The organism is Bdellovibrio sp. HCB117, from assembly GCF_047305915.1.
Classification (GTDB): Bacteria; Bdellovibrionota; Bdellovibrionia; order Bdellovibrionales; family Bdellovibrionaceae; genus Bdellovibrio; species Bdellovibrio bacteriovorus_B.
The window spans coordinates 3,096,910-3,211,275 of record NZ_CP178622.1; the positions used below are offsets into that span (position 1 = coordinate 3,096,910).

Here is a 114,366-nt window from a genome sequence, read left to right on the forward strand (position 1 = left end):
GTTCCAGAACCTTTAGCTGCCGCCTTTGATTATCGCCGTCAGTTAAAAAGTGAAAAGATTGTTCTTATCGGAGACTTCGGTGGCGGAACTTCTGACTTTACCTTGATCAAACTTCGTCCCGAAGGTTTTGCTAAAGAAGACGTCTTAGCTATCGATGGCTGCCCCTTAGCAGGGGATGCTTTAGACAGTGTTTTTATGAGCCACCGCTTGAATGAATACTTCGGAGCAAAATCCCGTTACCGCCTTCCAATGGGTAGCAACGTTCTAACTATGCCGCCCGCAGTTTCGCAGCGCTTAAATCATCCCGCGCATATTGTGCATCTCAAAGAGAAAGATACTTACGAGTTCATCCGCGAAGTGAAAAAGTGTTCGCTGACTCAGAAAGATGCAGACGCCGTCGAAAGACTTTTCGTTCTTATCGAAGATCAACAGATATTCCCTTTCTTTGAAAATATCGAAAAGACCAAACGAGCTCTTTCAGGCAACGAGTCCACAGAGTTCTCTTATGACTATCCAGGCTTGGAAATGAAAGAGTCTTTCAGCGTAAAACAATTCATCGATTGGGCTACGGGAACAAAAGAAAAAATCTTTGCCGCTTTAGATGAGTGTTTGAAAAATGCAGGTGTCACATCAGATCAGGTGGATCTTGTATGTCTGACAGGGGGTACGGCGAAAGTCCCATTCATTCAGCAAGAATTAGAAAATCGATTTGGTAAAGAACGTCTGCAAACTCAAGCGCACTTTCACTCGGTGCTATCGGGTTTGACAGAGTCCGCAGGCTTTTGGGCCCACGGGCAAAAAGTCACATAGTTTATACGTAGTGCACGTACATCTTAAGATAAAAACCCTCAGGGAACTGCATCAGCGTCGGATGATCCGCGGCATGTCCCCCACGCAAAACGCTGCGCACTTCGAACGAATTACGCAGTGACGCTTTACGGATAGCATCGCGGAACTCTTCTTCTTCTAACAACCCAGAACAAGAGCACGAAGCGACAAACCCATTGCGCTTCACCATGCGGAAGGCATGCGTGTTCATTTTCAGATACGCGTGTTTACCAATAGGAATATCTTTTTTAGATTTGATGAAGGCAGGAGGATCTGCGATCACGATGTCATAGTGAGCGCTTGGTAAAATAGTCAGGCCTTCAGATACGTCCATTTCATGAACAACAACTTCAGCGCCTTCGCGTTCCGCATTTTTCTTTGCAAAAGCCAAAGCCGTTTTAGAAACGTCCACCAAAGAAACTTCGACTTCAAACCCCAAGGATTTTAAACCACGAGTGATTTGCGTCGACCAGTGGCCTACATAACAGCACAAATCTAAAACACGAAGTTTGCGTTTAGGTTCTGTCTTTGCCCAATTCTTAAAAAGGTTCACTGCCAAGTGAATATTGTGTGTCTGATCTAAAAAGAAGCCTGTTTTCTGTCCTTCTTTCAAATCACAGCTCATGGCCACAACACCGTCATCGGCAGCAGCATTCAAAAGAATCTCTACGTCGGTCAAATCAAAGTCAGGAAGATCTTTAATAACGTTAGGCTCTTCAACGTTTAAGCCTTCTAATTTACGAATGCCGACGTCGTTACGAATAACAACCGCCGTTTCATTCCATGAAAAATTAGAAAGACCTTGTTCGTGCGCTTTTTGCACTAAACCTTTGAAGAAATCTTCGGCATTCTTTAAAGCTTCATTCATTCCCGCCGTTACCAACTGAGCCGCAAAGACCTGCGCCTTTTTGCCTTTTTGTTCGATAACGTAATAGTCCAAAACTAACCCTGGAATGTAATCAGATTCACCGAAAGCCAAACGGAAACTTCCACGAAAGCCCGCGGCCTTACGTACTTTCCAAGAATTTAAGATCTTCCCCTGCAGGAATTCAAAACTTGTCGGTTCCTTTTCCTGACTATTAAAACTGAGGGCACGAAAAGCGATCAAGGAATGAGGGTTGCCGTAACCGCGAGCTAAAAACTGACCCTTTGAATCTTGCAACTCAACCGGAGTTCCCGGCAAAAGACCCTTCGGGCTGACCGAAAGCTCATTAGAAAACACCCACGGGTGTCCGCTGCGAATACGTTTATCTGCTCCTGGGCGGAGTCTCCATACAGTCGTCATTACTCACCTTCAACGGCAAAGACCAAAAGCTCGGTCACTTCTTTCTTAGAAAAATTATCGTCTACCATTACCAGAAGAGAGCGCCGTCCGTCTGCTAATTTCGGTCCCCAAGCCATGGCCTCGAAATTTTCTACACTCTTTCCAGGTCGAGATTTTGTGAGATCCGTTTCAAAATCAATTAATGAGGTTTTAGAGGCCCCCTTAAACTTGCCCGCCTCTAACTGAGGCAGCTTGGAAACATCCGTGGCGGCGGAGAGATCTGCCAAATAAAGCTTCGTGGTCTTTCCAAGAAGGCTCTTGGGAGAAACTCGGACCCCTCTTTCCATAACAATCAGTTTATTTTCGGACAATGCCAGAATTTCAGAAACTCCACGAAAGACCTCGTGGCCATTATCGGTGCTCGCAGGCGCATCCAAGTTATACGCGTACTCGGCTAACACCTTATAGCCCCCAGATTCTTTATCTTCGTACTTAAGAACGCGGATCCAAGCGCCCGTCGAGGCTTTATCAACAAAAGAGCTGTCTTGAAGAAGAGGTGATTCTGTGGCTGCGAAAATAAATTTTCCATCGCCAAAAGAAGTAAGCCCTTCAAAGGCCACATTGTTCTGGGTGCCTTTCTTTTGTTGGCCCGTCAGTTCTGGCAAAAACTTCTCTGGCAGTGGCAGATCACTTTTCCATTGACCGTCTCTGGATACACGGAAAAGTCTTGGCATTTGACGAGGCTTGGCGTTGTTATTGCCTTCAGAAGAAATAACAAGATCGCCGTTCGGTAAAAGCACCAAGCCCTCGGCATCAAGGGCATCTTCCTTGCCTTCGTGTTTCGGCAGATTTTTAATAAACAGCACATCTTTTGGTTTGAGCGTTACAGACTTCTTTTCAATGGAAAGTTCAAACTCGTAAAATCGCGGCTCTCCGAAACGGCCTCGATCATCCGAAACCGCGTAAAGAGAATGTCCTGACCAGGCAATGCCAGAAAGACCACCGATCGTGGTCTTTTTAAATTTTTGCGCATTTTTTATGGAAGTTTCACCGACGTATTCCAAATGCAAAGCCCGCGCTTGGAATCCCAGAAATAAACTGAAGAAAATCCCGCAGGCTTTAAGCATTAACTTCTCCAGCGAAGTTCTGTTTCTTTCACCGGATGATTGAAGTCGCGCTTTTGTTCTAAGTGATCGTGGTATTCCGTTTTCAAAGAATAATACCACTTCGCTTGGGTGTCGGCGTCTTTGATTAACATCAGGCTAGGATCGTATTTCAATCCTTCTTGCTGTTTTGTCACCGCATCCATATCTTGACCCAAGAAAGTTTTTGAGAACTGATTGATCGCCGGTTTCAAAAGCGTCAACCAAGGAATGTCCCAGTAAGCCAGCTGAGTCACGCGCGTATTCTTTTCATCAACCGGAGTTAGCGCTGTGTAAGAATAAAAATTGCGAGGTCCGACTTCGATATGCTCGACGCGAACACAAGGAAGAGTGAAAGTGATCTCTGTCGTCGGAGTTCCACCCAAAATTTTATAGGCCTTCGAGTTTTTAGAAGGCTGATGGCGCACCATTTGGAAACCATAATTCACCGGCGCAAATTTTTTGCGTTTTTCCAACATGGTTTTTTCTGAGCGCCAGAACCAGCTCTTATGCACGTAAGGTCCATGCGCTGGATCCATCAAACCGATCACCGCGTGATCTACGTGACACGGAAAATTAACAACGTAAGTCAGCCTTGGCTTCACATCGTTGCCAAAGGCCTTCATCACGGGAATTTGCGGCGCTTTAGTCATGTCATAATCTTTATCGCCAATGAAAATCCAGATCAGGCCCTGCGCTTCGTGCACAGGATAAGAACGTACTTTGATTTTATTCGGATTCAAATCCTGACCAGGGCACAAAGAAGGAATCTCTGTGCACATACCTGAGCCGTCAAATTTCCAACCGTGATAAGGACACTCGATAGTGTCTTCGACCACGCGACCATAGCTCAAAGGAATGCCACGATGAGGACAGATATCACGAACGGCAGAAACTTTTCCTTTAGAATCGCGGAAAAAGACAATAGGTTCATTCATGATCTTACGAGCTTGAGACTTTCCCACAGCCAATTCACTGCTAGGTAAACCCACGTACCAAACATTCTTTAAAAAACCGGTATACATTTCTTTCCTTTTTTACTTACAGACCTGCGCGCTTTTCCGCCAGAAGACAGGTGTTCTGAAGAAGAGTTGCGATCGTCATTGGACCCACTCCCCCAGGTACAGGAGTCACCGCTTTCACCCATCCATCAAGCTCTTCCGTGCGCACGTCGCCACAAAGCTTTCCGTTCGGGCCATCATGGTGCATTCCCACGTCGATGACAATAGCATCTTTCTTAAAATCTTCACGTCCCAAAAGGCGCGCTTTACCTGCGGCCACGACGACCAGATCAGCTTCTCGGACTACGGTGGATAAATCTTTTGTTTTCGAATGACAAACAGTCACAGTGGCATTGGCCTCTGTCAGAAGCTGAGCCATGGGTTTTCCCACAATATTACTGCGCCCTACAACCACGGCACGCAGTCCTTCCGCAGAAATTCCATAGTGCTTAAGAATCGTCATGACCCCTTCTGGAGTGCAGGGTTTCACGATCGGTTTTCCCGCGAAAAAAAATCCCAAAGACGCATATGTTAAACCGTCTGAATCTTTCTCCGGTGATACCAGTCGAAGTACCTCATCCGAACTCAAATGACCTGGCAGAGGAAATTGCACTAAGATGCCATCAACGGAAGCATCGTTATTAAGGGCCTTGATCTGAGCATTAAGTTCTTTTTGCGTGGTGTGCGCCGGCATCGCAATGATTTGCGAGGTCATGCCAACCGATTCACAAGCTTTCTTCTTATTTCTTACGTAGATATGGCTGGCATCATCATCACCGACAATGACAACCGACAGATGAGGAGCCCGTCCCACTTTTTGTGAAAAACTCGCGACTCGAGGAGACAGCTTTGAACGCACTTCTTTGGCGACTTCTTTACCATTAAGAATGAGCATTCACACCTCCCAATTGCCCCTCCAATGTCCGCTATTTATTAAAGAAATTCAATGGTTTAATAAAATCCTGACAAAGACACCGCGCTCCCAACAACGCCCCCTTGGGGAGGCATTTCCAGGGCCTTCGATAGCTCGTTGTAGGCTCTTTTTCCTTGCTTCGAAGCTGCAAAATAAGGTACAAACCCTTTAAAACATTAGGGGATTTAGAATGGCTGATAAAGTTAAGCTTTCAAAAGATGGTAGCTCCATTGATTTCGTTCAATCTGATAGCTTACCCACGTCGCTAAAGAAATTCCGTCAAAGCCCTGAGATCGAGGGTTTCTACCGTTTCATTTTCGAAAATGATCTGCAAAAAGAAGCTTACGATATTTTAGATCGTATCATCATCCAACGTAAGGCGAAAAAAGCCGACGCGAAAAAAGAAGCCCAAGCCGAAAAAGCAGCGGCAAAAAAAGAAGCTTCTGCTGTTAAAGGCAAAAAGAAGTAAAAAAAAAGTCCGGACCTCCGGACTTTTTTTATTTCCGCAACTCTCTTCTCAAATTTCACGCAATCCCCGTCTGCACCCCGTTTGCTAAATCGCCTCCTTGAGGAGGCATTCATGAATGCAAACAAAGTTTTAAAAAATAAAAAAGGCCAAGGTCTTATAGAGTATCTTATTATCGTTGCCATCGTTGCTGTTGGTAGCATGGCCGTGATCAAAGTCGTTGGCGCCAATGTCGGCGTTCGTTTCGCCAACATCGCCAATGTCTTGGGCGGCAAAGCCGCTGGTACAAACGTGCAAGTTCAAGAAGTCACTGAATCCATGACGAAGAAAAAGGATTTCAGCAACTTCTTTGACGGTGCCACGAACCAACAATCCAAATCTAAGAACTAAAATGAGAACCGGAAACAGACAGGGGCAAGGTGTTGTTGAAGCCCTTTTATCTTTACCGTTTCTTTTTCTGGCCGGCTCTGCGATCACAGCTCTTCTGTATCGTGGAGTCGTTTTTTATTACATCGATTATCAATTGCATGAAGCCCTGATTTGCACTCAACACGAATCTGAACGCTTCTGTAAAAATGAATTGCATCAGCGGCTGGGAAAAGTTCTTTTTTTAAATTCTCACTACGAAACCGAAATCACTCGCAACCGCAGAACGGTTAAAGGCAAAGTCTTAGTAAATTTATCGCCGGAACTGTCCATCGAGAAAGAGCTAAAGAAATCCTTATGAAAAATGAAAAGGGCTTTGCCGTCATTCTGCTATTGGCTTGCTTGCCTGTTTTGATCAGTGGATTACTTCTTCTGAGCAGCGTCTTCGGTTTTATGCAGAATGATCTAGCGATGAAATACCAATGCCGCGTGCACGGTCAACAGGGACAGAAGCTTGTGGCTCCCAGCCTTGAAAAATTGCTGTCGCTGAACAACACAGCTCGCAGACTCAAAGTAGAAGAAGTTGCCGCCTACGCAAAAATAGCGGCCTCGGCTGGAAATCCTCCAGCGTTAGCGGCAGCAAAGGCTCGCTTGGTTAAAATACAGAATCAAAAACGACAGCTCGATCTAAAACAAAAACAACTTATCAACCAAGCCAATATGTCGCTGGCTTCGTCCTTCGCAAAAACGCGGCGAGAACTTGCGAACACCCAAGAAGGCCTCAGCAATATCCTTTTTGTCGCAAATGGTTTTCATCTGTCGGGCCGCCGCCCCACCTTAGCCGTCCGTCCGGACTCCTCGGACATAGCTCCGACCTACAGTCCGGTCGCGGCTTTTGAAGAAAAACAAGCACTGGCGCATGAATGGCAATACACCTTGGCCGTCCGCAAGCCGTTTTCACAGTTCCTAGAAGGACGCTTTCATTTTAAAAAGGCCTGCGCGGTTTCGCTTATTGAGGAGAACTCTGCATGGATACCAAAAATAATAAAGGGCAAATTCTCGTTGAAGTCGGTGTGGTGACGGTCTTTATTTTATTAGTCATCTTTGCTGCGATCAACCAGCTTTCCGAACTTAAATCTTCTTATAGAAAAAATCAGCTCACTCAAGAAAGGGGTTCATATGAGACAAAAGCTTCAACTTCTCGCAAAAAATAATCTGATGATCTTGGCTTTCGTAGTTTTAGGCTTGGTGTCTTACGTCGCCACAAGACCTGCTTCGGAACCTAAAGATACGTTTTTACCCGAACCTAAATCCGTGGACACGTTCATCCCTCGCGGATTTTCTTTAGTGCCGATTGAAGTCGCCAATGCCGACTCCTTAGCTTCATTGATTGGCGATGTCGGTGGCGTTGTCGATCTATATCTAGCCTCGACGGAAAAACAAAAAGGCGGCCTTAAGGTCGGCAGCAAACTCAAGCTTCTACGTGCACCTTTAAATCCTCAGCAGTATGCCGTTTTAATTCGCGACACTGAAAGCTCAAGGCTTCTAAGTTACACCGGCCCCTTTATCGCAGTTGTACAAAATCCAGAAGAAACTGGCGCACAATTAACATCAACAAGTCCCGCAAAAATCCGCGTGGAATATCAAAACTAGGGGATAAAAATGAAGACATTCATTCTTTTAACTTTCTTTATTCCCGCAGTATCTTTTGCGCAAAACATCCTGTTGCAAGCTCCTGCGGGCAGTAAGATAAACTATGAACGCTTCTTAGCAAAGCATCCCGAAGCCCAATCCATGGTGCAGTTTGAACAGAAGACAATTCAAAGCAATCCGTCACAGGAAAATCAGCTATTTGCTTTGAGTGATACATTCAGCGATCGACTGGAGTTCGTGATAAGTTCTCTTAAAGAGATTCAGAAGCAGGCTCCTCTAACACTTTCAAGTCTTCGTTTCGTGCGTGATTTAAGCGAAAAGGCTTTAACGAAAGATATTTCGTCTCAAGACAAAAAAGAACTTCTGCATGCCTACTGCAAGGCAGTGACTTTGTTAAACGAAGGCCCTTCCCATTTTGTCTGTCGCGAAGAATATGTTGCGCTGGAAAAGCTGGCTAAGAAATTTCCGTACCACGAGACTCTTTTGATTGAATCTATGAGCTTTCCGCTCAAAGAAAAGTCGATGGCCAGCCTTTCACCGCAAACTCCTTATCACTGGACGCTGGTTTCGAATTCCCAAACGACGGTTCGCTTTTACGGTACTTACGAACAGCTGTTGAACCAGCATTTTATAACTGAAAACTGGATTGACGGAGACTGCGATAACTTCAGTCACCGCATTGAAGACATGAACGTTCTTCACCGAGGCACTGTCTTTTTCGATGAAAGCTGCACTCCCCGCTTATTTAAAGACGAATCGAAGAAGTCCTGGGTCATGGAAAAGAAAACATGGCTTTATGTCGCCGGCGCCGTTGTCTTGGGTGGGATTGTCTATTCGCTCAAAGACAAAGACATCATCGTGAACACATCACTCAAGTGATAAAAGAGACCCGTTAAAATTAATCTCTTTAACGATGCCTTCTTCAATAATCGAATAACTGTTTGCAAACGTGGCGTCTGGGTGAGAGTGCGCGACAGCCAAATCCCCTGTAAACTTACGGATCTTGGCCTTCACACTTTCATCTAACGCCACTTTATTTCTCCAAAAAGACGGTGGTTCTACCGGACTGTCGCAACCAAATGAGATGGGGATTTGCGCAGCTCTTAAAGCCTCCCAAGGAAACACATATTTATACAAATCACCCAGTTTTTGTTCTAACCAAGCTTTATCGCTCAGCCAATGACAAGGCTGCATGTGACAACGAACATGCAAGGGCTTCATCATTTGAATTGTTTCAGGTCTGAGCATTTGTGCATGTTCAATATTCAGTCGTCCCACAAAACCTTGTGCCGAAATCTTTCGCGCACTTTGCACCATGTGATGAGCGGCTTCGTCACCGATCGTATGCACCGAAAATTCCAAACCGGCTTGCCATGTGCGTTTCATGATTTCTTCGACTTCTTCTAAAGGCCAAAGCGTGCGACCTTGAGGTCCTTCGGCTTTTCCGTTGTAGGGCTTAGACAGATAAGCCGTTTCAGAACCTAACGATCCGTCATAAAAAAGTTTGATCCCTTTCATGCGAAGCAAAGGCGTTTCCGTTTTTTTCGCACGAATACAGAAGTCCAACATGCCTTCAAAGTCTGACATTTCGTGCGTCGTCACATTTTCTTCGATGGCTAATGTCAGTTCATTTTTTTCAGACATTTCTACCAAAAGGTTCCACAGCGATTCAGTGCAAGACATGTCGCGAACATGAGTGAAACCGGCTTTATTGTATGTACGACAGGCCGAAAGAACATGACGACGTTGTTGTTCTTTTGTGAAGCCCGGAAGCTTGTCCCACGCTTGCAGATGATCTTTTTCTAAAAGAAGACCTGATTCAGATTTCATTCCCAAAATCTCTAAAGCGCGAGAATTCACCCACGAACGATGACCATCCATGCGAGGAAAGAACACCGGTCGATCCGGAAAATACTTATCAAGAATGTTTTTGTGGGGAGCCTCGGGCCAGCCCGCTTCGTTCCAACCGAATCCGACAATCCAGTCACTTCGATAATAGGCAGGATTTTTAAGATCAATCAGCGACAGATCCTCGGCCTTTCTCATAAAGCCTAAGTGAAGACCTGCCGAGAATTCGCCGGTCGCTAGAAAGTGAGTATGACTGTCGTAAAGACGCGGGATCTTAAAAAGCATAAGGCCCTCTGTTTTATCAGAGGGCCTCGTTTTTTTTAACTAAATTATTAGAATTAGCGAGCCGAAGGAATTGGAGCCGGGTTGTTTGTCACGCCTCCCGAAGGAATTGTTCCCGGGAAGGTCGAAACACCGCCGGTTGCTGAGCCCGGTAGCGGAGTCAGAACACCGTTACCGATTCCTGTTCCAATACCAGTTCCGATGCCTGTACCGATTCCGATAGAGCCACCGATGTAACTGCCGCCGCCGTAAGATACTTGCTGGATTCTATACAACAATCCGTAAAGTTCTTGCTGAAGGCTCGCCACAACTTGCTGTCTTTGCATTTGTTGAGACATATATTGTTGCTGTTGTTGGATATACATTTGGTATTGCTGCATTTGCATTTGCATCATTTGTTGTTGCATTTGCAGGCCGCCCAAACCAGTCATACCACCCATCATTGGCATTCCCATCATACCACCGGCCATAGCTCCCATCGGCATACCCATCATGCCGCCAGCCATCGCGCCCATTGGCATTCCCATCATGCCACCAGCCATTGCTCCCATAGGCATACCCATCATACCGCCAAGCATTCCGCCGGCCATGGCACCCATAGGCATTCCCATCATTCCACCCATCGGCATACCCATCATGCCTCCGGCCATTGCTCCCATAGGCATACCCATCATACCGCCGAGCATTCCGCCAGCCATACCACCCATTGGCATACCCATCATGCCACCCATTGGGTAGCCCATCATTCCACCAGCCATCGCGCCCATCGGCATGCCCATCATAGAACCCATAGGCATACCCATCATGCCGCCGATCATTCCACCGGCCATGGCACCCATAGGCATTCCCATCATGCCACCCATTGGCATGCCCATCATACCGCCGGCCATCGCGCCCATCGGCATGCCCATCATGGAGCCCATAGGCATACCCATCATTCCGCCGATCACGCCGCCAATCATATTACCCATAGGCATTCCCATCATGCCGCCCATCATTGGGTAGCCCATCGCTCCTGGATATGGTCCACCCATACCCCAAGGACCGGCCATACCCCAAGGGCCCATGCCAGGCATATAAATTCCGCCACCAAGACCACCCATGCCCATGCCGGCCATTGCATATGGGTTACCCCACATACCATTGCCATTCATGCCGCCGTAAGGTCCCATCATTCCGTAAGCGCCACCATTCATACCCGCACAACCGAAACCACCGGCACCGATACCGCCACCGATTGCTCCGTAAATACCGCTACCGCCACCGATCATTTGACCCACACCTTGAGCAAGGAATGGGAAGCCGTAGCCCCACGCAGGATATGGCTGAGTCGGCCAACCGATATTCGAGTTCGCCTCTGCAGCAATTTTATTTGTTTGATAACCCATGTAAGTCGCTGCCAAACCAAGACCGATGTTACCGATCACAGAACCCCAGTCAGTTTGAGGCTTCTGATAAGCGTAACCGTTTCCTTGCATAATACAGTCTGTACAGATACCGCCTTCAAGTTGCTCACGTTGACGCTCACGTTGTTCGTCAGCGTAGTTTTGTTTTGCATCTTGAATGTCTTCTTTAGAACGATCGATCAAGCTTTCCAAAGCTTCGATTTCGCGTTGAACTTTATTTGATTGAGAATAAGATTTTCTGTAATCCGCAAGACCTTTTGTACAGTCTTGAGCTGTCGCACGACCTTTTTCAGATTGACGTGCACGAGCCATATTACAAACCGCACCCGATACAGAACCGGCTTTATTTGGATCACACAACGCTTTCCATTCATTGATTTGGAAACCACGAATTTGCACAGAACCAGCGATATCACCGTTAGCCACTGGAGTTACCGGAACGCCACCTTGATCACCTGCGGCTTCAGATTCTTCCGGAGCTGTCCCAATGCCTTTGTAAGCTTGGCACGTTCTATTGTTTTCAATGTGCTCGAACATAAACTCAGAGAAGTCTTCAGAAACGACTTGTTCCACATCGCGACGAGAGCGCTCCATGGATTTTTCCAGCCTTTTCTTTTCAGTCTTTTTAGAGCGGAGTTGTGCTTGCGCTTCTTTGATTGCAGCTTGAGCTTCTTTGATTTCATCAAGGTAGCTTGAAGAACCTGCCGCAGCGGAGTAGTTGTAAGGACATGATTGCATGCCACCATACATCCCTGTTCCCCACATTTGAGCTTGAGCACCAACTGCAAAACTCATCACTAGCGTGAATGGAGTTGCAATGCGCATCCAAAATTTCATACACGATCTCCTGAAAAGGATAAAAAACTCTTCTACCGTTTCACTCATCGTCAGGGAACAACGCAGACTTGACTCATTTCTGAGCAAAAATGTTGAAAGAGTATGAAACTAGACTCCTGTCTAGGTGAAAAAACAGCTGTGGGACAGCAGAGTTTCTCTCTCTTCCTCGTTATCATCCATGACAACAAACCGGCCTTGTGCAAATTCCTTTGCACTGCTCTTTTTCAAATCCTACACTAGCTTTTATGGTGAAGCACACAATTCTTTGTGTAGATGATGAAATAGATAATGTAGACGCCCTTGAAAGGTTGTTTCGTAAGAAATTTACCGTACTAAAGGCCACCTCAGGTAAAGAGGCTCTGGCTGTTCTCGACGAACATCCAGGACCCGTTTCTTTAATCATCACCGATCAAAGAATGCCAGAAATGACCGGCGTCGAATTTTTAGAAAGAACTTTGGAATCTCATCCTGAGACGATTCGCATTCTTCTTACTGGTTACACAGATCTTGAATCCGTGATCATGGCCGTCAATAAAGGACAGATCTTCCGTTACCTGACCAAGCCTTGGGACCCTGTGGATCTTACGAACACCGTTGAGCACGCTATTGAAAGATTCGCGCTCGGACAAGAGCTTAAACAGAAAAATGCGGAACTTGGAAAAGCTTTGGATGAACTTAAAAGCTTGGATGTTGCCAAATCTAATTTCATGATTTTGATCAATCATGAATTGAAGACACCTTTAACATCTATATTGAGCTTCTCGTCCCTGCTTGCAGAATCGAACTTGAATGATGAAGACAAGTTGATGGTCAATCGAATCACTAAGAGCGCGGAACGCCTAAAAACATTGGTAGAAGATGTGCTGCTTGTGGTTCGTGCTGAAACTAATCAGCTGAAGATCGATATGCAAAGTATCGCGTTCACTCAATTTGATGAAAGTCTTTCGAAGGACGTGAATGATCTTTTACAAAAGAAACAGCAGAAGCTGGTTTCTAAACTCGAACCCGTGACGGTAAAAGCAGACGCCCGTTTGATTAAACAGGTGATGCTTCGTTTGATCCATAATGCCGCCAAATTCGGTGAAGAAGGCAGCGAGATTCATATTGAATCCATCCGCAATGGTGCGAACCTAAGGTTCTTGGTTCACAACAAGGGACCGCACCTTCCAAACTCGGTGGTCGATAAAATCACGAAACCGTTTTATATTGATGAAGATGTTATGCACCACTCGACGGGAACGGGCCTAGGGCTTACGATCTGTCAGTCTATTTTAAAATCACATCAATCCCAGTTGCAGTTTAAGAATACCAATCAAGGCGTGATGGTTTTCTTTGAACTCGCGGTCGGTTGAATCGTCCGGACGCCGTCCCTAAGCTTTTTTAAAAGCAGCTCGGCGTCCGACTTCTAGATTGCTCTGGCCTCGGAGCATGAAAACACTTTTTCTTTCCATCACATCCTTTGTCTCTTTGACTTGGGCCCAGGATAAAAACCTCACTCTTTCTTTGGGCGAATCACGAAGGCTTGCTCTCAGCGGTCAATCCACCGTTTGGATTCAAGATCGAGATATCTTAAAAGCTGAAGGTCAAGGTTCAAGCCTTACCATTCGAGGCACTCGCGAAGGTCAAACGACTTTGAAGCTGGGCTCAGTTGTTTATCGCATTCAAGTCCTTCATCCTACGAAAACAGACTCATTTACGGAGCTACAAAATGAACTCAAAAACATTGTGGGACTCTCTGCTGAAATTTCCGAAGGTGATCTTTTAGTAAAAGGGCAGCTTTATCGGCTGCAAGACTGGCAAAAGCTTTCTGATTTTGCACGCGCGCGAGGTTTGACTTATCAAATGCGGGCAAGCTTCTCGGAACAACTTCAAACAAAAGCCCACTCCCTGTTTCGTGAAATTTTAGAGACAGGCAAGTTACCGCCGCAGACTCTGATTTTTTCAGAAGGCGTCGAAGTTCGCGTCAGCGCTTCGGACGACCTCTATAAAAAGTACGCCAAAGCTTTGAATCCTTACGGCATTCGGGTGACTCGTGACGAAAGCAGCTTAGAGATTGCTCCCACAGTCAAAGTACAGATCACCGTTGCAGAAATTAAAAGAAGTAATGCCATGAAGTATGGCATTGAGTGGCCCGCTTCATACGCCGCGAAACTAATGCCTTCGGGCAAATGGGAGGTCGAAGACGGAATGCCATTTAATCTTCATGCGCTGGAAGAAAATGGTGACGGTAAAATCCTCGCTAGCCCCAACATTCTTTGTCGCAGTGGCAAAGAGGCCGAGTTTTTAGCCGGTGGAGAATTCCCGATTCGCATTCTAAGTTACAAAGCTTCGGAAGTGGTTTGGAAGCGATACGGAATTTTACTTCGCGTGAAGCCGAAAGCCGATTCTTCGGGCCGCATCAGTCTTTCAATTGAAACGGAAGTGACGACTTTAGACAAGGCCAACGGCACCGGAGATATTCCGGGAGTCTTAACAAATCGAGTTTCCAGTCACTTCGATCTGACCCGCCCGCAAACGATTGCTCTTTCGGGCTTACTAAAAAATGAAGAAGGGGAATCTTCAACGGGTCTGCCAATGTTGTCGCGACTCCCCGTTATCGGGGCTCTTTTTTCCAGCAAAGATTTTCGCGAGAACCGCTCTGAACTCGTGATCTTTGTGCGACCGACGATTCTGAAGGAAGGTGATAGTGGCGTCGGCCAAGAACATCTTCAGGCACGTGGAGAAATTTTATGATGATTGCTGCAAAAACCGTTTACGATAAAATTCAAGATGATATCCAACAAATTCCTTTGAATGAATTTCTGCTTTCTCCAGAAGAAGCGAGTTCTCTGCGTTCAAAGAAAGTGGAACAAATCATGGAAAAACATCTGACATCGCAAACCTCGGATGTCCGTACACGTGTCTTAAGTGAAATCAATACCTGGGGACCTTTGGCAGAAATTTTAGAGGATGAAAGCATCACTGAAATCATGGTGAATGGTCCGCAATCAATTTGGCTTGAGCGTGAAGGAAAGCTTTCTCGTCATCCAGATTCATTCTTTTCGGAATTAAGCTACCGCAACTGTTTGGACCGTTTATCTCACGAAGCCAATGCACATATCACCAAAGAATTTCCCGCGGCTGACGGAGCGTTTAAAGATTTCCGTTTAAGCCTGATCGGCAGTGATGTGACACAGTCTTCGGTCCACTTCACCTTAAGACGACATCCTAAAAATCCTTGGACGTTTTTGAAACTCGCCGAGGCTGGCTGGTGCCGTCCCGAAGACTTGCGTATTTTTCGAGAGTTGATCGAGCAGAAAAAGAATTTTTTGGTCGTGGGTTCTACGGGATCGGGAAAGACATCGGCTTTAAATTCGTTTTTAAATTTGCTTCCCGAGAATGAACGCGTGGTGATTATCGAAGATACATCTGAAATCCCCTTGCCTAATAAAGCCAGCATGAAACTTTTAACTCGGGAAGATCCGCAAAATGTTTTGCCTTCGATTGATCAAACGCAACTTGTGAAGCGAGCTTTGCGACTTCGTCCCGATCGCATCGCCATGGGGGAAGTCCGCGGCTCCGAAGCCAAAGACTTTTTGATGGCCTTAGCAACAGGACACGCGGGAAGCTTTGGAACATTACACGCGCAAGACGCCGCACAGGCCCTGATTCGTCTTGAAATGTTGATTCAAATGGGCGCTCCCCAATGGAATCTTTCAGCCATTCGTCGTTTGATTCAAATGTCTTTGGATTACGTGATCGTTGTCGGCCGTGAAGCGTCGGGACAGCGCCGATTCAAAGGGGCTTATCGCCTTTGCTCTTTAGAGGATAACGGATTCCTTTTAGAACCGTTCGACTTGTGAGTTCGATGATTCTGGTTGCAGCTCTGGCTGCAACTCATCGTCACGCACAATTTCGTAGGTCACAGCGGATTTAAATTCTTTTTTGCGGAACAAGTAATAAATAAATCCCGTCATCACACCGACAAGAAAACCAATCAGATGTGCGCGATAGCTGACGTTGGGCTCAAAAGCTGTCGAAGGCATGAAAACACCCAAAGCGACTCCCATCGCTCGTAAACTTCTTTGCAACCATGTGCGCTGTTCATCTAACATCAGATAAAGAACGAGCCACATACCGCCCATCCAGTAAACAACTCCAGAAACACCGATCAGATTGATATCAGGCGCGTAAGTCAGAATTGTCAGAGCGTTCGTCACTCCGCCTAGTAAAAAAGCTAAAATCGGAAACACCCAAAGGCCAAAGTAGCCCGAAAGAAAATATCCGAAGATAAAAAACAGAATGGAGTTCGAGGCCAAGTGTCCTAAATCAGCGTGAGCAAATAAAGTTGTCCACAGCCGCCAATATTGATGCTGCGAAAAAACAGAAAACTGCGAAGCACTCATCCAAGTGGAAGACTTGTAGAAGTTTTGCCAATAGAAAACACTGCCGATGATAAGTAAGAGAACGGACCAGGATGCTGCAAACCACGCGCGACCTGATGGCTTACGTGTAAGCCAAGTGGAACGTATCACTGTCCAAGTACGTGCTGCCGGCTGCATAGAGCCTCCCGTTTCGTTACTTTGAGTTCGAAACGGGAGATGTCAAGATTTAGGCGATTTTATTGTCTGAGATCTCTTTTAATGGAGCTGGAGATGGTTGTGGGCGCAATTCCTTTTCAACAAAGAAAAGACCTTCGTTGTCTGTTGTCTTCGTTAGAGCTTCTTCCGATTTCGTCATGTCCCCTTCACGAGCGACTGATTTCGGGTTCTGGAAGAACTTTTGATTTAGATCTTCAATAACTTTCAACTTCTTCACTTCACCAGGATTTTTATAAACGGGAGAGGCCTCGGGCTCAGGAAGTTGACCGGTCATTTTCATCTCTTCCATCTGCTTGCTCAGCGAGATGCGATCTCCAAGAGAGTTTTTACCCATGGGTCTTCCAAGTGCCAAAGCCCCGGGTCTTGCAGGCTGCGCGACAGAGACGTCGGCAACACGCGTTCGTGGACTTGCTGGAAGAATTCCACTGATTTTTTCCATACCACACCTCCGTGTGTGTTGAATTTTGAAGGCCATCCTTGGTCTTCAAGTTATGTATCGGAATAAAACGTTCAAACTTGAGACAGACGGAGGAAAACTGGAACTAAGTCCAGGGAATGAAATGCCAAGGACTTGCAGGATGACCTAAGAGCTTCTGACAGATCTCTTTCACTTGCGGATCATCACTGCCCGACCAGAAAGTACGACCGATCAGAAAGCTTTGAGAAAACTCCATCCAGGATTCGAAATGACCTTCGACTATAGGAGCGAGTTTTAAAATTTCGGCCCAAGCTTCGTTATCATCTAAATAACCCGTAACGAAACAAAGACGAACCAAGTGAACATAGCGGGCGGCATCCCATCCTAGAATACCAGCCTCTTTTAAATATTTATTTGTACGTTGGATCCAGGAAGCAAGCTTCGTGTAATCCTCTTTGCTCATTTGCACTTCCTGCCCGACTTCGAGATCAAAGCAGAAGATCTGTTTGAATTTCTCTAAAGAGACAGCATCAATACTGCCGTCTGACGGAAGAGACGATCTTAAGACATTAAATTTTGTGCGGTGACCTTGTTGTCGGATATTTTCTAAGTTTTTCAAAGCCGAGGCCTTGTCTGTCACACCCCAAAATTCTTCAAGAATGCCGATGCAGTCCCCTTTGATCTCGGGACCGTAATTCATATCCAGACGAAAAAAGTACTCGCCAATTTCATCTAAAACCTGATCGCGGATTTCCGGGGCTAATTCTTTGCCATCGATGAGATCAGACCCGACAACTTGAAACACCTCATCAAGAACTTGATTTTCTTCAACAAAGACTGCGCCCAAGCACATCATTCTTTTTTCTAAGGTGGTTTCTGGAAGTATACGGCGCATGGGGTCCTCTGTTTTCGTTTAGAATAACGGTCCCATATGATAGGGTGGAAATCAAGGCTCCCTCGAAGACGACATAGGTTGCCTTTGCTCGGACAGTCCTCGCTGACGCTGTTCCTTCGGAACATGCTGCTGCGGAACTCGCGACGGCGACCTATGTCGTCTTCGAGGGTCCTTTGCTTCTACACCGTAACGCGGTAGGATTTTGGGCTTCGCCAGGTGGCGCGTTGATTTGGAATATTTTTGGGCGTTTTGGGAAAGTTGATTTTTTTATGATTAAGAAAATTTTGATGGGTTTAGCGGCGCTCTTTTTTATTTTGGTCGGTGGGCTTGTTTTGATTATGGGGTATGTGTTTAACAATCCTGAGTCGGTTTTTACGGCTTTTCAGTCGGTGACTGATAAGTTTATGCAGGGGCAGAAGTATGAAGAGCCTGGAGAGTTTTTTCTTCAGGGGATTTCTGAAGTTTCTTTGAATGCTCGTCGTGTGGATATGGTTGTGCGTACGCATTCGGGACCTACTCTGAAAGTACTTTTGCATGGGAAGGTTCCTCGTTTTGAGCCGGGGCCTTTTATTGTTCAGATGGCAGAGAAAGATATTTTGCGTGTGGATTTTCAAGAGCCTTTGGCTAGTAACTGGATTCAGATGAATGTGAATGGCGAAGAGTTCACGCAAGAGTCGGATTCAAAATTGACGGCAGATGTTTATTTGCCTCAGTCGTATAAAGGCAAAATTCTTATTAAAACCGAAGAAGGCAACGTGACTTTGCGTCTGCCTGAAGATCTTTTCTATGAAACGGATTTACAGTCGGTTTCTGGCAAAGTGACTAATAACTTAAAACAAAAACCCACTTCCGAGATTCTTCCTTCAGAAGTGGGTCATATCAAAATTCAAACTCAGTCTGGTGCTATTGCCGTTGAAAACGACAATTAGACCTTCTTCATTTCTTCCAAGTTTTTCTCTGCTAGCGGGCTTAAACGAACGCCGACTTCAGTTAACTGATCGCGGCTGACTTCGCTTGGGCAGTCCGCCATTAAGTCTGAAGCTTTCGCTGTTTTTGGGAATGCGATTACTTCACGGATAGCATCAGTTCCGCACAATAACATCACCAGACGGTCCATTCCCCAGGCGATACCACCGTGTGGAGGAGCTCCGTATTTCAAAGCGTCTAACAAGAAACCAAACTTCGCCTCTTGTTGTTCTTTATTCATACCTAGAAGACGGAACATCGCCTGTTGCAATTCTGTGCGGTAAATACGGATACTTCCGCCACCCATTTCATAGCCATTACAAACAAGGTCATATGCTTTTGCTAGCATTTTACCGTACGAAGACTCATCCCCGTCGATCAAGGCTTGCATGTATTCATCCTTCGGTGATGTAAACGGATGGTGCCTTGAAACCCAACGTTTTTCATCTGGAGAATATTCAAAAGCTGGGAAGTCGATCACCCATAGGAAATGATCCTTGGAAGTGTCGATCAAGTTCAATTCTTTACCCAAGTGCAAACGAAGCGTTGATAGAGCTGCGCAAGCTGTGTCGAAATCATCGGCTACGATCAAAGCACAGTCGCCGGGATTTGCGCCGACTGTTTTAAACATTTCGGCCAACTTCTCAGGGCTGAAGAATTTTGAAACTGGAGAAGCGTAAGATCCATCCGCTTCTGTTTTAATCCATACCAAGCCTTTTGCTCCCGCGCGTTTTGCCATGTCCGTTAGCTTGTCGAACTGACCGCGAGAGTATGACGCTCCTTTTGGCACGGCAATACCGCGCACGATACCACCACGAGCGATAACTTCGTCGAAAACTTTGAAGCCGGAACCCGTTACAACTTTTTGAAGATCTTTGATCTCCATACCAAAGCGAGTGTCTGGTTTATCGATGCCATAACGGTCCATCGCCTCTTGGTAAGACATGCGAGGGATATCACCGACATCCACACCTTTAACTTCTTTCCAGATTGTGCGCAGAAGTTTTTCATTCATTTGCATGATGTCTTCTTGATCGATGAAAGACATTTCCATGTCGATCTGAGAAAACTCTGGCTGACGGTCCGCGCGCAAGTCTTCGTCACGGAAGCAGCGAGCGATTTGGAAATAGCGGTCATAACCCGACACCATCAACAGCTGTTTTAAGATTTGTGGTGACTGAGGAAGAGCGTAGAAAGTTCCCTGATTCACGCGTGAAGGAACTAGATAGTCACGCGCGCCTTCCGGAGTTGATTTAAATAAAATCGGAGTTTCGATTTCAACGAAACCTTGTTCTGAAAGAAAGCGGCGTACTAATTGCGCCACTTTGTGACGAACCATCAGATGATTCGTCAAGCGCGGTGAACGCAAATCCAGGTAACGATGTTTAAGACGCAAAGTCTCGTTCACGTTAGGATCATCGACTTGAAACGGAGGGACTGCGGATTCATTTAAGATCTCACAGCGAGTGGCCTCGATTTCGATCTCCCCTGTTTTGATTTTTTTATTTTTCATGCCTTCAGGACGCGCACGAACGACACCCTCAAGCGCCAATACGAATTCGCCACGAAGGTTTTTTGCAGAAGATGTTTCTGCTTTATTTGGATCAAGAACGACTTGTACGATTCCTTCACGGTCACGAAGGTCGATGAAAACCAAACTTCCGTGATCTCGGCGGACATCCACCCAGCCCATGAGGACGACTTTTTGTCCAATTTGGGATGTACCTAGACTTCCGCAGTAATTTGTTCGCTTAAGCTCTTTTACAAACTTCATAGATGTACCTTTTTGTGAAGGAAGGATTTAGTGACGATGCACTGGGGCTTAGATTTGCACATTGTGCCAATACAGTCAAAAAGCATCTTTTTATCCTTCCTAAAAGTAAGCCTTATCTCCGGAGGCCAGTGTAAGAGCTTTGTCTTTGCCAAATGGACCCGATATACTTTCAAAATCGAAGGACCGTAACTCAAGAGAGGAACTTTTTTATGCCCAAATTTACGATCGACCACCAAAGCAGCCACTCGGTTGAGGAAGCTTACTCTAAAATCAAAGAATTCCTTTCGAACGACCAGGATATTCGACGCTTTGACCCAAAACTTCAGTGTTCTTTTGATGACGGCTCTAAGAGTGCCGCATTGAAAGGTTCGCAGTTCAAAGCTGACATGTCGCTTACATCTTCTGGCGCGGGCAGTAAAGTCTCTGTCACGGTGGATCTGCCGTTGATGCTCACTCCGTTCAAAGGTAAAGTGCAGGAAACTCTGCAAAGGAAACTGGCTAAGTACCTTGGCTAACCTCTATGGCGAAAACAAAGGCTCGAACTCCAAAAAAGGACGCGGAAAAGAAACCGAAGATTGCAAAAAAAGCATCTTCTGGAAAAGCCGCGCCTGAAAAAAAGGTCGAGCCGAAAAGTGTTGTCGCCGAAATCGTTGAAGATTCTTCACAAGAAGAATTTCAACCCTCAACAGAGGCTGAAAAAGCTTACACCGTTGAAACCCCCGATGAAGATTTTGATATCGAAGAGCCGCAAGAGTCCAAAGCGGTCACTGTCGGCTCTTCCAAATCCATCACTTCATCCGATCCTTTGGTGATGTATCTGAATGAAATTCGTCGATACAAAGTTTTGACCAAAGAAGAAGAACTGGCTTTAGCTAAAAAATATTTCGAAGGAAAAGATCCAGCCGCTGCTGAAGCCCTGGTGAAAGCCAATCTACGTTTCGTTGTCAAAGTGGCAGCCGAGTATTCAAAATTCGGTGCTAAGATGATCGACCTTATCCAAGAAGGTAACGTCGGCCTGATGCACGCGGTTCGGGACTTCAATCCCTATAAAGGGGCACGTCTTATCACCTATGCTGTCTGGTGGATTCGTGGTTATATTCAAGAATTTTTAATGCGTCAGTATTCCATGGTGCGTATCGGGACGACTCAAAACCAGCGCAAACTTTTCTATCAGCTGCAAAAAGAAAAAGAAGCTCTTGATGCCATGGGTATTGAGCCTAACACAGCCTTGATCAGTTCTCGCCTGGGAATTCCTGAAGACGAAGTGCGCGACATGGCCATGCGTATGTCGGGACGAGATGTCAGCTTGGACCGCCCCGTTGACGAAGATTCAGGAACAAGCCTTGGTGATCTTCAGAAGAACATGAATGATCAACCTTTAGATGAGATGCTCGCCAAAGAAGAGCAACTGAACATCTTAAAGAAAAAGATCGAAGAGATTCGCCCCGAACTCTCGGACCGCGAAAAAATCATTCTGGACGAACGCATCCTGAACGACGACCCTTTGACGTTGCAGGAAATCGGCGAAAAGTACAAAATCACTCGTGAGGCCGTTCGCCAAATGGAAGCGCGTCTTTTGAAAAAAATTAAAGTCAAAATGGAAGAGGACATAAAAGAATGACCTACACAGGACAATGCCACTGCGGAAACGTGAAGTTCGAAGTTGAGATGACTATTGAAACTCTGGTTGCCTGCAACTGCTCTATCTGCAAACGCAAAGGTCACCTTTTGGCTTTCGCTCCTGAGTCTCACTTCAAACTTCTTTCTGGTGAAGCATCATTGAAAGACTACCAATTCGGCAAAAAATCCATTCACCACTACTTCTGCTCAAACTGCGGCGTAGGATGTTTCGGTGCCGGCACATCTCCTGACGGCACAAAATCGCGCGCGATCAATGTGCGCTGCCTCGATGGCGTCGACTTCACAAAATTCCCAGTGCACAACTATGACGGAGCAAGCCTCTAAGACGTACTTGCCCGCCTGGCACCTTTTGGTTTTGTAATCTAACAAAACGTCTACAAGTGTTGACTGCGTCCAAGAGAAGACAGATAAAACAAGTATGAAAGTCATATGGGCTCTAATACAGTTGTTACTTCTTTCTTCTCTTAGTTTTGCACAAACGCCTTCCAACTCGGATATGGCGGTTAAAGAGTTTACCTTTATCACGATGGAGATTCCTCCCTTTATGAGTGAGGCCATGCCTGAACAAGGCGCGGCCTCTTACGCAATTCGCGAGATCTTTAAAAAACTTGGTTATAGTTTTAAAGTTCGCTTCGTCCCTATAATGCGAACGCGCACTGTGGGATTCGATCCTACGGTGACCGGATTTTTTCCTTCATTCAAAGACGACGATTTTCTGCGTGGAATGGTTTTATCTAAAACGGTGTACGACACTCCCTGGGTGATTGTGGAAAGAGCTGATAAGCCGATTCAATGGGAGAAGCCGGAAGACTTAGCGAAGTATAAAGGCGGTAACGTCAACGGTTACACTATTCGGTCTCTTTTAAAGACGGTTCATAAGCAGAAAAAATTAAACTTGGAAACAGCGCCTAACGATGCTTTGAATATTCTGAAACTTGCCAAGAAGAGAGTGGACTATATCTTTATCGACGCTGGAGTTTTTAAATTTCTTTCGGCCGCCGATCCACGAGTAAAAGAAGTCGCAGGTCAGCTTCGTATCAATCCTAAAATTGTTATGATGAATCACTATGGAGTGGCCTTTAAAACAGATCCGGCAAGCCAGAAGCTAATGACTGAATTCAATAATAACGTCAGTGCCTCTGAATTTAATATGCTTGTAGAAAAATACTTCCGCGAAAAGCTCAAATAAGTTTTCGCTCTCTCTCGTTACAAAAGATATCAGGTTAAATCCACAAAATAAGTACTTGCTTCCCTTCGCTTTAAAAAGGTACCAAGTTATTTCAAACTACCTCTGAAAATAAAAAAGGACGCTCGAAGCGTCCTTTTTTATTAAATATGTACAATTTAATTAAGCGATCTCAAGCTCACCGGCACCGATAGTCGCTGCCAGTTTTGCACGTAGACGAGCCACGGCTTGAGCGTGAAGTTGCGATACGCGTGATTCAGTTACACGCAGAACTTGACCGATCTCTTTTAAGTTCAAGTCTTCGTAGTAATACAAAGAAAGAACAAGACGCTGTCTTTCAGGAAGCTCTTCGATAGCTTGCGCGACAACTTCTTTGATGTTTTTAACATTCAATTGATTGAAAGGACTGTTCGTGCGTGAACCTTCCAAAATATCCATGATGGATTTTTTGTCGGTATTGCTGAATGTTGTCGCCTGATCAATCGGAAGAAGACTGACCGGACGAACTTGGTTCACTAGATCATGGAATTCATCGATAGAAACATTGAGGGCTTTAGCAACTTCTTCATCTGTTGGTGTACGGCCCAAGTCCGCTTCCAACTGAACCATTGTTTTATCAAGAAGTTTGGCTTTATCACGGATCGAACGCGGAACCCAGTCTTGGGCGCGAAGTTCATCCAGAATCGCTCCACGAATACGGAATTCAGCGTAAGTTTTAAATTTATTATCACGTGTAGAATCGTATTTTTCGATGGCGTCCATCAAACCGATAACACCAGCAGAAATCAAATCATCCAATTCGATATTAGAGGGAAGACGAACGGCGATTTTTTGCGCGATGAACTTAATTAGCGGCGCGTATTCTCTGATAAGATCATCTTTTTGATTCGCAGCGAGCTTGCGTGGCTCTTCTTTGTACTTTTTCAACAATGCCGCATTTTTCCCCATATTTTTCCCTCTTAAAAACTATGTTAGCAAACAGGTTCGTGGCCCGAAAGTCCAAATCTGTTTTTCTCTTCTATGCAAACCCTACGACCTGATCCCAGAACATTTGCATGCCCCCGGTGCTTTCTACTTGCTTTGAAGATTTCTCGATCTGACTACACACTTGACGAATTGCTTTGGATGATTCCGCACCCACATCGTGTCTCACTATGAGACGCTGTTGTTGCACGGCTTTTTTCAAAACCACATCATTCGGAACTGAACCCCAATAGTCCAGACCAATGTAGAGGAAGCGATTCACAACATCGTTGAAGCGCTGATAAAGACCCAAGCCTTCTTGCTCATCACGCACTTGATTGCAGATGATAGAGAAGTGATTCACCTTGTATTGCTTGTTTAAAACTTTGATCAATGCATACGCATCCGCAAAGCTGGAAGGATCCGGAGTGATCACTACGGAAACCGTTTGGGCTGCGGAGTTCAGGAACAAAACGTTTTCAGCAATGCCTGGAGCTGTGTCGATAAGAAGATAATCAAAACCCAGTGGCAAACAGCTCACCGCTTCGACCATTGCGCGACGCTCGAAATGATTCATGTGATTGAACTCAACAACCCCACTGCCGCCAGGAATAAGAAAGACATCTTTAGACACTTCTGTCAGGATGTCTTTCATCTCTTTACGCCCCGCCAGAATGTCATGAATATTACCCGAAGGTTTCACGCCAAAAAAGATATCCACGTTGGCCATGCCCAAGTCACCATCCAGGATCAAAACCTTTTTGCCTTTTTGGGACAGGGTTAAAGCCAGATTCGCCACCATCGTTGTTTTGCCTACTCCACCTTTACCGGAAGTAATGCTGATAGTGCGTGTTTTATGCATATTGAATGAGTTCACGTTTCTCATATAGCTTCTGAATCCTGTTGTTTGAATTTCGTGATTTTAAAGATCAAATCCAAAAGACGCTCTTTAGTTGCGAATTCAAAATCTTCCGGCACACGAGGTCCGATACCGAAGGAATGAAGTGGGATATCAAAGCGCTTCATAAAGTTGTAAATGGAGCCATGCTGAGTCGACTCATCCAAAGAAGTGAAGATCACGTCTTTGTAGTTCATACCCGCATAACGGCGTCCCAGTTCGGTCGCATCGGCGTCTTTCACATTCGTGGAAAGTACCAGGTGGATATTTGGATTTAATGCGGAAGGCGGCAGAAGAGATTTCAACATTTGAATCTCATCTGGATTCTTCAAGCTCATACCTGTGTAATCAACCAGAACACAGTCCACGTTCGGAAGATAGCGCATCAAGCTTGTCCAATCATTCTGTGAACGAATCACTGAAAACGGAACATTCAGAATTTGCGCATATATCTTCATTTGATCAGCAGCGCCGACTTTAAAAGTGTCCGTCGTGAAAAGAGCAATCTTTTTGCCTTCACGAACCACCATCTGACTTGCCATCTTAATCAAAGCCGAAGTTTTACCAGCACCTGCAGGCCCCACGAAACAGTGAATTTTCCCTGCTGTCGGATTGCTAACAGTTCTTGTGTTATCAAGAACGTGACGAGCCACCCAAGCTTCCACCAAAGCTTTGTTTTTTAGTTTCAAAGCAGGAAGACTTTCTTGCGCCGAAGTTAAAATTTCTGCGGCGATTTCTCTAGCCATTCCAGCAGAGGTCAATTTTTCAAAAACAAAACTCAAATCGTAGTTGATACCGTAGTCAGCGCCAGGGTGAGTGCCGACGAAGCTTTGAGGCATTTGCTGGAACTGAGTGATAACTTGTTTAAGACTTGCGATCTCATTTTTAAGAGCCGCAATCTCTGGAGATTCAGTTTGTGCCGGAATAGCCGCGCGTGCCACAGGAGCCGGAGCTGCCGGTTGTTGTGGAGCTTTCTTCGTCGCATTTCCTCTTGTCGAGAAAATTTCATCTTGCTCCTGAAAAGCATTCAAGGCGCGTTGAGCCGCGGAACGAACACGTTCCTCTGCCATCATTCTTTGGCGTTGTTCGGCTTCATCCTCGATGTCGATGTAACGACGTTGAGTGATCGGAGCGGCAGGTTGACTCTTTTGCACGTGTTTTTCCACCATCTTGTGGATGAGCTCTTTCTGCTGACGAGCCGGGCTTTTTAGGAATTTTTCGCGATCTTGTTCACGCAGGCGAGACTCTGCAAATTTCTTTTTTTGCAAAGTTTCTTCAGAAACGGCCGCCGTGATTTCAACGGAACCTTCCCCGACCAAGCCAAAGCTTTTGTTGTTATCGCGGGCAGAAAGAATGATGGCGTCAGGTCCCAACTGGGTCTTCACCATCTCTAAGGCTTCTTTCATCGTTCTGGCTTCAAATTTCTTAACCTGCATGGCTCATCTCCACGAGTGCAACCGATTGAACATCCGCATCTGACGTCAACTCATTGTGCGAAAGCACCACAAGCTGAGGAATGAAGCGAGATGTAAGCTTATATAAATGACGACGCGAAGTCGGGCTTGTCAGAAGAATAGGCTGACTTGCCACTTCCGGATGGTTTTCTACGGTGCGCGCGATTTCATTGATCAAGCGATGCGCCGTATTTGGATCCATCACCAACTGAACCCCTTGCTCTGTTTGCAGCAACGAGTTCGCGATCAATTCCTCAATAATAGGATGCAACGTCATGACTGGAATGTTGCCTTGATCTGTTGTGTATTTTGCCGTGATACCACGAGCAAGATTTCTACGAACTTGTTCTGTTAAAACTTCGATATCTTTATTGCGAGGAGCCTCATCCGCCAAAGTCTCAAAGATCGTTAGAAGGTCACGGATGGACACTTGCTCTTTTAACAAGTTTTGCAATACGCGAACCACAGATCCCAAAGACAACATGTCGGGGATAAGTTCTTCGACGACTTTAGGATGAGATTTTTTGAAGTTCTCAATTAAAGTAGAAGCTTCCTGACGACCTAACAATTCATGCGCATGAGCACGAACAATTTCCGTTAAGTGAGTTGCCATGACAGTTGGCAAATCCACCACTGTGTAACCAGCGATCTCTGCATCTTCCTTGCGAGCCGGTGAAATCCAAAGAGCATCTAGACCGAAGGCAGGCTCTTTTGTCGCGATACCGTCAATGCGTTCTGCCACATTTCCTGGATCCATCGCCAACAAGGATTCGGGACGAAGAAGTCCGCCACCGACTTTATTTCCTTTAATCAAGACACGGTATTCACCCGGCGCCAATTGCAAGTTGTCGCGGATGTGAATACTTGGAACAACGATCCCCAGATCCAAAGCAAATTGCTTACGGATACTGACGATACGTTCAAGCAAATCACCACTAGAATCTGATTCCACAATATTGATAAGACCATAACCCACTTCGAGTTCGACCATATCCAATGGAAGCATTGTTTCGATGTTTTCTTTTTTCGGCGCAGTCAAAGCAGCATCTGACTGTTTCTTTTCAGCTTCTGCTTTTTCCAAGCGAGCTTTCTTGATAACCCAAGAAGTACCGCAAAGAAGACCACCCATCACGAGGAATGGAAGCGTTGGAAGACCTGGGATAAGACCCAATAGAATCAACACACCGCCGGCGATCATCACCGCACGAGGTTTAACAAAAAGTTGTCCCGTGACTTCTTCACCGACGTCTTTGTCTGAATTTGAAGTACGAGTCACGATGATACCGGCCGCCGTTGAGATCACGATCGCAGGGATCTGACACAGAAGACCGTCACCGATCGTCAACATAGTGTAGTATTTAGCGGCCGTACCGATATCCAAACCTTTTTGAATAACACCGATACCCAAACCACCCAAAATATTAATGATAGTGATAATAATACCGGCAATGGCGTCACCACGTACGAACTTCGAGGCACCGTCCATCGCACCGTAAAAATCCGCTTCCCCTTCGATTTGCTTACGACGTTTACGAGCTTCCGCTTCTGTGATGTGACCTGAGTTCAACTCAGCATCGATCGACATTTGCTTACCTGGCATCGCATCTAAAGTGAAACGAGCTGCCACTTCCGCCACGCGCTCAGAACCTTTAGTGATAACCATGAAGTTGATGACCATCAAGATGATGAACATCACAAAACCGATGACATAGTTTCCGCCGACAACGAAGTTGGCAAAAGACGCGATCACGGAACCCGCGGCTTTTTCCCCTTCATGTCCGTGAGTCAGGATCAAACGCGTGGTCGCCACGTTCAAAGACAAACGGAATAAAGTCGTCATCAACAGAAGTGATGGGAAAGATGTGAAATCCAAAGCGCGGTCAGTGTAAATAGCCACCAACAGGATCAAAACACTGATCGCTAATGAGAAAGTCAAAGACATGTCCAACATGAACGGTGGAAGTGGGATGATCATCACCGCCAAAATAGCCAAAAGACCGAACGCAATGAAGAGATCGGTATTCTTGGTAATTTTATCAAACCGCTTTAAGAACTGAAACAGTTGATCCATTATCTTTTCTTCCTACGCAAACGATAAACATATGAAAGCACCTCGGCGACCGCGACAAAGAGCTCTCGAGGTATAACTTGTCCAATTTTAAGTGTTTTAAAGATCGTGCGCGCCAGTGGTTTGTTTTCCACGATCGGAATGTTGTTTTCGCGCGCGACTTCTTTGATTTTTTCCGCCACGTGGTCAGCACCCATAGCCACGATTTGCGGAGCCGGAAGGTTGTCCGTGTACTTAAGAACAACCGCAATATGTGTGGGATTTGTAATAACGACGTCGGCTTTAGGAATTTCCGCCATCATACGCTTGCTCGCCATTTCACGTTGAATACGACGAATGCGTGATTTGATCATGGGATCACCCTCACGCTGCTTGTGCTCTTCTTTGACTTCCTGTTTCGTCATCATCATTTTCTTTTCAAGGTCCCAGCGTTGATAGAAGTAATCTGCCAGTGCAATCACCAGCATCACTCCACCAACCCCGCCCAAAAGTTTTACGACGATGCTACCTAGGTACATCAAGATCTGCTCAACAGAGAATGTCAGCATGTAAGGGATTTGACGAACTTCACCACGAAGAAGGAAATAAAGAACCAAGCCGACCGCGCCCATTTTTAGAATGGACTTAACAGCTTCTACGACCGCGCGAAGACTGAAAACGCGCTTGAAGCCCTCTACAGGATTCACTTTTTCAAAGTTTGGAGAAAGAGCATCTTCGACACGCAAGAAACCAACTTGTGCCAAAGAAGAAACCGCACCGATTAAGCCCGCAATACCGGCAACAGGCGCGATCAAGATCAAAGCTTTTTCACCGTTAAAGCGGAAAGCTTCCGTGAACTTGCCTTCACGCACTAGCACAACCATGTCTTGACCGAATGAGTATTGGAAAAGTTCGTAGAAGTTCTTGAAGAAAAAGCGACCCAAAACATACACGCCACCAGCCGCAGCAAGCAATAATGCCGCTGACGCCAGCTCTTTTGTATGGGCGACGTTCCCTTTTTTGCGAAACTCTTCCCGTCTCGCCTGCGTCGCCTTTTCGGTCTTTTCGCCGTTTTCCGCAGCCATCTCGTTCCTTCCTAGAACTTAAAAGCTTGTTACTATAAGTGTTTCATCACCGCGAACAATTTGCTAGCAGTGATATCAACTACACTTTGCATTTCCATCGTCATCAAAGGCAGGCACAAAAACACCACTGCCATACCGATCATGATTGTTACGGGCATGCTTGTTACCAAGACGTTGATCTGGGGGACTGCTCTTCCTAAGATCCCCATCGCTACGTTTACTAACAAGATGGTCACCATCACCGGTGCACACATCTTGATTGCCATAAGCATGACGTCTTGGCCGTAAGCAGCCATTTCGGCGAAAGGCCCCACATTCAGAGAAAGCGAGCTGACCGGAATCAGATCGTAGCTTTGCGCGATCGCGCTAATAAGCATGTGGTGACCGTTAATAGCTAAAAATACCAATGTTCCTAAAGTTGAATAGAATTGATCAATAACGTTCCCGTTACTGCCCAACATAGGGTTGTACATCTGAGATGCACTTAAACCCACGGACATGGAAACCAAGTCCCCTGTCATTGTGACTACGAAGAAGAACAGGCGGGTTAAAAATCCGATGCTTAATCCGACGATCAGTTCGCGGATAGCTAAGCCGATGATTTCATTGGAAACTAATGCGTAATCGACGTTTCCAACCTTCACCAAAGGGAATAAAAGAACGCTGAGAACGATAGAAAGAAGAACTTTAATCGGAACCGTGATTGTCGGAGAGCCAAAGACCGCTGAAGAAATAACAAAGGCGATCATGCGCAGGAAAACCAACGCAAAAAGCAGAATCTGTGCCTCTGTCATCGTGCTCCAGTTGATCATCTATTCCCTTACCATCACAGCGATGTTTTCAAAAAGATTGACGGTGTATGTGCTCATCACATCCATCATCCACGGACCGGCTAAGACAAAGACCAAAGCCACCACGATCATTTTGGGAATGAAGGTCAAAGTCGCTTCGTTGATCTGAGTCAAGGCTTGGAAAATACTCACGGCCAAACCTACCACCAGCGTGCTGATCAAAAGCGGAGCGGCCAGCATCGCCGTTGTTCTTAAAGCATCTTGTCCAAGTCTAATTACTAATTCGTCTGTCATCTTTCACCTCTATCCGAAACTCTTAACCATCGAACCGATGAGAAGACCCCATCCATCCACAAGGACAAAGAGCATGATTTTAAAGGGTAATGAAATTACTACCGGAGGAAGCATCATCATACCCATCGCCATCAAAACGCTGGACGCCACGATGTCGATAACAAGGAATGGAAGGAAGATGATAAAGCCGATTTGAAAGGCTGTTTTAAGTTCAGAGACGACAAACGCTGGCACCAAAACCATCGTCGGAACATCCGCACGTGTCTTAGGCGCATCGATTTTAGAGAGCTTGATAAACAAAGCTAAATCCGAATCGCGCGTTTGATGGAACATAAACTTACGCAGAGGAGCAAGCGTATTTTCAATCGCCGCATCCTGAGAGATTTTTCCTGCTAAGTAAGGTTGAATTCCGTTTTGATTCATTTCATTAAAAGCAGGTTGCATCACAAAGAATGTCAGGAACAAAGCCAAACCCACCAACAATTGGTTTGGAGGCATTTGTTGCACACCCATTGCCTGTCTTAAGAAAGAAAGAACGATGATGATACGAGTAAAACCCGTCATCATAATTAAGATCGCCGGCGCTAAAGTCAGCACCGTCATGATCAAGATCAATTTAACCGCGTTCACGACCTCATTCGGGTTGTCAGTTGTTTTGAAACCCAAATTCACTGTCGGAAGTGTGACTTGTGCAAATGCGGAGGAAGTGAATAAAAGAACAAGGGGCAAAAGTACAAGACTGCAAAGAGTCCAATTCATTTTTCTCACTGAAGAGACCTCATTCCTTTAAGGCGTTTAGAAACGATATCTTTGATGCCGCTGATCGCAAACTCATCGTCCGTTTCAATAGAAGCTGCTGCTTTTTTACGAGGAGCTGAAGCTTCTTCCTGAGAATCTTCATCGAAAGAAGCTTTTGAACCCAGAACCTTACCGAAACTTTGCGGAGTTTCTTCAGGCACTTCTTCGTCAAGCAAGGACAAAGATTTGATCATAGAGATGTTATGATCTGTCACACCGATCAAGATCGACTCACCGGCTACACGCACAATCGCCAGGCTTTTCTTAGGACCTAGGAAATGCTGTTGCAAAACTTTGATCTGAGTTTGGTGTTTCTTAGCTTTAGGAACAGAGTATTTACGAAGGAAAATAAAAGCGCCTGTTCCGACCAAGCCCAAGATAGAAAGAGTGAAAAGGATGCGGAAGAAACCGCCGCCTTCCGATGCTGCTTTCTTATTTTTATCCAAGTTCAATGGAATCTCGGATTCTTTACGATTGTCGATTTTTCCATCTTCATGCGCCACGACACCAGCTTCCGCCGGAGCAGAAATTTCTGTTTGTTCAGAAGACGTGGCTGCTGAATCTGCCGCTTGAGCAGAAACTGAAAATACAAAAAGTAAAGAAAGCAACAAACGCATCTAAAACCTCTACCTTATTTAAGTTGTTCCACGCGCTCAGCTGGAGAAATGATATCCGTCAAACGCACACCGAACTTTTCGTTGACGACCACGGCTTCACCGCGTGCGATCAACTTGTCGTTCACGTAAACTTCCATCGGCTCACCCGCCAATTTATTCAATTCGATAACGCTACCTTGAGTCAGATTCAAAAGCTCACTCACCGGCATCTTTGTACGACCCAATTCCACAGAAACTTTCAATGGAATGTCTAAGATCAAGTTCAAGTTGCGATCGCTTTGGCCTGTTGGAGCTGCAGAAGTTTTTTTCGCTCCGCCATCTGCCATACCGGCTGCTTCCGCCACCAACTGATCTGCTAAGTTGTCCAATGTATCGTCACTCATTTTATCCCCCTACTACTTTGTCACCGGTCGAGTCACTTGGACTGCCACAGTTCCGTGATGGATTCCGTAATAACCTTTAAACTTTTTTACACCTTCGACCGTCACGTCGAACTCTCCGGAAGCGTCCTGATCCAATGGAATCACGTCGCCGACTTTCAAGTTCATCATGTCGCGAAGTTTGATTTCTGTTTCACCCAGGTTCACTTTGATTTCCATATCTGTTTCAAGAAGTTGTTCTTGAATGATCGAAGTCCAAAGCTTTTTATCTGTTTGATCTGATTCGACCTGGAAGCCTGTTGAAAGCTTTTGTTTGATCGGCTCGATGGTCGCGTAAGGAATTACGATAGAGATCGTTCCTGTCGCGTTTTCAAGTTCAACGTCGAATGTCGAAGCGATAACCACGTCTGTCGGAGGCACGATACCTACGAACTGAGGATTCACTTCGGTACGAACAAAAGAACAACCGATTTTTTCAATAGATGCCCACGCGGCTTCAAGATCGTTGATTGCAAGACCTACGACTTTTTGCACGATCGAAAGTTCAATCGGCGTAAAATCTTTACCGTCAATTTTCGTGTACGGACGATCCGCACCACCGAAGAAACTGTCGACCAAAGCGTAAGCCAATTTACTTTCAATCACGAACAAAGCCGAACCGCGCAAGTTACCAAAACGTAGAACGCTCATGCATGTCGGCATTGGAAGCGTATTAATAAACTCACCGAATTTTAAAAACTCAGTGGAAGTTAAAGTGATGGAGGCGATTTTACGAAGTGCTGAAGACAAAGAAACGCGGAAAGCACGCATGAATTTTTCGTAAATAACTTCCAACTGAGGAAGACGACCACGAATAATACGGTCTTGGCTGGTAAGATCGTAAGAAACAATCTTACGCTCATCCACTTTACCGACATTCTGCGCTTCCGGCTTGGACGTATCCGACGACGCGACATCTCCGTCAGAGACCGCAGCTAACAGAGCATCCACTTCACTTTGTGAAAGAACCTGATTCATAGTCCTGCCTTAGTTGTAGATAAATTCAGTGAAGAACACGTTTGAAATCTTTCCTTGCACTAGGAAAGAGTTGATCGTGTCTTTAATTTCGTTTCTTAATCCGTCTTTACCTTCACGACTTGCAACGTCTTCATAAGTCTTTGAAGAAAGAATGATAATAATGATGTCGCGGATCTGCGCCTTGCGCTTCTCGATTTCATCAAGAACGTGGTCACCTTTGACCTCAAGTTCCATATTTACTTTCGCGACCTTACGGCCTTTTGATCCTGCTAAATTGACGATGAATGTTTCTAAAGGCACAACCTTACCCACGATTTCTTTTTCTTCCGTGGCTTCTTTATGTTGTGCTTCGGCTTCACCTTTAATGACTTGTTCAATCTTAGGTTCTGCTGCTTCTTTTTTCTTACCTTGATAAAGCATAAAACCCACGCCAGCGACCACCAACATATTGATAACCGCTAGGGCAATAAGTAGAATAGGCTTTTGTCCAGATCCCCCGCTCGGAGCTGACATTTCCGCTGCTGCCGCTTTTTCTTCAGCCATTCATCCTCCATGATGAAAGACCACAGAGTGGTCCTGACAGAAAACAAAGCAACTCGGATGCCAACGCAACCATGGTCGAGGTCTAGGAGATCGCAACCAACATATTTGATCTAAGGCAAATTTTGCCGCCCAGGAAAATGTTACCGAGAAGAAATTCTCTGACAGTAGTCAAAGTTTTGGCGCGAAGATTTGACTATTTGGCTGAGCCACGGTCTCCTATTTAAAGAAAACTCAACCAGGAGGTCGTTATGAATAAGGACATTTTCCAAGGAAAAATCAAAGAGATTTCTGGCGAAATTCGCAAAAAATGGGGCGAGCTCACAGACGACGAGATCCAAAGAACTAAAGGCAACTCTGAAGCGCTGAGTGGTCTAGTTCAACAAAAAATGGGTTTAACGAAAGAAGAAGCCTCTAAACAAGTGAACGACCTTATGTCGTCCATGGAAGAGAGATACCGCGAAGGCGCGGATAAGGTAAATCAAGGCATTGATAAAATGAAAAACAAGCTCTCGCACTAGAGGGAGCCACCCGTAGGAGGCGGCTTCAAAAAGCGCCTCCTTCATCTAACAAATGCATCAAACTCCATTCAAATTACCGGTATTTCTGGCTCCCAAAAGACTATGTCTTAGACGTCCGTAAAAACCTTTCAAAGCCCTCCGAACTTCCCTTTATTTTGACTAGAGGTTTTGCTATCACTACCTCCTCACAAGGAGCTTTCGTGAAAACACTTTTCATTACTCTTGCCGCTTTATTGGGAACTCAACTGGCTTCTGCCGAAACGGCGCAAATTTACAAAACATTTGATGGTTCTATCGTACGCTGCCAAGGCAATCAGAAAACCAACGGCTCTTTAGGTAGCAAGGCTATTCAGGTTGAGTTGATCAATGCTACAAACTCACAAAAAGACCTCGATGCATCTTTAAAAGTTTCAGTTGTTCGCTGTGAAGACTCTCGCTGGGTGATGGACGCGAATCCTTCTCGTGAAAACTATATTGCAGATAACAATGTCGCGGTTGAGTTGACGTATTCAAATTACGAAGCCTTGGTCGTTGATAAAAACTATCAGGTGGTTTCAGTTCTTAATTTAGCTGACGTTGAAAATTTGAGTGCGCAAACACAATCTTTAAGCGTGAATAAAACAGCTGAAAACCCTCAAGACTTCGAAGTGATTGTACGTGCCACTGTCGAAGTTCGCGCTTCAAATGGTTACTACCAAAAAGAAATCAGAAGCTTTGGCTCTTACCGCCTTCGCCTTCAAAAGTAATATGATATTTCAGGCGACAGCGATCCGTTGTCGCCTTTCTTGAGAGTCAACACTTCCTCGTTAATTCAACTGTTCCCCTTCTTCGCATATTTTAAAATCTCAATATGGCCGCAAGTAAGATCTATGACGTCATCATTGTCGGTGCCGGCGCCGCAGGTTTGACCTGTGCTCGTCACCTTTCAGGCGCTGGCAAAAAAGTCTGTGTTCTAGAGGCCCGTGATCGTGTGGGCGGCCGCATTTATTCTTTACCTCACGACATAGAACCCATTGAACTGGGTGCTGAGTTTCTGCATGGGGTACATCCTATTCTCGACGACCTTATCCAAGAGCAGAATGGCTCATTCGTCACGGCACCGGAAAAGCATTTATTCTTAAAAGGCCGCCGCTTGGTTCCCTTAAAAAATTTCGACAAAGAGTTCGGAAAGATCATTAACAAACTGAATGCCAATCCAAAGAACGATCGTAGCGTTGCAGATTTTTTAAAGACTCTTAAAAATGTTCCCGATGAATATCGCCAATCCTTCGTAGCCTATGTTGAAGGGTTCCAAGGAGCAGATATTGAGCTCATTGGAGAAAAGTCTTTAGCCCTTGCAGAGCAAGAGGACGAAGGCGAAATCGGTGGTGACGGTGCCTTTCGGCCTTTGCAAAGATACGCGAGCTATTTTGAAAACATGCTTGGTCAAAAAATAAATGCCCTAGTTCATCTTCAGCATATCGTCAAAAAAATAGAATGGTCGCAAAAGCACGTCATCGTCACCACGAATACAAAAGAAAAACAGGGCGTTCGATTCCAAGCGAGACATGTGGTGGTCACGGTTCCTTTAGCGGTTTTGCAAAACAATCAGCCCCTATCGCGCATCGAGTTTGCGCCGGCCCTGACGGAAATTACAGAGGCCTTGCAGGGTTACCACATGGGTCATGTACAAAGAATTATTTTTGAATTCAAAGAGCGGTTTTGGGAGAAACTGTCAAAGGAACCGGTCGTCTTTATGCGAGCAGGTCCCGATCACTACTTTCCAACCTGGTGGACAAAGAAGCCTATTCACAACAATATCCTCATTGCCTGGCAAGGCGGCCCAAAAGCTTGGGAGATGGCAACTTGGACATCGCAAGAGCGAGCCTTTAAAGCTCTTTCTACTCTTTCAAAGATGACACGGAAATCTCAAAACTATTTGATTGAAAATCTAGAAACCTATTACACCTACAATTGGAGCCGCGACCCGTTCAGCTTAGGAGCCTACAGCTACACCGGTGTTGAAAGAAAAAAATCTCGTCACCGTATTACAGAACCCATTCAGGAAAAAATTTGGCTTGCCGGTGAGGCCTTTGCGAAAAAATCCTCTCAAGGAACTGTTCATGGAGCCATGGAGACAGGAAGACAAGTCGCCGCCTCCATTTTAAAAAAACTCTGAAAATTTATTCTTCGCCTGTCATGTAGATTCTTAGAACCTGACATGTTGAATTTGTTTCTGCCGTCACGACTTCATAAGTCAGACTTCCACAGGCATCTAAATCGCCCGGCGTGCAGTGCAAAAGATCGGCTTCGTAAACGGAAATCAATCTGTTCCCTTGAAACTCCGAAGAAAGTAAATGCAATTCAGGGGGTTGAATCTCAGACTCTTCACGATCCAGTTGGGCTTGCTGAACGGCTGCTTTAGCCACTTTACGTTTGCAAGCGTCCGCAGCAAAAACTTGAGAGCTTGTCAGCGCAATGAGAATGAAAGTTACAAAAGTTTTCATACTATGTCCTCGCTTGATGGCCCTTTATAATTGAGGATCTTCAAAACTTGAATGGACATAGTAAGCTTTTTATTATGCGCAAAATGAATTGCGCTACCTAGTTGATCAATGTGTATGTGATTGCAGGTGCTTTTGGCAGATGTTTTGAATTTCTTTTACGATCGCGGGGTTTCCCGCAACGATCGAGTTCTTATAAGGATTGTATTCATTCCCTTTATAGGTCTGAATAATGCCTCCAGCTTCTTCCACTAGCAAAATGCCCGCAGCCGCATCCCAAGGCTGGATATTTCGCTCCCAATAGCCGTCAAAAACTCCCCGAGCCACTTGAGTGAGATCGTAAGCCGCAGCACCGGGGCGACGAACGCCACGGCATTTGCGAACAATCTCATCAAAGATTTTCAACTGCTCTGCGATGACATGTTCGTGTTCAGCAACAAAGCCAGTCGCAAGCAAAGCTTTCTTAAATTCCTGATTCTTAGAAATGCGAAGTCTTCGGCCATTAACAAAAGCACCCTGGCCGCGAATCGCCGTGTAGGTTTCATTCAGCATGGGAACATCAATCACCGCGAGTTGAATTTTTCCATCCATCTCCAAGGCAAGACTGATGCAGAAAATCGGAAAGCGATGAATGTAGTTTGTTGTGCCATCCAACGGATCGACAATCCAACGGCCTTCCGGTCCGGCAGGCTTCACCTCGACCTTCGCCCCGGGCGCGCTTTTCGCGGCGAAGCTTTCTTCGCCCAAGAACTCAATTGTCGGAAAATTTTTCTTAAGATGCTCTGCGATGACTCTTTCTGATTCTTTGTCGGCTTCACTGACTAGACCGGCTTGGAACTTCTCTTCGATATGTTCTAAGTTACCGAAATAATTGAGAAGCACTTCGCGCCCCAAGCTGACAGCCTTGATTGCTGTACTTAAGACCTGCTTCCAATCCATTGATTTTGCGCCATTTTCCACGGTTTTCCCTTTGAACATTTCTTCTGATTATTGACCAGTTCCGAGACTTAAAGCTAACATGATTGAAGGGCCAAAGGAAGGGCCTTAAACTTTAGAGATGCTTTGTAAAAATCAGAGCATATTAACTCAAGTGAGTTTAAACATGAGGATTGAAAAAATGAGTTCTAAAACAGACGCGGTTGTGAAGCTTTCGATAGTATTTTTTGTTTCATTGTTGTTCTTCTCTGTAGGAACATTCGTTGGCAAAAAGTACAGTGACAACCAACATCAATTGGCGGCTCTTGAACCGCAAAAAAACAATGCTCACGGCGAACGTGAAGTAGCGTCTGTTAACAACGGTCATGGCGAAACTAAATCTGGGCAGATGACGGATGAAGAGATCGCAAAGCTTGCAGAAGAATTCGTGGCTGACGAAGTGGCTCCAGTTCCAGCGGCTCCTCATGGTGAAGAAGGCCACGGCGCTTCTCACGATGAAAAAACTGTCGGTCACGATGCTCACGGCGAAGTTGCTGAAACAAAAACTCAGACAGAGCCAAAAGCTGAAACAGCGAAGCCTGCAAATCCTAAAGGTGACAAGCATTCTCCAGTAACTAAAACGGAAGAGCCTTCTTCAGCGGCGAAAAACATCGCTTCTGGAAAAGCTCCAACAACTCACGAAGCGACGGAAAAAGCCACAACGGTGACTAAAGAAGAGCGTCTTCCTTCTTCACTTCCTAAAGATGTTGCTCAATACACTGTAGGAAAATTCACTGTGCAAGTGGCTTCTTACACGGATGAAGCTGAAGCTCAAAAACTGGCTTCGGATCTTAAAGGTAAAGGTTACAGCGCGTTCTACGTACCTGCTAATATCAAAGGCAAACAATACTACCGCGTCAGCGTGGGTCAGTTTGCGACTCAAAAAGAAGCTCAGTCTTACCGCACTGAACTTCTTACGAAAAGCAGAGTAGGTTCGGCGATCGTTCAACGAATCACTGAATAACAGATACACGAATCGTTTTTTTCAAATCCTGATGAACCCCGTGAGAAATCACGGGGTTTTTCTTTATCCCGTAAACCCTCAAGGCAAAGTCCCACGCTGTTTCGCCTTTCATATCTTTCACTGACGCTGTCTGGTCCCGCTGCAAAAAGGTGTGAGTGACGACATCCGCAACCCATGTTTTTACATTGGCAAAGGGAGCGGCAATCACGGCGATTCCCGAGGGCCCTAACACCAAGGTGCGATGAGCTTCAGGCGTGATGTTGCCAAACACCATCGACATCACCATATCCTTTGTCGACTGCATAATACCAATATTCCAATCAGACAATTTTGCGAATACAGGTCCCATCAACGGAGCTATAAACCCATCGTCGACGGATGCCATCAGTCCAATTTTCGCAAATTGCGCAAGGTAGTCTTGAGTCAGTAAAGGAGTAAACTTCTTCCAAAAGTTTTTTCCGAAATGCAATCCCGGGCTGTCAGCAATAATTGTTTTACGTGTACCGACCCCTAGGTAAGGTCGCATCGTTTCCGTGTGCAGAAGAGCCCCAATCGCTCCGGCGGACCATCCCCACACTGTCAATTCGGAAAGGTTTTTAAAGTCGATGATCCGCTGTTGATCTAAATAAGCGAAAGCCGCTGCGACATTCGTGGCACCCGTGTGATAGAGAGTCGCTCCGGTCTTATAGTGAGCCTCGTGAGTTCCGGCAAAAACGTCGCCCGTGCAATAAGGAAAGAAGAGGGCCGAATGCTCTTGCCACGGATTGCTGGGCTTTTCTTGCGCCATCACAGTGGTTTGGGGATCTCCCGGCAAGGGAGCAAGACGAGTTAATGGGCTTGAGCCGTAGCAAGTACCTTCCGACCAACAGGCTCCCCCACCCATGAATTCGATCAGCAGCCTGTCATCGTCTTTGCGATCAAGATAGACGCTATAGACTTCCCCATTTCCACAATGGGTGCCCGGAATGTCTATCTTCTGCCATGTTCTTGCTTCGGTAATAACACTGAATAATGTAATTAAGGCGAATAAAGAATATGTTTTCATGTCCTCATTTTTCGCGAGAACACGGAACGTGGAAACAACTTTGTTAACATTAGACTATGGTTAGAGAGCGAAGCGCACACCCAAGCGGATCACGACACTCCACACAGGATTTGGGTCGAAGTCCGATGCGATAAGGGCGCGCCCCTCAACACCGGCAACAAAACCAAAGTTCTGAAGTCGATAAGCTCCTTCGCCACCGACAGAGAGTCCCGACATCATCTTGATGTTTTCTTTATCGGTGCGGCTGTCACCCATCAAAGTTGTCTTCACTTCTTCTTGATAGCCACCTAAACCAACGCCACCATACAAGGCGCCAGACAATTCGTTTTGCACTTTATTAACTAGATGGTAGCGACCCCACACCAAAAGTTCTTGATGAGTGCGCTCGATACTTGAAGTCGCGTTTCCAGAATCTTCAGAGTAACGCGCATATTCAGCCAGAAAACTGAGACGTTTTTTTTGATAACCAAAAGAGAAATTTAAAGGCTTCACATCTTCGATCTCTTGCGAGTTTGCCCGCTCATAGCGCATCTCGGGATTGATCAGATTGACGGTCAGATAAGAGGGAGCTTCCGGAGTCACCTTCGGCATTCTTGCACGTGATTCCTGCGCCCAGCTCACAGAAGAAGAAATTACCAACGCGAGGAAAACAAGAACTCTCATTGCAAGCTGCTTTCTGTGACTGAAGGTGTTTCAACCGGAGCAACTTCCACTTTAGGCACCAATTTGAATTCAGACTCGGCCATCTTTTCGCAAGTCAGCGCTTCTTCCGTCGTTGCGACTGAGGAAGAAATGACTTCAGCTAAGAACTGACACTCTTCTTCACGGTAACTCTCATTCAGGGCAAACATCGACTTCAAAAATTTGTCAGCCGTATAATAATTCAAATCCAGCTTATCGAAGTCGTCTTTCATTTTCGGCAGAACTTTCACAATCAACTTTGCGATGTCTTTACGTGCTTGAAGATCTTCGATCCCACGCGCTTTAGAGTAAATGTCCGTATAACGTTTAAGAACGCGAGAGAACTGCGTTCCCAATGAATACGCATAACCCGTAACGTAGTCAGAGAAACGCGCCTTATCAGCAGCCCCGGAATAAAAGATATTTAAAGACCTTTTGATATTTTCCACTGACGGCAATGAGTTTACGGATTTCTCATCGCGTACCTTTAAAGAACGTGTCGCTTTTTCAGAAGGCAAAGACTGCGCGATAAAATCAGGGTCTCCGGTGTACATCCAGCCCCAGTAATCAGCAAGACCTTCATTCAAACCGCGAATGATCGCCAGGTGATAGTACATATGCATTTGGGCTTCGCTCATTTCTTCGCCCGTACTGATAGGCAGAAGACGACGGTGACGAACAGAAAGATCTTCTACGATCGCACGCTCTAAGAAGTTTTCACGATCATGAATTTGCGCGCGTTCGTCACCCATCACAAGTTTATAAAACAAAGAATGAAAGTGTTCGTGAGCCAAGATCCCACCGTTGATAGGAATTGGAAGACCTTCTGAAGAATAAGGAACTAAAAGCATGGAGTCCGTATTGCCATCATAGAAAGCGTTGTTCGTCAGACCGCCACGAACCTTCACAGCGACACCGACATCGCGAGGCCACTTGTTCACTCCACCAGCTCCTAACTCTTCATCCAAAAGCGCCAGTCTTTGCGTGTGCGCATAGATTGTAACTAATTGCTGAGTCATTTCATTGGCAGGAATGAAAGCTCCATCCGAATTTTTAATGAAACGACCTTGAGGAGCGGAACCTTGTAATTGTTTATTGGCGATGCGAGGGCTTAAGAAGAAACGCACAAACTTACCGGCCACGGTTTGCAGATCCGTGATGCCCTTCAATTCGAATATATCCAGAGAGTAGGAGCCTTTCGAGTTGCTCATAGGAGCTAAAACTCGGACGCTGCCCGTTTCCGTAGCAGAATCTGTTTGCGGCGCACAGGCTGCCAACACAGATACTGAAATTGCTGCTATGATCCGACTGAAAACGTTCTTCACAAAGTCCTCTCTAAGCACTATAAACGGAAGGTCCCTAAAGCCTATTGACCAAACGCGTTATAGTTATAGTTAAAATAGGCAAAAAACTCAATGAAAACTTAGGGATAGACAAACTTTGTCAGTCCCACTAAAGGTTCGACAGTGAAAGGGCTCTGGAAGGGGCCCCTCTTGTGACGAGGAAAAGCCATGGATGTACTTGATTTTGTTACGAAAGATTTAAACCCTCCGCAAAAAGACGCTGTCGAAACTCTTGAGGGGCCTTTACTGATTTTAGCGGGTGCCGGCTCGGGAAAGACCCGGGTCCTTACCCATCGCATGGCCAATATCATCGGCCAAGGGGTTGCCGCCCCCGATGAGATCCTTTGTGTGACCTTCACCAATAAAGCCGCTAAAGAGATGGAGCATCGTATTTACAAGATCCTTTCTGAGATGGGTGCGCATGTTCGCGCTCAACTTTGGATCAACACCTTCCACAGTTTCTGCGTGCGCGTGCTTCGTCAGCACATCACTTTGCTCGACTACAAACCTTTCTTCGGCATCTATGATTCGTCAGATACGTTAAGCCAAATCAAAAAGGTTATGACGGTTCTGAATATCAACGACAAGATGTATCCGGCGAAAAACTTCCAAAGCCGTATCAGCAGCGCCAAGATGATGGGACTTTCGCCCGAAGCTTTCGAAAAAAATGCGAAGCGCTTGATGGATGCAAAAACGGTTGAGGTCTATAAGGCCTACGAAGTCGAAATGAAAAAAGCGAACAGCTTAGATTTCGACGACTTGTTAATGAAGACCTACGAGCTTTTCCGCATGTACCCTGACGTTTTAAAAATGTATCAGGAAAAATTCCGTTACATCATGGTGGATGAGTATCAAGACACCAACCACATTCAATATCTTTTGGTGCAGATGCTGGCAAAAGCCCATCGCAATCTTTGTGTTGTCGGTGATGAGGATCAGTCGATTTACAGCTGGCGCGGTGCGGATATCAAAAACATTTTGGATTTTGAAAAGGACTTTCCAGAAGCGAAGGTTGTTAAGCTTGAAGAAAATTATCGATCTTCCGCAAACATCGTGAACGCGGCCACAGCGGTGATTAAAAACAACTCGCAAAGAAAAGACAAAACTCTTTTCACTTCGAACAATGCCGGTGACTTGATTCATGTTCGTGAAGAAAAAAATGAATACGATGAAGCGAAGTTTGTCGCAAAAACCATCCAGACAATGATGAATGAGGGCGAAGGCTCTTACAATGACTACGCTGTCTTCTATCGTACGAATGCGCAGTCTCGTGTTCTTGAAGAACAAATGCGCACTTTGGCCATCCCTTACCGCCTGGTGGGCGGCGTGCGCTTCTATGAGCGCATGGAGATCAAAGACATTCTTTCGTACATGAAGCTTGCGATCAATCCCGCCGACGATATTGCTCTAAAACGTATCATCAATGTTCCCGCACGTGGAATTGGTAAGACGACGATTGAAAAACTGGAAGAGTACGCTGCTCAACACGGAACCAGCATGTATCTTGCCGCAGGCAAAGCTTGTGACGACCGTATCTTCAATGCGGGAACGACGGGAAAAATACGTCGCTTCCTAGAGCTGATGGATGAGCTTCAAGCCAATGCCTTGAGTTTTAAAATTGTCGACTTCTATCACATCGTTTTAGATCGCACAGAGTATTTGCTGAACTTAAAAAAGGACGAATCCCCGGAAGCGCAAGCTCGCATTGAAAACTTAGAAGAATTGGACAACGCCATTGCCCAATTCGCTAAGGAACGTGGTGATGAAGGTACGTTGACAAGTTTCTTAGAAGAGATGGCTTTAGTTAGTGACGTGGACTCTTTAGATCAAGAGCAAAACTCTGTCACTTTGATGACTTTGCATATCTCTAAAGGTTTGGAATACCCTTACGTCTTTGTCGTCGGTATGGAAGAAAATCTTTTCCCAAGTGGTCGAAGCCTTGATAGCGACGGTGAAGAAGATGTCGAAGAAGAACGCCGCTTGGCTTACGTCGGCATGACTCGCGCACGCCAGAAGCTGTGGCTGACTTACGCCAAAATGCGTCGGGTTTGGGGGCAAGAACAAATGAATCCTCCCTCTCGTTTTATCAAAGAAATTCCAAAAGAGTTTGTTGAGTTTAAAGCAGCGATTGCCGAAGGCCCTCGCTTCGTTTCACGTTATGGCTCTAGTTCTTACGATACGGATGGAGCTTTCGACAGTCCTCGCTGGGGTTCGTTGGCGTCGGATCGTAACAAAGCACGCCCACAAAGTTTTGATGATAGCCAAGCCTTTCCGGACTATGAAAATGAAGGCTCGCAAGGCGGTCAGTTCACCAAAGGCATGCGTGTTCGTCACCCCACTTTTGGTGCCGGTACTGTGTATGCGACTGAAGGAACCGGCGAAAACTTTAAGGTCAGCGTGATGTTCACGGATAATACGGTGAAGAAATTCGTCGTGAAATATGCCCGTTTAGAGCGCATCTAGAATATTGATATTGAGCATAATTTGTATTTTTGTGTTGCCAAAATCATGGTTCCTGACAAATCTAGTTCGGCTACCTGAGGAGGTACTACTGTGAAAAAGTTTTTTGTTGTAGCATGTTTATTTGTTTCATCTGTTTCTTTTGCTCAAAGACCAGCTCCAGCTCGTTCTGTAGCGTCTAACGGCGAAAACACTGCAAGCATCAGCTTGGGTATGAGCAGCTCTGCGCTTAACATTGGCGGCAGATTGGAATTCAGCCAAGAACAGGGTGCCTTCGGTGGTTACGCGTTCTTGCAAACTGAAAAGAAAGATGCGGGAATTCCGCAAATCCTTTCTTTCGGTGGTCACTCTTTGATCAAGCTTGTTGATGCATCTAATGTAAATGCATACATGGCTCCAGGTGTTGGTATCTCTATGATCAAAATGGATGGCGCTGACGACAAAACTGTTTTCGGTCCTTCTTTCCGTTTCGGTGGTCAAATCAAATTGCCTCGCGGCGCGGGTGCTCTAGGTATCGAGCGCATGGAAATCTGGAACTGGTTTGATGATGAAGCTGCAGGTTCTGCTGCTATCACATCTGCAGTTTACTCTTTCAACTTCTAATTTGAATTTTAGAATTGAATAAAAAAAGCCCGGCTTTCGCTGGGCTTTTTTTTATTCACAAGGTCCTTCGTATTTATCGTTCTGAATCAGATGCCCGCGGGTTTCTCGGAACCAGGATTGAACCTGTACCGCTTCCCCTTCTAAAAGATCTCCATCTCCGGAGCCACCACCCTGATCGATAACTTGCACGTAGTGAGTCAGCTCATGCACCAAAGAATCTACCGGCGTTCGAGGATGTTTATAGGACGATCGTTTATTCATAAGATAAATCGTGTTGGTATTGCCATCGTAAACGTTTAAGAAAAAATCAGGGCGAAGACCCCACCATTTTTCCATGGCGTCTTGAAATACAATGAGCTCCGTTTGGCTTTCAATTTTAAGATTTACAGTGCCTGTTTTAGTGCTCTTCATTCGATTGCGGACGACTTTAAGCAAACACTCTTTGTTGTCTTGAAGTTTGTCGGCATCCCAGTATTCAGTATTTTGAGCAAAGCTTGTGCTTCCGATAAGAAGAATCATTAAGAGCGAACTTACAGATTTTAACATGGGCACCTCATTGAAAACCAAAGACTCTTGGTAGCGGGTTGCAAAGGGTTGGCCATGAAGCTTGCGCTTGTTTGTTGTTTTAATGAGTGTTCAGCACAAGAATCAGCTGCTAAGCCCGCTTAGCGCGGGTCTTTGTCAAAAATATCGACAGACTTTATTTGGAGCCCGCGCAAAGTCTTGGTGAAAATCAACGGGCGTTGCCCCTGCTGGTTCGGAACTGTAATCTTGAAGTATGAAAACACTTAAGCACCTCCTACTTTCAGCTCTTGTTCTTTTACCTTCATTGTCTTTTTCTGCACCCGCAGGTTTTTTTCTGACCAATACGAAAGAGATCACCGAAGATATGGTGAAATTTCACTACATGTCTAGCGATGGAACCTTTGAACTAAAGTGTGCGCATGTTTTTGATAAACCTGATGCACATGATTGGGACGTTTGGTGCGGCAAAGGAACCAAGTGGTTGCGCCAATTCCGTGTGCACTTCTTAGTAAGACAATATCAGGGAAGAGATTCGCAGAAATCGGCTTTTGAAGTTTTATATTGGGTTATAGATCGCGATCAAAAGACACCGAAGTTTTCTTCAACATCGTCTTGGATTCAGTTTAACAATCCGTCAAAACTAGAAATTATGAGATTCAGCCAAGGTGTTGAAAACGACTACGCTTACTTGACTGTTGAACTTAAGCCATAAAAAAAAGGGATGACCGCTTTCACGGCCATCCCCAACGGAGAAATCAATTAACCAATTAGTTTCAATGCCAATTGGTTGGCTTGGTTTGCTTGCGACAACACCGAAGTTCCCGCCTGCAATAAAATATTATTTCGAACCATTTCACTGGAAGCCGCCGCGATATCGGTATCACGAATACGGCTGTTTGCTGCTGCCAAGTTTTCTTGAGTAACACCCAAGTTGTCTACGGTTGATGTCAGACGATTTTGTAAAGCTCCCAGATAAGCGCGTGTGCCGCTGACATTTGTTTGCGCATCATCAAGACGAGCCAGGGCTTCTTGTGCGCCTTCTTTCGAAGAAAAATCAAGTCCATCTAATCCCAGAGCATCGATCGTCGCCGCGTGTTTGCCGGCATCAAAGGAAATGCGATCGGCAAAATCATCATTGCCGATACCCACTTGAAAATCGAACTTAGGAGCAGAGCCATCAAGAAGCTTGGTCGTTCCCCATGTCGTTGACTTCGCAATACGCTGCATTTCGTCTTTAAGCTGAGTAACTTCTTTGTTAAGCATACCGCGCTCAGTTTCGCCCACCGTATCGGAAGCCGCTTGGATTCCTAATTCACGTAAGCGCACAATAATGTTGCCGATTTCGTTCAAGCCACCTTCGGCTGTTTGAATCAGGGAAATACCATCGTTCGCATTTCGTTGGGCTTGAGATGCAGAGCGAATCTGCGCTTTTAATCTTTCGGAGATAGCTAAGCCAGCGGCATCATCAGCTGCCTTGTTGATACGACTGCCTGAAGATAACTTCGCCATAGAATCATTGATAGCTCGTTGCGAACCTACCAAGTTTCTTTGTGCATTCAGTGCAGCGATATTTGTCGTAATTCTCATTCCCATAAGTTCCTTCAACGTGGCGTGATAAATTTTTCGGTAATCACGATGGGAACTTCACAAGACTATGGGATAAATTTAGGAAGACATAGCAAACACGAGATTGTTGTAAAGGACGAGTCCTGCGCAAGATTGAATCACTTTCGTGTTTCGAGGTGAGATTTTCCCCCGAGAAGCCTCAGGGGAAAATGCATCAATGTTTATCTCGGCTGAACAACATCACATGTTGGGAAAGTGAAACTTTTAAAGAAAGAAGTTCCCGCTTCACCACGAGTCACGTGAACCTGTGTAGAAATTGTTCTTGGCACAGTCACGTCACGAGTTCCCCACTCTGTGCAAACTGGTGTTTGCTCGCCAGAACCTTCAAAGCGTAAACACTCTGGAGCTTCGTAAGTGCGAGGTGCTGTTTTGTGAACTGTTTCATAACGAGCACAAACCCAGTCTGTGATCGGACCGCCACCTTCACCTTCAGGAATGTTTCTTTTTACCGGAACAAGCTCGGCACACTCTCTTGTTGCGCTGATGGCTCTGATCTCATAGTCCGTCATGCAGGCATTTGACAAAGAGATGCCATGCAAATTGTAGCCATGTTCAACGACAGCATCGCGATCCGCGAAGATCTGACTCCAGGAACTTCCAGCATGAACGGCGAACGCACTTGAAGAAATAACCAATGTTAGTAGAGAAACAAATACTGATTTCATAAAATACCTTTTTTCTGTTGTTTTAGTGTTTTTCAAAGTTGCGCAACAGCCATGGAATGTTCCGCAAAATTTCCGGTAACGTAGCGGAACACTCCGCGAACAGTCTAAATACAAAAATGTAATTGTGGTTCAGCAGGTAAAAAGAAAGTGTGTGGTCTGAACGTACCCAGAAAAGAAGTGTCGAATTAAAGATTTTCAAATCCGAAATTTGCGAGACACTGAAGACGCTCCTATACCGGAAATTTGGAGGAGTTCGATGCTTCACGAGAATGTACGACAAATCGCTGTGGCCTTTGAGCTTGCGGGCATTGGCACCATTATCATTGGTGCTCTTTATTCTACTGGAAAATATTTAAAACACTATTTCAATAAAGACCCGGAAGGATATCGCAAGTATCGCAGCGGTATGGGAAACGCCATTCTCCTGGGGCTTGAGTTGTTAGTCGCCGGAGACATTATTGGAACCGTGGCCGTAGAACCGACTTATCAAAACTTAGGCGTTCTAGGGCTTATCGTTTTGATTCGAACTTTTTTGAGTTGGTCTTTGAGTGTCGAGATTCATGGTCGTTGGCCTTGGCAGGAAAACAACAAAGACCTTAAAGAATAATTTTAAAAAAGAAATCCGACTCAAAAGTTTAGAGAGACTTTGAATTCTTAAGTGCACACCATTCTTCTTCATACAAAGAGACATCTGGCTTTTTAATTTTTTCCGGAGCGGGGCTGACGTATTCCGCCTTCACTCCGTCCCAACCGATGTAGTGACGAGTCAACCCTTCTTGCCCGACCTCGAAGTTCGGCACAAGATACGTTTTTCCTCCCCCGTTCGGAATATCTAAAGAAAGATTCGGCATTGCGAGTCCGGAAAGATGGCCCCACAACTCTTTTTGAATTTCTAAAGAGTCTTCAACCGATGTCCGCAAGTGATCGGTACCTATCGAAGGATCGCATTGGAACATGTAATAGGGCTTCACACGTAAATAAAGCAAACGACGATTTAAAGCTTGGACAATTGCAGGATGATTGTTGATGCCGTTAAGTAAAACCATTTGATTCATCACCGGCACACCGTTATCCACAAATCTTTCCAAAGCTTCAACAGCTTCCGCTGTGAGTTCTCGCGGATGATTGAAATGAGACATTAAGAAGACGGGCTTGTGTTTCTTTAAAATCCTCACCAAGTCATCTGTCACACGCATAGGACATACCACAGGCATACGGGAACCAATGCGAATGATTTCGATGTGCTCAATATTTCTTAGGTCCGTCAGTACACGGTCAAGTTGCGCATCACTGACAGTTAAAGGATCTCCGCCAGAAAGAATAACTTCGCGAAGGCCCGTGTGTTTGCGGATATAGTTCAATGCTTGTTCGTATTCTTCGTTTTTGATGAAGGCTTGCTCTTGTCCCGTGAAGTGCTTGCGCGTGCAGAAGCGGCAGTAGACACTGCAAATATCGGTGATCAAGAATAAAGCGCGATCGGAGTAGCGATGAATCACGCGAGGTGCGGGATTATTTCTTTTCTCTCCCAAAGGATCGAGCATCTGCTGCAAGCCTTCTTCGATTTCATATTTTTGCGGCATTAAGATCTGACGGATCGAATCGCCAGGCTCCCCCGCAAGGCTTGCGTAGTAAGGCGTTGTGCGAATATTAAAAAGTTCTTTACCACCTTGAAAAGCCAGACGCTCTTCTTCGGAAAGCGTGAAGTGTTTTTCAAAATCGCTTTGCGTTTTCAAGCTATGGCGAAGCTGCCAGGTCCAATTATTCCAATCAGACTGGGAAACATGCTCTGGCTTAGGGCTTCGAGGGAAATGAAACTTCATCGTCGTGGTTATGAATGAAACTGAGTTAATAGGCAAGACGTCTTATAAAAGTGACGTGAATGGGCGCTTTCAGGGTGTTTTTTGAAGTTGGCGGTCGTCAGCTCTAAATCACTGATTTCAGGTGTTTTTTTAGCCTTCTCAGGGTGGGACACCAGAAGTTTTACAGAGAGCCACTTGCGATTCCCTATTCTCAACATGAGAACCCTTTGAAATTTTCATCACTTACCCCCTCTGGCACAAAGCCCTCAAGTTGGCGCGGCCCTCGCTTTACATCAGGTTAGGAAAAAGGGTCTGGAAGACCCATATATAGGAGGACTTATGAAAACTTTCACTTACCCAACACACAAATGGGTCTTAACGGCGACACTGCTCGCTGTGCTAGGTTTAAATGTATCTTTCAACACTCACACTGCGGGAGTGGCATCTGCTGACTTCGCCTCTACAGAAGGTGAAGGCATCACGCCATCAAAAATCTACACCGCCGACGGTGTGGTCCCAGTTAAATACATTGATAACGGTGAAGACAAAGTCCTCGCGTTAGTTCCAAAGAAAATGACAGAAGGTAAAGCCTGCGACTCTTGCGGCTACGAATCCTATCCATTAAGTGTAAAAAACAAAGAAGACATCGACAGCTTGAATGTCGCACTGATGAAAGCCATCGGCGCCCGCTTGACGACTCAAGAGAAACCGAAGGCGGAGGCTGCGCAGGAAGTGGAAGCTTCGGGCGACGCCAAGATCAATCCATTTGCATCTTTGGAAAAATGTGACGACAAGAAAAGCAACTCTGACGTTCTTTCTTGCCGTACTACTAAATATATCCGCATCCTTAAATCAAACGCGAAATCGATCAATAAAGAAGACGCTTACGACTACTACAAAGAAAATATTGAATCTTTAATCTTGAGCGAAATCGCTGAATCTCGCCGCATCGTAAACGGCCAAAGAAGAGCATCCGTAATGCCAGGCCAATGGAGCTTCTTTAGCGAATCTGATTCCGCGATGAAAGATCCTGCGGCAATGCGTGACGAAGCACTTAAACTTGTACGCGAGTTGATCAGCGGCGTTCCAGGTAAATTCGAAGATGTAAGAAGAAGATTAATTTCTGCCGAGTCAGAGATGATCCGCGCCGAAGCTCTTGAACTACAACAAACATATGTTCAAGCCAGAGACACTAAAGATCCATATCTTGGAAACTATTTGTTCAACGAAGGTAACTACCGTAGAGCAGACCTTGAATCATTGCTGAATAATGTCCTAAGCCAAACACAAATGGGTCTTGAAGGTTTGAAATCTTCTGAAACAAGTGCGACTTTGAAGAACCAGTATATGACTGAGATCAACTCGTACATCCAAAAAATCTACAACGGCATGAATACAGATGTTTACAACTTCATGGGAGCTGGCATCGGCGGAGGCACCACTGTACTTCCAGGTGTAAGCTTAGATTCTCGCCTACAAAACCCAGGGCGCATGGGAACAACGACGACAATAGTTCCAGGTGTTTCAACAAGAACAGGAGCGAACCTAACAGTTTCCCCTGGAATCGTAGTTCAACCACAAGTTACAACTGTTCCTGGCACTACACTACCGAACTTCCTGCCGCAAACTAACAACGGCGTAAGCTTCGGCACAGTGTCTCCAATCACTCCGCAATCACTGCAACAAAGACTCGACATCCGCGGAAGATTCTAAGGTTTGATTAAATGAACCAATCCTCCAACGGGCTCACGATGAGCCCGTTTCCTATAAGGAGTGCAACCATGAAAAAAGTTATTATCACTTCAAGCATAATAGCTGTTTTGATGGGCTGCTCTTTTTCAAAAAAAGACGCTAAGTTTCAGCCAGAATCAAGTACCAAAGAAAAAGCGGCAATCGCAGGCCTGCAATCGGCAATTAAGCTTTTGAACGAACAGGAACTCACGGCCTTTCTTAATAACACAGAATCTTCAAAATTGAACATGCCATTTTCAAACGGACAAACATCGGTTGAAGTAGCAATTCAAAGAGGAAATGTTTCAATTTTAAATCTACTTCTATCTCATGGCGCATCGCCTTTAGTAGCAAACTCCGTAACAGGATTTAGTCCCTATCAAACTGCTCTAAAGAATGAAATTAGAAATCAGCTTGATTTATCCATGAAGCTAGCTATGGACAGTTCAATTAGAAAAATGAATCAAAACTTAGTTAGGCTGCTCAGCCAAAACGACTACTCCACCTTTTTGGATAGCTACTCTCAAAAAAATATTTCGTGCTCTACAGCGCTAGTGGCGCTGATCGAAAGAAAAAAATCATTTTTGCAAACCACTATTCCAGATCAAATTGTTGAAAAAGTTCTGACCACAGGAAATTGCGCAAAGAATCCTACCCTTTTAAATATGGAAGACGCGGTAAAAAACGAACTGAAAGCGCAGATTCGTTCGAGATTTCGGAACATGACGATTCTTAAATTCCTTTCCAAGAATGCATCTTCCCCAATTACATTTATAGTTGAGCTTCAACATGGTAAATCATATCACTTCAGTACGGCATCAATTCTTGTCTGGGCGTCCATCAAAAATAATTTACAGCTAGACAAAGAGGTCTCACAGCTTAAAGAACTATTCCCCACACCCGGCAACTCTGCCGCACTAGTATCGTACCGCGATTCAAAAATTGACTTGGCTGAACACTCAATTTCTTTTGACGAAATAAAGTCAATGGACACTGATTTCATTGAAGCCATTGAAGTCTTATATTCTGAGTTTGAAGAAAGCTTTCAGTACACTATTGAAGGCGAGGCGGCAGAATGATTCGATACTGTGCTGCAATTCTTACTTTACTATTAATTTCAGGTTGTTCTTTCAAAAAGGGCGACACTCTTGGTTCTGACTCTACCCGCAAAGAACAGCTATTTAAAACCGTAGAGGAAGGAACTATCGAAGCGTTAAACGACCAACTGAAAAACTATTCTTCCGAAGAAGTAAAATCAATGCAACTCAATGGCTCCACTCTTCTTGAACATGCATTCGAACGTGGAAACCCAGAGATCCTAAGACTATTGTATTCCCATGGAGCCTCTGCATTTACGACGCATTCTAATTTGAAACCTTATGAAAGAATTGATGAACTCGATCAAACCGCAGCGATGCCCACAATTAACTGGCTGACGAACAAGTATCAATCAATTATGACTTCACCGAATCCACGCAATATCTTAACCTCATTTGCCGAAATTGGATCTTCTTGTACGGATCTTTTAAATGTTCACGCATGGGAAAGTTTTAAATATCAAAATCAGGAAAATTCCGCAAAAATCATTGAGGTCATGAATCTACCCGAATGCAAAAGTAGCATTTCTATCAGCAGGCATTCTTTCTGGGTTCAAACTGAGATTTTTGCCCTAATTAAAAACAAAACAAGATCTCTCGATTACCTTTACTTCTTACAGACACTCAAGGATTTTAGAAGCTTCAAAATAGATCTGAAAAAACAGGAAACCAGAGTAACTATGAGTCCATCTTCTTTGTTTAAAATTTTGTTGGACGACGAACTGTTTGGTCCAAACTTGGCCAATGAAATTCGCATTAAGCAAATTCTAAATCTTTTTCCAGAAGATAAGATGCTTAGTGTTCAAAAAAGCACTTCAAGTTCTTTACCCCTAAACAAAATCGAAGTTCTTATTAGCGAATCCAATTTGAGCGAAGTCCGTGACACCATCAAACCGATGCTAGTCGAAAATTTTTTTTCTATAGGACGAAACTGTTTTTCACTGTGTACTCACAGTCTGGAATAACAATGAATTATTCCTTAATCCGAACGACCTAAAAATCTAACGCAACTGCTTACTGCCACGGTGGCAGTAAAACTCAATTCAAAGATCCCTCCGGCAATTTCAAAAAATCAAATCAAAGATAATAACCGGCGAAGCCCAGAAAAAAACACCAGCTCCCATCTCGGGATTTTTTTATTGTTTAGAGATGGAGTCGCCTCAGCAAGATTTGCAAGGGAAGTGGTTTGAAGCTTCTCCGAAGGAAGGCCTTCGCCGGCGCACGATGCGCGAACCGCCTGAAAGGCGGCGGCGATGAACCACGATGGTGTGCCGACCGCAGCAAGAAGCTTCAAACCACTTCCCTTGCAAATCCCCCGCTCGAAGCCAATTCCAAGCCCCAGAAAAAAAAATCCCGAGGGACTTTCGTCCCTCGGGCCCTGCTCACCACCAAACAAGATGTAATCATTTAGTCATCAAGCTGTCGTACAAGTTGCAATCAAGTTGTTATCAAAAGCTGATGGCGGCTTTAGATGCAAATCCAAATGTAAAACTATTCTCTAAACCGTCGTTGCCATTTTTAAAGGCGTCACCCGGGAAGAGAAGACCGACTTGATTCACCCACTGAATTCTTTCAGATGGTCTGTAAATCACTTCGATATCCCATTCTAGGCCCAGATCTTTTGAAGAATCAACAGAGTTTTTTACGACATTAGAAATTTGTGCCCACACGAGTGTGTTGCGAACATCCACTTTTTCATTCCATGCGTAGTTCACTGAAGGTGCAACGTAGATGGTGTTGCTCACAAGTTCATCATCCGCAGAGTTTCCAACATTCGCAGAATTTCCCGCCGTTGCATCCGCTTGAGAAACATCTGTGCGGTACGCATTCGTGTTCAAGAAATCTTTTCTGCCTAAACGGTGATTGAAAAGAAGCATTGCCGGTCCATAGTTACGATTGAAAGCGTAACCGCTGAACTCTGTTGATGACGGGTCATCTCCAGTCGCCATACCTAACATCAATTTGTAATCCCATTTGGATTCATTCTTCTGGCTGTAAACTTCAGCTGCGATACCGAAACCATTCACGCTGACGTCTTCTGTGCCTTTTGTCACTCCAGACTCACCACTTTGGAAACCAGCTTCTAATTTGAACCCGAAAGCATCAAAGCCACGACCCAAAACGAAGTTCGTTCTTTGGATGTTCATATCTGAGTTCATGCTGTCGCCGCCCATTGCAGCTACTTGTCCGTCCGTGTAAGCCAAAACTTCTTTTACGCCTTTAACGTTTTCTTGATAAACGCCAAGCAAAGATTTGTTCTCTTCACTTTCATATTGAAGTTGGAAACCCAATGTAGAGATCGTTCCACCCTGACCGTAACCGCTGGATTGTTTGCGGCTTAATTGCGGCATGAAGAACCAGTCACCTACTACGATTTTGTAAGCAATCATATCGCGAGTGTCGTACCAGTGATCAAAAGGACCTTTACCCGCGTTGTAAGTCATACCCAAACCGAATTCGAAGGGAGCACGACCGACGATCAAAGCGCCGTATTCTTGGTTCACATTCAAGTAAAGTTGGCTGACTTTCAAATCAACAGAACCTTCGTTCGTCGAAGTCGCAGTGCCTTGTGTGTTTTGATTCAATCCCCAGATTTCACCTACTTGCGAGTTCGGATATTGAGAACTGTTCAAAACATCGAATCGAGAAATGATGTTTACGCCATCAGCCGCGATGATTTTTGGGCTCAAGTAAAGATAATTCAAACCATAGGCTTTTCTTTCAGAAGGTGAACCCAAAGATGGTTTATCCACTTCAGTCCATTCTGCGCGGTAGCCCCCGCTCCAATCCAAACTCATGGCGTTGGCCGTTGTGGACAAAAGCGCCACCGAAAGACCCAATGCTTTCAAAAGATTCTTATTCATTTTCATTCCTTTTATTTTGCGACCACGCCAAGGACATCCCCCTCGCGAAGGATGATGAGGTCTTCGTTTTGAATTTTGATTTTATTGCCAGCGTACTCAGAGAAGATCACTTTATCACCGACAACAACGTCCATCGGTTTCAAATGACCTTTTTTGCTCATGTGACCGCGACCGACAGCAACAACCTGACCTTGTAGATTGCCAGAAGTATCTGCCACTGTATCCGGAATGTACAAACCACCTGGAGTCATTTTCTCTGCTCCAGAAAGTTGCACGATCAAGCGATCATCCAATGGAGTTACGAAATTGCTGAGATCCAAATTTTTCGCCGGCGCTTTTTCTTTCACTAGGTGATTTGCTTTCGGCGCAGAAGCGACTTTCGCAGGAGCTTTAGCCGTTTTCTTAACAGCAGAAGGTTTCGCTGCTTTTTTGGGAGCGGCCTTCTTAGGGGCTGCCTTTTTCACTACAGCCTTTTTTGCCGGAGCTTTTTTCGCCGCCGTTTTTTTAGCGGGAGCCTTCTTAGCCGGAGCAGATTTTTTAGTTACTTTTTTAGGAGTTTTTTTAGAAGCGGTCTTTTTAACGACCTTTTTAACATTGGCTTTTTTAGCAGAAGCTTTCTTCTTAGCCACAACCAATCCTTTCGTTCAAACAAGCTTAGGAAAATTTAAATTTCGCTCATTTGCTTCAGAGAGAGTTTTGCACTACTCTTAACATATATGTTGCGACCACGATTAAAGACCATTTTAATTGCTTTTACAATCCTTGTGACGCTTGTAATCATCTCTGGCCTTGGCGTTGGCGTCTATGCCTACATCACGCTGGAAAAAGAACTGACGGAAAAGTTGGAATCGAAAAAGTTCATCGTTCCGACAGAGTTCTACGCAGCCCCACCGACTTTTTACGCTCACAGTTTGATACAGATTTCCGAAGTTGAAAGACAGCTTTTGCGCCAGAATTATCGCCGTCGCGACTATGATCAACGCATTCTTCCCGGAGATTATTTCATAGCCAATCGAGAGCAGTGTGCGGCCCGTTTGCAAGTGGGTTTGAATGAAAATCAAGAGGCCTGCATCGGTTGGGTGACATTGGATACGGCTACCGCTGACGTGGACAGCTCTTTACAAATTCTGGTCGTACAAAAAGATCGTTTGATCTCGCAAATTTTTAAAGGGGCTCCGTTTGTCGAGATGACCGAAGCCCACGCCGAAGCTCCATTACTTGCTCAATACATTGGCAATGAACCTTTGATGCAAAAGACAGTGACATTAGGAGAAGTTCCTCCGATGTGTCTGAATGCGATCATGGCCATTGAAGATGCTCAATTTTTGGAGCATGGCGGAGTCAGCATTAAAGGTATCTTCCGTGCGCTGGTAAAAAATATTGCGGCGGGACGAAGAGCTCAAGGTGGTAGCACCATCACTCAACAACTTGTAAAGAACTACTTTTTAACAAGTGAAAGAACTCTGAAAAGAAAATTTCAAGAGTTCGTGATGTCCATCCTGTTAGAATCGCGTTTTTCAAAAGATCAGATCCTTGAAACCTATCTGAACGTCATTTACATGGGACAAAATGGAGCGTTTCAAGTTCGCGGGTACGGTTCAGCAGCCCGTTACTATTTCGGAAAAGAAATCGCGGATCTGAATTTAAGCGAATGCTCACTGATGGCCGCCATCGTGAACAGTCCCGGCTTGTACAACCCTTTCCGAAAACCTGAAAACGCAGAACGCCGTCGCCATTTGGTTCTGGAAAAAATGCAAGGTCTTCAGTTCATCTCCAAAGATGAAGCCGACGCTGCAGACCGCTTGCCACTTCCGGGCGAGCCCAGAACTCAAGCCTCTGAAACCGCACCTTACTATCTAGATGCCGTTCGCAAGCAGCTTCTTTCACAAAATATCAATCCCGAGGGTTTAAAGATTTACACCGCTTTGGATTTGGAAGCTCAAGATGTCGCCCAAGTTTCATTGCGCGGTCACCTAGATAATCTTGAAAAGAATAACAAGTACATCAAAGGCCTTCGCGAAAAAGGCAACAGCCTTGAAGGCAGTGTGCTAGTAGCAAACAATGTGACCGGCCTTGTGAGTGTCGTCGTAGGCGGCCGTAACTATCGCATGACTCAATTCAATCGCGCTATTGATGGGCACCGCCAAATTGGTTCGATCATGAAGCCCTTTGTATACCTGACGGCGCTTTTAAATCAAACCCCTGAAGGACAACCGTATACTCCAATCACGTTACTGAACGATGAAAAATTCAATTACAAATACGAAGGCCAATCTTGGTCTCCGGTAAATTACGGCAAACAGTATTTCGGCCAAGTTCCGATGTTTTATGCGTTAAAGAATTCTTTAAATGCAGCGACAGCGGCATTAGGTATCGCCGTCGGATTAGGAAACGTGATTGATGTCACCCACACCATGGGCGTCACATCAGAACTGAAATCCTTCCCGGCGATGACTTTGGGAGCTTTCGAAATGTATCCGAAAGAAGTTCTGCAAAGTTACATGACATTTGCAAACATGGGACAAAAGCAAAAAATCTCGTTTGTTCGCCGCGCTCTGAATTCTGATGGCGTAGAAGTCTTCGCTCATCAAATAAATCCCGAGCCCACAGTCGATCCTGCAGCCGTCGCAAGTCTTGTCGGAATGATGAAGCAAACTGTTCTGTCGGGAACTGCTCGTTCGATCACGCTCAGTGGATTCCAAAACCCTGCTGCTGGAAAAACGGGAACGACAAGCGATAACAAAGATGCTTGGTTTGCTGGGTTTACTCCCTATCTGACGACGGTGGTTTGGGTTGGTTACGACAACAACCTTCCGCACCGATTAACGGGTTCCAGTGGAGCAGTACCAGTGTGGACGCAATTCATGAAAAAAATCGGGACGCGCTTCCCGGCCGATGATTTTCCTTGGCCCGAAAACACGAAGAAAGTGCTCTTAGATCAAAGTACTTTGGAATCTTTAAACGCGTTTAAAGAAAATGATCCGACTGAAGTTGAATTGATTTTCGACGCCGAAAAAGCGCCGAACTGATTTAAAGTTTAATCTCTAAGCCTTCGTAGGCAAAATCCCATGGGATCGGCGGAAGTTTTTCGCCGTTTCTAGTCGCGAATCTTTCGCGTGATTCATAGTATTCACGCGTTTGTCTTTTAAGTTCTAAAACATGCTCAATACGCGCGCCAGGATCATGATGCGCAAATAAAATGCGTTTGATTCCCTCGCGAAGGGCGATATCCAAACCCACTTGAGCCGCACTATGGCCCCAATTGGCTTTTTCTGCCAACTCCGGAAGAGTGTACTGTGCATCGAAATACATAAGGTCGACGTTTTGATACAAAGGCAAATCTTCCGCAAGCTCTTCGCGGGTCACACGAGTGCCTTCGGTGTCCACGCAATGAGCGTAGGCCTTGCCTTCACTTTCCACTTTCAAACCCCAACAGGGATCTGGATGATCCAACTGGTAAGGCGTGATGGTCATGTCTTCTAATTGAAAAGGCTTGCGAGGTTCTAAAGTATGAAAAACCACTTTCGCCTTTAAAGCCTCAAACGGAACCGGGAAATACGGACGACTGAAAATTCCACGAATCAAAGATTCAAGCTCGGGCTGAACCGCATAGTAGTGAACTTCACAGCCAGGAATAAAGTGAGGGGTAAAAAACGGCAATCCAATCACATGGTCCCAATGAAAATGAGTCATGAAGATATGAAATGCGCCTTTAGATCTTCCCGTGGTGCCGCTCATGATTCGCTCACTTAAATTGCGAATCCCACTGCCACCATCAATGATCAATTGAGCTTTATTACTTTGAACCTCAACACAAGTTGTCGCTGCTCCATAACCGCCGATGCTAGGAACTTCGGCCGTCTGAATGTATTTAGAAATTTGTGAAGGATCACGATAGCCCATAGAGAAGAAGTTACGAAGTACTCCTTCAATATGATAAGTCCAGTCCGTTGGAGGAGGTGCCGATGGAATTGAGCCCCGAACTCCCCAAAATTTTATCGTGAGCGACATATGATTCAGGATACGTATTTATAAACACGAATCAAATAACATATTAGGGGCTGGACTTCTTATCGTAGTTCACAACCACGTACTCGGACCATGGTACTGCCTGGCAAGTACGGATAATTTGAGTTCCCTCCGCATCCGCACTGGTTTTCCCCTCTTCCACGAGGGCTTCACAGGTACCGCAAGTCCCCTCCATACAAGAATATGGCGGATTGATTTGAGCGATGAGTGCCAGGTCTAAAAGTGTTCGTCCCTCTTCAGCAATGACCTCGGTGCCCTTGCCTTCGATGATAAATTTTACCTTCATACCCATCATCAGAGCATTTCGGTAAATTCCACACAATCAGTTTATGGTATCTAGCGACATTTACCGGTAATTCGTTCTGATTTTTTATTTTTGCTTTTGCCTTCTAAGGATTCCTTGGTAAGCCTTCGTGTCGCCCTGAACGGACGTTCTGGTATCTGAAGCTTGGAAGCTTCTTAAGAAGGGAAAAGGATTATGATCAGAAAGCAAGTACTCGCGCTTTTGTTAGCGTCAGGCCTATTGGGAACCGTGGCACCAGCTCAAGCTGGTTGGGAAGTTTTAAAACCTGCAAACATTTGGGAAAAGATCCAAAAAGAAGTCGCCAAGCAGGACATCGGAGCCAGCGTTAATCTTGTAAACGCTGAAATCTTAGAAGGGATCTCCACCTCACTTCGTTATCGTATCGAATCTGAACCATCTTACGTTGATGGCTTTTATACTCGCATCGACAAATATTCTTTAAAGTTCGATCTGAACCCAGGCGACTTTATCGACGACCTAGACACGCCCGTTGGCATGAACATCGAAAAAGATTCTGAAATCGTTTTCGCTCGTCAGTTCAAAAGCCAAAAAGACTCTTTATTGGCTTTGCCGTACACTCCAAGAAACTTGCCTTTCACAGCTAAGAAAGCTTTGGAACGTTTGGAGCCAGGAGATTTCGTGGCTTTCGAAGGCCGTTTGGCATTCGTTGTTTCTTTAAGTCACGACGTTCTTAAAGGTGAATTCACTGCGGGAGCTTCAACACACGCCTTCATTTCAGGCGAATTCATGGTTCATATCTTCCGCATGGCTGACGACAAGGTCCGCGTGAAGTTGATCGCAGTTCGCGGCAAAGGCGTTGGCGCTAATGCCGGTATTGATCTTGATGATGATCTTGAAATTTTGGGTGTGCACATCATCGATGACCGTATTCAAAAATGGTTGAGCATCACGCCGCTTGATTTGAGTTCTGGTATCAGCAAGAACGACGTCGTTATGCTGGACTATGTTTTTGACTTGAAGAATTCAGATGCTGCCAGAGCTTACGACAGCTTGATGCTGCATAAAGTTCAATTGAAAGACGTCAAAATTGCGAACCCTTTGGTAACTCGCAAAGATCTGACTCAAGAGCTTTTGACGGATCTAACTGACATTGAAAACATCGCCTTGGAAGACGGCCTATTGCCGCCTGAGCAACGTCGTATCGACCGCGTGTTCAAAGGCTCTTCTGAAGGATTCAATAAAGACGCCCGTGTTAAGTTTGGATTAAGCTTGTGGAAGTTCGAAGCTGGTAAAGCTTATGGCGAAAACAAAGTCCTTAGTTATGACAAACAAGATAACGAGCAGTACTTCCTTCTAGATACATTGTCTCGCTATAAAAAAACGAAAATCCTTTTTGGATTGTTCGGTGAAGAGACTTTGATGACTTCAAACTTGCTATTCACTGCGGATTCCAACTGGGTTCCACAGCGTTTCGTAACTTTGACTTCCAGTGCAGAAATGAAAATGCGCGATGTTTCTAAAAGAGACTTCGAAGAAATCCAACGCCTGGTTAAAGACACTATCGGCGAAAAGGAATTTAACAAAGTTCCTTGGCACAATTGGAACAGCGACAACGCAAAAAAACACGTGAACGGCTACTTCAAACAAGAAGTGTTCTTCAACCCTGAAGCGTTGAACGTCATTCCTTACATGACTGAAAAAGCTCTAGCGGCGCGCTTCAAACAATACATTGAAGAGAAGGGTCGTCCTCGCTCTCGTCCATTCGTGGGTGGCAACAGCCCTATCGATTACATCACAAACTGGGTGGCCGCATTCACCGGCGATATCAACCGCGTGGCAGCTCGTCTTAAGATCGTGATTGATCCTAAGAAAACGGTCCAAGAGCGCTTTGATGCGTTCGAAGACTTGCAACAAATGCCAATCTGGAAAGAGCGTGGCATTGGCTTCTTAATGTCTTTCATCTCGGAGGCGGACCGTCCTAAGCTTCTTCGCTATGAATTGATTCTATCAGCGAAAGGCACGAACTCGGTTCAATACAGCTTCGGCAACTTCAATGAAGAAAAACTTTACCGTTCGTTGATGTACATCCAAAACATCATCAACAACCGTTCCTTCGATTTGCGTCTATACACAGATGGCAATGGTGAGTTCCGCACAACAGCGACTTCATCAAATCCGTAATCGAAATTTGATCAATTAGAGAAAAGACCCGCTGGATAAGCGGGTCTTTTTTTATGCCTTCGCCTTAGCAATTTGAATCGAATCAAAGAAAGAGCGCCTTACCAGCAAAGCGCCTTTTTTGTTCGCAAGCTCCTGAATATCCGAACTTTCGACTAATGATGTACACAAGACGGCTTTGTACAAATGCTTTTGCGGAAGCGAGTCTAAAAGATCAAAGCCCGTTTCTTCTTCTCCAGGAAAAAGCAAGTCCGCTATCAGAGTCAGATTTTTCTCGGGGTTTGCTATAAGAAATTCTTTTGCTTTAGAGAGTGTCGAGAAAGAAGAAACCTTGATTCCTACGTCCTCAAAACGTTTCTGTAGACTTGCAGAGTCTTCTGCAGTCACGATGACAGCGCTTTCACTGACACCAAAGCGAACCGCTTCAAGAGCCATTGGCACCACAATTTTAAAACACGCTCCTTGCGCTGAGGGAATGTAAGACACGACTCCCCCAGTGAGTTCTAAGTCCTTTTTGACCTGATAAAGTCCCAAACCTGTTCCACCTTTTTTATTAAATGTCGATCCCTCTTTAAAAAGCGATCTGACGTGCTCCGCAGGAATTCCCGGGCCGTTGTCCTTCAGATAAATCACTATAATTCCCGCCTGTTTTTCTGCACTGATTTCAATCACAGGATCAATGCCTTTGGCGTAACAAGCTTCCAACGAGTTATTCAGTAGATTTGAAAAGGATCGCTGAATAGCATAAAGCGGCCAATACACGATTACGTCACTAGGAACTTGATTCAAGAACCGCGCTTTCTCATGCACTTTTTCATAGGAAGAAATCAGTTCCGAAAGCGCCGCCTTCAGCGAAGTATCCCCTTGCACTAAATCAGAACCCTTCGTCTTATATCTTTGAAAAAGATCTTCAGAAATATTTCGAATTCTTTGTGTGGCATTTTCGATAAGATCCCGCAGGTCCCCCGACACTTGCCCTTTCAGAAGTGAACTCGCCACCTGCAACGCCATCAACGGACTGCGAATATCGTGCGACACCTGCCCTACCATGCGCAACGTCGCTTCGGTGGTCGCGGCTTTGACCATGATTCGAGCTTGAAGCTTTTCCCGCTCACTTTTTTTACTTTCTTCAAAAAGCTTTCTGTCTGCAGAGCGAAGTGAAACAATGAATAGAATTGGAATTCCAAGATACTGAATTATTAATCCACCGACCAAAATCCGACTGAAATCCAAGTTCAGCGAGTAGAATCTAAAAACGGCTAGCGAAAGCAAAAATGCTAGAGTAGGAACAATAAAAGACCACGCCACAAACAAGGCGGGACGATGATAAAACTTTCTCAACAAAAATAGCTCTAAGGAAATAACAAAAAAGATCCAAAAAAAGTTGGCACTTGCTTTCGCTTCTTTGATCCAATCGGTATTTTTAATATTATTAACTATAGTAATTAAGTATTTTCCCTCAGAAAAATATCCCTCATTTGTCGCGTCTTCCGAAAAGGAGAATCTTGCAAACTGGTGCGTCGAAATTGCACCTGAATGATGATCTTCTGAGCTAATAATGACGATTTTATCTCGAACTTGAACCAAATTTTCAGTATCTAAAGAAAAGGTTCCTAATTTGTCAGCGGAATAGAATTTTATATAAACCTGCTTCGTCCCTAGGACATCGATGACACCTTGAGCTTTATCAAGATCGATGTTTGGAAGCTCAAATACCTTCAAGAAATCTTTTAGATCGCTATCAAGACCAATTCCGTCCATACTGAAAACGAGTTTTCGAGTTCTCTGGTCAGACACATTTAAGTGAAATTTATGAATTAGGTGTCGAGAGAATTCATCGAAGTGCCTTGAAGTTGCGAAAACTCTTCCTTCACCGGCGCCCCATCTTGAATATAAATACACATTCGATAACTTTTCTAAGCGCTTTTCAAACCGATCAAGTTCCTCTTCGGACGCTAGGATCTCGCCAGGAGAAATTGCCAAAATAATCTTTTTGGCTTTTTGCATTTCAATTTTTTCAACGAGCTGCTGTAGTTTGTTAATGGGAATAGTAGGATTTTTTTCTTTCAAAGAACTGATGGAGATTTCAACAACATCACTGTCATGAATCGGAAATCGTGAAAGATAACCTCTTAGATCTAAAAATAATGCATCTAAGTAAGACATCCTAAAACTTAGGGACGCAAACGCGAACAATCCGCCAAAGATAAACGGGAAAATCCACGAGATTTTTCTGAAAGTTGTGGTGGTTATAGACACCTTGTCTTATCGGAAAATTAAATACGAAGTTGATTATTCCCCAGCTGTTGAATCATTATCCCTTCGTGTATTAGTTACCTTTTGATCCTAGGTCGCCTGACAAGGAGCCAAAAATACACCGCCATATCTATCATAAGTATTTGATTATACTAGGCATTATGACGAAGGCCGGACGTCTCATTTTGGAACGCTTATTGCAGCTCCTTAATGCGCATGGAACAAAGACGTTACAAAGACATTGTGGCATTTAAATGGGGACAAAGCGCTCCCCTGGCGTTCCATGCCCGAAATCTAGAGGTTGCAGAGATTTCTGAAGAGACTTGGTCGACCATGCAAGCTACTGACGATGCCAATGAAGCGTTGGCCGAACTTTCAGCTTGGGAACAAGATAGCAACCCCGACGTTAAATCCGGAAAGCTCGAACCAGGTATTCGCAGTTTAACTATTAACGTTACTCAAATTTGCAATTTGAAATGCACATACTGCGCGGCCGGTGGCGACGGAACTTACGGTGCTGCGCAAACAAAGATCAATGTCGAAAAAACTTTGCCACAGTTGAAATTCTTTTTGGAAAAACTCCCCGACAATAGCAATTTCAAAATTACTTTTCTTGGAGGCGAACCCCTCCTTTATCCTGAAGGGATCCAAGAAATTGGCAACTATGTGCGACTTATGGCTGCCGGTCGGAATATCCATCCACGTTTTTCCATCGTAACGAATGGAACATTGATTAATGAAAAAACCTTGAATGTACTTAAAAGTATTCAAGCCAATATCACTATCAGCGTCGATGGACCTGCAAGCATTAACGACAAGTCTCGCCCAACGAAAACAGGCGCTAGCAGCACAGAAATGGTCGTTGACGGACTCAACCAAATTTCTGCTGTTCGCGACTCTTTAGGGCTCATCACGCTTCATGGAGTTTTTAACGCTGATAATCTGGATTTAATAAAAGCCTATGAGTTCTACCGTCAATTCGACGTGGATAAATACGAGTTCACGTATTCAGTGTCTGACAACGATGATGTAAGCAATAGAGAATTCGTTTCGCAAATGAACCTGATCGCAAAAACAGCGTATGCAAAAGGCGGCGAGAGAGAACTTCGTAAAATCGGCGTCTTTGACCAATACTTCCATGCACTTGATAGTCAGCAACAAACAGAGAATCATTGCGGCGCTGGAAAATCCTTCCTGATGGTAGATGCCAAGAACAATCTTTATACTTGCCCGTGGGAAGTGGGAAATAAAAATGAACAGGTTGGCCACGGTGACAACCTTGATTTAGAGAGTCTGAATGAATACCAGGCTCCCTTGATCGAAAAGAACAACTGTCAAAGCTGCTGGGCACGTTATCTATGCGGTGGCGGCTGTATGTTCATCCATAAGCAAAGTACTGGAAGCAAACATAAGAAAGATGGCCAATTTTGCTTTCGCACACGCAGCTTGATTAGCACCGCCTTACTATATTATAAAATCAGCAGGGAATCCTGCTAAGAGGAATATATGACAAAGAAAACACATATCAAAAAAGTGAAGCCTCTGAAGCCCGCACTACCAAATCCAGGAATTAAAGGCGGGCCAGGTACAGGTAATGGCGAAGGCTGCATCCCCGTTCGCTAACTTTTAAAAAATAAAATATAGGACTTATGACTCTTCCTCCCTCCCCTGAAGAGAAATCAGTTCCCTCTAAAAAGGGCAACTACCAAGCACTTGCGCTGCGAATCTTATTCGCAGTAGGGATTTCTATTCTTTTGGCGCAAACAAATTTGGAGTATATCGAGTCCTATCTATACGACCTGCGAAGTCGCACAAAATTAATCAACTCTACGTCCGGAAATATTGAGCTTATCTACATAACGCCTAAGACAATTCAAAGCTTTCAAGGTTTCCCCTCAGCTTCCGAACAAAACAAGCTTTTAGAAAAGATTAAGAGCCAAAATCCAAAGGCCGTAGTTTATGACTTTGACCTTAATGAAACACCAGGCACCGTCGAGGCAAAAAATAAATGGGAAGCTAGTATCGTAGCGAATGAGAACATCTATGTCGCTGGACGTTCCACGCCTTTAAAAGGGGAAGAGAATCAATTGGTTTTAAGTCAGCCCTTTGAGCAAATCTCTTTATTCCCTTCTCCAAAAACGACGGACTTAGTTAATTTTGCTAAAGACGGCGTAACTCGACGAATGATTTTAACCTATCAAGATCGTCCTCTATTATCGACGCACCTAGCGGCATTGGTTAACCCTAGTGTCGCAAACGTAGAAAGCGTTCGCGGCGTTTTTGATTTTTACGGGACCGACCAGGCTTACATTAATTTTCATCCAGCTAAGTCTTTTCCTTCAACTTCATTCGAAGATCTCATCGACGGTGTCGTCAGCACAGACAGATTCAAAGATAAAATTGTAATTATTGGTACCGATTTGGGATTGAATGAAGCCGAGTATATTCAAAGCCCTTATAATAGAGATGTTATGGCAATGACACGTATCGAACTGCAGGCAAACGCGATCGATACCCTCATTACGAACTCAGCACCTGTCAGGGCTAGCAGATACGTTAGCTGGTTACTCATTCTCCTCGCTTCGTTATTAACGACTCATGTTGTCCTTACTATGAAACCCACTCAAGGTTTGATGGTTCTTGCGGCCACGTTGGTCGGCTTTATTGGTGTCAGCTCTGCCGCTTTCTGGATCGGAGGATTCTGGCTTCCGATGGCGGCGCCACTTTTAACCATCTTCCTCTGCTACTACTTCTTCATCCCGTACCGCTTGATCGTGGAAAATCGTCGCAGTTGGGAGTACTACCAGAAGAATAAACTTCTAAGCCAGGTCGAAGAGCTTAAGACAAATTTCATTTCTATGATGTCTCACGACTTAAAAACGCCGATTGCGCGCATTCAAGGGATGACGGATATGATTCTTGCCGATCCGGTAACCTTGAGTCCTCAGCAGCGCGAGGCTGTGGATACGATTCGTCATTCTTCTGATGACCTTTTGAAGTTCATCAATGCGATTTTGAATTATGGTAAAATTGAAAGCCAAGGGGTTCAGCTGAACCTGCAAAGCAAGGACATCAACAATCTTCTTCAAGAAGTCATCCGTAAGCACGAGTTCCTTGCAAAAGTGAAACGTATCCAGATCGTCTCTGAACTGGAGCCTATGTTCCCCGTTCCTGTGGACGCTGATTTAATGAAGCAGGTGTTCTCAAACCTTGTAGAAAACGCCATTAAATACAGCCCTGAAGACACGAAGATTATGATCTCTAGCGAAGAGTCCTCCACGAAGGTGGTCGTTCAAGTCGCCGATCAGGGGCCGGGTATTCCTGCTGACGAATTGCCTAATATTTTCATGAAGTTTTTCAGATCCAAGAACGCCAAAAGCTCGCCGATCAAGGGGTCAGGATTGGGGCTTTATTTGGCTAAATACTTTACCGAACTTCACCATGGACGCCTTTTTGTAGAATCTTCCCATGGTAATGGTTCCACATTTACGGTAGAACTACCAATCGAGCAAGGGGGTACACATGCTTAAGGTTTTGGTTGTAGACGACGATCAGGGCTTAAGACTTTCCGTTAAATCCGCACTCGCAGTCACTCAAAGATTTGAAGTCGACGAGGCTTTCGATGGCGTTAACGCTATGGAAAAGATCAAAGGCGGCGACAAGAAATACGATCTAGTGATTCTTGATGTGGACATGCCCCGCATGAACGGGCTCGAAGCTCTTCGCCAAATCAAAGAATTCGACCCAGGTATCATTGCGATCATCATGACCGCGCACGCGACGTTGAACGACGCGATTCAAGCCGTTAAAGACGGCGCTTACAATTACCTTCCAAAACCTGTTGGCAGCGATCAGTTACTTCAATTGATCGATAAAGCCGTAAATGCCCATAACTTGATTTCAAATATCGCAGCTTCAGCACCCGTCATGCACGAAGCCGGTCGTAAAATCATCGGTCACACTTCGCAAATGCAAAAGGTGTTTAACATCATTCACCGTCTTGCAAAAGTCGACACTCCTGTTTTGATTCGTGGTGCTTCCGGAACGGGTAAAGAACTTGTTGCCAAAGCGATTCACTACAACTCCGCTCGCAAAGATGAAAAGTTCGTAGCTATCAACTGCTCTGCAATCCCAGAGAATCTTTTTGAATCCGAGTTATTCGGTCACGAAAAGGGTTCTTTCACAGGTGCGGATCAACGCAAGATCGGGAAATTCCAATTCGCTGAAGGCGGGACGCTATTCCTAGATGAAGTCGGCGACATGCCACAATTGATGCAAGTAAAGATCTTGCGCGTACTTCAGGAAAAGCTTTTCACTCCCGTCGGCTCGAATCGCGAATTCCCAACTAATGTTCGTATTATTGCCGCGACAAACCGACCTCTTGAAGACATGATCAAAGCGGGCACTTTCCGCGAAGACTTGTTCTATCGTTTGAACGTTGTACCTATCTTCTTGCCGGCACTAGCTGAGCGCAAAGACGATATGGATCACATGGTGAATATCTTTATTAAGAAATTCAACCAAGCGCACGGCAAACGCATCAACGGAATTGCTCCAGATGCGATGGCGGTCCTTAAAAAACACACATGGCCAGGAAACATCCGTGAGCTTGAAAACGTGATCGAGCACGCTTTTGTTCTAGAGATGTCTAACATAATCACGATTGCGTCTTTACCTGAATCCTTGTTGATTGCTACAGGTACAAATTTGATCGATGTTCCACCAGTGATGGAAACCGCTCAAAACGTAGCTTCTGCGGGTTTGACATCGGCTTCTCAAGCCCATGCGACTTTGGGTGATGACGATGATGCGGACGTGGGTACAGACGCTGAAGAGTTGGATGGCGAAGAAATCGTTCCTTACAACGGTTCCGAAAACCTAGATTTCAATGCGCAGAAAGAAGCTTTCGAAAAAGAGTTTATTATCAAGGCTCTTAAAACTTTCCGTGGTCGTATCAATCAAACAGCGTTGCACGCTAATATTCCAAAGAAAACACTTCTTAGAAAAATTGAGAAGTACGGAATCGTTGCGAAAGACTACGCCAACTAAGAAAATCCTAAAAAAACGGCGAAACCCACAAGCTAAAAACTTGTGGGTTTTTCTTTTATTAACTGGGCCATTCCTAAAACCTGAAAGAAAAATCAAGAAAAACTCTTTTCCTTTTTTTCGTTTTTCGCAATGCCTCTAGTTTTGTAATTGAATAAAACCCCTGCATCTAGAGATGCATAATTTTTGAGCAGATAATTCTTGGGATTTTGTGGTTACTCTACATTGACTCGACGTAATGGAGTCTGTAGTTTCAGTCCCTCACCTTCCGGAGAAAATTAATCAATGACCATGAATCCGTTGCCACCACAGGCATACACGAAAGAGACTTTGCTGAAAGCCTATCAGTGGCTGACAGTTCAAAACTCTTCGATCAAGGAAATGGCGACGACTCCGGATATCTTGGTGAGTTTGTATCTCAAAGCCACTCGCGATGGCGACCATGCGTTGGAAAGACCGAGCATCCAAAACTTCAAAAATGAACTAAGAAGCCTGGCTGGTATGATGGGTGAACTTGACGGCCCCGCTCGTCCAGTGATGGCACAGCCTCAACCGACGCCAGCGACTGTAGCACCTCCCGTGCAACAGGTTCAGCAAATGCAACAAGTTCAGCAAGTTCACGTAGTGCCGGCGGCGACAACCGCGACACAAACTCAGGTTTCCTATACTGAAAAAACTGTGACAGCGACAACTCGTCAGCCTGATTTGATGGAGATGCTAGATTCTTGTTCCAAAGGCATGATTCAGGAAGTCAAAGAAGAGTTCAACTTGAGCTCAGACCTTGAAGCCCTTCGCATGCTAATCAAGATCGGCTACAGCCGTTCAAAAACCCTACTTAAGTAGTCTTTGCGTGGCCCGCGGTAATTGGGCTATACTCCCCAGCATGAAACGTAAATATATCTGGCTTGTGCTTATCTCTGCTTTCCTTGTGGCTTTAGACCAAGTGATTAAGGTCTATGTTCACACGCACTTTCACCTGGGCGAGTCCATCTCTGTCATTCCTAATTTCTTTAACATCACTTATGTAAGAAACTTCGGTGCGGCGTTTGGATTCTTGGCAGAAAGCCATCCCGATTTCCGTGAGATCTTCTTCTTGGCGATGCCACCCATTGCGTTGATCATTATTTTAGGTATTTTACGTGGCGTAAAAGACGACGACACAAAACAAATCATCGCTCTTTCAAGCATCTTCGGTGGCGCTATTGGAAACTACATCGACCGCGTGCGCTTCCGCTACGTGATCGACTTCCTGGATTTCCATATCTACAATCGTTGGAGCTGGCCCGCTTTCAATATCGCCGACATGGCGATTGTCGGCGGAGTAGGACTTCTTTTACTTCTGATGTTCCTTGAGAATAAAAAGAAAGAAAAAGAGAAAACAGAGGGCGCTGCTTAAGCGCCTTTTTTATTTGTTCGGAATATTCTTACGAAGTTTTCTTTGCAGACTTTGGCGGTGCAAACCTAACTTCTTAGCGGCCTGAGTTATATTGCCGTCGGAACTTTGCAGAACGTAATCGATGTATTCTCGCTCCATACGTGCCAAAGAAATTTCCTGATCAGGCACTTCCTCACCCACATTTTGGTCAGTAAAAGCCTTGATAATCATATCCGGGGTTACCGGCTTACTGATAAAGCTGTGGGCCCCCAACTGCATAGCCTTCACCGCAGAAGCAACGCTGCCAAAACCACTCATCATAACAACTTTGACTTGGGGGAATTTGTCTTTGAGATCCTTCAAAAACTGCAGGCCGTTTTCAGAACCTACACGCAAATCAAGCAAGGCCCATTCAGCTTCAGTGATTTGCGCCAAAGAAGGAGTTTGTTCAAAGCTTGTGACCACCATGCCACGATCTTGAAGTTCTTCCGTTAATACTTCGCGAAGGTTGCGATCGTCTTCAACCAGTAAAAGCTTTTTCCCTTTGATATCCATTTAAGCCTCCTCGATGGGAAGACGAATTTGCGCCGTCGCGCCTCTTCCCGAGGTGTTATTAAAGATTTTAAACTCGCCACCCGCAGCTTGTGCCATCATCATGGCAGAGTAAAGTCCCAAGCCATTTCCATCCACTTTCGTGGTTACGAAAGGCTCGCCTAAGCGAGATAAAGTTTCGTCGGAAAGACCTTCTCCAAGATCTGTGACTTCTAAAAGAATCCACGAGTCTTTTTTAAATAAGCGCACATAGATTTTAGATCCTGAGGGTGATGCTTCCAAAGCGTTGTTTAACAAATCAAAGAAGGTGTTTGAAAACGCCAGCACCTGCAAACGGCACGAAAGAGGTTCTGTCATAAAATGCTTTTCGATGACGACTCCTTCGTTTTCTTTTTCCCAGACTTTTAAAAGATCCTCAGTAAGTTTTTGAATTTCCACTGTGTGCAATTCAGCCTGCGAAGAGCGGGAAAAAACCGAAGCCATGTGTTGAAACACTTGCACGCATTCATCCAAAGATGTTTTGGCTTTCTCTAACTCTTCGCGCGCGGTTGTTTCCTCACTGGATAATTTTCTTAAGCCACGTTCCATGCGAAGTTTTAAGGAATTCATCGGAGTCGCTAATTGATGAGAGAACCCCGCCGTCAATGCACCTAAAGATTTCAAACGATCCGCTTGATGCTGACGATCTTGCAAAAGGCGAATGCGCATTTCGTTTTTTTGCAAAAGACCTGAGAAGTAATGGCTGACAAACCACGAGGCCGTGATCAAAAGCCATTGCGAAAGAAATCGTAAGCCTAAATCAGACACGTCAGAGCCCACGGTGACCCTGGCGTCAAAATAAGTTTCTAACTGCAAAAGACCTAATAAAAGAAGAACTGAAGCTCCAAAAAGATAAGAAGCTCGTTTACGTAAAAGCATGCCCCCTAAGAACGAGTGAATGCAAAGAATGCTGACAAAAGGGTTATTTGCGGAACCACTCACAAAAAGCAGACCGGCCGCCGCTAAAAGGTCCACCCAAAGATGCACCAGGGTGTGCTTTTGACGAGCGTGATCTTCGCGGGGCCACAAACCTTGCGATAGAACATTGAAGGTCGCCAGCAATGCAAGGACAGCAATAAAATAGAAGATGTCCCTTTTTTGCAGAAGGTTCCAATGAATAAGGGGAATAATCCCCAAAGTTAGACAGAATATCGCAATCCAGCGAAATCGAATCAGCCCAGGCATGACCCCTTGATAGCGGACCCGGGGTGGTGCCGCAACAAGTCTCTGTATTACGCAACCATTCGTTGCGTTTTTTAAATGCAAATTACTTGCATCTGCAAAATCAGGGTGCTAGAACGCTTTAAATCGAAGGAGACGTTATGAAGACCTTTCTTATTTCCCTGATTTTCGCATTCACACCGGCCACTTTTGCTCATGATCACACAACGGATCTCAGTATCTTGAAGCGTTCTAAAGTAAGCGCGGCGACCGTCGAAGCCTTAGAAATGTTTGAGACTTCAGGAGCGGGTCTTCTTTGGAGCTTCCAAACCGAGACGTTTGATGACGAGGCTGCATCTAAAATTTACTTCGTCGCAGAAAATGCGGTGAAGTCGGCATCTTATGACTGCCACTTCCATTCTCAGGATGGCGAACACCATGCCCACTGCCATGAGGGTGCTGAACTGAACAACACTCCTTCGACGGCTCCGTCATTGAGTTTCAACGTCGATGCGTATCTTGAAGGCTTAGCTTCTTCTATGGATGTTTTTGAAAGAAAAATTTCTTCTTTGGACAGCTTAGCGAGCATTAAGATGTGGCAAAACGCGACGGAGATGTTTGTAACTCTTTCGTCTTTAGTTAATGGTGTTGAAACGAAAGCCCATTTCATGTGCCACATTCATGCAGGCACTGAAATTGATTGTCATCGCAGTCGCAATGCTGGTCCCGGCGAGCCTTCGTTCTAGGAGTGATCATGAAGCATTCATTTCTGTTCGCACTGACGGCTTTATTCGTGACGGCCTGCGGAGGCGGATACAATCCTGACAAGGACGCCCTTCAACAAGCTCAAAAAATAGGAGATCAAGCTTACTTCGAAATTTCTCCCGGCGTAGGGCTTATGGCTGACACGGTTTCTTCAGTGTCTTCGGGAGCCAACTTTGAAGTGAGTTTTACGTTGGAAGAGGGAGGACGCTTTCGTGTGTCTACTTTCGCAGACTCCCAGCTTAAAAACGGCATTGATTTTGTTTTCACTCGCCAAGGCACCAAACTTTTTGTTTTCAGCTCAGCACAGGGTCAAACTCAAGAATGGTCCTCCCTGTTTAATTCTGTAGATGCGACGGGTGTTTTGACATTCACTATTGATGTGCATAACAACGAACATCCTAGTCATATTCTATTGTGGAACGGATCCAAGAATGCCTCGATGGATCATCGCAACACTCTTTATAATTCTGCAGAAGACAGCTTTGATCTAAACTATGATAATAGCCCGGGTAATGGCTTCGGCCGCAATTGGGGTTTTAAACTTGAAAAAGCACAGCTTCTTAAAGCTGTCTTATCTGCACCACAGGAATCACACTAATGAAACGTTTTACGGTCATTCTTTTTATTCTGCTTTCTGGCGTTCGCGCTTCTGCACAGAATCTATTGCAAAACATTCAAACCGCCGCTGCGATCGATATCGTGGCCCCTTTTGATTTCGAAGGCTCAGAAGAAAATAAGCTGGACATTCGATCTGCCGAGCTTTCTTTTTTTGGTCCTCTTGATCCTACATTCGACGCGAACCTAAACGCGGCAGCTCACAATGAAGATGGTGAGTTTGTTTTTGAAGTGCATGAGGCTTTCGTTTCATCCAACAAACTGATCCCCTCTTCTCGGTTCAAAATCGGGAAATTCTTTTTAGGCGTAGGTCGATTAAACCAATTCCACCAGCACGATTGGGCCTTTATTTCTGCGCCTCGTGTGCAGACAGAGTTCTTTGACGAAGAAGGTATCGCGGATACGGGAGCTGAGTTTTCAACTCTTCTTCCCATGGACTCTTATTGGGACATTACCGCCGGTGTGACAAATGGATATACCTATGGACACGCCCACGATGCGGGCGAAAAACCGCGCGTTCCTACTCACTATATTCACCCGGTCAACTTCATTGATTTTGGTGACGCCGGAGCCTTGCAATGGGGAATGAATTATTTAGGCCGCACTGATGCTGAAGGCATTCAAACTCAGCTTTATGGGTTTGATTTTGTATTTAAAAAGACGGAAGGCAAAGTTCTTCGTTTTCTTTTGCAATCAGAAATCTGGTATCGCAACTTAAAAGCTCCCGAAGCAGACCGCCAAGAGGACATCGGTGCTTACATCTATCCGCAAATGTCCTTGAGTGAACGTCTGTTTCTAGGACTGCGTGTGGATTTGTTCTCGGAGCTTTCCCGCACGTTTCAATCAGATGGTTCTAAACAAGACAATTTAGATTATGGCTTTGTTCCGAACCTGACCTATAAGCACAGTGAGTTCACATGGTTCCGCGTCGCATACACTTACGATGTGCAAACTTATAAGGGCGAATCGGATGACTTGAGCCAGAAAATTGAGTTGCAGTTGGTGTCTATCTTGGGCGCGCACCCTGCGCATTCATTCTAGGAGGATTTCGTGAAGAGTTTTGTATTTGCGACATGTTTATTCTGTGCTTCGACGGCTTTTTCGAAAATCAAAGTAGTAACGACACTTCCCGATATTGCAGAAATTGTTCAGGCTATCGGCGGAAACGAAGTGGAAGTTCAAAGCTTGCTGAAAGGAAGTGAAGATCCTCACTATGCCGAAGCCCGCCCCGATTATATTTTAAAAGTAAATCGAGCCGACGTACTTTGCTCTGTCGGTTTGGAACTTGAAGTCGGTTGGCTTCCAAAAGTTCTAGAAAAAGCCGGAAATGCGAATGTCTCCCCTGGTGGTAAGGGCTCTTGCATCCTAGGAAAGTCGGTAAAGCCTGTCGACGTTCCCGTGGGTGTTATCAACAGATCCTTAGGAGATGTTCATCCTCAAGGAAATCCGCATTTTGCATTGTCGCCAGAAAAGCTCGTTGAAGGCGCGAACGAAGTTGTGCGCGTTTTATCAGAAGGAGATCCAGGCAAAGCCTCGGAGTTTTCGAAGAATTATGATGCATTCAAAAAGAAAATGACCGACCTGCAGACGACACTTTCTAAGAGCGTAAAAAAAGTGAAGGTCATGGAGTATCACAAAGAATTTACCTACTTCTTTAATGCCTATGGGCTTGAATCCGTCGGATCTTTAGAGGAAAAGCCAGGCATGCCACCCTCGGCGGCGCGCTTAGCTCAGGTGGCGAAGCTCGCAAAGGACAACAAAGTGGCTGTGCTTTTCGCGACACCCTCAGCACCTCATAAAGCTTTAGAAAGATTCACAGAGCTTTCCGGCATTCCAGTTGTCACTGTGCCTTCCTATGTGCAAACTTCTGGTAATTCCGATGCAAAGACGATTGAAGGCTTGCAAAAATTATTGGTAAAATCCATTCCATGAGTTCTATTCTTGAAGTTCGAAATCTAAAAGCCCGCAGCCGTGAAGGACTGGATCTTTCACCTGCGGTCGACTTTGATCTTCAAGAAGGTGAAGTGCTGTTTCTGCGTGGAGAAAATGGTTCAGGAAAGAGCACTTTATTGAAAACTCTTTTGGGTCTTCATAAATACTATGAAGGCTCTTTTCAGTTGCGCATTTCGAAGGTCGAAATGCAGTATGTTCCTCAGTTAGGAAACTTGAATTTCCATCTTCCCTTGACCCTGCAGGATATGGTCCCCCCCACGGCGCGAGACCTTCCCTTGCTGCGGGGGCTTGATCTTAATAAAAAATGGAACACCGCCAGTGGCGGTGAAAGACAAAAAGTTCTTTTAGCGGCTGTTCTGGCGAAACGCCCCAAATTATTGGTTTTGGATGAGCCCTTTAATCATGTGGATAAGGACTCAGTTCAAGTACTGGAAGACGCGTTAGCACAGTTTCTTAAAATGAATCCACAAAGTTCTTTGATTTTGGTGTCTCATCGCGCGCTTGTACAAAACTGGGCTTCAGTTAAATTTTTGGAGATTCGATGAGTTCCTTCTTGGACTTGCTAAAAATTTATCAGTGGGCTTTGCAGGCCAGTGTGGTTATGGCTGCGGTGCTTGCGTTGATAGGTGGCCAGTGGACCGCTCGGGCTAAAAGTGCGCAAATTTTTGTGTTAGGCCAAGGCTCTTCTTTAGGAATTGTATTGGGATTTGTTTTAAACCTTATCTTGGGAACCGACTTTCACGGTTTGAATCTGGTTTTAGGTTTGAGTTTAGGTTGGTTGACACTCTTACTTTCTGATTTTTGGATTGAATCCCGCTCGGACAGAAACCACATTTATTTGACTCTTTTTGTATTCTTTCTTTCGCTTACGTATTTGATCACCTCCATCACGCCTTCTTTAGAGTCTCATATGGCAGCGGCGTATTTTGGTGATATTGCGGTGATGAGCAATTTGGGTGCGCAGATGAGTCTGGCAGCAGGCTTGGCATTTGGGGCATTCTTATTGTGGAGCTGGAAAGAGCTTTCGATGATTTCTTTTCAGCTATTAAATCAAAGCTCCATTCATCGCAGCGGCAAAAATCTGGTTTTCGACGTAGGAACCTTGCTATTGACGACAATGGCAATTCAAAGCATGGGCTATCTTTACACCATGGGATCACTTTTCATTGCGACAAGCTTTGCTTCATCCCGCAGTCGAAATTTGAATTCTTATACGGCGAAAATACTGTTAATCGCTTCCTTAGGAAGTCTACTGGGATTTAGCATTTCATTATTTTCCACAGAGCTTCCCACCGTCCCCTGCATCCTTATTGGACAGATGTTGGTGGGTTTCTTGAGTTATACGAAGAAGTAGTGGAACGAAGGCTGAGCTTCGCGCTTTTGTCCGTCGACGTTGAAAAGACAAATCACTTCGGTGCGAACACCCTTTTTAACATTAAATACAGTTAAGTCCGCGTTCTCGATAATCTGGTGCAGACCGCGACCGGCACCGCCCTTTTCAGCATTCATGCTGCCAGCTTGGCCATTATAACAGCTTAAAAGATAATCAATGATGATGTTTTTCGTAAGGGAACCAAATGGATCTTTCACCGCTACTGCAAGCAACACACCATCACTAGCATACGTCAGCTGCGATTGTTGATGAGTATCCAGTTTGATTTCTTCTTTACGAGAAATGTGATTGAAGATGGACTTTCCTTGAGCATCCACCGGAGCATCGTATATCGCATTCATCAGCATTTCTTCAACGACAGTATTAACGCGATCTAAAACCGTGCTGCGAATCCCCATCTTTTTGAAGTAAGTGTAAATATCTTCGCGAAGTCCTTCGCGCTGACTAGAGTGAGTCACGGCTCGAGTTTGCACCTCTACTCCCCAAGTCAGATACTTTTCGATGCCAAAAAGATCTTTGTTCAAAAGCTTACTCAAAGCAGTTAAGACATAGCGAATGGTGGCATTTCTATCTTCGGCATCCCGAGAAATGATGTGATCGACGAAGCGGTTTTTTTCCAGAACGTTCAAGTTTCCTTGGACGTCTTTGTTTGTAAGTAGGACCGCATAGGGAGAGGATTTTTTGTCTTGAACATCTTTTAAGACGTCCACACAAGCTTCTTCACACAAAACAATGTCATACTTATTTTCAGCCAAGAAAGTGTGTCCCATGGCCGAATCACTGGCGATATCCAATTGAACGCCGGTTCCACCAAGGGCCATACGAATCGGCAGTTGTTGCTTTTTATCTGGTTCGACTAACAGAACCTTGCCACCGCCACTTTTTTCGATCGCGCTTTGAGCTTCGTGCAGTTCACGATTAAGAATTTCAAACAAACGAGCTTTTTCGTTTGTGCGCATCAAGCGCTCCGTCAAGATAAAGCAGTAGATCTGGAATAAGAGAGCCTGAAAGCGATCTTTGTCTTTAGGATGAACATGTCCGAAATCTTCTGAGCGGATAACAAAGCACTCCACTGCCGTTAGAGCTTTGACCGTGGTCGACGTCAGATTGGATGTGATGACACTCATTTCTCCGAACACTTCACCCGGCGTATTTAATGTCGCAATCACTTCGCCAGCTAATGAAACTTCGACACTGCCCGATCTTAGAAAAAACAAAGAAGTGTTCTTTTTTCCCTCTTGAAGAATCAAGCTTCCTGCTGACACGGATTCGGTATGAATCATTGCTGATGCTTGTAAAAGCAAGTCGTCACTGAATGACTTGAAGAAAGAGAAACTTTTAATTTCCTTAGCAATTTCGGCAGGGTGCAACTTCATATATTTGTAATTATGTATTTAGTTAGCGGGGCTTGACCAGAATCGAGTTGAATATTTTGGGGAATAAAAGAAAATTAAGTCTATCGTCGGTATACTTGGAGGTAGTTTGTACCCGATCCTTCCGCTTTCACCTACATTCGGTGTTCCCACTTATTATCTGATCCTCAGTGGCACTGTGTGCATTTGCCTATGGTGGCTGGTGAGGCGTTCGGAGCAGTTGCAACTTTCGCGTAAAACGACGCTCGACCTTAGTCTAATCATCATGGTGGCGGGATTTTTAGGCGGTCGCTTATTCCACGTTTTCTATGAAGACTTTCCTTATTATCGCGAAGAGCCCGTCCGCATACTGCAAGTTTGGAACGGCGGCTTCGTTTTTTACGGTGGCGCTTTGTTCGCCGCGCTTCTGGCTTTTATTTATCTTATTAGAAAGAACAAAAGCACCTTCGAAGAATATCTGGACATGTTTGCTCCCGTTCTTTCTTTTTCTTATGTCATGGGCCGTATCGCCTGTCTTTTAGCGGGATGTTGTTTCGGAAAATACTGCGAACTGCCATGGGCTTTCGGAGGACGACACCCCACCCAAGCTTATGCCGCCTTATGGGAACTGGGTGTGCTTTTTATTTTACTGGGAATTGAAAAAGCTCCGAGAAAAAAAAGAGGAGCCGTTTTTTATTCGTGGATGATCTTGCATGCAATCGGCCGCTTGATCATGGAATACTTTCGGGATGACTTTCGCGGACCGACATTGGGAGTCTCAATTTCAAGCTGGATCAGTCTGCTCTTGATTTTGTTAGGGACATATCTGCTTTTAAGGAAGCCAACACACCGGAGCTCGACACGTTCCTAGTTGGCACAAACTTCCTTGCACAAAACTGTCTAAGCGACATTGATCCGAAGGATAAGTATTGCGAACAAGTTCGTTTGTCGCTGCTGCGGGAGTATTGATATTCACCGGCACATAGTCACGATACGAATATTGCTGCACGAAACGAATCATCTCAAGCCCTGCCTGCATGGATCTTTCACAAAGAGTATTCTGATCACAAGCCTTTCTGACATCGTCTTCTATCACGGGAACAAGTTCTGGATACGCGGTGAGAAGCTCAGGTAAACAATTTGAGGCCGCGTAGAAATCAGATTGTCCTTCGGTTGAAGCCCAATCCGAACCGGGAATTGTTTGCCGAGGCTCACCGCCAATAATATGCCCCAACTCATGACAAAGAATAGCTGCCAGAGCAGCTTTCGTGGCACCTGGTGCTCGCGCCATTCCACCCCAGAGGGAAATCTGCATAGAGTCTTCCTTCTGCTGAGCGAAGGCCGCGAAGTAAGGACTTTGCCATTCATACGGAATAACCAAATTCTTGCCCGTAGCGGCCTGAACTTTTGCAAAATTTTTCACTAGGAATTGCCCAATCAACGTGGCGTAGTCCACCTCGGTCAAATTTGAAACGTTCTTCGATCCGACGGGAAGATAGAAGTAATCCGACTTCGATTCCTGCACCTGAACTTGTCGTTCACTGGTTCTGCTTTTCAATAAAACGCGAGGAGTTTGCGCCATTGCAAGCAGTGCCACCAGAAGAAAAATTCCAAGAATGTACGGGATGTATTTACGATCGATCATAGCGCTAGCACCCTATCATAAATTCCCATTTTACTCGACCGAAAAGATTCCAATTTGTGAGACGAAAAAAGGCTGTTTTCAGAGGGAAAAATAGAGTGTCTCATTTTTAGACACCCGCAAGAGTGACGCAAATTGACTGTGCTCTCCAGACTTTAAACAGTCTTTCAGCTGCCAATCGCAAAATAACCACAATTCACCCATAGATAGAAATGGCATGAGTTCTGTATTGCAGATTAGATGTAGAAGTTTAATTAGAAAGAGGTTTGTTATGAAAAAGCTTTTAACGTCCTTTGTTGCGATGATGTCTTTCGCGGCATTGATGGTGGGCTGTAGCGATGGCAGTGGTGGTGGTACAACCACAGTCACTTGTCCTGCGGGATATTCGTACAACGGCGTAAACTGTGTGTGGGTGAACGGTGGTACACCGGGGACTCCAGGTACAGTGACAGGCCCCGTACAATATTATGACTTCAACCGTTCGTATGTACAAAGTTGGGGCGGCGTCGGCACCGTGAATGGTGACATGACGATCGTCAACTCTGGCGCTTACAAACAATTCTTAAAAGAAGCCATGGCGGTTTGTGACAGAAATATCTGGGGTTGGAGCAGCGGTCTTTCCGACTGTAACAACTGGGTTTCTGGTTCATTCAAAATTGCGTTCTCTATTGATTCATCTATGAAACCAGCGGTGCGCTTCGAAGCTTACCCGGCTCCAAGTTTCTTCCAATGGAACTTTAGCTTGGGTTGGGATGCTGGCGGCGTTGCGTTCAACCCACTTATCTTGAACTCCAACAACACGTTTAGCTTGATCAATAATAGCCAAGGTTTCGAGATCCGTGCTCAAGGTTCCTACTGGAATGGTGGCGGCTTGCGCTTGATCCAAATTCAGGTTCTAAAAGGAACTCTGCAAGACGGTTACTTCACATATGATCTTTACTACCCGTACAACAACGTAGCTACGAAGTTCGCAACGGGTAAATTTAAAAAGTACTAAGCTCTGCGTCTTGCACTCGTGGCAAGACTCAGCAAAGATTCAGGTATGACAGAACCTCAAAAACCAAGACAAGTTAAATGCCCGCAGTGCGGGCGTTTAGCGTTGTACTCACCAGAAAATCCTTTCCGTCCTTTCTGTTCAGAAAGATGTCGCATCATCGATCTTGGCGCATGGGCCAGCGAAGAATACAAAATTCCCGTCAAAGATTCTTCAAGTGATGCTTTAAGTATGGACGACGAAGACTCTTCTGAAGATATGCACTGATGCCGCTGAAACGCGCACTCAGAGTCGTTTTCACATTTTGCTATTGACGAATTTCCGATTTTGCATTTTCATGACCATGTCATTGGATGACGAAGAGTTATCATCACGATTTTTATTTACAACGACGGACACACAAAAGTGTCTTAAAGAGGAGTTCAAATGAACAAAGCTCAACTTATCGAAAAAATCGCTACTGAAACAAAAGTTTCTAAAGCTCAAGCTGAAATGATCCTTGATTGCGCAGTAGAGAACATCAAGAAATCAGTTAAAAAAGGCGACGACGTTAAACTTGTTGGCTTCGGTACTTTCACTAAAGCTAAACGCAAAGCTCGCACAGGTCGCAACCCACAAACTGGTAAAGCAATCAAAATCCCAGCTTCTTGGGCTCCAAAATTCCGCGCTGGCGCAGAATTCAAATCAATGGTTAAGTAATCGTCTAACAACGATGAACTAATCAAAAGGCGTTCCCCACGGGAACGCCTTTTTTTATTTTCCTTCATCACCTCGGGTGCCGGAGAGAGGAAGGGTTAAACTCTGCTTCCTTTTCGCTCGGACAGTCCTCGCGCTTCTCGTCTTTTGCTGGCATTCTTGCTTTTCGTGTCTTTCTTTTCTGTATACCGCCATAGCTTTCGTGCGCTGCGGAACTCGCTTCAAGGAAGCAGAGTTTAACCCTTCCTCTCTCCGAACCAGTTTTGGGGGAAATAAAAAAAGACATTGTATCGTTCCTCTGTGGTTTTCTGGTCAGCTGCGCTGACGTTTGCTCTTCTGAAAGAACATCGAGATGTAATTTTGGGTAGAGCCTAGGGTTCCTGCTCTGAGCCTTGTAGCGAGTTCCGCAGCGCCCAAAAACATCTGCACCACAACGGGAAAAACTAAAAACCCCAAAACAAGATTGCCAGCAGAAGACTAAACGCGCGAGGACTGTCCGAGCGAAAAGGCCCAGAGCAGGAACCCTAGGCTCTACCCAAAATTGCGCCTTCGGCGCTTTACGGCAAGAACTAACTCAACATGCAGCTTGGCTTTTTTACGATGGATCGGTAGCCTGTTTCTATGGCTCAGTTCAGTAAGAAAATTCAGAAGATTGGTGTTTATACTAGCGGTGGTGATGCTCCCGGAATGAATGCGGCGATTCGTGCCGTGGTTCGTGTGGGTATTGCGCAAAATCTTGAAGTCTACGGTATCCAAAACGGATACGTTGGCATGATGGATAACAAAATCTCGCAACTTCATTTGCGTGACATGGCGAACATCATTCAACGTGGAGGCACTGTCTTAAAAACAGGTCGCTCTACTGAGTTCATGAAACCGGAAGGTCGCGCAAAGGCGGCTCAACACTTAAGAGCTGCCGGCATTGATGCGATGGTTTGTATCGGCGGCGACGGATCTTTCCGTGGGGCTCATGCTCTTTGGGAGGAACACCAAATTCCAATCGTCGGCGTGCCCGGCACGATTGATAATGATATCTACGGCAGCGATAAAACGATTGGCTTTGATACGGCGGTGAATACTGCTTTAGAAGCGATTGATAGAATTCGCGATACCGCCGCTTCTCATGATCGTCTTTTTATCGTTGAAGTGATGGGTCGAAATTCTGGCTTTATTGCATCGCATGTTGGACTAGCTGGTGGAGCCGAAGAGATCTTCACTCCTGAAGGAAATACCACTGTTGAAAAAGCACTGGATCGTATTAAAGAAGCCATCGGTCGCGGCAAAACTAGCAGTATTCTTATTACAGCCGAAGGCCAAAAACCGGGTCGTGCTTACGACCTGGCTGATGCTATTCGTAAAAAATCGGGAATGGATGCGAAAGTCTGCATTCTAGGCCACCAACAGCGCGGGGGCTCACCGACGGCAGCTGATCGCATACTGGCCAGCCGGATGGGGGCCGCTGCCGTAGACTCTTTACTGAAGGGCTATTGCGATATCATGATCGGTACCGAAGGCGAGCGCTTAGTGCAAGTGCCGCTGGATCTTGTTACGAAGAATGAAAAGAAGAACCAATTAGATCTTCTTTCTTTAGCGAACGTACTAGCTACATAGGGCTTCATTCGAAGCCCTTTCTTCTGCCTTTTTATCTTGACCAGAGTTTTGGGAACTTGAATTCTAGTGTGTATCTATTTGCACTCTTAGAAATGAGGTCCTGATGAAACGCCTGCTTTTAACTTTGGTATTGGTGCTTCCGCTTTTTGCGGGTTGTACAAAAAAAGAGAATGAAATCGTGATTGGTGAGTATGATTCCTTAACTGGAAGTGATGCTACTTTTGGTTTGAGTTCAAATAAAGGCGTTCGTTTGGCCCTGGATGAAGTGAATGCCGCAGGTGGAATCAAAGGAAAGAAAATTTCTTTGGTGACTCTGGATGACCAAGGTAAAAACGAAGAGGCGGCGGCGGCCGTCACTCGCCTTATCAATCAAAATAAAGTCGTCGCTATTATCGGTGGTGTCGCCAGCGGCCGCTCGAAAGCATCAGCTCCGATTGCTCAGAATGCAAAAGTCCCTTTTCTTTCTCACGCTTCGACAAATCCGGATGTAACTAAAATTGGTGATTATGTGTTCCGCATTTGTTTCATCGACCCTTTCCAAGGCTTCGTCATGGCTAAGTTTGCGAATGAGAATTTGAAACTTAAAAAAGTGGCGATTCTTCGTGACGTAAAAAACGATTATAGCGTGGGTCTTGCAGACGTTTTTTCAGAAGAGTTTAAAAAACGCGGTGGCGAAATCACAAACGATCTCAGCTATCAAGCCGGAGACATCGATTTTAAAGCGCAACTGACTCAGATCCGCTCAAAAAATCCAGATGGTATCTATGTTCCAGGTTACTACACAGAAGTGGGCTTGATCTCTCAACAAGCACGTCAACTTGGTATCAAAGTGCCACTGATGGGTGGCGACGGCTGGGACAGCGACAAACTTTCAGAGATTGGCAAAGAAGCTGTGAACGGCAATTATTATTCGAATCACTACACGACAGAGTCTACAGACCCTTTAGTGACTGAGTTTATTAAAAAATTCAAAGCAAAATACAATGAAACGCCGGATGCCTTGGCTGCCTTGGGCTACGACGCCGGAAAAATCTTAGCGGCAGCCATTGAGCGTGCTCCCGACTTGTCAGGAAAGTCTATTCGTGATGAACTAGCTAAAACGAAAGATTTTGCAGGCGTGACAGGCAAAATCACTTTGAATGAAAATCGCGACGCTGTGAAAAGTGCCGTGATCATCCAAGTAGACGGTACCAACCGCAAATATATTACGACGATCACGCCATAAGGACGGTGCATGCAGGATTTCATACAACACATTATCAACGGTATCAGTCTTGGCTCTATTTACGCACTGATCGCCCTTGGTTACACGATGGTGTATGGAATCCTGAAAATGATCAACTTCGCCCACTCGGATGTTTACATGGTGGGCGCTTTTGCCGCTTACTACTTCGCTCGTTGGATCGGCATTGAAAACAACCCGGGCATTTCTTCCCTGATCACTCTTCTTATTGTTTCAATGATCTGTTGTAGTATTTTAGGTTTGATCATTGAGCGCCTGGCCTATCGCCCCCTTCGAAACGCACCGAAGTTAAATATTCTTATCACGGCGATTGGTGTGAGTTTATTCTTAGAGTATTCCGGCCAAGTTGTTTTCGGTGCAGACCCTAAAGTCTTCCCCTCTGTGATGAACGACTTTGTTTTATTCAATATCGGTAACGTTGAATTAAAGTCTTTCGATATCACGGTTCTTGTCGTCAGCATCCTTGCGATGCTTGCTTTGAATTTTCTTATTTTTAAAACAAAAATCGGTCGTGCTATGCGTGCTGTGAGCAGCAATGCTTCTGTCGCTAGCCTTCTTGGTGTGAATCCTGATCGAATCATCGCGTTTACTTTCGTTGTCGGTTCTTCATTGGCCGGAGTAGGCAGCGTACTTGTCGGAATGAAATATCCTAAAATCGATCCGTTGATGGGAATGATGATTGGCATGAAGGCCTTCGTCGCGGCCGTCTTGGGTGGCATCGGCAACTTAGGCGGTGCGGTTCTAGGTGCCTTGATCATGGGTCTTTCTGAAGAAATGGTCGTCGCTTATCTTTCCAGTACGTACCGCGACGCTTTGGCTTTTGGTATTTTGATTGTGATCTTGATCTTTAAGCCTGCGGGCCTTTTGGGCAAATACTCGGTGGAGAAAGTTTAATGATTAAATCACTAAAATCTCCCCTGCTCGTATTTTTATTTCTTTGTGTCCTGGGTTTCATTCTTGATTTTGGAATAAACGCTTACTTCCAGCTCATCTTGCTTTTTGCCCTTGTGAACTGTTTGCTTTCCATGAGCCTCAATCTTGTGAATGGCTACACGGGGCAGTTTTCTTTGGGCCACGCGGGATTCATGGCCATCGGCGCTTACTTTTCAGCTTACGCCAATACTCACTGGGATTTGATTCCTCCGTCATTTCAGGCCATAGAATATTTTATTTATGCTTTGGGCGGCGGTTTGTTGGCCGCTATCGCAGGATTCTTAGTTGGCCTTCCTTCATTGAGACTTAAAGGGGATTACCTTGCGATTGTGACTTTGGGCTTTGGAGAAATCATCCGTGTGGCTTTGCTAAACATGGATTTCTTAGGTGGCCCTCGTGGATATTCGGGAATTCCTGGTTTTGGTTCTTTCTTGTTCTCTTTTATTTTTGCCTCAATTTGGCTTGTCATCTGCTTCTTTACTATTTGGCGCGTGATGCACTCTACTTACGGTCGCGGTTTTTTAAGTGTGCGTGAAGATGAAATTGCGGCAGAGGCCATGGGTATTAACACGACCCGCATGAAAGTACGCTCCTTCGTGCTGTCCAGCTTCTTTGCTGGTGTCGCAGGTTCCTTGTTTGCGCACTTCACTAACTTCATCAACCCTTCTTCCTTTACTTTTCTTTTAAGCGTGAATGCCGTGATCATGGTGGTCCTAGGGGGCATGGGCTCGATGACAGGTTCTATTGTTGCCGCAGTCGTTCTGACGATTCTTCCAGAAGCTTTGCGTCCTTTACAGGAGTTCACCGGTATCGACCTCCGCATGGTCATCTATTCTTTGCTTTTAATCTTGGTTATGATTCTTCGCCCGAAGGGACTTTTCGGCGAAAAAGAAATCACCGATGTTTGGAGAAAATATGTCCGACGTTCTGCTTGAGGCGCGTAAGATCACCATGCAGTTCGGCGGTCTGAAGGCTGTCGACTCTTTGGAATTTAAAATTCGCAAGGGGCAGCTTGCAGGACTGATCGGTCCTAATGGAGCTGGCAAAACGACGGTCTTCAACATGCTTACCGGTGTGTATCAGCCCACTCATGGCGATGTTGCTCTGGAAGGTAAATCTTTAAAAGGCCTAAAACCTTATGAGATCTCGCATCATGGAGTCACGCGCACATTTCAAAACATCCGTCTTTTTAAAGGCCTTACAGTTTTAGATAACGTTTTGATTGCCGGTCATCAACACATGCACTACGGGCTTTTCGACACCCTTTTGCAAACATCTCGCTTCCGTAAGGCCGAACAAGCTTTGCAGGAAAAAGCGATGAGTTTGCTCAAGATCTTTCATCTCGATGGAAAAGCTCATAAGCCCGCAAACTCTTTGCCTTACGGGGAACAGCGAAAGCTTGAGATCGTTCGCGCCCTTGCAACGGATCCCAAAATTATTCTATTAGATGAACCCGCGGCGGGTATGAACCATTCTGAAACCCATCATTTGATGGAGACCATTGCTAAAATTCGCGAAGAGTTTAAGCTGACCGTTCTTTTGATCGAACATGACATGAAGCTGGTCATGGGCATTTGCGAAAACATCATCGTTTTGGACCACGGAGTGAAGATCGAAGAAGGTGATCCTCAAAAGGTTCAAGGTTCACAAAAAGTGATCGAAGCCTACCTTGGCGTGGAGGAAAAAGAATGAGTTCTCCGCTTTTAACCGTCGAAAATTTAGAAGTTTTTTATGGGTCCATTCAAGCTTTAAAAGGAGTCAGCTTTTACGTCAACGAAGGCGAAGTTGTGTCTTTGATCGGCGCCAATGGTGCAGGCAAAACGACGACCTTAAGAGCTATTTCGGGACTCGTTCCGGTACAGGGCCAGATCTCATTTGCAAATCAGAATCTGACTAAAGTTCCTACTCATAAACGCGTGAACTTAGGCATTGCGCAGTCTCCCGAGGGCCGCGGCGTATTCCCTCAGATGAGCGTATACGAAAACCTAGAAATGGGAGCCTATGCCCGCTCTGACAAAGCGCAGGTGAAAGCCGACTTAGAAATGTGCTTCGATCTTTTTCCACGCTTGAAAGAGCGTGTCGCGCAAATGGCCGGGACACTGTCAGGTGGTGAACAACAGATGCTCGCCATCAGCCGCGCTTTAATGTGTAAGCCTAAGCTGCTTCTTTTGGATGAGCCTTCTTTAGGATTGGCTCCCCTGATCGTTGCGCAAATTTTTGAAATTGTGAAAAAACTGAATAAAGAAGGAATGACGATTCTTTTAGTGGAGCAAAACGCGCGCATGGCTTTGAAAATTTCCCACCGCGCTTATGTTTTGGAAACGGGTCGCGTCGTCATGCAGGATTCAGCTCAGAATCTTCTTAACAACGACGAGGTCCGTAAGTCTTACTTGGGCGTTTAAGCTCGGTTCTTTTCAACCACGGCGCCCGTAATCATCATAAATGCCAACAATCGGAAGACGAAGACATAGGTATGAACTTCGTTTTCACTTTGAATAAACACAAAGATGAATCGTTCAATAGCCAATAAAAAGAAGGCTAAAGAAAATAAGAGAAAAAAACGATCGGTAGTCTTCCTCCAAAATTTAAGAAAGAAAATGCCCGCGGCAATCGACGCCATCATCACGGCGCCATAGAGAAACTGATTAAATTCTTGATTGTCCATATTACACCGTATCCCAAATCAAACCGTAAATAAACGAAGCCATCGCCACGAAGATAATCACCGCGCGGATCGTAGACAGGTCATAACTGGGTCCCAATTGAAAATCGACAGAAAGTAAAATGTTGTTTAAAGCGATTCCGACAAAACAGGCGCTGCTCCAGAAAAGAAGTCGGGTGCGGTTGCTAAGGTAAGCGCGCATCAGCATAAAGGCACAGAAGGTGCTCATAACCGAACAGAGAAGATAGACCACGAACGCCATAACTAGTCCTTCTTAATCTTAAAGGCATTCGCGAAGTCGCGGATGCTATCAATGGGTTGAGAGTAAATAAATCCGATAACAGAAGATCGACGATTGGCATAGAGCTCTTCCAATCGATTCAGGATCTCCATTTGTTTTGAATCGGCAGGGAATTCATAGCCCCCGCCATTATTTACGATTAATTTTGCCGCCGCCAACTCTGCAAGCTGTGATGAGGCGTAGGATACGTTCGTTCGCATTTCAGAACTAATGTCTTCCGCGCGCCACGCTTTCGTAGAATCCCGCTTCATCAACAGTAAAACTTCTAACAGAGAAACCGAGCTGATATACCGTCGAATAAATTCACGGATATCATCAGGTATCTCACCGGACATGAGCATCCCCTTCCTTAGGTTTATTAGGATTGAACTTCGAAAGATGCTCAATCAGAACGTTGAATTCGACCGGCTTAGCAAGATGTTCTGTGCAACCGGCACTGATACTTTTTTCCCGTTCTTCGCGCAAAGCATGTGCTGAAAGAGCGATAATGGGGGCTTTAAAATTTTGAGATCTTAAAAGACGTGTCGCCTCGTAGCCGTCCATCAATGGCATTTGAATATCCATTAAAACCGCATCGTATTTGCCCTTCAGGGCCTTTGCGATGCCTTCTTGTCCATTGTTGGCGACATCCACCTGGGCGCCAGCGATATTTAGAAAGTGAACCATTAATGCTTGGTTATCTAGAACATCTTCTACCAAAAGAACTTTCATGCCTTTCAAACGACCATCGCTGATCTCAGAGATGCTTTTTCTTTTTCTTTGAATACCGAATTCTAAGTTCGAGATCAGGCTCTTTCTATTCACCGGTTCCGCATGAATCGTTACGAGGAATTTACTGCCCTTGCCCTGCTTGCTTTCTTCCAATTTCACATCACCACCCATGGCGCGCGCAAGTTGACGAGACAATGCAAGACCCAAACCAGTTCCACCAAATTTGCGTGTCGTAGAACCGTCCTCTTGAACAAAGGGTTGGAATAATTTAGAAGCATGTTCAGGAGCGATACCTACCCCCGAATCAGAAATCAAAAATCTCATTTCATCATTTTGCCACTGCACATCTAGGTGAACAAATCCGTGACTGGTGAACTTCAAAGCGTTTCCGACAAGATTTAAAAGAATTTGTCTTAAACGAGTCGGATCTGAATAAATGGCCTGCGGAATCGAGTTCATCAAATTAATTTCAAAATTCAAACCCTTATCGGCGGCCTGAAGATTCAATAGATTCTTTAAATCTTCCAGCAATGCAGACATATTGACTTCGACATGTTCAATCGTCATGTGTCCAGATTCAACTTTCGAAATATCTAAAATCTCGTCAATGATTTTAAGAAGCTGGCTGGCATTTCTTTGCACGGTATGAATGCAATCAATGCGATCTTCCGACGTTTGATTGGGTTCCAACATCAACTCTGTAAAGCCCAGGATAGCGTTCATAGGTGTGCGAATTTCATGACTCATATTAGCAAGGAAACTGGTTTTAGAAAGATTCGCCGCTTTGGCTTCCTTTTCAGCCTGAATCAGTCGGATCTCTGCCATCTTACGATCATGAATGTCAGTACAAGTGCCTAACCAATTCTGTGCTTGGCCAAATTGATTAAGTTCGGAAACTGTCTTTACCCAGAACCAACGTTGCTCGCCGTCGTGTTTGGTGATGCGGCATTCACATTCGAATGAACTTCCGTCTGCCATAGCCTGCATCCAGGTTTTAAGGAAGTTGGGTAGATCATCACTGACAAACGCTGTTTGCCATCCACTTCCGAAACTTTTTTCTAAAGAAAGTCCGGTGTAATCACTCCAACCTTTGTTGAAGTAATCCAAAGTTCCGTCCCCACGCGCACGCCACACCATATGGGGAATGGCATCTGCAAGATTGCGGTATCGTTTCAGACTTTCATTTTCCAACTCGGTAAGACGCAGATAGCGCTCCCGACGTTCGCTTTCACGAATGGTTTCGGCTTGCGCTTGCAATTGACGATTTTTTTTGAAGAGCTCGATGAAGACGCTGACTTTCGAACGCAAAATCTGAGGTTCGAATGGCTTAAAAATATAATCCACTGCACCGGCTTCATAGCCGCGATAGATATAGCGCTCATCTTTATTGATAGCAGTTACAAAAATGATCGGCGTCAGTTTGTATTTTTCGTGCTTGCGAATCAAAGCCGCAGTTTCAAAACCGTCCAGCTCTGGCATCTGCACATCCAACAGAATCACACCGAAATCATAAAGGTTTAAAAGATCCAAAGCCTCACGACCCGATTGAGCCTTGACCAAATTCACGCCGGGCATATCAAGGACGGCCTCTAGAGTGATGAGGCCGTCGATACGATCATCGACTATTAAAATGTCTACGAGGCTCTGATCTTTGCGCATAATTAGTTCATTTTTTCCTTATTCGGCAACCAAGAGTACATGACTGATAACAAATGTGCTTCGTCAACAGGCTTCGTGACGTAGTCTGAAGCACCGGCTTCAAGACACTTTTCTCTGTCGCCCTTCATTGCTTTCGCCGTCAATGAAATGATCGGCAAATTTGCAAACTGAGGAAGTGTGCGGATTTCGCGGGTGGCTTCCAATCCGTCCATTTCCGGCATCATCGTGTCCATCAATACCAAATCTGTATCCGGATTTTCAGTAAGAACCTTGATACCTTGTTTGCCGTTTTCAGCAAAGATCACATTCATACCACGCATTTTGAGGACGCTTGAAAGAGCGAAAACGTTACGGACGTCATCATCGACAATCAAAACTTTACGACCTGTGAAGTCAGCCTCAACTGGGAGTGGCAGAGCTTGAGTGCTTTCGTCTGCTTGAATTCCCACATTCTGCGATTCAGCACCCGTGTACTTCAATGGAAGAACTAGAGTAAAGCTACTGCCTACGCCTGGCTGACTTTGCACTTCGATAACACCGCCCAAGAGGCGAGCGATTTCTCGACTGATCGTCAGACCCAAACCAGTTCCACCGTATTTACGACTTGTCGTGCCGTCAGCTTGTTGGAAGGCTTCGAAGATCAATTTCTGTTTTTCTAATGGAATACCGATACCGGTATCGGTTACTCGGAAGACCATCGCTCCTTTAGATTTGCTGCCTTCGCTGGAGTATCCAGTGCGCGTTTTGTCCCAAACAACTTCCAGCTTCACTTGTCCTTTTTCAGTGAACTTAAAAGCATTTGACAAAAGGTTCTTCAAAATCTGTTGCAGACGGTTTTCATCCGTATACATGTTTTTCGGGAGGTCCGTGCTGGTTTCGATAACAAACTCCAGACCCTTGTGCTCTGCCACCGGACGGAACGTCTGCTCGATGTATTCTTGAACCTCTTTGAGTGGAACTGCTTTTGGCGTGACTGGCATTTTTCCAGCTTCCACTTTTGATAGATCTAGAATCTCGTTGATCAATGCTAACAAGTCTTGTCCGGCGGAATGGACCGTGCTTGCAAATTTCACCTGTTCCGCACTTAAGTTCTTATCCTTATTATCCGCCAATGTTTTTGACAGGATTAACAAGCTATTAAGCGGCGTGCGAAGTTCGTGGGACATGTTCGCCAAGAATTCGGACTTGTACTTCGAAATAAGTGACAGTTGTTCCGCTTTTTCTTCGAGTGAACGAGACGCCAGTTCGACCTCTTGGTTTTTGACTTCCAAAAGTTTCGCCTTTTCTTCGAGCTCTTTTGCTTGCGCTTCCAGTTCGGCATTGGAACGTTTCAACTCTTGCAGAAGCTCCTCTGTTCTCATACTTGAAGAGATCATGTTCAGGATAACGCCGACCGAATCCATTAACTGATCCAGGAAGTTGATATAGTTCTGAGTAAACGGAATGACGGAAGCCAATTCAATAACGGCTTTCAGCTCTCCCTCGAACAGAACCGGAAGAACAATCACGTTGCGTGGCTTTTCTTCCACGATGCTGGAACTGATTTTTACATAGTCATCCGGTGGAGAGATCAGAAGAATGCGTTTTTTCTCGAACGCGCACTGACCCACCAGACCTTCTTTAAGTTTGTATTTGTTAGAAACATTTCTTCTTTCAGTGAAAGCGTAGCTCGCAATCAAATTCAAGACAGTTTCATTGCCTTCATTTTCTGCCATGAAGAATGTTCCATGACGAGCGTCCACCAATGGAGTCAGCTCGGACATGATCAACTGCGCGACTGAAGTCACGGAACGCTGCCCTTGCATCATTCCGGAGAACTTCGCGAGGTTCGTTTTCAACCAGTCTTGCTCTTGGTTTTTCTGAGTCGTGTCTTTCAGATTTGAGATCATCTGATTGATATTTTCAGAAAGGGCCGCAACCTCTCCTTGTGCTTCCACCGTGATTGAACGAGTCAAATCACCTTTTGTTACCGCTGTCGATACTTCCGCGATCGCACGAACTTGTGTTGTTAAGTTTCCGGCAAGCTGATTCACGTTGTCGGTCAAATCTTTCCAAGTACCCGAAGCGCCCGGAACTTTCGCCTGTCCGCCTAGTTTACCTTCGATACCCACCTCACGGGCAACTGTCGTTACCTGGTCAGAGAATGTGCGAAGAGTATCTGTCATTGAATTGATCGTTTCAGCAAGAGCGGCCACTTCCCCTTTTGCTTCAAGAACGAATTTTTGGTTCAAGTCACCTTCGGCAACGGCAGTAACGACTTTCACGATACCGCGAACTTGTTTTGTTAAGTTCGAGGCCATGAAGTTTACGTTATCTGTTAAATCTTTCCATGTACCGGCAACACCAGGTACGTGGGCTTGTGCTCCCAGTTTACCTTCGACACCCACTTCACGTGCGACCGTGGATACTTGATCCGCGAACGTACGTAGCGTGTCTGTCATAGAGTTGATCGTTTCCGCAAGAGCGGCCACTTCCCCTTTTGCTTCAAGAACGAATTTTTGATTTAAATCACCATTGGCAACAGCAGTTACGACTTTCACGATACCACGGACTTGCATGGTCAAGTTTGATGCCATGAAGTTCACGTTATCCGTTAAGTCTTTCCAAGTTCCAGACACCCCTTTAACATCGGCTTGTCCACCTAGTTTTCCTTCAGTACCAACCTCTTTCGCCACGCGAGTCACCTCGGCAGCGAATGAGTTCAACTGATCCACCATCACGTTGATTGTATTTTTCAGCTCTAGGATTTCACCCTTGGCATCAACGGTGATCTTCTGAGACAGGTCACCTTTTGCAACGGCTGTTGTTACTTTGGCGATGTTACGAACTTGAGCTGTTAGATTTCCTGCAAGACCATTTACGTTATCTGTAAGGTCTTTCCACGTACCCGAAACACCTTTTACTTCCGCTTGTCCGCCCAATTTACCTTCAGTACCAACCTCTTTCGCCACACGAGTCACCTCGGCAGCGAATGAGTTCAACTGATCCACCATCACGTTGATTGTATTTTTCAGCTCTAGGATTTCACCCTTGGCATCAACGGTGATCTTCTGAGACAGGTCACCTTTTGCAACGGCTGTTGTTACTTTCGCGATATTACGTACTTGCGCGGTTAGATTTCCGGCAAGGCTGTTGACGTTATCAGTTAAGTCTTTCCATGTACCAGAAACTCCGCGAACTTCCGCTTGTCCACCCAGTTTACCTTCAGTACCTACTTCTTTCGCCACACGAGTCACCTCGGCAGCGAATGAGTTCAATTGATCCACCATCGTATTGATTGTATTTTTTAATTCGAAGATCTCGCCTTTGGCATCAACCGTGATTTTCTGTGACAAGTCACCTTTTGCGACCGCCGTCGTAACTTTAGCGATGTTACGTACTTGCGCTGTTAAGTTTCCGGCTAGACCATTCACGTTATCAGTAAGGTCTTTCCAAGTACCGGAAACACCTTTAACTTCGGCTTGTCCGCCCAGTTTACCTTCAGTACCCACCTCTTTCGCGACACGAGTCACCTCGGCTGCGAATGAGTTCAACTGATCCACCATGACGTTGATTGTATTTTTAAGCTCAAAGATCTCGCCCTTAGCATCCACCGTAATTTTTTGTGACAAGTCGCCTTTAGCAACGGCGGTTGTTACTTTCGCGATATTACGTACTTGGTCTGTTAAGTTACCCGCTAAGCTATTTACGTTGTCTGTGAGGTCTTTCCACGTACCAGAAACTCCGCGAACTTCGGCTTGTCCGCCCAGTTTACCTTCAGTACCAACCTCTTTCGCGACACGAGTCACCTCGGCAGCGAATGAGTTCAACTGATCCACCATCGTGTTGATTGTATTTTTTAATTCAAGGATTTCGCCTTTAGCATCGACCGTAATCTTTTGTGACAAGTCCCCTGTCGCCACCGCGGTGGTAACTTTAGCGATGTTACGCACTTGAGCTGTTAAGTTCCCGGCTAGTCCGTTCACATTGTCAGTTAAGTCTTTCCATGTACCAGAAACACCTTTTACGTCGGCCTGACCACCTAGTTTTCCTTCGGTACCAACTTCTTTCGCAACACGTGTTACCTCCGCTGCGAATGAGCGAAGCGTATCCACCATTGTGTTGATGGTGTCTTTCAGTTCAAGAATTTCACCTTTGGCGTCAACCGTGATCTTTTGTGACAAGTCACCATTTGCTACGGCTGTTGTTACTTTGGCGATGTTACGGACTTGCGCCGTTAAGTTATTCGCAAGACCATTCACATTATCTGTTAAGTCTTTCCAAGTACCAGACACACCTTTTACGTCGGCCTGACCACCCAGACGACCTTCAGTACCCACTTCCTTCGCGACACGAGTCACTTCGGCTGCGAACGAGTTCAACTGGTCCACCATCACGTTGATGGTATTTTTAAGCTCTAAGATTTCACCGCGCGCATCGACCGTGATTTTTTGTGACAAGTCACCGTTGGCAACCGCCGTTGTTACTTTCGCGATGTTACGTACTTGCGCTGTTAGATTATTCGCAAGACCATTTACGTTGTCTGTTAAATCTTTCCAGGTACCAGACACACCTTTTACGTCGGCCTGACCACCCAGACGACCTTCCGTACCTACTTCCTTCGCAACACGCGTTACCTCGGCGGCGAATGATGAAAGCTGATCCACCATGACGTTGATAGTGTTTTTGAGCTCGAAGATCTCGCCCTTGGCATCAACCGTGATCTTTTGCGACAAGTCCCCTTTGGCTACGGCTGTTGTTACTTTGGCGATGTTACGAACCTGGTCCGTCAAGTTACCCGCAAGGCTGTTTACGTTATCTGTTAAGTCTCTCCAAATACCTGAAGCACCGCGAACGTCCGCTTGTCCGCCCAGTTTTCCTTCCGTACCCACCTCTTTCGCAACACGCGTAACCTCAGAGGCAAATGAATTTAACTGGTCCACCATGGCATTCACCGTGGTACCGATACGCAAGAACTCCCCTTTGACCGCGCGGGATTCAATTTCTAAGGACATCTTCTGTGACAAGTCGCCCTTTGCCACGGAGGTGATGACACGCGCGACCTCTTGTGTCGGCTGTACCAGATCCCCGATAAGAAGATTCACAGAGTCTACACTTGTCGCCCAGGCGCCGCGCACCGACCCCATCGACACACGTTCGTTCATCTTACCTTCAAGACCGACGGTGCTTCGAACTCTGACGAATTCGTTGGCCATATTTTCGTTAAGCTCGATGATATCGTTGAGGACTTCACCGATTTCAGCAATGATACCCTCTTGCCCCACCGGCATTCTCACCGCGAAGTCACCACGTCGCACGGCTTTTACCGTGAACAAAAGCTGGCGCAGTTGTTCTTTGGGGTTTGTGTCTGTTGGCATTTCAAAATTCAGAAAGGTTGACGGTGCGACATTTTTTTTGTCGACTGACGAAAACTCTTTCATCTTCATCGGCTTCACAGGTGTTTTAGAATTCTTTTTTCCGGAACGACTTTTTGCTTCTACATGAGTATCAAGCTTAGCCACAAGATCTCTCCTTAGTTCGAGACATCTTCGAATAAACATTATGGGAATTTAAACATGTAGACAAAACACAAATTCTTACGAGGATTTAATTCTGTGGGCTACACGGGGTCAATTACCAACGCGTAACTTGAAAGCTCCAAGAAGGGAAATCTTGGAGCGAGAGATCTATTTTAGAGGATCACAATACATCGTCCCAGAGGAAATCAGCTTCCAGCGACATTTCATTCCTCCTGCAGCAATCAACTCGGTCGTGATTTTTGCAGAAGCTGCTTTGGACTGCAAAATAATTTCGCGTGGCTCATCCACAAAAAATTGTTCAGCCACTGTGTCTGCAGCAAAAGGAATAACTTGCGACGTAAGCAATTCTTCGCCGCGCACCAAAGAAATTTTAAGTGCGATACTGCCTTGGAAATCATCGGGCTTTTGCCAATTCTTATCGTACTTATAATTCACCATACGGAACATAAGCAGATCCTCGGTACGTGACAATGAAATCAAAGAGCTCTGTGGCATCCCGACTTCTGCGCCTTCAACGATCAGCGAAAATTTAATTTGAGCATCACCAACAATTTCCTTTTTTATCGTCATGTCGTAGCCGTGATCTATGCCTGTAGTTGTGTGCGCGAAGTAGGGGAAATCTCTTTTAGAAGTACAAGGCTCTAGACAGCTACGATTTCCTGACTCCTGCGCAAAGACAGAGAGCGTAAAAAGAAGACAACCCAAAACTGTAACTACTGAACTTTTCATAAACCATCCTTTTATTTTAAGATTCAGGAAGGGTTTAGCAGGTATTGTTCCAAGTGTTTCGATTACCAAATTTGTTAGGAAGTCAGGTTTGGTAACTTCGTATAAAGCGTCTGATCGACACACCTATTTGCCCATAAAGAGGCTAAATATGTTTAAGTTTTATAAGCATTGCCAAAAAATGCGCATTTTTTGGTTTTTATACTCTGAAACAAGCCTCCAGATCTTCTTAATATCTCGCAGCCGGGCACGGTGATTGCTCCTTCGTTGAAACACATTCAAACCTCTCAGAAACGGAGCTTGTTCCATGAAATTCTGTATTCCAGCCTTCATCACTGTTCTTTTCGTATCCTTGTTTGTTCAGGCTGGGACTACGTCAGGAAGCATTGGCGTATCCTTAACCATCGTCGACGCGGGAAAAACATCTTCAGGCGCGCCTACAAGCCCTACAGACTTACAAAGCGTGAAGTCTTTGAGTGTTCTCACAGATGCCGTAAATGGTGCTGTCATTGATGTTCTAATGAATGGACAAAAGATCGCGTCCGTCCTTTCACAAAACGGTGTTATCCATTTCGATGTGGACCTACGCGATGTCGACAGTATTCATTTCGCCTTTAAATCCAATGGCAAAAACGTCAATGTTTTACAAACTTACTATAGGCAAGGTAAGCATTCGATCTCACCGCAAATGAGCCAGAAAATATATCGCCAGCAAGTCCCAACAACAGACGCCCAGGGAAATCCATCGACCCGCACCGTGGACGTACAGGTCGTTGAAATCTCTTATTAGCGATGTTTCGAGTCTCGGGCCGAGCCCCCTTTGGATTTCCGACGAGACTCCATGTAAAAGAAAAGTGATACAAAGAAAATCAGCGGGATAAATATAAATAGAAGATTTAAGAACTTTTCACCAAGCTCCATAGGGGCATCCTTTCTAGAAAGGATGGCGACCCTACCATCAAAAAACTTTTGCGAAACTCTTCCGCAAAACCCTTGGTATTCGAATTTAAACTAAGTTTACTACAAAGCAGATTGAGACGACAGAATAAAGCGCACCCAGTGCGCTTTATTAAGACATCTTTTGCAAAAGAACTTCGAATTCTGTGCCCTTTCCATCCTTCACAGGACTTCGGACAGAGACCTTTCCGTCATGAGCTTCGACAACGGCTTTAACAAATGTCAGACCCAACCCCATACCATATTCAGAACGGCTCTTATCACTGCGATACAGTTTTTGGAAAATCGCGGCATGCTCTTCTGGCGCAATACCAGGTCCCGTGTCTGTCACACGCAATATGACGTTTTCAGTTTGATTGATAGTTTCAATCAACACCTCACCGCCAGAAGGCGTGTATTTATGGGCATTATCCAAAAGGTTGGCAATCACTCGACTAATCAGACGGGCATCAACCATGGCCCAATCGTGAGCATCCAGCTTTACGCTGATCTTGATGTCTTTTTCTTCAAAAGCCATCTCGTACAAACTCATGATTTCCTCAACCAACTGACTGATAAACTTCTTTTCAAGCTTCAGTTTTTTACTGCGGTTTTCTGCTTCAGTAATATCTGTAAGAACTTGCAGGAAGTTAAGAATCTTATCTGAGTTTTCAAAGCAGCTTTGTAAAGCTTCACGATAAGTTTCGATATCACCTTCAGCTTGCAATGCCAGTTCGGCACGACCCCGCAAGCGTGTCACCGGCGTACGAATATCGTGAGCTAGGTGATCAAAGGCCTCTTTCAATCCGTTCACCAGATTTTCGATCTTATCGAGCATCTTATTACAAAGAATTTTGAGCTCTTCTAATTCGTCGTCACTGCCACCAATCGGTACACGTGTCGATAAAGAGCCACCTTCAATCTTTTTCATTGAAGTCAAAAGCTCCCGGACAGGGCTGAGCGTTTTATTAGAAAGGAACAAGCCCCCTAAGAAACCCACCAAGGCCACAGGTAAAAGCAACCACCAGAAAATTTTTTGCAGATTGCGCAATTGAACGCCCAGTCCTTCAGTGCTTTTTGCGACGAAAAGGCGATTTCCATCTTTCAAAGTTCTGCCGAAAATCAACAGACTGTCGTTTCCTTTTGCTTCGGGCATGACGAAATCAAAATGCGGAGACTTCTGATTAATAACCTCGGACTTCACATCCTCAAAATCCACATTCGTACCTGCAATAGGTTCATGAAGAAAAAGGACGTCGCCCCTCGGGTTTACTAAACTCACAAGCAAAGCGGCATTCTGATCGTAACCAGGAACATAAGAAAAATAGTCCGTCAGCTCTTTGAGCCCGCGCATTTCGATACGATTTCGGTATTCTTCGAGTTTAGCTTCCAATACCAGTCGTTCCTGATTTTGCAGGGCCTGACTTATTTGAAAGTAAAGGAAGCTAAATATGACGGTGGAACTAAGGATCAGCACTAAAGAGTACGCTAAGGTCAATTTAGTGCTGATTCGGAAAAGAGTCGGCTTAAGACGACTTAAGAACATATCCTACACCTCTGACCGTATAAATAAGTCGTGTAGGGAAATCCTTCTCTAACTTGTTTCTTAAACGGCATACCAATACGTCTACCACGTTTGTTTGTGGATCGAAATCATAATTCCAAACTTCCTTAAGGATCGTTTGTTTTCCGATGATTTTATTTGGATTGCTCATGAATAGATCTAGAAGAACGAATTCTCTTTCTTGTAGATCCAACTTGCGACCCGCACGCACCACTTCACGATTCAATCGGTTCAACTTCAAATCTTGGAAAACCAATTGAGTCACTTCAGAAGCTTTTTGCGCGCGCTTCAAAAGATTTTTAACGCGGATTTGCAACTCAGCCATTGCAAAAGGTTTTGTAAGGTAGTCGTCGCCACCCATGCTTAAACCTTTCAAACGGTCGTCTAATTCGCGCAAGGCGCTAAGGATTAAGATTGGCGTGTTCACTTCTTTTTCGCGCAAAGACTTTGCGAATGTGTAACCGTCCATCTCAGGAAGCATTAGATCAAGTACGATGATGTCGTAATGATTTGTCAAAGCTCTCTCGTAAGCGCGGCGGCCGTTGGCTTCAACTTCCACTTCGCCTTCAAGTTCCCCTAAGCCCTGTTTCACGATCGTTGCGATTTCGTTATCGTCTTCAACTACTAAGCATCTCATACAGAGTCACCTTTGTTACGTTCATGTTATTTCTGAGCCCAAGGATATAACAGGTTTGTCTCTAAACAAAAGTCGGAAATGTAATAAAACCCCGTAAACACAGCATTATTACATACATTTAACGGACGTCTCATTTTGGATTGCAAACTTAAAATCAAACTGTGCCGTAATCAGGATTGCATAAATGAGATTTCGCATTTACGGCGAGGCGCGAAAAATAAAAAAACGGGCTCCTGGTCAGAGAGCCCGTCGACATGGTCATTAGGTTTTAGATCAGATTATTATCTCTTAAGCTGGATAACCTCGTTCAAAAGTTCATCTGTCGTCGTGATTGTCTTCGCGTTGGCTTGGAAACCACGTTGATTTTGGATCATGTTTACGAATTCTGTCGCCAAGTCTACTGTTGATCTCTCAAGAGATTTAGCGAACAACTTACCGCGGCCAGAAGATCCCGGACCACCCAAAGAAGCGGCGCCAGAGTCTCTAGATTCTTTCAAACGGTTGTTACCAACTTTGAAAAGAGCTTCTGGATTTTCGAATTTCGCAAGAGCGATCTGAGCAAGATCCGCAGCTTGTCCATTCGAGTAAACTGCCGTCAAGATACCTTCGTCATTGAATGACAAACCAGTGATTGTTCCCGCTGCCGCGCCGTCTTGATTCCAAGAGATCAAGTCCGAGTTTTTACCGTACTGCTTAGTACCTTCCAAACCTTTACCGCCATCTTTAATAGCGTCACCGAAGTTGATTTTAACTTGTTGACCTTGAAGAGCACCACCCTTGAAGTTGAATGCAGAGTCAGTCACTTCTTGAGAATCCAATTTACCGTCAACTGTGAAAGTCAATTTACCGGCAACAACTTGAGACAATGCTCCGTCTTCGCCACCAGTCACTTCTTTACCGTCAACCAAACCTTTGAATTCCCACTCACGATCAGCCACTTTATTGAAGAAGAAGCTTACCAAGTGTTTGTTACCTTGAGAGTCATACATCTCTACACCCGTAGAGTAGTGAGAAGTGGAATATGGATCTTTGATATCAAATTTCTTAGTCGCTTCCATGCGCGAATCTAAGTTCAGATCCAATTTCAATTCTTTCGTTGCCTTTGCTGGGATCAACGCGCGAGGGAATTTAATATCTGTCATTTTGTTAACGATATTTCCCTTCTCGTCTGTCGAGAAACCTTGAACTTTTTGGTTGTCGTTCGTTACCAAGTAACCTTCACGGTCAAAGTGGAAAGAACCATCACGAGTGAAAGATTCACCATCGGAACCTTTTACTTTGAAGTAACCGTCACCAGAAATCGCCAAGTCAGTGACTTTTTCTGTAGCGTCGATATTACCTTGAGTTAAGATTGGGTTTACTGCACCGATCTTCACACCGCGACCGATTTGGTTACCACCAAGAATACCTTTTAAGTTTTTAGAAATGATGTCTTGGAATTCTGCACGGCTTGCTTTGAAACCGATAGTGTTCGCGTTGGCGATGTTGTCCCCGATAACGCCCAAAGCCTCGCCTTGCGCAGTCATACCAGACACACCCGTGTAAAGAGATGAAAGAATACCCATGTGACCTCCATGTCGTTGGCGTCTTCAATCGGAATCCGCCGTTTGGAGGGCCTCCTCTACGAGGACCAGCCCTAAAATTATTTAATTTTTCAAACAAAAGCTAACTAAGCCCGTCCACTCTGTTAACTTCCCACATCCGCTCTTCCTGAGCTTCTGTGTTCTTGCGTTTTAGATAACCACTGTAGAGTCGATGTTCGTGAACACATTTTCTTTCAATGCATTCTTGTCCATCACAGTTACTACCGTGTTGTTCTTCACGCTGACGATCAGTGCCGAGTCATTCATTAACACTAATGAATCCTTGGAACCTTTCGCCGCCGCTCTCGAGATCGCGTCTTGCAGCTTCGTGATGTCCTCAGGTGAATAACTAATCCCCCGAGTTCTCATGCGCTCAATCGCGTGATTCGAGAACTTCACTCCTTCAGCAGCCTTGGCAAGGCCTTGAGGATTTACTTGTCCAACATTCTGAGGCGTTACGCCCGAGATGTTGTTCAAGGTGTCCTTGAAGGAAGGTCCCTTACCCAAGTCAGGTTGTTTTATCTTCCCTGGCTGGCTCGGAACAAGTTGATCGAATGTTTGTATCTTCTTTAAATCTACCATTACTTCGCTGTCTCCTTAGCGATCTTCTCCATCATGTCGCGGGACAAACCCACATTCTTCATGATATTCGATTTTGCCGTAGGAGCGCTAGCAGTGGAAGATGTTTGTTGAACAACATTCCCCTCTTTTTCAGTTTGTCCTAGGGCATCATCTTTCTTCAAGTCTAGGTTTGTAACATCATTTATTTTCTGGTCGTTACTCATAAGACGAGGGTCTGTGATCTTTTTCACGTCAGAGAAACGAATCGCCTGATTTCCCACGTGAAGAACAGGGCCTTCTGGTGAATAACTCACGCCTGTGATCATTCCTTCGAAGTCTGTTTTCAATCCCATTTTTTTACCATCGCCTGTTTTTGCTTCTGCGATGAATTGATATTCTCCCGGAGGAGCTTTCATTGCTTTTTCATCCTCACCGTTCCAAGTCAGTTTGTTTTCACCTGGCTTCAAACCTTTGAGGTTGTATGAACGAACAATGTTTCCTTCGGCATCACGAACTTTCACACTCACTTCCGCCGCTTCCATTGGAAGATTGAATTTGAAATCGTGTTCTTTATCATTCACGCCACGAACAACTTTCGAAGAATCACCCGATACAGCTTTGCCGATCAAGTTCAACGCTTGGAAACTTTCTGTTGGTTTCTGTCCGTTTTTCAATTCTTCCAATGTTCTGTTCATGTTCTGCATTTGCTCTAGAGACGAGAAGTTTGCTAGCTGTGCCGCCATCTCGTGACTCTTCATTGGATTCGTCGGATCTTGGTTTTTCATTTGCGTCAGCATCAACTTGAAGAAAGCATCTTTATCCAAGTTGGGATTTCCCGTTGTACGGGCTTTTTTCGCTGGATCCGTCCAATTGGCATCAACGATTTTATTTAAAACTTCGCCGACGTTTTCGCCGCCAAGTTTATCCTTATCGAGAGCACTGATGTTAGAAGCACCCACGTTTTCGGCTTTCGTAGTTGTTGCGCCGAATGCGTTGACTCCTAGTTTGGTACTCATGACTGCCATTGAGGTCTCCTTCTAAAAAGTTTCTTGCTGCTTCAGCTGCCGCGCCTGCTGGCGCTTCAGTTCTGCGGGTTGCCGCCCAGCGGGCTCGCGCCCTTAAGCTACAAGATTTAATCCGCTGCCTTTGCCTTCAACTTTGCGGGAACTTCGAGCGGTGCTGGAAGTTTCGATCGGTTGAAGTGGATCGCGATTGCGCATTCCATAACCTTTTAAGTTTGGCATTTCAGAGTAACCTTCGCGACGTCCTTGTGAACCGAAGTTTTCGTTGAACTGGTTCCAGAACTGGCGAGCTTGATCACGCTGCTGGTTGCCGTTGTTATTGGTTTGGTTTTGCATCGCTGTATCCGCAGACGTTGAATTCACAACATCCACCTTTACATTTTCCATTGAGAGCTTGTGAGCAGCAAGACTGGTTTTCAGTTCAGCTAGACTAGACTCAATCGCCTTCTTAGCCTCTTGAGTATCTGCTGACATCTGCATGTTCACTTTACCGTCTTGAAGCATCACTTTCAGATGAATGGTTCCCATGCCTTCTGGAGTCATTTGAACTTTCATCTCCCCGCCACCTTTTTTTATAAGATATTGGGCTTGATTCATGAGCTGCTTCACTGCGGCTTCGTTCTCAGTTTGATTGACGGGCGTTGGCGCTACAGCTGCGGCTACAGGTGTTGCTTGAGGCAGACCCAAAGCTTCGCCCTTGATAGGCTGAGCATGAACCGCTTCAAGACCGGAAAGGCTGGATTGGAAATCCGCACTTTTCGTCGTCAGTTTCGTCAATGCACTTTCTTTTTCAGAGGACATTCCCTGTTGCGCCAGATTCTGCGAATTCTGTTGCATCATTTGTCCCTGAGATTGGTTTTGGAAGAATTCCTGATTGGCCATCTTGGCATTCGCCTGCGGAACTTGTCCGGCAAGCAATGCTTGAGGCTTTTCAAGTTTAGGAGCTTGCGCTACCTGTTGGAACTCATTCATCAACTCAGGAGCTTGTTCCGCTGCTGGTTGCCCTTCAGCACCTTGAGCTTTCGCCGCCGCTTGTTTCGCCGCGAGTGCCGCCAACAAGGCCGGAGACATCGTCTCATTCATTTGGCCTTTTAAGTGCGGTGGCAATTCAGGCAATGGCTTTGCGTTGGCCGGAGCTTCAGGCATTTCCATCACCGGCGGCGCTTCCATTGGAACTTCCTGGTCTAACGCCGCTGACATAGACTCTTCATCTATGTTCAGATTTTGCGCTAAAGCCGCGTCCAAGGACGGCATTGCCGTGGGTGGAGTTTGCTGCTCTGGGGTCGTCCAAAACTTTTTATTCATGCGATCTACGGAAGCGGTCAAAGCATCTTGCTTGCCTTGAGCCGTCGCCACACGCATTTGCATGTTTTGTTGAGTCATACCAGCGCCACCCGTCACCATTTCTGGTGTCGGCTTGGGTTGTTGCTGTGTTGGCATCTGACTGAGTTGCACAAGCAAAGCGGCATACATGGCCTGCGCTTTTTCAGCGTCTGCTTCACTTAAACCCAATTGATCAATCACAGCTTCCGCTGTTACCTCGGGAGATTGTGTAAGTTGCTTGTCGTCCAGCTGGGCCATCGCCTCCACAAGTCGTGTGGGAGGGATTTGGAATTCACTCTCGAATGAGTCCATGAACTCTTGAATTGCCTGCTGTCGAACTGCCTTCTTGGCTATCTTCCCTTCGGTTTTGTCGACCGGTTGTTCCTTCTTCGCTTCGGCCTTGGCTTGCTGAGGTTCTTTTTCCTCTTTCTGCCGAGCTTCCTTCTGCGGTGACTCTTTCACTTCCTTCGATTCTTTCGGGCTCTTTGCAGACATCTTGTCTTCGAGGGCCTTGCCGAATGAAGATTCGGAGCCGGAACCTTTGAAGTCTTTATCCACCGTTCTTTCCGGTTGAGACCTCAAATCGGTCGCACCCACCATTGGGGGTCCGACGATACTTTGTAACAAACCTTCCTCCTTCCTTGGAAAAAGTTTTATTTATTTTGCGTCGCTTGCGGGACGTCTTTTATAGCCTGCGAACATCTCAGACAGAACCTGAGCCTTCTCTGGCTTTAACAAATTCATAATATCAGCAGCGTTCTTCTTTTTCATACGACCAAGTATTTCAATTGCCAAATCCTCGTCCATTGTCTCAAAGACTTTGGCCGCTTGTGGCGCTTTCATATTGGTGTACATCTGTACCAAGGTATCGACCTTCTGGTCGTCAGCCTTGACCCGTTCTTCAAGGATGCCGGAAATTTTCGCGCGCATCTCTTCAAGATCTTTCAAACGCTTTTCCAGTTCCACTTTCTGTACTTGAAGTTCCCCCTCCATACGGTTGAGTTCTTCTTCACGTGCATCAAGTTCTTTTTTTCTTTCATTTAATTTTTGCAGGTGATCAATTTCAACGCTACTCATAGAAGCCGCCGCTGGAGCGCTTTCCACGGATTTTTCCACAGGCGCAGCTGCCGCTGCTTTCGGTGCTTCTTCAGCATAGGCCTGACCGGTCATTTGAAATTCCACGCGCTTGATAATTCTTTCGACTTCTTCGTGATTTTGGAATCCCCAGATTGCCATCATCAAACCCATAAAAGAAACGCCCACCATCTTCCAAGGAATCGTGGCTTTTTTCTTCCTTTTTGGTTGAGACATTTTCATACGGCGGCGCAGTTGTTGCTCAACGTCTTCCGATGCAAGATCCAAATGCAATTTTGTCGCGGCAGGTTTTTTATTGAACTTCATTCCACCTTGCTGTTGATCGGCGACTTTACGTGCATTTTGGAAAAATTGATCGTATCCGTTTTTCATTCTTTAGGATTCCTTCACCGCTTTAAAGCGCAGGATGCTTTGTTCATCCATGTCTTTTTGGTCTTGTGCGAGTCGGCCAAGTCGATATTCCTCGAACTTGTTTTCACGCATCTTCTCCATAATTTTATATTCCTGAGCGGCTTGTCGCAAAATCTCTCTTTTGGCCTCGACCAATTTTTCGATTTCTTGAACTTTTTGCTTTTGGCGCTGGATGCGGATTTGCTGCCCTTTTAAGAATTCATGAATCTGCGAAAGAGCTGGACCTTGGGCCCCACCTTGATGAGCTAACGCGCCAGCTTGAGCATGAGCTCCTGTGACTTGCTGGTTCATTTGCTCCAACAGCTCGTTTTCTTTATTTAAAAGAAGCATGGCCTCCTGAAAGTCCTTCTGGGCCAGGTTCTCTTTAATCTTGCGATGTTCTAAGACTTTTTGGAGTGGAAATTTAAACTTCATGTTTGCTTACTCCAGCTTCGGGCCTCCGGCCCTGGCTTTGTACATCACGCTTAAGCGTTCATAAGGATTTGCTGCATTTGACGGACGGTCTGGGTGAAATTTGTCGGGTCTTCGACTCTTTGTTTTAAGAAGTCGTTCACCGCATCGATCACTTTCACCGCTTTATCAATCTTTGGATTTGATCCTGGCTTGTAAGCGCCAATGTTGATCAAATCCTCGGCGTCTTTATAGATCGCCAAAGTTTCTCTGAGCTTTTGCGCGAGCTTCGCGTGCTCCGGCGAAGAAACCGCTCGCATCACCCGACTTGCACTTTGCATAACATCAATCGCCGGGAAGTGACCTTTTTGCGCCAAAGCACGGCTTAGAACAATATGTCCGTCGACGATGGAACGAACTGAATCCCCAATAGGATCATTCATATCGTCACCTTCAACGAGAGTCGTATAGAAACCTGTGATACTGCCTTCTCCTTCAAAAGAACCGGCACGCTCTAAAAGTTTTGGCAAAGTAGCAAACACACTCGGTGTATAACCTTTTTGTGAAGGCGGCTCTCCTGTGCTAAGACCGATTTCACGTTGAGCCATCGCAAAACGTGTGACGGAGTCCATCATCAAAAGAACATTTTTTCCCTGAGAACAGAAATACTCTGCCAAGGCTGTTGCCACATAAGCTCCACGCATACGAAGCAGTGGGCTTTGATCACTAGTCACACAAACAACCACAGATCGAGCCATTCCCTGCGGCCCCAAATCGTGTTCGATGAACTCCCGAACCTCACGTCCGCGTTCACCAATCATCGCGATCACATTCACGTCGGCATTGGTGTTTCTGGCCATCATCCCCAAAAGGACAGACTTACCCACACCAGAACCTGCCATAATAGCGACACGCTGGCCCAGGCCCGCGGTTAATGCGCCATTGATAGCACGAATGCCCAAGTCAATAGGTTCGCGAATAGGGCGACGATCCAAAGGATTTCGCACTTCACTGTAAAGAGGAATTTCACGGAAATTTTCAACTTCACCCTTGTCATCCAAAGGACGACCCAAGCCATCCACCACACGGCCTAAAAGCTCATCACCCGCACGGACCGTGGCAATCTGGCGAGCTAAGATGATCTTAGAACCCAAAGCCACGCCACGCATGTCATTGAGAGCCATCATCAGAACATGTTTGTCTTTAAAGCCAACAACCTCTGCCAGGAAAGACTTATCCATTCCTGAAGGGATGATTTGCACGATACTTCCGACACTGGCACCTGGAAGATAACCCTTAATCAGCATGCCATTTACTTCGGTCACTTTACCGCTATCGCGAGTCAAGTGGATGGAGCTGATGACATCAGAGTACTTCTCCAGATTCAGTTCAAGTTCGTTCATTAGCTAGCAACCTTGTCTTTAACTTTCGGCATGTTTTCAGAAAGAGCGGTCCACAGTTGTTCAATACGCTGTTCAATACGCGCATCGACTTCACCATAGTTGGTTTCAACAATACAACCGCCGTCGGCGACTTCAGAACTTGGCTCAAAGCGGATTTTCTTTACGAATTCCAACTCGCGACCCGATTCTTTTTTCAGCTCCTCGAGGAATTCGAACTGTCCCGGAGAAACACGCACCGTGATATTTTCTTCGTCTTGAGAAAGACTGACGGCATCTTTGAGGATTTGGATCATCACTTCATTATTATTCTGAAGCTCCGTCTTCGCCAGACGAGCCGCCATGTGGAAAGCCAACTTGACCAAATGAGACTCATTGAAAGCGGCCATCTCTGTTTTCATTTCTTTGATGCCGTTCAAAAGAACATCCATGGTTTCCATGCGGGAAGCGATTTCCGCAGAAACTTTTTCAAAAGCCTCTTTGCGGCCTTCTTCCAACCCTAGGCGATAAGCCTCTTCATAAGCGCCCTCTTGAATCTCTTTTAGTTTTTCAAGAGCCGCTTCTTCGACCTTTTCTTCTTCACTGACTTGTTCGACATCATCAATGCCCGTTTGCATACGGACGGCATCGTTCATTCGGAAGTCAGAACCCTTTTTCTTTTCGGCAAGATAGTTTAAAGCCTGCTCGGGAGTACCCAGATCGAAACGAACGGGTACAAACTCAAGCACGGTCTTTTCAGCCACTTCCTTAGGAAGAACTGACTTCGTCTTAGCATTAAGAGAGGCGTTAGAGCTCCCGGAGCCCGAACTAAGCTTGGAATTAGACCATTGCATCTTCTGAACCACCTCTTGCGATCAAGATCTTTCCTTCCGCCTCTAAGCGGCGAGCCACGTTGACGATCTCTTGTTGTGCAGACTCGACGTCTGACAAACGAGAAGGTCCCATGTTCGACAAATCTTCGCGCAACATATCTGCCGCACGTTGAGAAAGATTCTTGAGGATTTTTCCACGAATCTCTTCGCTGGCTGTTTTGAGTGCCAGAAGAAGTTTTTCGTTCGGCACTTCTTTGAGAAGAGCTTGAATACCACGGTCGTCGATTTTGACAACGTCGTCGAAAACGAACATGAGCTTGCGGATCTCTTCGGCAAGAAGAGGATCTTTTTCTTCCAAGCGGGACATGATCGCCGTCTCGGTATTCTTGTCCATAACGTTGAGCATTTCCGCCACCGGCTGAACACCACCCAAAGCGGCTTGTTCGACCGTTGCAGTATTGGACAATTGGTTTTTCAAAACTTTGTCGATTTCAGAAATCAATTCCGGATCTACGTGTTCCAAGTTCGCCATACGCAGTACCACTTCGGCTTGAAGAGCTTCTGGAAGACGTTTTAGAACCTCACCTTTTTTCTCAGGCTCTAGGTGCGCCAAGATCACAGCGACTGTCTGAGGATGTTCGTTCACTAAGAACGTCGCCAAAGATTTCGCATCGACCATTTCAAGAGATTCCAAAGAGCGCGATCCACCGGATGTGATATTCAAACCACCCAGGATACCACGGGCTCTTTCCTCTCCCAAGGCATCCACGATCGTGTCTTTGGCAGAGATGCTTTCAGAGAAGATGTAATCTTCTGTTTCAGAGATCATTTCATAGAACTCTTCCAACACACGCTTTGTTACGTGAACAGGAACGACACGCAATTTACTCATCTGATTGATAAGTTTGCGAATGTCAGCATCATCCATGCGACGAAGAAGGACTTTGACAGCGTCTTTACCCAGATAGTTGATAAGGATTGCGGCCTTATCAAAACCTTTGAGCTGTTCATACTCGATATTATCGGCCTTATGTAATTTCATTAGCCATCCTTCCTAACAAGCCACATACCAAAGGCATTGGCTGCTTTCTCTTCGTCTCGTGACATAGTCGCCATGATACGATCTTTGAGAAGTTCGCTTTCCGCTTTTTCTGGATCGATCGATTCCTGCAGGACAGGAAGAGCCGCCGACATACCAGGAAGCGTGTTATCCACGGATTGTAATTCTTCAAGTTCTTCGATTGTACGAGGCAACATTTCCTCCACAGAGTCTTGGAAGCTGTCTGTAATCCACTGCATGAATGGACGAACCACGATGAAGAAGAAGAGAGCCAAGCTGAATCCCAACAACGCCCATTTAAACAAGGCATGGATCAACTTCTTGCGTTCCAATGTTGTTAAGATCTTCTCTGCTTCAGAGAAGTCTTCCGGCTGGAACTGCATGCTTTCAATTCTTACACTGTCACCGCGAGCCGTATTGAAGCCGATCGCGTTTTTAACCAGGTCTTCGTACTTTTTAAGATCTTCCGCACTGCGAGGTTGGTAAGTCGTCTCTGTTGTACCGTCTTCTTTCGTTTTTGTAACGGCAATACCATCAACCACAACCGCGACACTCACGCGCTCTAAGTTCCCGGCAGCTTCACGAATGTTACGCACTGTTTTTGGAACTTCATAGTTCGTCGTTTTGATTTCTTTTTTAACGTCTTGTTTAAAGCCTACAGTTCCTTGATCTTCCGCACCTGGAAGATTCGAACGAGACCCCGGAACGCCGGCTGGATTCACACGCGAACCATCTAAAGATTCTTCCTCAGATTGTTGTGAACGAATCGCCGTTTTATCTGGATCAACCAATTCTTCAACCGAAGAGATCACACGGTGATTCAAAGTCGCATCCACTTTCGCAACGACTTTAGCGTGACCTACTACTTTAGAAAGGATGTCTTCGATACGATTCTCAAGATCGCCTTCGATTTTTGCCTTTAGATCCAAAAGATCGTTAGAACCTGTCGTCGCGCCATTTTCCTGACGAGTCAGAACTTTACCACGCTCATCAAGAACGGTGACTTTATCAGCATCCATACCTTCAACGGCATTCGCAACTAGGTAGCGGATACCACGAACTTGCTCGGGAGCAAGTTCTTTACCTTGATGAAGTTCAACCACAACCGAAGCTGATGCCTGGCCGCCTTCTTCAAGGAATGTTTTTTTATTTGGCAAAGCCAAGATTACTTTGGACTGTTTTACGGCCGTCAAAGTGTTGATCGCTCTCATCAATTCACCTTGAAGGGCTCTTTGGTAATTGATTTTCTGAGCGTAAGAGTTCATTCCAAAATCTTGCTTATCGAAAATTTCAAGACCGATGGAACCCATTTTTGGAGAGCCGATTTCAGACATCAACGTCATTTGCGTTGAATGAAGAAGCTCTTTCGGAATAGCAACAGTTTTACCTTCGTCACGAAGTTGGAAGGGGATGTTCTTTTCATTCAGTTTTGCAACGATGGTAGAAACTTGTTCTGTCGGAATATTGGTGAAAAGCGGTACATAGTCTTTACCGGATGCCATGAAAAGCATCGTCAATAAAGCCACAACAGCTATGACTGTAACCGCAATGACTGAAAGTCTTTTGGTTGGCCCTAAATTCTTGAAGAACTCTCTAAACTGGACAACCAATCCGCCAAATATTTTGTTCAAGGTAACCCCTCCGACCTAAAACCGAAATCCCAAATAAATTAAATCAAACCTGCATTTTCATGACTTCTTGGTACGCATCAATAATCTTGTTACGTACTTGCACCATCACTTTGAGGGCGATGTCTGCTTTTTCAGCGGCGATCATGACTTCTGCGACGTTGTCTGTTTTTCCGGTGGCCAAGTTTTGCATAGCCTTATCCGAAGACTTTTGCATCTCGTTCACACTGCTGACAGCGTCCTTCAGGGTGTCGGCGAAGCTCTTGCCAGTATCTGCTGTAGAACGCGTTGATTTAGGACCCTCGATGCTTAAAGACTTGGAGTCACGAATGACACCAGTATCGAGAAACCTGTTTGCATTTGATACAGTAAAACCCTCCATGGCTTCACCTTCTCCTCTTACAAAAATTGTATAAAACTAAACTAAAAAAGTCCTTAAAATTTGCCCCAGTCTAGGAAAATTCCTCCTGGGCCTTCAGTCTTAGCGACCTATCTCTAAAGCACTCAGCGCCATATCTTTTGACGCTTGAAGAGCCGTCACATTCGCCTCATAGGAGCGAGTGGCCTGTATCATATTGGTCATCTCTTCCATAAGGTTGATATTGGGATAAGCGACGTATCCATCGGCATTTGCATCAGGATGATCTGGTTCATATTTCAACAATGGGGCTTTGCGATCCGAGATAATATCTGTGACCTGGACCCTTTGGAAATTTCCTTTGGGATCGGTCGAGGTGATGATCTCACCAAAATTTTTGGCGTCGGGCATCGACTCGAAAACCACATCCTTACGGCGATACGGACCGCCTTCAGGTGTCTGAGTCGTATTGATATTCGCGATGTTGCTCGCAATAGTATTCATGCGCATTCTTTGCGCTGCCATACCACTGCTACTTACTCTCATCCCTGTCAGAAAATCAGCCATCCTGGCCTCCTCTCAGAACTCTCAAATCCTAAGTTCTATCTGCCGTCGTTCGCCGCGTATTTAAGAGCGGCCATTTTTTTATTGATCAGTTGCAGAGCTGCTTTGTACAGAACCGCATTTTCTGATAACGCCGACATTTCTTTTTCTACGTCCACTGTGTTGCCATCGTTATTCACGGCACCTTCAGGGTCTTCATAGATATCAGGTCTAGTTTTTGAAACAGAAACCCCACCGATGCCGAAGTGCTGTGAATCACTTGTGCTTAGGGAGTTTGCGCCATCTAAATCCAGGGCTCTTTGCAACGCGCCTTCGAAATCCATTTTCTTAGCGTGATAGCCCGGAGTCTCGGCATTCGCGATATTCGAAGCCGTGACGTTGTGGCGGAGTTGTCTCATCGCCAACGATGTGGCGAGGGCATTGGTTGTTTTATCAAAAATTCCGTTACTCATAAAACACCGGCCTCCTTGTATTCGTTTAATTTATTTCTCAATGTTCTAATACTAATCCCTAACATCTGAGCGGCTCGAGTACGGTTCTGCGCCGTCAACTCCAAGGTCTGTATGATAAGACGCTTTTCCACCTCAGAAAGGGACATTCCAGGGGCAAAATCCAGCTCCATATCCTCAACAATGGCCTCAAATTGAATAGATTCGGGGCCAATCAGTGAAGATTTTGCAAGAACGACGGATCTTTCAAGAACGTTTTCAAGTTCACGGATGTTTCCCGGCCAGTTCCATGCCGTCAAACGCTCGTAAGCTTCGGCCGTCAAACGCAAGCCAGACTTCCCGTGCATGATTTGCGCGACTTCTAAAATAAAAGTCACAATATTCTGAAAATCAGCCAAACGATCTTCAAGGCGAGGAACTTCTAAATGAACCACTGCTAATTTATAGAACAAATCCTGACGGAACTGTTCTTGCTTAACCAAGGAGCGAAGATCACGTCGTGAAGTAGAAATAAAACGTGGGCGAGAAGAGCCCGCTCTTTCCACAAGCCTCATCAATTCATTTTGCAAAGCAGGATTTGCACAATCCAAATCCTCAATCAAAAGAGTGCCACCATCGACCTTTGAAAAATCAAAACCGCCGGCATTCTTACAGTCCAAAGTGTACAAACGGGCCGAACGGCTTTTAGCATAAATATAGCGAGCTAAACTGGTTTTTCCCACACCGGCTTCACCAAGAATCAGCAGGCTTGCTTGCGTTGCTGCCAACTGCAAACTTAGCTGCTTTACTTCGTGCATTCTTCTGTCTTCGATGTGTATCGCATCAAAATCAAAGTACGACATCAAATCTCCCTATTGCCCTTGCTCGTTCTCAGACATCGCTGGAATTCTTTGGATATATTTCTTGTAACCGTCGCGCCATTCGGAATTCTTCAGCTGCTCTTGCGCTAAGTTTTTCCAAAAGCCACTTTTTTCACCTTTAAATTCATTCCAAACTTCGGCGGCTTTTTGCACTTCACCGCGTTTGAAATAAATTTGTCCAAGTTTGTAACGAATCGAAGAAAGAGGACGGCTTTCTTCGTACTTTTCCAAAAGCTTTCCGTAAGCTTCGGTGGCTTTGGCTTCGTCGCCTTTATTGAGGTAAAGGTCGCCAATATTTTCGAGAG

The 114,366-nt window shown here is 45.3% G+C and carries 113 protein-coding genes and 1 pseudogene (2 of these 114 cut by a window edge); 50 read left to right on the forward strand and 64 right to left on the reverse strand.

The genetic code is table 11. The features are described 5' to 3' along the window. Window positions 1-810: the 3' portion of an Hsp70 family protein gene (locus ACLWBD_RS14620; protein WP_063205099.1), read on the forward strand. The gene continues 480 nt to the left of window position 1, outside the view; 810 of the gene's 1,290 nt are visible here — the last part of the coding sequence; its start codon lies off the left edge, out of view; the stop codon is at window positions 808-810. Between the two features lies 1 nt (window position 811). Here ACLWBD_RS14620 and ACLWBD_RS14625 read toward each other — a convergent pair whose 3' ends face one another. From ACLWBD_RS14625 to folD, 4 genes are read right to left on the reverse strand one after another with little or no spacing between them, the layout of a single operon-like run. Beyond that, on the reverse strand, window positions 812-2,113 hold the full coding sequence (locus ACLWBD_RS14625) for a class I SAM-dependent rRNA methyltransferase (RefSeq protein ID WP_413568734.1): 1,302 nt from the start codon (window positions 2,111-2,113) through the stop codon (window positions 812-814). Beyond that, window positions 2,113-3,219 (reverse strand): esterase-like activity of phytase family protein, encoded by a 1,107-nt coding sequence (locus ACLWBD_RS14630; protein ID WP_413568735.1) that lies wholly within the window; start codon window positions 3,217-3,219, stop codon window positions 2,113-2,115. The genes ACLWBD_RS14625 and ACLWBD_RS14630 overlap by 1 nt, the downstream gene beginning before the upstream one ends. Continuing rightward, window positions 3,219-4,259, reverse strand: coding sequence for an aromatic ring-hydroxylating oxygenase subunit alpha (locus ACLWBD_RS14635; protein WP_063205102.1), 1,041 nt, complete (start codon window positions 4,257-4,259; stop codon window positions 3,219-3,221). Before ACLWBD_RS14635 ends, ACLWBD_RS14630 begins: the two co-directional genes overlap by 1 nt. A gap of 16 nt (window positions 4,260-4,275) precedes the next feature. Then, window positions 4,276-5,130 (reverse strand): bifunctional methylenetetrahydrofolate dehydrogenase/methenyltetrahydrofolate cyclohydrolase FolD, encoded by an 855-nt coding sequence (gene folD / locus ACLWBD_RS14640; protein WP_063205103.1) that lies wholly within the window; start codon window positions 5,128-5,130, stop codon window positions 4,276-4,278. Window positions 5,131-5,338: 208 nt separating this feature from the next. On the opposite strand from folD, the gene ACLWBD_RS14645 reads away from it, so the two are divergent. The 6 genes from ACLWBD_RS14645 (at window position 5,339) to ACLWBD_RS14670 (ending at window position 8,512) form a co-directional block, all read left to right on the forward strand. After that, window positions 5,339-5,617 carry a hypothetical protein gene (locus ACLWBD_RS14645; protein ID WP_063205104.1) on the forward strand — a complete coding sequence of 93 codons (279 nt, stop codon included), beginning with the start codon at window positions 5,339-5,341 and terminating at the stop codon, window positions 5,615-5,617. Between the two features lie 111 nt (window positions 5,618-5,728). Continuing rightward, window positions 5,729-6,004 carry a Flp family type IVb pilin gene (locus ACLWBD_RS14650; protein WP_063244322.1) on the forward strand — a complete coding sequence of 92 codons (276 nt, stop codon included), beginning with the start codon at window positions 5,729-5,731 and terminating at the stop codon, window positions 6,002-6,004. A gap of 1 nt (window position 6,005) precedes the next feature. Then, the gene (locus ACLWBD_RS14655; protein WP_063205106.1) at window positions 6,006-6,341 is read left to right on the forward strand and encodes a hypothetical protein; all 336 of its coding nucleotides are present in this window, start codon (window positions 6,006-6,008) and stop codon (window positions 6,339-6,341) included. Further along, entirely contained in the window at window positions 6,338-7,060 is a 723-nt protein-coding gene (locus tag ACLWBD_RS14660) for a hypothetical protein (protein ID WP_413568737.1), read from the forward strand. Before ACLWBD_RS14655 ends, ACLWBD_RS14660 begins: the two co-directional genes overlap by 4 nt. A 99-nt stretch (window positions 7,061-7,159) precedes the next feature. Continuing rightward, window positions 7,160-7,633, forward strand: a complete 474-nt coding sequence (locus ACLWBD_RS14665) for a hypothetical protein (protein WP_063205108.1) — start codon at window positions 7,160-7,162, stop codon at window positions 7,631-7,633. A gap of 9 nt (window positions 7,634-7,642) precedes the next feature. After that, complete coding sequence (locus ACLWBD_RS14670; protein ID WP_063205109.1) at window positions 7,643-8,512, forward strand: hypothetical protein; 870 nt, start codon at window positions 7,643-7,645, stop codon at window positions 8,510-8,512. Here ACLWBD_RS14670 and ACLWBD_RS14675 read toward each other — a convergent pair. Then, window positions 8,501-9,766, reverse strand: coding sequence for an amidohydrolase (locus tag ACLWBD_RS14675; protein WP_063205110.1), 1,266 nt, complete (start codon window positions 9,764-9,766; stop codon window positions 8,501-8,503). The two genes, ACLWBD_RS14670 and ACLWBD_RS14675, sit on opposite strands and share 12 nt — an antisense overlap. Before the next feature lie 53 nt (window positions 9,767-9,819). Further along, the gene (locus ACLWBD_RS14680; protein ID WP_413568740.1) at window positions 9,820-12,006 is read right to left on the reverse strand and encodes a hypothetical protein; all 2,187 of its coding nucleotides are present in this window, start codon (window positions 12,004-12,006) and stop codon (window positions 9,820-9,822) included. A gap of 245 nt (window positions 12,007-12,251) precedes the next feature. Here ACLWBD_RS14680 and ACLWBD_RS14685 point away from each other — a divergent pair, with 245 nt between their 5' ends. The 3 genes from ACLWBD_RS14685 to ACLWBD_RS14695 all read left to right on the forward strand — a co-directional run bounded on the left by ACLWBD_RS14685 (window position 12,252) and on the right by ACLWBD_RS14695 (window position 15,848). Then, window positions 12,252-13,358 carry a response regulator gene (locus ACLWBD_RS14685; RefSeq protein WP_413568742.1) on the forward strand — a complete coding sequence of 369 codons (1,107 nt, stop codon included), beginning with the start codon at window positions 12,252-12,254 and terminating at the stop codon, window positions 13,356-13,358. A 76-nt stretch (window positions 13,359-13,434) separates the two neighbouring features. Further along, window positions 13,435-14,739 (forward strand): pilus assembly protein, encoded by a 1,305-nt coding sequence (locus ACLWBD_RS14690; protein WP_413568744.1) that lies wholly within the window; start codon window positions 13,435-13,437, stop codon window positions 14,737-14,739. Further along, on the forward strand, window positions 14,736-15,848 hold the full coding sequence (locus ACLWBD_RS14695; protein ID WP_413568746.1) for a CpaF family protein: 1,113 nt from the start codon (window positions 14,736-14,738) through the stop codon (window positions 15,846-15,848). Before ACLWBD_RS14690 ends, ACLWBD_RS14695 begins: the two co-directional genes overlap by 4 nt. On the opposite strand, the gene ACLWBD_RS14700 is transcribed toward ACLWBD_RS14695, so the two are convergent. The 3 genes from ACLWBD_RS14700 to ACLWBD_RS14710 form a co-directional block, all read right to left on the reverse strand. Further along, entirely contained in the window at window positions 15,828-16,547 is a 720-nt protein-coding gene (locus ACLWBD_RS14700) for a rhomboid family intramembrane serine protease (RefSeq protein WP_413568748.1), read from the reverse strand. The genes ACLWBD_RS14695 and ACLWBD_RS14700 overlap by 21 nt on opposite strands. A 49-nt stretch (window positions 16,548-16,596) precedes the next feature. Continuing rightward, the gene (locus ACLWBD_RS14705) at window positions 16,597-17,025 is read right to left on the reverse strand and encodes a hypothetical protein (protein ID WP_063243090.1); all 429 of its coding nucleotides are present in this window, start codon (window positions 17,023-17,025) and stop codon (window positions 16,597-16,599) included. A gap of 103 nt (window positions 17,026-17,128) precedes the next feature. Continuing rightward, on the reverse strand, window positions 17,129-17,899 hold the full coding sequence (locus tag ACLWBD_RS14710) for a DUF1266 domain-containing protein (RefSeq protein WP_063205116.1): 771 nt from the start codon (window positions 17,897-17,899) through the stop codon (window positions 17,129-17,131). A gap of 269 nt (window positions 17,900-18,168) precedes the next feature. On the opposite strand from ACLWBD_RS14710, the gene ACLWBD_RS14715 reads away from it, so the two are divergent. Next, on the forward strand, window positions 18,169-18,828 hold the full coding sequence (locus tag ACLWBD_RS14715) for a hypothetical protein (RefSeq protein ID WP_413568749.1): 660 nt from the start codon (window positions 18,169-18,171) through the stop codon (window positions 18,826-18,828). On the opposite strand, the gene aspS is transcribed toward ACLWBD_RS14715, so the two are convergent. Continuing rightward, entirely contained in the window at window positions 18,825-20,639 is a 1,815-nt protein-coding gene (gene aspS / locus ACLWBD_RS14720; RefSeq protein WP_413568751.1) for an aspartate--tRNA ligase, read from the reverse strand. The two genes, ACLWBD_RS14715 and aspS, sit on opposite strands and share 4 nt — an antisense overlap. A 209-nt stretch (window positions 20,640-20,848) precedes the next feature. Between aspS and ACLWBD_RS14725 the strand changes: the two genes are divergently transcribed. From ACLWBD_RS14725 to ACLWBD_RS14740, 4 genes are all read left to right on the forward strand, one after another. Then, a complete protein-coding gene (locus ACLWBD_RS14725) occupies window positions 20,849-21,154 on the forward strand; it encodes a polyhydroxyalkanoic acid system family protein (RefSeq protein ID WP_063205119.1) in 306 nt (101 codons plus the stop codon). Between the two features lie 5 nt (window positions 21,155-21,159). Continuing rightward, a complete protein-coding gene (locus tag ACLWBD_RS14730) occupies window positions 21,160-22,260 on the forward strand; it encodes an RNA polymerase sigma factor RpoD/SigA (protein WP_413568752.1) in 1,101 nt (366 codons plus the stop codon). Then, the gene (locus ACLWBD_RS14735; protein ID WP_063205121.1) at window positions 22,257-22,604 is read left to right on the forward strand and encodes a GFA family protein; all 348 of its coding nucleotides are present in this window, start codon (window positions 22,257-22,259) and stop codon (window positions 22,602-22,604) included. The genes ACLWBD_RS14730 and ACLWBD_RS14735 overlap by 4 nt, the downstream gene beginning before the upstream one ends. 94 nt (window positions 22,605-22,698) lie before the next feature. Then, window positions 22,699-23,469, forward strand: coding sequence for a substrate-binding periplasmic protein (locus ACLWBD_RS14740; protein ID WP_413568754.1), 771 nt, complete (start codon window positions 22,699-22,701; stop codon window positions 23,467-23,469). A gap of 159 nt (window positions 23,470-23,628) precedes the next feature. Here the strand turns inward: ACLWBD_RS14740 and ACLWBD_RS14745 are convergent, their stop codons facing one another. The 12 genes and pseudogenes from ACLWBD_RS14745 to fliL all read right to left on the reverse strand — a co-directional run bounded on the left by ACLWBD_RS14745 (window position 23,629) and on the right by fliL (window position 34,353). Beyond that, complete coding sequence (locus ACLWBD_RS14745; RefSeq protein WP_041870846.1) at window positions 23,629-24,414, reverse strand: FliA/WhiG family RNA polymerase sigma factor; 786 nt, start codon at window positions 24,412-24,414, stop codon at window positions 23,629-23,631. Between the two features lie 70 nt (window positions 24,415-24,484). Next, window positions 24,485-25,315: a MinD/ParA family protein gene (locus ACLWBD_RS14750; RefSeq protein WP_063205122.1), complete on the reverse strand. Its 831-nt coding sequence runs from the start codon at window positions 25,313-25,315 to the stop codon at window positions 24,485-24,487. Next, window positions 25,312-26,763 (reverse strand): flagellar biosynthesis protein FlhF, encoded by a 1,452-nt coding sequence (gene flhF, locus ACLWBD_RS14755; protein ID WP_413568756.1) that lies wholly within the window; start codon window positions 26,761-26,763, stop codon window positions 25,312-25,314. The genes ACLWBD_RS14750 and flhF overlap by 4 nt, the downstream gene beginning before the upstream one ends. Beyond that, window positions 26,753-28,852 (reverse strand): flagellar biosynthesis protein FlhA, encoded by a 2,100-nt coding sequence (gene flhA / locus ACLWBD_RS14760; RefSeq protein ID WP_413568758.1) that lies wholly within the window; start codon window positions 28,850-28,852, stop codon window positions 26,753-26,755. Before flhA ends, flhF begins: the two co-directional genes overlap by 11 nt. Continuing rightward, window positions 28,852-29,913 (reverse strand): flagellar biosynthesis protein FlhB, encoded by a 1,062-nt coding sequence (gene flhB / locus ACLWBD_RS14765; RefSeq protein WP_063205125.1) that lies wholly within the window; start codon window positions 29,911-29,913, stop codon window positions 28,852-28,854. Before flhB ends, flhA begins: the two co-directional genes overlap by 1 nt. A gap of 32 nt (window positions 29,914-29,945) precedes the next feature. Further along, on the reverse strand, window positions 29,946-30,725 hold the full coding sequence (gene fliR, locus ACLWBD_RS14770; RefSeq protein WP_063205126.1) for a flagellar biosynthetic protein FliR: 780 nt from the start codon (window positions 30,723-30,725) through the stop codon (window positions 29,946-29,948). Further along, window positions 30,726-30,998 carry a flagellar biosynthesis protein FliQ gene (gene fliQ / locus ACLWBD_RS14775; protein ID WP_041870835.1) on the reverse strand — a complete coding sequence of 91 codons (273 nt, stop codon included), beginning with the start codon at window positions 30,996-30,998 and terminating at the stop codon, window positions 30,726-30,728. A gap of 9 nt (window positions 30,999-31,007) precedes the next feature. Then, window positions 31,008-31,757 (reverse strand): flagellar type III secretion system pore protein FliP, encoded by a 750-nt coding sequence (fliP, locus tag ACLWBD_RS14780; protein ID WP_063206561.1) that lies wholly within the window; start codon window positions 31,755-31,757, stop codon window positions 31,008-31,010. A 5-nt stretch (window positions 31,758-31,762) separates the two neighbouring features. Continuing rightward, a complete protein-coding gene (locus tag ACLWBD_RS14785) occupies window positions 31,763-32,413 on the reverse strand; it encodes a FliO/MopB family protein (RefSeq protein WP_063205127.1) in 651 nt (216 codons plus the stop codon). A 14-nt stretch (window positions 32,414-32,427) separates the two neighbouring features. Further along, window positions 32,428-32,679 (reverse strand): annotated as a pseudogene (gene fliN / locus ACLWBD_RS14790) (flagellar motor switch protein FliN); the annotation flags it as partial. 129 nt (window positions 32,680-32,808) lie between these two features. Continuing rightward, on the reverse strand, window positions 32,809-33,810 hold the full coding sequence (gene fliM / locus ACLWBD_RS14795; RefSeq protein WP_063205129.1) for a flagellar motor switch protein FliM: 1,002 nt from the start codon (window positions 33,808-33,810) through the stop codon (window positions 32,809-32,811). A 9-nt stretch (window positions 33,811-33,819) separates the two neighbouring features. Beyond that, window positions 33,820-34,353: a flagellar basal body-associated protein FliL gene (gene fliL / locus ACLWBD_RS14800; protein WP_063205130.1), complete on the reverse strand. Its 534-nt coding sequence runs from the start codon at window positions 34,351-34,353 to the stop codon at window positions 33,820-33,822. A 248-nt stretch (window positions 34,354-34,601) separates the two neighbouring features. On the opposite strand from fliL, the gene ACLWBD_RS14805 reads away from it, so the two are divergent. From ACLWBD_RS14805 to ACLWBD_RS14815, 3 genes are all read left to right on the forward strand, one after another. Next, window positions 34,602-34,871: a CsbD family protein gene (locus ACLWBD_RS14805; protein ID WP_063205131.1), complete on the forward strand. Its 270-nt coding sequence runs from the start codon at window positions 34,602-34,604 to the stop codon at window positions 34,869-34,871. A 200-nt stretch (window positions 34,872-35,071) separates the two neighbouring features. Beyond that, on the forward strand, window positions 35,072-35,617 hold the full coding sequence (locus ACLWBD_RS14810) for a hypothetical protein (RefSeq protein ID WP_063205132.1): 546 nt from the start codon (window positions 35,072-35,074) through the stop codon (window positions 35,615-35,617). A 104-nt stretch (window positions 35,618-35,721) separates the two neighbouring features. Continuing rightward, window positions 35,722-37,029, forward strand: a complete 1,308-nt coding sequence (locus tag ACLWBD_RS14815; protein WP_413568763.1) for a flavin monoamine oxidase family protein — start codon at window positions 35,722-35,724, stop codon at window positions 37,027-37,029. A 4-nt stretch (window positions 37,030-37,033) separates the two neighbouring features. On the opposite strand, the gene ACLWBD_RS14820 is transcribed toward ACLWBD_RS14815, so the two are convergent. Both ACLWBD_RS14820 and ACLWBD_RS14825 read right to left on the reverse strand, forming a co-directional pair. Next, the gene (locus ACLWBD_RS14820; protein ID WP_063205134.1) at window positions 37,034-37,357 is read right to left on the reverse strand and encodes a hypothetical protein; all 324 of its coding nucleotides are present in this window, start codon (window positions 37,355-37,357) and stop codon (window positions 37,034-37,036) included. A 105-nt stretch (window positions 37,358-37,462) separates the two neighbouring features. Beyond that, window positions 37,463-38,332 carry an inositol monophosphatase family protein gene (locus ACLWBD_RS14825; protein WP_413568765.1) on the reverse strand — a complete coding sequence of 290 codons (870 nt, stop codon included), beginning with the start codon at window positions 38,330-38,332 and terminating at the stop codon, window positions 37,463-37,465. A gap of 139 nt (window positions 38,333-38,471) precedes the next feature. On the opposite strand from ACLWBD_RS14825, the gene ACLWBD_RS14830 reads away from it, so the two are divergent. Continuing rightward, window positions 38,472-39,293, forward strand: coding sequence for an SPOR domain-containing protein (locus ACLWBD_RS14830; RefSeq protein ID WP_413568766.1), 822 nt, complete (start codon window positions 38,472-38,474; stop codon window positions 39,291-39,293). On the opposite strand, the gene ACLWBD_RS14835 is transcribed toward ACLWBD_RS14830, so the two are convergent. Genes ACLWBD_RS14835 through ACLWBD_RS14845 form a run of 3 tightly spaced genes read right to left on the reverse strand, consistent with a single transcriptional unit; the run spans window position 39,283 to window position 42,344 of the window. Continuing rightward, complete coding sequence (locus ACLWBD_RS14835) at window positions 39,283-40,338, reverse strand: pectin acetylesterase-family hydrolase (RefSeq protein WP_063205135.1); 1,056 nt, start codon at window positions 40,336-40,338, stop codon at window positions 39,283-39,285. The two genes, ACLWBD_RS14830 and ACLWBD_RS14835, sit on opposite strands and share 11 nt — an antisense overlap. Window positions 40,339-40,398: 60 nt before the next feature. Next, entirely contained in the window at window positions 40,399-41,001 is a 603-nt protein-coding gene (locus tag ACLWBD_RS14840) for a hypothetical protein (protein WP_413568768.1), read from the reverse strand. Continuing rightward, the gene (locus ACLWBD_RS14845) at window positions 40,998-42,344 is read right to left on the reverse strand and encodes a hypothetical protein (protein WP_063205137.1); all 1,347 of its coding nucleotides are present in this window, start codon (window positions 42,342-42,344) and stop codon (window positions 40,998-41,000) included. Before ACLWBD_RS14845 ends, ACLWBD_RS14840 begins: the two co-directional genes overlap by 4 nt. A 186-nt stretch (window positions 42,345-42,530) precedes the next feature. Between ACLWBD_RS14845 and ACLWBD_RS14850 the strand changes: the two genes are divergently transcribed. Together ACLWBD_RS14850 and ACLWBD_RS14855 are read left to right on the forward strand one after the other, a co-directional pair. Then, window positions 42,531-44,825: an ATP-dependent helicase gene (locus tag ACLWBD_RS14850; protein WP_413568771.1), complete on the forward strand. Its 2,295-nt coding sequence runs from the start codon at window positions 42,531-42,533 to the stop codon at window positions 44,823-44,825. A 90-nt stretch (window positions 44,826-44,915) separates the two neighbouring features. After that, on the forward strand, window positions 44,916-45,425 hold the full coding sequence (locus ACLWBD_RS14855; protein ID WP_063205139.1) for a hypothetical protein: 510 nt from the start codon (window positions 44,916-44,918) through the stop codon (window positions 45,423-45,425). 51 nt (window positions 45,426-45,476) lie between these two features. Here the strand turns inward: ACLWBD_RS14855 and ACLWBD_RS14860 are convergent, their stop codons facing one another. Next, complete coding sequence (locus tag ACLWBD_RS14860) at window positions 45,477-45,971, reverse strand: hypothetical protein (protein WP_413568773.1); 495 nt, start codon at window positions 45,969-45,971, stop codon at window positions 45,477-45,479. A 232-nt stretch (window positions 45,972-46,203) separates the two neighbouring features. Here ACLWBD_RS14860 and ACLWBD_RS14865 point away from each other — a divergent pair, with 232 nt between their 5' ends. Continuing rightward, the gene (locus ACLWBD_RS14865; RefSeq protein ID WP_413568775.1) at window positions 46,204-46,662 is read left to right on the forward strand and encodes a hypothetical protein; all 459 of its coding nucleotides are present in this window, start codon (window positions 46,204-46,206) and stop codon (window positions 46,660-46,662) included. Between the two features lie 47 nt (window positions 46,663-46,709). Here ACLWBD_RS14865 and ACLWBD_RS14870 read toward each other — a convergent pair whose 3' ends face one another. Then, a complete protein-coding gene (locus ACLWBD_RS14870) occupies window positions 46,710-47,543 on the reverse strand; it encodes a flagellin (RefSeq protein ID WP_413568777.1) in 834 nt (277 codons plus the stop codon). Between the two features lie 194 nt (window positions 47,544-47,737). Beyond that, window positions 47,738-48,241 carry a hypothetical protein gene (locus tag ACLWBD_RS14875; protein WP_063205143.1) on the reverse strand — a complete coding sequence of 168 codons (504 nt, stop codon included), beginning with the start codon at window positions 48,239-48,241 and terminating at the stop codon, window positions 47,738-47,740. 256 nt (window positions 48,242-48,497) lie between these two features. Between ACLWBD_RS14875 and ACLWBD_RS14880 the strand changes: the two genes are divergently transcribed. Continuing rightward, window positions 48,498-48,848 (forward strand): DUF1622 domain-containing protein, encoded by a 351-nt coding sequence (locus ACLWBD_RS14880; RefSeq protein WP_373998245.1) that lies wholly within the window; start codon window positions 48,498-48,500, stop codon window positions 48,846-48,848. A gap of 28 nt (window positions 48,849-48,876) precedes the next feature. Here the strand turns inward: ACLWBD_RS14880 and ACLWBD_RS14885 are convergent, their stop codons facing one another. Beyond that, window positions 48,877-50,061 carry a KamA family radical SAM protein gene (locus tag ACLWBD_RS14885; protein WP_413568779.1) on the reverse strand — a complete coding sequence of 395 codons (1,185 nt, stop codon included), beginning with the start codon at window positions 50,059-50,061 and terminating at the stop codon, window positions 48,877-48,879. A gap of 318 nt (window positions 50,062-50,379) precedes the next feature. On the opposite strand from ACLWBD_RS14885, the gene ACLWBD_RS14890 reads away from it, so the two are divergent. The 3 genes from ACLWBD_RS14890 (at window position 50,380) to ACLWBD_RS14900 (ending at window position 53,833) form a co-directional block, all read left to right on the forward strand. After that, entirely contained in the window at window positions 50,380-51,753 is a 1,374-nt protein-coding gene (locus tag ACLWBD_RS14890) for a hypothetical protein (RefSeq protein ID WP_413568780.1), read from the forward strand. A 68-nt stretch (window positions 51,754-51,821) separates the two neighbouring features. Next, window positions 51,822-52,850, forward strand: a complete 1,029-nt coding sequence (locus ACLWBD_RS14895; RefSeq protein ID WP_413568781.1) for a hypothetical protein — start codon at window positions 51,822-51,824, stop codon at window positions 52,848-52,850. Further along, window positions 52,847-53,833 (forward strand): hypothetical protein, encoded by a 987-nt coding sequence (locus ACLWBD_RS14900; RefSeq protein ID WP_413568783.1) that lies wholly within the window; start codon window positions 52,847-52,849, stop codon window positions 53,831-53,833. The genes ACLWBD_RS14895 and ACLWBD_RS14900 overlap by 4 nt, the downstream gene beginning before the upstream one ends. 107 nt (window positions 53,834-53,940) lie before the next feature. Here the strand turns inward: ACLWBD_RS14900 and ACLWBD_RS14905 are convergent, their stop codons facing one another. The 3 genes from ACLWBD_RS14905 to ACLWBD_RS14915 all read right to left on the reverse strand — a co-directional run bounded on the left by ACLWBD_RS14905 (window position 53,941) and on the right by ACLWBD_RS14915 (window position 56,361). Then, window positions 53,941-54,162 (reverse strand): hypothetical protein, encoded by a 222-nt coding sequence (locus ACLWBD_RS14905; protein ID WP_413568785.1) that lies wholly within the window; start codon window positions 54,160-54,162, stop codon window positions 53,941-53,943. A 154-nt stretch (window positions 54,163-54,316) separates the two neighbouring features. Then, entirely contained in the window at window positions 54,317-55,732 is a 1,416-nt protein-coding gene (locus ACLWBD_RS14910; protein WP_063205147.1) for a hypothetical protein, read from the reverse strand. An 11-nt stretch (window positions 55,733-55,743) separates the two neighbouring features. Further along, window positions 55,744-56,361, reverse strand: a complete 618-nt coding sequence (locus ACLWBD_RS14915; RefSeq protein WP_413568786.1) for a co-chaperone GroES — start codon at window positions 56,359-56,361, stop codon at window positions 55,744-55,746. Window positions 56,362-56,496: 135 nt separating this feature from the next. Here ACLWBD_RS14915 and ACLWBD_RS14920 point away from each other — a divergent pair, with 135 nt between their 5' ends. Next, window positions 56,497-58,761, forward strand: coding sequence for a transglycosylase domain-containing protein (locus ACLWBD_RS14920; RefSeq protein ID WP_413568788.1), 2,265 nt, complete (start codon window positions 56,497-56,499; stop codon window positions 58,759-58,761). Between the two features lies 1 nt (window position 58,762). Here ACLWBD_RS14920 and ACLWBD_RS14925 read toward each other — a convergent pair whose 3' ends face one another. Further along, window positions 58,763-59,743 (reverse strand): MBL fold metallo-hydrolase, encoded by a 981-nt coding sequence (locus tag ACLWBD_RS14925; protein WP_063242183.1) that lies wholly within the window; start codon window positions 59,741-59,743, stop codon window positions 58,763-58,765. Between the two features lie 43 nt (window positions 59,744-59,786). Further along, a complete protein-coding gene (locus ACLWBD_RS14930; protein ID WP_172795279.1) occupies window positions 59,787-60,047 on the reverse strand; it encodes a 2Fe-2S iron-sulfur cluster-binding protein in 261 nt (86 codons plus the stop codon). A 192-nt stretch (window positions 60,048-60,239) separates the two neighbouring features. Between ACLWBD_RS14930 and ACLWBD_RS14935 the strand changes: the two genes are divergently transcribed. Further along, a complete protein-coding gene (locus tag ACLWBD_RS14935) occupies window positions 60,240-62,207 on the forward strand; it encodes a hypothetical protein (protein ID WP_253696423.1) in 1,968 nt (655 codons plus the stop codon). A gap of 51 nt (window positions 62,208-62,258) precedes the next feature. On the opposite strand, the gene ACLWBD_RS14940 is transcribed toward ACLWBD_RS14935, so the two are convergent. Continuing rightward, complete coding sequence (locus tag ACLWBD_RS14940) at window positions 62,259-64,370, reverse strand: sensor histidine kinase (protein ID WP_413568790.1); 2,112 nt, start codon at window positions 64,368-64,370, stop codon at window positions 62,259-62,261. Window positions 64,371-64,676: 306 nt separating this feature from the next. On the opposite strand from ACLWBD_RS14940, the gene ACLWBD_RS14945 reads away from it, so the two are divergent. The 5 genes from ACLWBD_RS14945 to lspA all read left to right on the forward strand — a co-directional run bounded on the left by ACLWBD_RS14945 (window position 64,677) and on the right by lspA (window position 70,902). Then, entirely contained in the window at window positions 64,677-65,957 is a 1,281-nt protein-coding gene (locus ACLWBD_RS14945) for a radical SAM protein (RefSeq protein WP_413568792.1), read from the forward strand. A 152-nt stretch (window positions 65,958-66,109) separates the two neighbouring features. Continuing rightward, window positions 66,110-67,990, forward strand: a complete 1,881-nt coding sequence (locus ACLWBD_RS14950; protein WP_413568794.1) for an ATP-binding protein — start codon at window positions 66,110-66,112, stop codon at window positions 67,988-67,990. Beyond that, window positions 67,983-69,509, forward strand: coding sequence for a sigma-54-dependent transcriptional regulator (locus tag ACLWBD_RS14955; protein ID WP_413568795.1), 1,527 nt, complete (start codon window positions 67,983-67,985; stop codon window positions 69,507-69,509). The genes ACLWBD_RS14950 and ACLWBD_RS14955 overlap by 8 nt, the downstream gene beginning before the upstream one ends. Before the next feature lie 282 nt (window positions 69,510-69,791). Continuing rightward, window positions 69,792-70,349, forward strand: coding sequence for a hypothetical protein (locus ACLWBD_RS14960; protein WP_063205154.1), 558 nt, complete (start codon window positions 69,792-69,794; stop codon window positions 70,347-70,349). 40 nt (window positions 70,350-70,389) lie between these two features. After that, complete coding sequence (gene lspA / locus ACLWBD_RS14965; RefSeq protein ID WP_063205155.1) at window positions 70,390-70,902, forward strand: signal peptidase II; 513 nt, start codon at window positions 70,390-70,392, stop codon at window positions 70,900-70,902. A gap of 9 nt (window positions 70,903-70,911) precedes the next feature. Here lspA and ACLWBD_RS14970 read toward each other — a convergent pair whose 3' ends face one another. Together ACLWBD_RS14970 and ACLWBD_RS14975 are read right to left on the reverse strand one after the other, a co-directional pair. Then, complete coding sequence (locus ACLWBD_RS14970; RefSeq protein WP_063205156.1) at window positions 70,912-71,436, reverse strand: response regulator transcription factor; 525 nt, start codon at window positions 71,434-71,436, stop codon at window positions 70,912-70,914. Then, complete coding sequence (locus ACLWBD_RS14975) at window positions 71,437-72,657, reverse strand: sensor histidine kinase (protein ID WP_413568797.1); 1,221 nt, start codon at window positions 72,655-72,657, stop codon at window positions 71,437-71,439. 137 nt (window positions 72,658-72,794) lie between these two features. Here ACLWBD_RS14975 and ACLWBD_RS14980 point away from each other — a divergent pair, with 137 nt between their 5' ends. Genes ACLWBD_RS14980 through ACLWBD_RS15005 form a run of 6 tightly spaced genes read left to right on the forward strand, consistent with a single transcriptional unit; the run spans window position 72,795 to window position 77,320 of the window. Further along, complete coding sequence (locus ACLWBD_RS14980; RefSeq protein WP_413568798.1) at window positions 72,795-73,379, forward strand: hypothetical protein; 585 nt, start codon at window positions 72,795-72,797, stop codon at window positions 73,377-73,379. Between the two features lie 8 nt (window positions 73,380-73,387). Continuing rightward, on the forward strand, window positions 73,388-73,996 hold the full coding sequence (locus ACLWBD_RS14985) for a hypothetical protein (protein WP_413568799.1): 609 nt from the start codon (window positions 73,388-73,390) through the stop codon (window positions 73,994-73,996). Then, window positions 73,996-75,054, forward strand: coding sequence for an outer membrane beta-barrel protein (locus ACLWBD_RS14990; RefSeq protein ID WP_413568801.1), 1,059 nt, complete (start codon window positions 73,996-73,998; stop codon window positions 75,052-75,054). The genes ACLWBD_RS14985 and ACLWBD_RS14990 overlap by 1 nt, the downstream gene beginning before the upstream one ends. 9 nt (window positions 75,055-75,063) lie before the next feature. Beyond that, window positions 75,064-75,945 (forward strand): metal ABC transporter substrate-binding protein, encoded by an 882-nt coding sequence (locus ACLWBD_RS14995; RefSeq protein ID WP_413568802.1) that lies wholly within the window; start codon window positions 75,064-75,066, stop codon window positions 75,943-75,945. Continuing rightward, on the forward strand, window positions 75,942-76,511 hold the full coding sequence (locus ACLWBD_RS15000; protein ID WP_413568803.1) for an ATP-binding cassette domain-containing protein: 570 nt from the start codon (window positions 75,942-75,944) through the stop codon (window positions 76,509-76,511). Before ACLWBD_RS14995 ends, ACLWBD_RS15000 begins: the two co-directional genes overlap by 4 nt. Next, window positions 76,508-77,320 (forward strand): metal ABC transporter permease, encoded by an 813-nt coding sequence (locus ACLWBD_RS15005; RefSeq protein ID WP_413568804.1) that lies wholly within the window; start codon window positions 76,508-76,510, stop codon window positions 77,318-77,320. The genes ACLWBD_RS15000 and ACLWBD_RS15005 overlap by 4 nt, the downstream gene beginning before the upstream one ends. On the opposite strand, the gene ACLWBD_RS15010 is transcribed toward ACLWBD_RS15005, so the two are convergent. Continuing rightward, on the reverse strand, window positions 77,305-78,735 hold the full coding sequence (locus ACLWBD_RS15010) for a cyclic nucleotide-binding domain-containing protein (protein ID WP_063205164.1): 1,431 nt from the start codon (window positions 78,733-78,735) through the stop codon (window positions 77,305-77,307). The genes ACLWBD_RS15005 and ACLWBD_RS15010 overlap by 16 nt on opposite strands. A gap of 106 nt (window positions 78,736-78,841) precedes the next feature. On the opposite strand from ACLWBD_RS15010, the gene ACLWBD_RS15015 reads away from it, so the two are divergent. Next, entirely contained in the window at window positions 78,842-79,582 is a 741-nt protein-coding gene (locus ACLWBD_RS15015) for a prolipoprotein diacylglyceryl transferase (protein ID WP_063205165.1), read from the forward strand. Here the strand turns inward: ACLWBD_RS15015 and ACLWBD_RS15020 are convergent. Then, window positions 79,544-80,356, reverse strand: a complete 813-nt coding sequence (locus tag ACLWBD_RS15020; protein ID WP_413568806.1) for a hypothetical protein — start codon at window positions 80,354-80,356, stop codon at window positions 79,544-79,546. The two genes, ACLWBD_RS15015 and ACLWBD_RS15020, sit on opposite strands and share 39 nt — an antisense overlap. Window positions 80,357-80,624: 268 nt before the next feature. Here ACLWBD_RS15020 and ACLWBD_RS15025 point away from each other — a divergent pair, with 268 nt between their 5' ends. The 9 genes from ACLWBD_RS15025 to ACLWBD_RS15065 all read left to right on the forward strand — a co-directional run bounded on the left by ACLWBD_RS15025 (window position 80,625) and on the right by ACLWBD_RS15065 (window position 88,232). After that, window positions 80,625-81,350 (forward strand): hypothetical protein, encoded by a 726-nt coding sequence (locus ACLWBD_RS15025; protein WP_063205167.1) that lies wholly within the window; start codon window positions 80,625-80,627, stop codon window positions 81,348-81,350. A 45-nt stretch (window positions 81,351-81,395) separates the two neighbouring features. Next, the gene (locus tag ACLWBD_RS15030; protein WP_041870760.1) at window positions 81,396-81,614 is read left to right on the forward strand and encodes a DNA gyrase inhibitor YacG; all 219 of its coding nucleotides are present in this window, start codon (window positions 81,396-81,398) and stop codon (window positions 81,612-81,614) included. Between the two features lie 159 nt (window positions 81,615-81,773). After that, window positions 81,774-82,046 (forward strand): HU family DNA-binding protein, encoded by a 273-nt coding sequence (locus ACLWBD_RS15035; RefSeq protein ID WP_063205168.1) that lies wholly within the window; start codon window positions 81,774-81,776, stop codon window positions 82,044-82,046. A 618-nt stretch (window positions 82,047-82,664) separates the two neighbouring features. Beyond that, a complete protein-coding gene (gene pfkA / locus ACLWBD_RS15040) occupies window positions 82,665-83,654 on the forward strand; it encodes a 6-phosphofructokinase (RefSeq protein WP_081112123.1) in 990 nt (329 codons plus the stop codon). 103 nt (window positions 83,655-83,757) lie between these two features. After that, the gene (locus tag ACLWBD_RS15045; protein ID WP_063205170.1) at window positions 83,758-84,879 is read left to right on the forward strand and encodes an ABC transporter substrate-binding protein; all 1,122 of its coding nucleotides are present in this window, start codon (window positions 83,758-83,760) and stop codon (window positions 84,877-84,879) included. Between the two features lie 9 nt (window positions 84,880-84,888). After that, the gene (locus ACLWBD_RS15050; RefSeq protein WP_063205171.1) at window positions 84,889-85,791 is read left to right on the forward strand and encodes a branched-chain amino acid ABC transporter permease; all 903 of its coding nucleotides are present in this window, start codon (window positions 84,889-84,891) and stop codon (window positions 85,789-85,791) included. A 2-nt stretch (window positions 85,792-85,793) separates the two neighbouring features. Further along, window positions 85,794-86,765 (forward strand): branched-chain amino acid ABC transporter permease, encoded by a 972-nt coding sequence (locus tag ACLWBD_RS15055; RefSeq protein ID WP_413570740.1) that lies wholly within the window; start codon window positions 85,794-85,796, stop codon window positions 86,763-86,765. After that, entirely contained in the window at window positions 86,746-87,522 is a 777-nt protein-coding gene (locus ACLWBD_RS15060; protein WP_063205172.1) for an ABC transporter ATP-binding protein, read from the forward strand. The genes ACLWBD_RS15055 and ACLWBD_RS15060 overlap by 20 nt, the downstream gene beginning before the upstream one ends. Then, entirely contained in the window at window positions 87,519-88,232 is a 714-nt protein-coding gene (locus ACLWBD_RS15065; protein WP_063205173.1) for an ABC transporter ATP-binding protein, read from the forward strand. Before ACLWBD_RS15060 ends, ACLWBD_RS15065 begins: the two co-directional genes overlap by 4 nt. Here the strand turns inward: ACLWBD_RS15065 and ACLWBD_RS15070 are convergent. The 6 genes from ACLWBD_RS15070 to ACLWBD_RS15095 all read right to left on the reverse strand — a co-directional run bounded on the left by ACLWBD_RS15070 (window position 88,229) and on the right by ACLWBD_RS15095 (window position 97,411). Beyond that, complete coding sequence (locus tag ACLWBD_RS15070; RefSeq protein ID WP_063205174.1) at window positions 88,229-88,495, reverse strand: DUF5985 family protein; 267 nt, start codon at window positions 88,493-88,495, stop codon at window positions 88,229-88,231. The genes ACLWBD_RS15065 and ACLWBD_RS15070 overlap by 4 nt on opposite strands. A 1-nt stretch (window position 88,496) precedes the next feature. Then, window positions 88,497-88,754, reverse strand: a complete 258-nt coding sequence (locus ACLWBD_RS15075; RefSeq protein WP_373998276.1) for a DUF5985 family protein — start codon at window positions 88,752-88,754, stop codon at window positions 88,497-88,499. 2 nt (window positions 88,755-88,756) lie between these two features. Then, a complete protein-coding gene (locus ACLWBD_RS15080) occupies window positions 88,757-89,128 on the reverse strand; it encodes a hypothetical protein (RefSeq protein WP_155723863.1) in 372 nt (123 codons plus the stop codon). Next, window positions 89,118-91,163: a response regulator gene (locus tag ACLWBD_RS15085; protein ID WP_413568808.1), complete on the reverse strand. Its 2,046-nt coding sequence runs from the start codon at window positions 91,161-91,163 to the stop codon at window positions 89,118-89,120. The genes ACLWBD_RS15080 and ACLWBD_RS15085 overlap by 11 nt, the downstream gene beginning before the upstream one ends. A gap of 2 nt (window positions 91,164-91,165) precedes the next feature. Beyond that, a complete protein-coding gene (locus ACLWBD_RS15090) occupies window positions 91,166-96,520 on the reverse strand; it encodes a HAMP domain-containing protein (protein WP_413570741.1) in 5,355 nt (1,784 codons plus the stop codon). A gap of 309 nt (window positions 96,521-96,829) precedes the next feature. Beyond that, window positions 96,830-97,411, reverse strand: coding sequence for a hypothetical protein (locus ACLWBD_RS15095; RefSeq protein WP_413568809.1), 582 nt, complete (start codon window positions 97,409-97,411; stop codon window positions 96,830-96,832). Window positions 97,412-97,715: 304 nt separating this feature from the next. Here ACLWBD_RS15095 and ACLWBD_RS15100 point away from each other — a divergent pair, with 304 nt between their 5' ends. Next, entirely contained in the window at window positions 97,716-98,198 is a 483-nt protein-coding gene (locus tag ACLWBD_RS15100; protein WP_063205179.1) for a hypothetical protein, read from the forward strand. A gap of 279 nt (window positions 98,199-98,477) precedes the next feature. Here ACLWBD_RS15100 and ACLWBD_RS15105 read toward each other — a convergent pair whose 3' ends face one another. The 17 genes from ACLWBD_RS15105 to ACLWBD_RS15185 all read right to left on the reverse strand — a co-directional run. Next, window positions 98,478-99,890 carry an ATP-binding protein gene (locus ACLWBD_RS15105; protein WP_413568811.1) on the reverse strand — a complete coding sequence of 471 codons (1,413 nt, stop codon included), beginning with the start codon at window positions 99,888-99,890 and terminating at the stop codon, window positions 98,478-98,480. After that, entirely contained in the window at window positions 99,871-100,545 is a 675-nt protein-coding gene (locus ACLWBD_RS15110; protein ID WP_063205180.1) for a response regulator transcription factor, read from the reverse strand. The genes ACLWBD_RS15105 and ACLWBD_RS15110 overlap by 20 nt, the downstream gene beginning before the upstream one ends. Window positions 100,546-100,826: 281 nt before the next feature. After that, a complete protein-coding gene (locus ACLWBD_RS15115; RefSeq protein ID WP_413568813.1) occupies window positions 100,827-102,110 on the reverse strand; it encodes a flagellar hook protein FlgE in 1,284 nt (427 codons plus the stop codon). A gap of 168 nt (window positions 102,111-102,278) precedes the next feature. After that, on the reverse strand, window positions 102,279-102,710 hold the full coding sequence (locus ACLWBD_RS15120) for a TIGR02530 family flagellar biosynthesis protein (protein WP_063242210.1): 432 nt from the start codon (window positions 102,708-102,710) through the stop codon (window positions 102,279-102,281). Continuing rightward, window positions 102,710-103,714: a flagellar hook assembly protein FlgD gene (locus ACLWBD_RS15125; RefSeq protein WP_063205183.1), complete on the reverse strand. Its 1,005-nt coding sequence runs from the start codon at window positions 103,712-103,714 to the stop codon at window positions 102,710-102,712. Before ACLWBD_RS15125 ends, ACLWBD_RS15120 begins: the two co-directional genes overlap by 1 nt. A 93-nt stretch (window positions 103,715-103,807) precedes the next feature. Continuing rightward, entirely contained in the window at window positions 103,808-105,661 is a 1,854-nt protein-coding gene (locus ACLWBD_RS15130) for a flagellar hook-length control protein FliK (RefSeq protein ID WP_413568814.1), read from the reverse strand. 30 nt (window positions 105,662-105,691) lie between these two features. Beyond that, window positions 105,692-106,501, reverse strand: a complete 810-nt coding sequence (locus ACLWBD_RS15135; protein ID WP_063205185.1) for a MotE family protein — start codon at window positions 106,499-106,501, stop codon at window positions 105,692-105,694. A 3-nt stretch (window positions 106,502-106,504) separates the two neighbouring features. After that, entirely contained in the window at window positions 106,505-106,954 is a 450-nt protein-coding gene (fliJ, locus tag ACLWBD_RS15140; protein WP_413568816.1) for a flagellar export protein FliJ, read from the reverse strand. Window positions 106,955-107,004: 50 nt separating this feature from the next. Continuing rightward, the gene (locus ACLWBD_RS15145) at window positions 107,005-108,333 is read right to left on the reverse strand and encodes a FliI/YscN family ATPase (RefSeq protein WP_413568817.1); all 1,329 of its coding nucleotides are present in this window, start codon (window positions 108,331-108,333) and stop codon (window positions 107,005-107,007) included. Next, complete coding sequence (locus ACLWBD_RS15150) at window positions 108,333-109,163, reverse strand: FliH/SctL family protein (protein ID WP_081112126.1); 831 nt, start codon at window positions 109,161-109,163, stop codon at window positions 108,333-108,335. Before ACLWBD_RS15150 ends, ACLWBD_RS15145 begins: the two co-directional genes overlap by 1 nt. After that, the gene (gene fliG / locus ACLWBD_RS15155; RefSeq protein ID WP_063205188.1) at window positions 109,150-110,184 is read right to left on the reverse strand and encodes a flagellar motor switch protein FliG; all 1,035 of its coding nucleotides are present in this window, start codon (window positions 110,182-110,184) and stop codon (window positions 109,150-109,152) included. Before fliG ends, ACLWBD_RS15150 begins: the two co-directional genes overlap by 14 nt. Further along, the gene (gene fliF / locus ACLWBD_RS15160; protein WP_063242217.1) at window positions 110,184-111,833 is read right to left on the reverse strand and encodes a flagellar basal-body MS-ring/collar protein FliF; all 1,650 of its coding nucleotides are present in this window, start codon (window positions 111,831-111,833) and stop codon (window positions 110,184-110,186) included. Before fliF ends, fliG begins: the two co-directional genes overlap by 1 nt. 43 nt (window positions 111,834-111,876) lie before the next feature. Continuing rightward, entirely contained in the window at window positions 111,877-112,212 is a 336-nt protein-coding gene (fliE, locus tag ACLWBD_RS15165; RefSeq protein WP_413568818.1) for a flagellar hook-basal body complex protein FliE, read from the reverse strand. 99 nt (window positions 112,213-112,311) lie between these two features. After that, window positions 112,312-112,755, reverse strand: coding sequence for a flagellar basal body rod protein FlgC (gene flgC / locus ACLWBD_RS15170; RefSeq protein ID WP_063205191.1), 444 nt, complete (start codon window positions 112,753-112,755; stop codon window positions 112,312-112,314). 35 nt (window positions 112,756-112,790) lie between these two features. Then, window positions 112,791-113,204, reverse strand: a complete 414-nt coding sequence (gene flgB / locus ACLWBD_RS15175; RefSeq protein WP_063205192.1) for a flagellar basal body rod protein FlgB — start codon at window positions 113,202-113,204, stop codon at window positions 112,791-112,793. Further along, entirely contained in the window at window positions 113,201-114,043 is an 843-nt protein-coding gene (locus tag ACLWBD_RS15180) for a sigma 54-interacting transcriptional regulator (protein ID WP_063205193.1), read from the reverse strand. Before ACLWBD_RS15180 ends, flgB begins: the two co-directional genes overlap by 4 nt. 9 nt (window positions 114,044-114,052) lie before the next feature. Then, a protein-coding gene (locus ACLWBD_RS15185; protein WP_413568819.1) for a tetratricopeptide repeat protein crosses the window boundary here: on the reverse strand, window positions 114,053-114,366 show its final stretch. 2,473 nt of this gene lie beyond the right edge of the window; only the last 314 of its 2,787 coding nucleotides appear in the window; the start codon falls outside the window, past its right edge; its stop codon occupies window positions 114,053-114,055.

Bases quoted from the DNA above. Each gene is read 5' to 3' on its own strand.
- ACLWBD_RS14625 (WP_413568734.1), bottom strand. From the start codon at position 2,113: ATGACGACTGTATGGAGACTCCGCCCAGGAGCAGATAAACGTATTCGC.
- ACLWBD_RS14630 (WP_413568735.1), bottom strand. From the start codon at position 3,219: ATGCTTAAAGCCTGCGGGATTTTCTTCAGTTTATTTCTGGGATTCCAA.
- ACLWBD_RS14635 (WP_063205102.1), bottom strand. From the start codon at position 4,259: ATGTATACCGGTTTTTTAAAGAATGTTTGGTACGTGGGTTTACCTAGC.
- folD (WP_063205103.1), bottom strand. From the start codon at position 5,130: ATGCTCATTCTTAATGGTAAAGAAGTCGCCAAAGAAGTGCGTTCAAAG.
- ACLWBD_RS14645 (WP_063205104.1), top strand. From the start codon at position 5,339: ATGGCTGATAAAGTTAAGCTTTCAAAAGATGGTAGCTCCATTGATTTC.
- ACLWBD_RS14650 (WP_063244322.1), top strand. From the start codon at position 5,729: ATGAATGCAAACAAAGTTTTAAAAAATAAAAAAGGCCAAGGTCTTATA.
- ACLWBD_RS14655 (WP_063205106.1), top strand. From the start codon at position 6,006: ATGAGAACCGGAAACAGACAGGGGCAAGGTGTTGTTGAAGCCCTTTTA.
- ACLWBD_RS14660 (WP_413568737.1), top strand. From the start codon at position 6,338: ATGAAAAATGAAAAGGGCTTTGCCGTCATTCTGCTATTGGCTTGCTTG.
- ACLWBD_RS14665 (WP_063205108.1), top strand. From the start codon at position 7,160: ATGAGACAAAAGCTTCAACTTCTCGCAAAAAATAATCTGATGATCTTG.
- ACLWBD_RS14670 (WP_063205109.1), top strand. From the start codon at position 7,643: ATGAAGACATTCATTCTTTTAACTTTCTTTATTCCCGCAGTATCTTTT.
- ACLWBD_RS14675 (WP_063205110.1), bottom strand. From the start codon at position 9,766: ATGCTTTTTAAGATCCCGCGTCTTTACGACAGTCATACTCACTTTCTA.
- ACLWBD_RS14680 (WP_413568740.1), bottom strand. From the start codon at position 12,006: ATGAAATTTTGGATGCGCATTGCAACTCCATTCACGCTAGTGATGAGT.
- ACLWBD_RS14685 (WP_413568742.1), top strand. From the start codon at position 12,252: ATGGTGAAGCACACAATTCTTTGTGTAGATGATGAAATAGATAATGTA.
- ACLWBD_RS14690 (WP_413568744.1), top strand. From the start codon at position 13,435: ATGAAAACACTTTTTCTTTCCATCACATCCTTTGTCTCTTTGACTTGG.
- ACLWBD_RS14695 (WP_413568746.1), top strand. From the start codon at position 14,736: ATGATGATTGCTGCAAAAACCGTTTACGATAAAATTCAAGATGATATC.
- ACLWBD_RS14700 (WP_413568748.1), bottom strand. From the start codon at position 16,547: ATGCAGCCGGCAGCACGTACTTGGACAGTGATACGTTCCACTTGGCTT.
- ACLWBD_RS14705 (WP_063243090.1), bottom strand. From the start codon at position 17,025: ATGGAAAAAATCAGTGGAATTCTTCCAGCAAGTCCACGAACGCGTGTT.
- ACLWBD_RS14710 (WP_063205116.1), bottom strand. From the start codon at position 17,899: ATGCGCCGTATACTTCCAGAAACCACCTTAGAAAAAAGAATGATGTGC.
- ACLWBD_RS14715 (WP_413568749.1), top strand. From the start codon at position 18,169: ATGATTAAGAAAATTTTGATGGGTTTAGCGGCGCTCTTTTTTATTTTG.
- aspS (WP_413568751.1), bottom strand. From the start codon at position 20,639: ATGAAGTTTGTAAAAGAGCTTAAGCGAACAAATTACTGCGGAAGTCTA.
- ACLWBD_RS14725 (WP_063205119.1), top strand. From the start codon at position 20,849: ATGCCCAAATTTACGATCGACCACCAAAGCAGCCACTCGGTTGAGGAA.
- ACLWBD_RS14730 (WP_413568752.1), top strand. From the start codon at position 21,160: ATGGCGAAAACAAAGGCTCGAACTCCAAAAAAGGACGCGGAAAAGAAA.
- ACLWBD_RS14735 (WP_063205121.1), top strand. From the start codon at position 22,257: ATGACCTACACAGGACAATGCCACTGCGGAAACGTGAAGTTCGAAGTT.
- ACLWBD_RS14740 (WP_413568754.1), top strand. From the start codon at position 22,699: ATGAAAGTCATATGGGCTCTAATACAGTTGTTACTTCTTTCTTCTCTT.
- ACLWBD_RS14745 (WP_041870846.1), bottom strand. From the start codon at position 24,414: ATGGGGAAAAATGCGGCATTGTTGAAAAAGTACAAAGAAGAGCCACGC.
- ACLWBD_RS14750 (WP_063205122.1), bottom strand. From the start codon at position 25,315: ATGAGAAACGTGAACTCATTCAATATGCATAAAACACGCACTATCAGC.
- flhF (WP_413568756.1), bottom strand. From the start codon at position 26,763: ATGCAGGTTAAGAAATTTGAAGCCAGAACGATGAAAGAAGCCTTAGAG.
- flhA (WP_413568758.1), bottom strand. From the start codon at position 28,852: ATGGATCAACTGTTTCAGTTCTTAAAGCGGTTTGATAAAATTACCAAG.
- flhB (WP_063205125.1), bottom strand. From the start codon at position 29,913: ATGGCTGCGGAAAACGGCGAAAAGACCGAAAAGGCGACGCAGGCGAGA.
- fliR (WP_063205126.1), bottom strand. From the start codon at position 30,725: ATGATCAACTGGAGCACGATGACAGAGGCACAGATTCTGCTTTTTGCG.
- fliQ (WP_041870835.1), bottom strand. From the start codon at position 30,998: ATGACAGACGAATTAGTAATTAGACTTGGACAAGATGCTTTAAGAACA.
- fliP (WP_063206561.1), bottom strand. From the start codon at position 31,757: ATGAATTGGACTCTTTGCAGTCTTGTACTTTTGCCCCTTGTTCTTTTA.
- ACLWBD_RS14785 (WP_063205127.1), bottom strand. From the start codon at position 32,413: ATGCGTTTGTTGCTTTCTTTACTTTTTGTATTTTCAGTTTCTGCTCAA.
- fliM (WP_063205129.1), bottom strand. From the start codon at position 33,810: ATGAATCAGGTTCTTTCACAAAGTGAAGTGGATGCTCTGTTAGCTGCG.
- fliL (WP_063205130.1), bottom strand. From the start codon at position 34,353: ATGGCTGAAGAAAAAGCGGCAGCAGCGGAAATGTCAGCTCCGAGCGGG.
- ACLWBD_RS14805 (WP_063205131.1), top strand. From the start codon at position 34,602: ATGAATAAGGACATTTTCCAAGGAAAAATCAAAGAGATTTCTGGCGAA.
- ACLWBD_RS14815 (WP_413568763.1), top strand. From the start codon at position 35,722: ATGGCCGCAAGTAAGATCTATGACGTCATCATTGTCGGTGCCGGCGCC.
- ACLWBD_RS14820 (WP_063205134.1), bottom strand. From the start codon at position 37,357: ATGAAAACTTTTGTAACTTTCATTCTCATTGCGCTGACAAGCTCTCAA.
- ACLWBD_RS14825 (WP_413568765.1), bottom strand. From the start codon at position 38,332: ATGTTCAAAGGGAAAACCGTGGAAAATGGCGCAAAATCAATGGATTGG.
- ACLWBD_RS14830 (WP_413568766.1), top strand. From the start codon at position 38,472: ATGAGTTCTAAAACAGACGCGGTTGTGAAGCTTTCGATAGTATTTTTT.
- ACLWBD_RS14835 (WP_063205135.1), bottom strand. From the start codon at position 40,338: ATGAAAACATATTCTTTATTCGCCTTAATTACATTATTCAGTGTTATT.
- ACLWBD_RS14840 (WP_413568768.1), bottom strand. From the start codon at position 41,001: ATGAGAGTTCTTGTTTTCCTCGCGTTGGTAATTTCTTCTTCTGTGAGC.
- ACLWBD_RS14850 (WP_413568771.1), top strand. From the start codon at position 42,531: ATGGATGTACTTGATTTTGTTACGAAAGATTTAAACCCTCCGCAAAAA.
- ACLWBD_RS14860 (WP_413568773.1), bottom strand. From the start codon at position 45,971: ATGTTAAAATCTGTAAGTTCGCTCTTAATGATTCTTCTTATCGGAAGC.
- ACLWBD_RS14865 (WP_413568775.1), top strand. From the start codon at position 46,204: ATGAAAACACTTAAGCACCTCCTACTTTCAGCTCTTGTTCTTTTACCT.
- ACLWBD_RS14870 (WP_413568777.1), bottom strand. From the start codon at position 47,543: ATGGGAATGAGAATTACGACAAATATCGCTGCACTGAATGCACAAAGA.
- ACLWBD_RS14875 (WP_063205143.1), bottom strand. From the start codon at position 48,241: ATGAAATCAGTATTTGTTTCTCTACTAACATTGGTTATTTCTTCAAGT.
- ACLWBD_RS14880 (WP_373998245.1), top strand. From the start codon at position 48,498: ATGCTTCACGAGAATGTACGACAAATCGCTGTGGCCTTTGAGCTTGCG.
- ACLWBD_RS14885 (WP_413568779.1), bottom strand. From the start codon at position 50,061: ATGAAGTTTCATTTCCCTCGAAGCCCTAAGCCAGAGCATGTTTCCCAG.
- ACLWBD_RS14890 (WP_413568780.1), top strand. From the start codon at position 50,380: ATGAAAACTTTCACTTACCCAACACACAAATGGGTCTTAACGGCGACA.
- ACLWBD_RS14895 (WP_413568781.1), top strand. From the start codon at position 51,822: ATGAAAAAAGTTATTATCACTTCAAGCATAATAGCTGTTTTGATGGGC.
- ACLWBD_RS14900 (WP_413568783.1), top strand. From the start codon at position 52,847: ATGATTCGATACTGTGCTGCAATTCTTACTTTACTATTAATTTCAGGT.
- ACLWBD_RS14910 (WP_063205147.1), bottom strand. From the start codon at position 55,732: ATGAATAAGAATCTTTTGAAAGCATTGGGTCTTTCGGTGGCGCTTTTG.
- ACLWBD_RS14925 (WP_063242183.1), bottom strand. From the start codon at position 59,743: ATGTCGCTCACGATAAAATTTTGGGGAGTTCGGGGCTCAATTCCATCG.
- ACLWBD_RS14930 (WP_172795279.1), bottom strand. From the start codon at position 60,047: ATGAAGGTAAAATTTATCATCGAAGGCAAGGGCACCGAGGTCATTGCT.
- ACLWBD_RS14935 (WP_253696423.1), top strand. From the start codon at position 60,240: ATGATCAGAAAGCAAGTACTCGCGCTTTTGTTAGCGTCAGGCCTATTG.
- ACLWBD_RS14940 (WP_413568790.1), bottom strand. From the start codon at position 64,370: ATGTCTTACTTAGATGCATTATTTTTAGATCTAAGAGGTTATCTTTCA.
- ACLWBD_RS14945 (WP_413568792.1), top strand. From the start codon at position 64,677: ATGGAACAAAGACGTTACAAAGACATTGTGGCATTTAAATGGGGACAA.
- ACLWBD_RS14950 (WP_413568794.1), top strand. From the start codon at position 66,110: ATGACTCTTCCTCCCTCCCCTGAAGAGAAATCAGTTCCCTCTAAAAAG.
- ACLWBD_RS14955 (WP_413568795.1), top strand. From the start codon at position 67,983: ATGCTTAAGGTTTTGGTTGTAGACGACGATCAGGGCTTAAGACTTTCC.
- ACLWBD_RS14960 (WP_063205154.1), top strand. From the start codon at position 69,792: ATGACCATGAATCCGTTGCCACCACAGGCATACACGAAAGAGACTTTG.
- lspA (WP_063205155.1), top strand. From the start codon at position 70,390: ATGAAACGTAAATATATCTGGCTTGTGCTTATCTCTGCTTTCCTTGTG.
- ACLWBD_RS14970 (WP_063205156.1), bottom strand. From the start codon at position 71,436: ATGGATATCAAAGGGAAAAAGCTTTTACTGGTTGAAGACGATCGCAAC.
- ACLWBD_RS14975 (WP_413568797.1), bottom strand. From the start codon at position 72,657: ATGCCTGGGCTGATTCGATTTCGCTGGATTGCGATATTCTGTCTAACT.
- ACLWBD_RS14980 (WP_413568798.1), top strand. From the start codon at position 72,795: ATGAAGACCTTTCTTATTTCCCTGATTTTCGCATTCACACCGGCCACT.
- ACLWBD_RS14985 (WP_413568799.1), top strand. From the start codon at position 73,388: ATGAAGCATTCATTTCTGTTCGCACTGACGGCTTTATTCGTGACGGCC.
- ACLWBD_RS14990 (WP_413568801.1), top strand. From the start codon at position 73,996: ATGAAACGTTTTACGGTCATTCTTTTTATTCTGCTTTCTGGCGTTCGC.
- ACLWBD_RS15000 (WP_413568803.1), top strand. From the start codon at position 75,942: ATGAGTTCTATTCTTGAAGTTCGAAATCTAAAAGCCCGCAGCCGTGAA.
- ACLWBD_RS15005 (WP_413568804.1), top strand. From the start codon at position 76,508: ATGAGTTCCTTCTTGGACTTGCTAAAAATTTATCAGTGGGCTTTGCAG.
- ACLWBD_RS15010 (WP_063205164.1), bottom strand. From the start codon at position 78,735: ATGAAGTTGCACCCTGCCGAAATTGCTAAGGAAATTAAAAGTTTCTCT.
- ACLWBD_RS15020 (WP_413568806.1), bottom strand. From the start codon at position 80,356: ATGATCGATCGTAAATACATCCCGTACATTCTTGGAATTTTTCTTCTG.
- ACLWBD_RS15025 (WP_063205167.1), top strand. From the start codon at position 80,625: ATGAAAAAGCTTTTAACGTCCTTTGTTGCGATGATGTCTTTCGCGGCA.
- ACLWBD_RS15030 (WP_041870760.1), top strand. From the start codon at position 81,396: ATGACAGAACCTCAAAAACCAAGACAAGTTAAATGCCCGCAGTGCGGG.
- ACLWBD_RS15035 (WP_063205168.1), top strand. From the start codon at position 81,774: ATGAACAAAGCTCAACTTATCGAAAAAATCGCTACTGAAACAAAAGTT.
- pfkA (WP_081112123.1), top strand. From the start codon at position 82,665: ATGGCTCAGTTCAGTAAGAAAATTCAGAAGATTGGTGTTTATACTAGC.
- ACLWBD_RS15045 (WP_063205170.1), top strand. From the start codon at position 83,758: ATGAAACGCCTGCTTTTAACTTTGGTATTGGTGCTTCCGCTTTTTGCG.
- ACLWBD_RS15050 (WP_063205171.1), top strand. From the start codon at position 84,889: ATGCAGGATTTCATACAACACATTATCAACGGTATCAGTCTTGGCTCT.
- ACLWBD_RS15060 (WP_063205172.1), top strand. From the start codon at position 86,746: ATGTCCGACGTTCTGCTTGAGGCGCGTAAGATCACCATGCAGTTCGGC.
- ACLWBD_RS15065 (WP_063205173.1), top strand. From the start codon at position 87,519: ATGAGTTCTCCGCTTTTAACCGTCGAAAATTTAGAAGTTTTTTATGGG.
- ACLWBD_RS15070 (WP_063205174.1), bottom strand. From the start codon at position 88,495: ATGGACAATCAAGAATTTAATCAGTTTCTCTATGGCGCCGTGATGATG.
- ACLWBD_RS15075 (WP_373998276.1), bottom strand. From the start codon at position 88,754: ATGGCGTTCGTGGTCTATCTTCTCTGTTCGGTTATGAGCACCTTCTGT.
- ACLWBD_RS15080 (WP_155723863.1), bottom strand. From the start codon at position 89,128: ATGTCCGGTGAGATACCTGATGATATCCGTGAATTTATTCGACGGTAT.
- ACLWBD_RS15085 (WP_413568808.1), bottom strand. From the start codon at position 91,163: ATGCGCAAAGATCAGAGCCTCGTAGACATTTTAATAGTCGATGATCGT.
- ACLWBD_RS15090 (WP_413570741.1), bottom strand. From the start codon at position 96,520: ATGCCAACAGACACAAACCCCAAAGAACAACTGCGCCAGCTTTTGTTC.
- ACLWBD_RS15095 (WP_413568809.1), bottom strand. From the start codon at position 97,411: ATGAAAAGTTCAGTAGTTACAGTTTTGGGTTGTCTTCTTTTTACGCTC.
- ACLWBD_RS15100 (WP_063205179.1), top strand. From the start codon at position 97,716: ATGAAATTCTGTATTCCAGCCTTCATCACTGTTCTTTTCGTATCCTTG.
- ACLWBD_RS15105 (WP_413568811.1), bottom strand. From the start codon at position 99,890: ATGTTCTTAAGTCGTCTTAAGCCGACTCTTTTCCGAATCAGCACTAAA.
- ACLWBD_RS15110 (WP_063205180.1), bottom strand. From the start codon at position 100,545: ATGAGATGCTTAGTAGTTGAAGACGATAACGAAATCGCAACGATCGTG.
- ACLWBD_RS15115 (WP_413568813.1), bottom strand. From the start codon at position 102,110: ATGGGTATTCTTTCATCTCTTTACACGGGTGTGTCTGGTATGACTGCG.
- ACLWBD_RS15120 (WP_063242210.1), bottom strand. From the start codon at position 102,710: ATGGTAGATTTAAAGAAGATACAAACATTCGATCAACTTGTTCCGAGC.
- ACLWBD_RS15125 (WP_063205183.1), bottom strand. From the start codon at position 103,714: ATGGCAGTCATGAGTACCAAACTAGGAGTCAACGCATTCGGCGCAACA.
- ACLWBD_RS15135 (WP_063205185.1), bottom strand. From the start codon at position 106,501: ATGAAAAACGGATACGATCAATTTTTCCAAAATGCACGTAAAGTCGCC.
- fliJ (WP_413568816.1), bottom strand. From the start codon at position 106,954: ATGAAGTTTAAATTTCCACTCCAAAAAGTCTTAGAACATCGCAAGATT.
- ACLWBD_RS15145 (WP_413568817.1), bottom strand. From the start codon at position 108,333: ATGAACGAACTTGAACTGAATCTGGAGAAGTACTCTGATGTCATCAGC.
- ACLWBD_RS15150 (WP_081112126.1), bottom strand. From the start codon at position 109,163: ATGCAATGGTCTAATTCCAAGCTTAGTTCGGGCTCCGGGAGCTCTAAC.
- fliG (WP_063205188.1), bottom strand. From the start codon at position 110,184: ATGAAATTACATAAGGCCGATAATATCGAGTATGAACAGCTCAAAGGT.
- fliE (WP_413568818.1), bottom strand. From the start codon at position 112,212: ATGGAGGGTTTTACTGTATCAAATGCAAACAGGTTTCTCGATACTGGT.
- flgC (WP_063205191.1), bottom strand. From the start codon at position 112,755: ATGGCTGATTTTCTGACAGGGATGAGAGTAAGTAGCAGTGGTATGGCA.
- flgB (WP_063205192.1), bottom strand. From the start codon at position 113,204: ATGAGTAACGGAATTTTTGATAAAACAACCAATGCCCTCGCCACATCG.
- ACLWBD_RS15180 (WP_063205193.1), bottom strand. From the start codon at position 114,043: ATGTCGTACTTTGATTTTGATGCGATACACATCGAAGACAGAAGAATG.